Consider the following 114,785-nt stretch of genomic DNA (forward strand, 5'->3'; position numbering starts at 1 on the left):
GGGCGGCCCGAGCGTTGATCGGTCTCTCACAAGCGGAGCTTGCCCGTCGGGCTGGCGTCTCTATTCCGACAATAAAGCGCTGTGAGAGCGACAGTGAGCGCACTGCGGTCGTGGCTGCCGAGACCCATGATAAGATTCGGGCTGTCCTTGAGACAGAGGGCGTAGAATTCACTAATGGCAATCGCCCTGGAGTCAGATTGCTCCGCACCTAACCGGCTAATGATCCATGAACGCGGTGCGGCAAGCAGATCACCGCCCCGATCTCATGCTCCAAGGCCGGGTTGAGCCAGAAGCATTCGTTCCGGTTTGGATCGATGGAAGCAAAAGCCGTCATTGCGCTACTAGTCAAAGGCGGCACCGTCCTGAAGAGCGCGTATGGCAAGCCCTTTTCAGAAAAGAGCCTCACAGGCATGATGCAGCATTGGACCCGCCAGGCGGGAATTCCTGACGGCTACTCCCGCACCTCATGACCGTCGACTTGGCCGAAGAGCACGGTAGTAAGCCAGATCAAACGGCAAGCAGAGTAGCCAAGGCTGAAGGATCGGTCCTCTTTGATTTGATCGCGTACCTTGCAAAGCCTGATGCAAAACACTTAGAGCAGGAAGAACTCGACCCTATTATCCCACGCCTACACCAGAGCGAGTGGCGAGCCTCGTGATGCAAACCAATTTTTGTCCTCGCCCAGTTGATCGGCATAGCTGGCGAAGGCGCTCCGCTTTTAAAACTGATCATTGCGCGGGGCGTCCGAAGACCTGAAGGGGCAGGTGAACTGGCGGTGCTGGTTCGCTGGTGCCGTCGAGACATATCTACAAACTGTAAAGCGTTCGCTAGCGGGGATATCTGGTCGTAATTGAAGGCTGTACGAGACTTCGGATATATGCGTGACTGTTGACCGACAACCAACCCTTTGGGTGTCGCAAATGGTCAAACAGCAACAGTCTTCTGAGTTCGACAAACCGGAGGATACCACAAATCGCCAGCAGGGCCTGCTTCCGACTCTGCCCCACATTGCGGCGAGTAGGGTAATGCGAACCATACGCCGGCCGCAGCTGAGAGAGATCGTTCCGCTGTCCGACACGACAATCTATGAGATGGAGCAACGCGGCGAATTCCCGCGCCGCTTCAATCTCAGCCCCCGCTGTGTTGTCTGGGACTTGGAAGAAGTCGAAGCTTGGATCGAAGAGCGGCGGAATGCGTCAAATGCGGGAAAAAGCGAGAGCCGGCCAGCTCCCAACGTAAGACTACGAAAGACCCGACCGGTCAAATCGGATCGAGAGTAATTGCTGCTCCCGTAGGCGGCTGAAGTGCAGCCGTATGCTTCTTGCCTGCCGTCCACGAGTCGACCATATCAGCCCACTCCTGCAGCATATGACGACGCTGCAACTCATATTCAGCCCTATTGTAGACGCCGCGCGATGAGCGGCCGTCTTCGTGGGCAAGACATTTTTCAATCCAGTCGCGATTGAACCCGATTTCGTTCAAGAGTGTAGACCCGGTACGCCGGAGATCGTGCACCGTGAAGGGCGCAAGTGGAAGATCTTGCTTCCTTGCCCGCTCGACAATCGCTGCAGTCACGCGATTGAAGGTCGCGCGTGACATGGTTTCATCGGCATCGTAGCGAGACGGCAGCACATACCGCGAATTAGCCGCGCAAGTTTTAAGCGCTATCATGATGTCGAGCGATTGCCGTGATAGGTACACATTATGCGGCTTCTTCCGCTTCATGCGTTCTTTTGGGATATTCCAGACGGCGTTCTCGAAGTCGACCTCGTCCCACGTTGCGTCGAGCAGTTCACCCTTGCGGACCATCGTGAGCAAGATAAGCTTTAGGCCAAGCCGAATGGTCGGCAGCGTTGGCACATTCTCCAACTCTTTCAGCATGATCCGGATCTCTGCGGGCGACAGTGCCCTATCTTTCGCCTCGAAAGTGGCTATCGAGGCCGGCCCCACTTCGTCCGCAGGATTGCTAATCTTTTTGCCATGCAGAATGGCGTGACCATAGATCTGCTTAACGATATCCCGGATATGAATGGCTGTTGCAGGCGCGCCGCGCTCCTTCACTCTCACGCAGAGTGCCCGCAGGTCGTCAGCTGTGATCTCGGTTAGGAGCCTTTTCTGCCAAATCGGCAAAATGTCTCGATCGAAAATCGCTTTCCGCATCGAACGGGTGCTCTCCGCCATCTTTGCGTCCTTGAACCAGCGTCTACTTGCATCGCCAAACGTCGCCGTGGCTGACAGCCGATGCTTTTCGCGCTGCTTTTCCTGCGCGGGGGACTTTCCGGCCGCTACCATCTTCCGCGCTGCGAGGCAGCGGTCGCGCGCCTCCGCCAGCGTGATACCTCCCTCACCGTAGCGGCCCAGCGTCAGGGTCTCTCGCCGGCCATTCATCCGGTAGTCATACCGAAATGCAATCTGCCCCGTTGGAGAAACCGTCGCGTACATACCGTCACGATCGGAAACCTTGTATTTTTTCTCCTTTGGTTTCAGCTTCTTAAGTGCAATGTCGGTTAACATGGCTCCACAAAAAAATTGGGAAAAACAAATCGAGTTGACGTCAATTTTACCGTCAATGATTTTACCGTCAACCTTTGAGGATAATCCTTGTATTTCAGACGGTTGGTAGGAGAAATTAGAATGACCTAGAAATCGGCGCCATGACGGTATTGGGCGGCAAGAGAGAGGGCGGGAAAGAGCATACCGTCAGATTTACCGTCAGATGCTTCCGCTTAGGGGCGATAGTTGGCGATAGACCCTGAAAGGAAAAATTCATTTACTTCAGATGTTTACGCAACTTTCATAGATAGCCACCGAAAGTCAGAGAACGATGCAGCCTCATTCCCACTCGATTGTGCCGGGCGGCTTCGACGTCACGTCGTAGACCACGCGGTTGATGCCCTTGACCTCGTTGATGATGCGCGTGGCGGCTGCGCCGAGGAAGGCCATGTCGTAGTGGTAGAAATCGGCCGTCATGCCGTCGACGGACGTCACGGCGCGCAGCGCGCAGACGAATTCATAGGTGCGGCCGTCGCCCATGACGCCCACTGTCTGCACCGGCAAAAGCACCGCGAAGGCCTGCCAGATGGCGTCGTAGAGGCCGGCCTTGCGGATCTCGTCGAGATAGATGGCGTCGGCCTCGCGCAGGATCTCCAGCTTCTCGCGGGTGATGCCGCCCGGGCAGCGAATGGCAAGGCCGGGACCCGGGAAGGGATGGCGGCCGATGAAGCTCTCGGGCAGGCCGAGTTCCTTGCCCAGCGCCCTCACCTCGTCCTTGAACAATTCGCGCAGCGGCTCGACCAGCTTCATGTTCATGCGCTCGGGCAGGCCGCCGACATTGTGGTGCGACTTGATCGTCACCGACGGGCCGCCGGAGAAGGAGACGCTCTCGATCACGTCGGGATAGAGCGTGCCCTGGGCCAGGAAATCGGCGCCGCCGAGCTTCTTCGCCTCTTCCTCGAACACCTCGATGAACAGCCGGCCGATGGTCTTGCGCTTCTTTTCGGGATCGGCCTCGCCTTCCAGCGCCGAGATGAAGCGGTCGGAGGCGTCGACCAGGATCAGCGGCAGGTTGTAGTGCTGGCGGAACATCTCCACCACGCCTTGCGCCTCGTCCTTGCGCATCAGACCGTGGTCGACGAGGATGCAGGTCAACTGCTCACCGACCGCCTCGTGGATGAGGAGCGCCGCGACCGAGGAGTCGACGCCGCCCGAGAGCGCGCAGATGACCTTGCCCTTGCCGACCTGCTTGCGGATCGTCTCGACCGCGTGCTCGCGATAGGCGCGCATCGTCCAGTCGCCCTCGATACCGGCGATGTTGTGGACGAAGTTGCGGAGCAGCCTGGCGCCGTCCGGCGTGTGCACCACCTCGGGGTGGAACATGATGCCGTACATCTTGCGCTCGATATCGCCGAAGATGGCGAAGGGCGAGCTTTCCGACTTGCCGAGCACCTTGAAGCCCGGCGGCAGTTCGATGACACGATCGCCATGGCTCATCCATACCTGATGGCGCTGGCCGGGCGCCCAGAGGCCTTCGAACAGCGGACTGTCCTTCTCGATCTCGACGAAGGCGCGGCCGAACTCGCGATGGTTGGAGCTCTCGGCGATGCCGCCCATCTGCACGCAGAGTGCCATCTGGCCGTAGCAGATGCCGAGCACCGGCACGCCGGCGTCGAAGACGATCTGCGGCGCGCGCGGGCTGCCGATCTCGGTGGTCGAGGCCGGGCCGCCCGACAGGATCACCGCTTTCGGCTTGATGCGCTTGAAGGCCGCTTCGGCCGATTGGAACGGCACGATCTCGGAAAAGACGCCGGCCTCGCGGATGCGGCGGGCGATGAGCTGCGTGAACTGGCTGCCGAAATCGACAATCAGGACGGTGTCGGGATGATTGGCTGTCGTCGTCATGGCGAGCCTTTAGAGAAAGAAACGAGTCGGCGCAATGGGTCGCGAGGTCGCGCCACTCACTTCGATTCCGCAGTTTCGTCTCGGGAATGGGTGGCCTTTTCCGGCTCATCGCCCCGCCCTGCGTCGAGTGCGCGCAAAGCTTCCATAAGCGCCGCGAACCGCCGCTCACCGATACGGTCGATGTAACCGCGCTCGATCTCAAGCTTGATACGATCGCCGTCGCGCAAGGCATCCAGACCCTTTGACGTATAGCGCACGAGCTTGCCGCGCCCGTCTCGCGGGTCGGGAAGCCGTTCCAATACACCTTCCGCCTCGAGTCCGTCGAGCAATTGCTGAACCGCCTGTTTGGACGTGGCCGCGCGCTCGATCAATGCCGACTGGCGCGTGCCGTTGCGGGGGATATGGCCAAGCAACCCGGCGCGCGCTTCGCTGAACCAGGCGTGTCCGGCTGCACGCATGGCGGCGGCGAATTCCGTCTGCCAGGCGCGACTCGCCTGCCACAATCGCCAACCGACATGATCGGGCAGCGGTTCGGATTTTTCGTCAAGCTCCTTGACCATTTGACTCAAACTCCATATAGTCAAGATACTTGACGATATTCCTGCCGTCGAGGCATTTCGCAACGCGAACCCATGGATGGGAACAATGACGATACTGAACAGGGACGCGCTGGCCATTATCATGGCCGGCACCACGCATGTCATCGACATGGGGGGCAAGAACGCCTTCATTTATTATGAAACCGATGATCGGGCGCACATGCTCTTGCCGGACGGCACACGCTACCACGGTGTCTGGACACTGCTCGACGACGGCTACGAGGTTGAATGGACAGACGGTCCCACCGGTTCCTGGAAACTCGACCACACACCGGGGGCGATCGACTATGTGGATGCAACCGGCGCTGCTCGCGGACGCATTTCACGCATCGATTTCGGGGATCCGCAACGCCTTTCCGCTTGATCCGATCGGCGGTCAACCGCCAAGCAGGCCGCCGCCGATCGCCTGCTCCAGCAAGCCAACGGCCGCAGCGAGCTTCTCATCGATCACGTGCAGATATTCCGTCCAGTCGTTGACGTGCCTGAGATCGGCCGCGCCGTCGGAAATGCCGCGCAGCCCGATCAGCGGCACGCCGAAGAGCTGAGAGGCGCGCAGGCAGGCGAAGGTCTCCATGTCGACCATGTCGGCGTCGATCGCGTCATAGGCGGCGCCGGAAATGATCGCGCCGCCGGTCGAGAGCGAGGCGGTCCTGAGGCCCGGGATGACGAAAGGCAGCGGCACCGCCACCGGCAGGTCGAGGAAAGGGGTCGCCCCCTTCTCGAAGCCGAGCGGCGAAGCGTCCATGTCGCGATAGCTCACCGACACGGCCTGGTAGATTTCGGCCTGCTCCAGCTTGCGGCTGCCGGCCGAGCCCAACGAGACGATCAGGTCCGGCAGCGCCCCCTCGGCCTTCAATGCCGCGAGTTCGGCGCCCAGCCGCACACCTGCCTCGACCGGACCGACACCGGTCATCAGCGGCGTGAACAGGTTTTTGAGGTGCGGGCCGTATTCGGCCTCCACCGCCATGACGAAGAGAACGGATTTTCCCGACAGGCGCGACACTTCGACAGTCATGAAGCTTTATCCCTATTTGCTACGACGACAAGAAAGGGACAACGTGCCCTTGCCGCCTTCCGGCCCTTCGCCATGATTCCGGGCGTTCTTTGCTCGGGAAGCCCATCGGGGGCGTTTGCCCGCTGCGCGGACGGTTTCTTATCCTTCAATCCCGTCGCGGCCAACCACCGTCATCATGGTGCCGGTCATGGTGGCGATCAGCTTGGCCTCGCCGTCGGCGGCAAAGGCATAGGCCTGCCCGTCGGCGACGATGATGGTGCGGCCGGGTTTTGTCACCGAGCCGCGGAACAGGAAGCGCTCGCCCCTGCCCGGCGCGAGCAGGTTCACCTTGAACTCGATGGTCAGCACGCCCGAATTCTCCGGCATCAGCGAGAATGCGGCATAGCCGCAGGCGGAGTCCAGCGCCGTGGAGATGACGCCGGCATGCAGGAAACCGTGCTGCTGCGTGAGCGCGGCCGAGTAAGGCATCTCGATCTCGATGATACCCGGCGTCACCACCGTCAACTCGGCGCCGATCGTCGCCATCGCCTTCTGCCGGGCGAAGGAGGCCCTGACGCGTTCCTCGAAATCGGGAGCGGGCACGATCTTGGCTGCCATGGAGCTTCGCCTCCTATTTGCTGGCGAAGCTTATTGCAGAGGCAGACAGGACAGGCAATCTCTTATGTTGCAGCGCAGCAAAAGCCCCGCGTCCTCAATCAGCCCTGCGCAAGGCGTGAAAATAGAAGCCGTCCGTGCCGCTCAGCGCCGGCGACAGCGAGATGCCGCCGGTATCGGCGATGCGCGCCGCCCCTTCGTGGCCGGGGAAGCGGCTGTCCCAGAGCTGGCGGTGATCGACCGGCGCGAAGCCTTCGTGGCGTTCGCGGAACGCCGCGACCTGCTCGCCGTTCTCGGCATCGAACACCGAACAGGTGATGTAGACCAGCAGGCCGCCCGGCTTGACGAAGGCTTGCGCGGTGTCGAGGATTGCCTGCTGCTCTCCCTTTCGGGTGTCGAGCTGCCTTTCCGTCAATCGCCATTTGGCGTCAGGCCGCCGCCGCCAGGTGCCGCTGCCGGTGCAGGGAGCGTCGATCAGCACGAGGTCCATATGCCCGGTGAGCGGCGCAAGCTCCGCGGGCTTGCTGACGACCTGGACGTTGCGGTTGTGCGACCGGCGGATCCGCTCGAAAATGGGCGCCAGCCGCACCTTTTCCGCGTCATGGGCGAAGAGTTGGCCTCGATTGTCCATCTCGGCCGACAGTGCCAGCGTTTTGCCGCCGGCGCCGGCGCAATAGTCGAGCACCTGCATGCCGGGCGCGGCGCCGGCAAGCGCCGCGGCAAGCTGCGAGCCCTCGTCTTGCACTTCGAACCAGCCTTTCTGGAAGGCGGGCTCGGCCTGCACGTTCGGATGCCTGCCGTCGCCGTCGATCGGCGGGATGCGGATGCCGTTCGGTGCGATCGCCGCGGGCGCGGCACCCGTGCCCTGTAGCTCGGCCAGCACCTTGGCGCGATCGGCCTGGAGCGTGTTGACCCTGAGATCCAACGGCGGGCGCTGGGCAAGCGCAGCACCCTCCTCGACCCAGGCGTCGCCATAGGCTTGCTCGAGCAAAGGCGCGCACCAGTCCGGGATATCGGCGCGCACCGCATCGGGCGCGTCGCCAAGCCCGCGCTCGGCGGCCGCCTTCAACTCTGACGCGCTGAGCAGCGGCGGCGCGAATTTGTCGCCGTCCAGCGCATCGTTGAGCGACTGCGCCGTCTGCCCCCACTCCAACAGAAGCGCGCCGAAGCCGATGGCGCGCGGTGTCTCCTCGCCGAACAGCCAGCCGGCCGAGCGTCTGCGGCGCAGCGCGTCATAGACGATGTTGCCGATCGCCGCGCGATCGCCGCCGCCGGCGAAGCGATGCGACAGACCCCAATCGCGCAAGGCATCGGCCACCGGCCGGTGGCGCCGGCCGATGTCTTCCAGAACCTCTATGGCCGCCGCCAGCCTTCCGCCCAGTCGCATCCCGTTTTCCGTAGCTGTTACAAATCGGTTTCCAGCCCGCTCATAAAGCCTTTCAGGCCAGGATTGAAACAGTTCCGTTCGGTTTGCCGATGAAATGGCGTTTCAAGAGCGGGCGATTTGGCCGAACGATTTTTCCATGGTGGGAGCCCGAGCCAGGAAACAAGAACAATCGATCAGAACATGAAAGACTTCTAATGTTTTTGATTGACACCTGCAAGAAAGCCAACCGGCTTAACCTCACAGCTTTTCAAGTGTTTCCGGCAGGAATACTCTTCCGGAGGTGATTCGCGACGCGGGAAACGCGATTTCGACGGATCCTATGAGGAGAGGGCAATGAAGACTTATCTGGCAGAAGTTCTCGGCACGTTTTTGTTGGTGTTCATCGGCACGGCCTCCGTGGTCACGGGCGGTTTCGGCGGCGCGCTGCCGCTCGGACAGGAAGGCATCGGCCTGGCGTTCGGCATCGGCCTGATCGCCGCAGCCTACGCGATCGGCCCGATCTCGGGCGCGCATCTCAATCCGGCGGTGACGCTCGGCGTGTTCCTGGCGGGGCGGATGCCGGCCAAGGATGTCGTTCCTTACTGGATCGCGCAGATCATCGGCGCCATCATCGCTTCGCTGGCGCTGTGGATCATCGTTTCCGGCCAGGCCGGCGGCCACACCGGCGGCTTCGGCGCCAATGGCTGGGACGAAGCGAAATGGGGCATGAGCTCGGCCTTCCTGTGGGAGCTGATCGGCACCTTCACCTTCGTCACGGTAATCCTCGGCGTCACCAACGCCAAGCACACCACCGCCTTCGCCGGCCTGGTCATCGGCCTGACGCTGGCAGGCATCCACTTCGCCATGATCCCGGTGACCGGCACCTCGGTCAATCCGGCGCGCTCGATCGGCCCGGCGCTGTTTTCGGGCGGTGCTGCGCTCAGCCAGCTCTGGCTGTTCATCATCGCGCCGTTGATCGGCGGGGCGATTGCCGGTGTCGTCGCCAAGGCCGGCATCTTCGAAAAAGACTGACAGCTCCGTGGAAACGCAAAAAGGCGCGGGCATGACCCGCGCCTTTTTCTTGGGAGGTCCGACCTTACTTCGCGATGTCGAAGCGGTCGGCGTTCATCACCTTCGTCCAGGCCTTGACGAAGTCCTTGACGAATTTCGCCTTGGCGTCGCTTGAACCATAGACCTCGGACAGCGCGCGCAGCTGCGCGTGCGAGCCGAAGATCAGGTCGGCGCGGGTGCCGGTCCATTTCACCTGCTTCGTCTTGCGGTCGCGCGCTTCATAGACTTCATCGGAACCCGGCTCGGAGCCGGCCGCAGGCTCCCAGATGGTGGCCATCGAGAGCAGGTTGACGAAGAAGTCGTTGGTGAGCTGGCCCGGCCTGTCGGTGAAGACGCCGTGCTTCGAGCCGCCGACATTGGCGCCGAGCACGCGCAAGCCGCCGACAAGCACCGTCATCTCCGGCGCCGTCAGCGTCAGCAGCTGGGCGCGATCGACCAGCATCGCCTCGACCGACATCGGCAGCCTGCCGCGGGCATAGTTGCGGAAGCCGTCGACCTTCGGTTCCAGCGGCGCGAAGGAGGCAACATCCGTCTGCTCCTGCGAAGCATCCATGCGGCCCGGCGTGAAGGGCACCTTGACCTCATTGCCGCCATCCTTCGCCGCCTTCTCGACCGCGGCAACGCCGCCCAGCACGATGAGGTCGGCAAGCGAGACCTTCTTGTCGCCGGTCTGGGCCGCATTGAACTCCTTCTGGATGGCTTCCAGCTTGCCGAGCACCTTGGCGAGCTGAGCCGGCTCGTTGACCTCCCAGTCCTTCTGCGGCGCCAGGCGGATGCGGCCGCCATTGGCGCCGCCGCGCTTGTCCGAGCCGCGGAAGGTCGAGGCCGAAGCCCAGGCGGTCGAGACCAGCTCGGAAACCGAGAGGCCCGAAGCCAGGATCTTGGCCTTGAGCGAGGCGATGTCGGCCTCGCTCACCAGCTCATGGTCGATGGCCGGGATCGGATCCTGCCAGATCAGCTCTTCCTTCGGCACGAGCGGGCCGAGATAGCGCACGGCCGGACCCATGTCGCGGTGGGTGAGCTTGAACCAGGCCCGGGCGAAGGCGTCGGCGAACTGTTCCGGATGCTCATGGAAACGGCGCGAGATCTTCTCATAGGCCGGATCGAAGCGCAGCGCGAGGTCGGTGGTGAGCATGGCCGGCGCGTGGCGCTTGGACGGGTTGTGCGCGTCCGGCACGGTGCCTGCGCCGGCGCCGCCCTTCGGCGTCCACTGATGGGCGCCGGCTGGGCTCTTCGTCAGCTCCCATTCATAGTTGAAGAGGTTGTCGAAGAAGTTGTTGCTCCATTTGGTCGGCGTCGTCGTCCAGGTAACCTCGAGGCCCGAGGTGATGGCGTCGCCGGCAATGCCGGAGGCGTATTTGCTCGACCAGCCGAGGCCCTGCGCTTCGATGCCGGCACCTTCGGGCTCGGCGCCCACCAGCGAGGCGTCGCCCGCGCCATGCGTCTTGCCGAAGGTGTGGCCGCCGGCGATCAGCGCCACGGTCTCCTCATCGTTCATCGCCATGCGGCCGAAGGTTTCGCGGATGTCGCGCGCCGCCGCAACCGGATCCGGCTTGCCGTTCGGGCCTTCCGGGTTGACATAGATCAGGCCCATCTGCACGGCGCCGAGATGGCCGCGAAGCTCACGGTCGCCCGAATAGCGCTCGTCGCCGAGCCACTTGGTTTCGGAGCCCCAGTCCACGTCCTGCTCCGGCTCCCACACATCGGCGCGGCCGCCGGCGAAGCCGAAAGTCCTGAAGCCCATCGATTCCAGCGCGACGTTGCCGGTGAGGATCAAAAGGTCGGCCCAGGAGATCTTGCGGCCGTATTTCTGCTTGACCGGCCACAGCAGCCGGCGCGCCTTGTCGAGATTGGCGTTGTCCGGCCAGCTGTTCAGCGGCGCGAAGCGCTGCTGACCGGCGCCGGCGCCGCCGCGGCCGTCGCCGATGCGGTAGGTGCCGGCGCTGTGCCAGGCCATGCGGATGAAGAGCGGCCCGTAATGACCGAAGTCCGCCGGCCACCAGTCCTGCGAATCTGTCATGACCTTGTGCAGGTCCTTGATCACCGCATCGAGATCGAGGCTCGCGAACTCCTTAGCGTAGTCGAAGTCTTCATCCATCGGATCCGACAGGTTCGACTGCTGGTGGAGTACGGAAAGGTCGAGCTGGTTCGGCCACCAGTCCCGGTTGGTCCGTGCGGAGCCATGCGCCACCGGGCATTTGCCAGCGCTGTTGTCGTCGGTCTTCGCGTCCATCTTAGTCTCCCGATTCTGCCGAGGTTTTTGCCGAGGTTGATTTGCCGAAAATTTCCGGGGGCAGCCACTGGCCGCGCCAAACCCTGGAACGATTCCAGACTAGGCCGGCTTGCCGATAAAGACAAATTGCCTTTCCTGTTTCATTTGATAGGATTTTCTTATGATTGGCCTCACCGTCCGACAGATGCAATATTTCGACGCGCTGGCGCAGACGCTGCATTTCGGCCGCGCGGCAAAACTTGCCGGCGTCAGCCAGCCGGCCCTTTCCGCGCAGATCGCCGAGATGGAAGAGCGGCTGAACTGCCTGTTGTTCGAGCGCGGCGGCAAGACGGTGCGCATGACCGACGAGGCGCTTGCCCTGCAGCCGCGTATCGAGCGCATTCTGGCCGACATACGTGACGTCGAGACGACGGCCCGGCGCGGCCGCCCGAGCATGGAAGGGCGCTTCCGGCTTGGCATCATCCCGACCGTCGCGCCTTACCTCCTGCCGCATGTGCTGCCGGAGCTGAAGAAGCACTACCCTTCGCTCCAGCTCGAACTGCGCGAGGCGGTGACCGCATCGCTGGTCGAGGATGCGACGTCCGGCCGGCTCGACGCTTTCATCGCTGCCTTGCCGCTCGATCAGCCGGCGATCGTCACCGAAGGGCTTTTTCCCGACCGCTTCTTCCTAGCCGTTCCCGCCGGTGACCCGGCCTTCGCCTCGCCGCCGGTGCCGCCCGAGAGTCCCGCGCTCGAGCGGCTGATGCTCTTGGAGGAAGGCCACTGCCTGCGCGAGCAGGCTTTGGCCGTCTGCGGCAATGTGCGGCCTGTGGCGATGGCAAGCTATGGCGCGACCAGCCTCACCACGCTTTTGCAGATGGTGGCGCATGGGTTGGGGGTGACGCTGGTGCCGGAAATGGCGGCAAGTGCCGCCGGCGTCATGCCGGACCTGAGGATCGTGCCCTTCCAGGAGCCGATGCCGCAGCGCATGATCTGCATGGCCTGGCGGAAGAACAAGGTGCGCCAGGACGAGTGCGTGGAACTGGCGCGGATCATACGCGGGCTCGATCGGGCGGTGCTGGCGGCGTGAGGCGCCCTTCGAGGCTTCTCTGCGCCCAATGGCCGGCCTGCAACCATTCACGGCACGAAGATCAGAAATACATAGGTGAAAAACACCACGACATGGACCATGCCGGTCAGGAACGTCGTTCTTTCGGTGCTGAAGCTCACGCTGCATATGAAAAGCGCCAGCACCAGAAGCACGGCGTCCGAGGCCGGCAGCCCCAGGGTCAGTCCCCTGCCCGTCAGCAGGCTGGCGGCCGCGACCGCCGGTATCGTCAAACCGATGGTGGCGCAGGCCGAGCCCATCGCGACGTTCAGGCTGCGCTGCAGCTCATTCCTGAACGAGGCGCGGATCGCCGAGATGGACTCGGGCATCAAAACCAGTGCCGCGATCAATGCCCCCACAATGCTGTCGGCCTGGGTCACCTGGTAGGCGGCGAGCGCATCCTCCACACTCGCGGCGACCTGMTCGGCGAGCAGGACAATGCCGATGAGGCCGCTCAACAGCAGCAGGGCGCTGATGGAGATGCTGTCGCCGGAGACTGTTCGCATCGGAACGTCATGTGCCTGCCCCTGGACGAAATCCTCCCGGTGCCGGACGGTCTGGGCGAACACGAAGCTCGCATAGAGCAGCACCGAAAGGACGCTAACGAACCCAAGCTGAGCCGCCGAAAACGTGCCGGGATCCGTGGCCCGGGTGTAGGTCGGTAGAATAAGCGTCATCACGGTCAGCGCGATCAGAACCGACAGGTAGGCGCTGGTCCCTTGCCGGACGATCGCCTGCTTGCGATAGCGCCAGCCGCCAAGCGTGAGGCAGATGCCGACAACGCCGGTGGAAGTGATCATCACCGTCGAGAAGACGGACTCGCGCGCCAGGGTCGGGTTGTTCTCTCCATGCAGCATCATGGAGACGATGATCGACACTTCGATCGCCGTCACCGCAAAGGTCAGCACCAATGTTCCGTAGGGCTCGCCCACGCGCCGGGCCAGCGCCTCGGCATGGTCGAGCACCACGAAAATGGTGATGAACATGATGGCGCTCGACAGCGCCCCAACGATTATCCTGGCGTTCAGCGACCCTTCGTCGACCGAAATGCCGCTGGCCCTTACCGCGAGAGCCATCGCCAGCGCGGCCAACGGCATCGTGTAGGACGTCACCGACCGGGYATAACCAGTCATTCAAGCCCCCGAACGCCCATGCGTTCTCGTGAATTTAGCTGAAAAGCGCGTGGGGGACACCYCTCACGGGCATCTTAAAGCATTCAAAGTGTGATTGAGGATTGGCCACCATTTCTGGCGTCGAATGCCTCGATCGCCGCGCGAACCGCCCCGCAGAATCTTTCCAGAAGTTCCGGCTCGTTCCCCAGTCGGCGGCGCAACGAGAATGGCACTTCCAACTGTGCTCCCTTCCCCGTTAGTCCGCGGTTGACGATGTTCGAATCCTGGATGCCTGGAAAGGGATGGTTGTCCTTTTGCGTCTGAAAGCCGGCTTCCTGCAAGCGCCAGGCTATCTCCGAAATCAACGCGGCGTCCTTGCCGCCCAGGTAGACTGTCGAGGGATCGTCGCGATCCTGACGGCCGTGGATGGCGACGACGGTGGACTTGGTCCGCAACAGGTCCAGCGCGGTTGCCTCGTCGAAGTTCCTGGACGTGATGTGCAGCTCCCGGTTGCTTTCCGGCATAAGCCCTTCAAAGCAATACATATCGAGATCGTTCCCCGCTATCGTCTCGGTGATCAGCGAGGTGCGGGGCTCGATCTTGCCGCCGTGTGGGGCCATGACGATCGCACCGCCGGTTCGCGCGCCGCGCCGGATGACGATGCGATAATCTATGTTTTCGATTTTGGCGGCTTTCAGCGCCGCGAAATTTGGAAACTCGTTGTCCATAAATGCCGTTTTACGCCGTCTTCTGCGCCACCAGGCCCAATTCCTCCACCATCGCCGCGCGCATCAGGAATTTCTGCGGCTTGCCGGTCACCGTCATCGGCAGCTCCGTGCGGAAGCGGATGTAACGCGGCACCTTGTAGTGCGCGATCTGGCCGGCGCAGAAGGCCTTGATCTCCTGCTCCGTCGCTATCTGGCCGGGCTTGAGCACGACCCAGGCGCAGAGCTCCTCGCCGTATTTGGCGTCCGGAATGCCGAAGACCTGCACTTCCTTGATCTTGGGATGACGATAGAGGAATTCCTCGACCTCGCGCGGGTAGACGTTCTCGCCGCCGCGGATCACCATGTCCTTCACCCGGCCGACGATGTTGCAATAGCCCTCGGCGTCGATCGTCGCGAGATCGCCGGTGTGCATCCAGCCGTCGGCGTCGATCGCCTCGCGGGTCTTGTCGGCGTCGTCCCAATAGCCCTTCATCACCGAATAGCCGCGCGTGCAGAGCTCGCCCGGCTCGCCAACCGCCACCGTGGCGCCGTCGGCCGCGATCGCCTTGACCTCGACGTGCGGGTGGATGCGGCCGACGGTGGAGACGCGCTTTTCCAGCGGGTCGTCGACGCTGCTCTGGAAGGAGACGGGGCTGGTCTCGGTCATGCCATAGGCGATGGTCACCTGGCTCATGTTCATCAGCGATACCACCTTCTTCATCACCTCGATCGGGCACGGCGAGCCGGCCATGATGCCGGTGCGCAGGCTGGAGAGGTCAAAGCTGGAAAAATCGGCATGGTCGAGCATGGCGACGAACATGGTCGGCACGCCATAGAGGCCGGTGCAACCCTCCTGCGCGACCGCCTTCAGCGTCGCGCCGGCGTCAAAACCTTCGCCCGGGAAGACCATGGTCGCGCCCTTCGACACGCAGCCCATCGTGCCCATCGACATGCCGAAACAGTGATAGAGCGGCACGGGGATGCAGAGCCGGTCGTCGACGGTGAGTTTTATGGCCGAGGTGACGAAATTGCCATTGTTGACGATATTGGAATGCGTGAGCGTCGCGCCCTTTGGCGCTCCCGTGGTCCCGGACGTGAATTGGATGTTGATGGCGTCGCCGGGCTTCAGGCTCTCGGTGATGCGGTCGAGCTTGTCGTAGTCGTCGCGCGCGGCGGTGGCCAGCACGTCGCCGAAATTGAACATGCCGGGCGAATTGTCGTCGCCCATGCGGATGACGATCTTCAGCGCCGGCAGTTTCTTAGCCTTGAGCTTGCCGGGCTCCGCCTTGGCGATCTCCGGCGCCAGCGTTTCGATCATGCCGAGATAGTCGGACGTCTTGAATTGGGCGGCGGTCACGAGTGCCTTGCACCCGACCTTGTTGAGGGCAAATTCGAGCTCGGTCAGCCGGTAAGCCGGGTTGATGTTGACCAGGATCAGGCCGATGCGCGCGGTGGCGAACTGCGTCACCAGCCATTCCCAGCGGTTCGGCGACCAGATGCCGACGCGGTCGCCCTTTTCCAGGCCGAGCGCCAGGAAGCCGGCGGCCAGGGCGTCGACAGCATCCGACAGCTCGCTCCAGGTGAAACGCTTGTCCTGGCCGACGAAGACGGCGGCGTCGAGCGTCGAGTATCTGCTCACCGTTTCGGAGAACAATTCAGGGATGGTCTTGTCGAGCAGCGGCGCCGAGCGGTCGCCCGATACATGCGCCTTGCCGCCCAGCGGAGCGATGAAGGTGCCGCCGGCGCCGCGCCCGCGCAGATTGGTGGCGTTCATGAGCTCGTCGAGTTTGATCGCCATCGCCGTCTCCTCCCGGGATGATTGAGCCTATCAGCCTGCTGGGCTGGAGGAAATCCGCCAAAGGTCCCCCTCCTCCTTGAGGGAGGACAATCGCATAAGGCGCTCCCCCTCACCCAGCCTCCGCTTCGCTCGGCTGACCTCTCCCCGAGGGGAGAGGAAGCAGTCAGCGCCGGCGCCAACCTCTTCTCCCCTCGGGGAGAAGGTGGCCGCGAAGCGGCCGGATGAGGGGGCAGCGCCGACGCTATCCCGCTATTGCTGACATTTTCGCGGCAATGTCGCGCACCTGCGCCTCGTCGGCTGCATCTCGGGACTTCTTCGACGCCACCAGACAGGCCTGCGACTTCAGGATCGTGCCGTCGCCCAGCACCTTGAGGTGGTTGGCGCGCAGCGTCGAGCCGGTGGTGGTGATGTCGACGATGACGTCGGCAAGGCCGGCGGCCGGCGCGCCTTCGGTGGCGCCGAGGCTTTCGACGATGCGGTAGACCTGGATGCCGTGCTTGAGCGAAAAGAACTGCTGCGTCAGCCGCCAGTATTTGGTGGCGATCCTAAGCCGCCGACCATGGCGCTGGCGGAAATCGGCAGCGACGTCGTCGAGATCGGTCATGGTATCGACATCGAGCCAGATGTCGGGCACCGCCACCACGACATCGGCATGGCCGAAGCCGAGGCGCGCGACGATCTCGGCGCGCGCTTCCCAGTCGGCGAGGTTCTCGCGCAAGAGGTCCTCCCCGGTGATGCCGAGATCGACCGCGCCCTGGCCGATCTCGCCGGCGATCTCGGACGCGGACAGGAAGGCCACCTCGACATTGTCGAGGCCATCGATGCGGGCGCGGTATTTGCGGTCGTCCTCAGGCAAGGCGACAGCCAGGCCGGCTTTGGCCAGCACTTCCAGCGACTGCTCCTTGAGACGGCCTTTCGAGGGGATCGCCAGCGTGATCATTTCGCGCTCTCCCGCTGGGCTTCGATACGGTCGAGCCAGACCGAAAAGCCGACGCCCGGAATTGGCTTCTTGGCGCCGAGCAGCGTCAGCAGCCGGTCGTAGCGGCCGCCGCCGACCAGCGGGCGGTCGCCATCACCCGCGGCAATCTCAAAGACCAGGCCAGTGTAATAGTCGAGCGGGCGGCCGAAGGCGGCGTCGTAGCGGATTTGCGCCGCGGACAGGCCATGCGCCTCGATCGCCCTGGCGCGGGCGGCGAAATTCTCCAGCGCCGGTCCCAGCGACAGGCCGGCATCGGCGGCGAATTTTTCCAGCGCCGCGGTCGCGCCGTCGAGCGCGACGTCGATCCCGAGAAAACCCTTGAGCGCCGAGAAGGCGTCGTCGGACAGCCGCACGCTGCGCAGCTGCGCCTTCTCGATCAGCCGGCGCGCGATGTCGGCCGGGGCGCGGCCGGACGATGCCGACAACCCGGCTTCCTCCATGCCTTCGGCAATATGCGCGGCAAGGCCTTCCGCATCGCCGTCGAGCGCCAACAGGGCGACCGGACCGGAGAGCTGGCTGTTGCGCGGCGGGTTGGCGAGATCGGCAAGGGCCGCTTCCAGCATAGGCGCCGAGCCGAAGGCGCGCGCGAGCCGCATACGCCAGCCGCGCGGCAGGCCGAGCGCCGCCAGCACCGCCTCGAACAGGGTCTGATCGCCGAGCGTGATGGCGAGCTTCCGTCCGGGCAACACAAGCGAGAGCAACGCATGCGCGTCGGCCAGCGAGCGAGCGTCGGCGGCGGCCGTGTCGCGATCGCCGAGATCCTCGATGCCGGCCTGGAAGAACTCGTTGCCGCCGTCGCGGCGCTGACGGAACACTTCGCCGAGATAAGAGTAGCGGCGCGGCGTTCCGGCCTGGCTGGCGATGTGGTCGAGGCAGACGGGAATGGTGAATTCGGGCCGCAGGCACAGCGTCTTGCCGGTCTCGCTTTCGGTCAGGAAGATGCGGCGGCGCAGGTCCTCCCCCGCCATGTCGAGGAACGGATCGGCAGGTTGCAGCACAGCGACTTCGACGGCGTGCGTGTCGCGGGCGGCGAAGAGTTTCGTGATGTCGGTGGCGATGGCGGGACGGGAGGTCATAAAGCGCCACCTCCCCTTCTCCCCTTGTGGGAGAAGGTGGATCGGCGCGCAGCGCCGAGACGGATGAGGGGTGCTGGAAGGAATGAGACGCTGGCGTTCCCCGGAACACCCCTCATCCGACCGAGCTTCGCTCGGCCACCTTCTCCCACAAGGGGAGAAGGGGAGGTCGGCGCCCTATCGGCCACGTGCCCGCTCCTCGGCCTGCGCCGCGAGTATCTTCTTCACCTCGCCAACCAGCTCGCTCTCCGCCACTGTCACCTGCGCCGGGCGTGCCGCCCGCCACTCGGCATTGTCGGTGATCTCGGCCGACATGCGCGCGCCTTCGATCAGGTCCTTGATCTGCACCTCGCCCCTGGCGCGCTCGTCGCCGCCCTGGATGATGGCGACCGGGCTGCCGCGGCGGTCGGCATATTTCAGCTGCGCCTTCATGCCGGCGCCGCCGAGATACATTTCGGAGCGGATGCCGGCGGCACGCAGATCCGCGACCATCTTCTGGTAGCGGCCGAGGCTTTCGGTGTCCTTGTCCATGACCAGCACGACGACCGGGGCGATGACATCGGAGGTATCGAGCTTGCCGAGGTTCTTCAGCGCCGTCATCAGCCGCGAGACGCCGATCGAGAAACCGGTCGCCGGCACCGGCTCGCCGCGGAAGCGCGAGACCAGCCCGTCATAACGGCCGCCGCCGCCGACCGAGCCGAAGCGCACGATCTGGCCTTCATCGTTGGGGATTTCCGCCAGCAGCTCGGCCTCGAAGACCGGGCCGGTGTAGTATTCGAGGCCGCGCACGACGGAGGGGCTGATCCTGACCCGCTTCGTACCGTATCCGGATGCGGTCAACAACGCTGCGATGTCTCGGAGTTCCTGCAGCCCCTGCCTACCAATCTCCGTTTCCTCTAGAACGTCCTCCCATTCATCAATGGCTAACGCGTTGAGGACTTTGAAGCCCTCTCCCATGTTGGGCGAGGCGTCGTCATCATCTAGGACAACACCGTCGTACTGGGCCGCGTGAATGGAATGAATCCTTTCGGGCCCAAAGACATCAAGCAGCTTCGATATTTGCGCCTCATCGAGTCCGGCACCTTTTGTGAAGTCTCCGCTTTCATCCTTGCGACCCTCGCCCAAGAGAAGGCGAACTCCTTCCGCGCCGAGTTTATCCAGCTTGTCGATGGCGCGCAGTACCTGCAGCCTGCGCCCGGCATCCTCGTCACCTCCAAGACCAATTGCCTCCAGCACGCCGTCCAAAACCTTCCGGTTGTTGATGCGAATGACGTATTGGCCGCGCGGAATACCCAATGCCTCCATCACATCGGCCATCATCATCGCCATCTCGGCGTCGGCGGCGACGCCCGGCGTGCCGATCGTGTCGGCATCGAACTGCATGAACTGGCGGAAGCGGCCGGGGCCGGGCTTCTCGTTGCGGAACACCCAGCCGGAGCGATAACTGCGATAGGGTTTCGGCAGCTTGTCGAAGTTCTCAGCGACGAAACGGGCGGTCGGCGCGGTCAGGTCGTAGCGCAGCGACAGCCATTGGTCGTCGTCATCCTGGAAGGAAAAGACGCCCTCGTTCGGCCGGTCCTGGTCGGGCAGGAACTTGCCCAGCGCGTCGGTGTATTCGATCATCGGCTGGTCGACCGGCTCGAAGCCGTAGAGCTCATAGACCGAGCGGATGGTCGCCATCATCTTCTCGACGGCGCGGATGTCTTCGGCGCTGCGGTCGGCAAAACCGCGCGGCAGCCGCGCTTTCGTCTTTTCGGATTTGTCGGCCATGGGACTTCCAGTCAGTGGTGACTTACTTCGAGCGCGCGTTTCCTAAACGATGCCGCTTGGAGCGGCAAGGGTGGCGACCTCTCCTTCTCCCCTTGTGGGAGAAGGTGGATCGGCGCGATAGCGCCGAGACGGATGAGGGGTGTTCCAGCGGAGTGAGGCGCCGGCTTTCCCTGGAGCACCCCTCATCCGTCGCCTTCGGCGACACCTTCTCCCACAAGGGGAGAAGGAAAAACTGAAACAATTCCGCCACCGGCGCGGCATGCTGCCGACACAATCGGCGGCCATAAAGCGCGCCGAAACAAGGGGTTCGGGGCCATGATGACGGCTGACGACATCATCGAGAGCGGCAGATCGGCCGGGCTGCGGCCCGCCGGGGTGTCGACGCTGAAGCCGGCGCAGCAGCCGGCGGGACCGTTCGAAGTTCCGACGCAGACACGTAAGCCGACGGCGCGCGACGCGCTGGTGACCGGCCTGCTGGTGATCTACCCGGCCTTCGCGGCCGTGGCGGCCATCATTGCCGGGCTGTTCCTGACCGGGGCCGGCAGCCTCTGACTTCACTCAACGATCGGGGGATCATCATGCAGCTGCAATTTGCGTGCGCGCTTGCCGGCGCGCTGGTCATTGGCGCGACCGGCGCGGCCAACGCCTGCCAGCCGGGCGATGCCCGTCTTGCCGGCCACTACTATCTGAACGGCGTCATGGAGGTCGGTTCCGAACTGCTGTTGAAGAAAGACGGCAGCTTCGAATTCGCGCTCGCCTATGGCGCGAATGACCAGTACGGCAAGGGCTGTTGGGTGAGGAAGGGCCCGACGGTCGAGGTCATCCCGGCCGGCCGCAGCTCCGCCTCCACGCATCACACACCGGACGATCGCGGCTTCAGCGGGCTGGTGCTGACGGTGTCCGGCTCCAGCCTGATCTGGGACATCAACGGCAGCGGCCATAAGGGCCGGTTCGAGAAGTGAGAGCTTACCCTCCCCCTTGTGGGGAGGGTCGACGCGCAGCGTCGGGGTGGGGGTCAGGAAGACTCTTCTACCCCCACCCGCGCCTTCGGCGCGACCTCCCCACAAGGGGGAGGTAGGAGTGACGCTACCTCGGCCTTTTGAGTTTCTTGCGCTCCGTCTCCACCTCCGCCCTGCAGTAGCAGCCTTCGAGATGGTCGTTGACCAAGCCCATCGCCTGCATGAAGGCGTAAACCGTGGTGGGGCCGACAAAGCTCCAGCCACGCTTCTTCAGTTCCTTCGAAATCCTGACCGACACCGCCGTCGTCGGATTGGCGCGCAGATGCGCCAGGTCGACGATTTCGGGACGCTCCTGCGGACCCGGCTCGAACTTCCAGAACCAGGCCGCCAGCGAGCCGAACTCGTCCACCATCTCGCGGGCGCGCTTGGCGTTGTTGATGGTCGAGACGATCTTGCCGCGATGGCGGATGATGCCGGCATTGCCAAGCAGGCGCTCGACATCCGCGTCGGTGAACCCCGCCACCTTGTCGAAGTCGAAGCCAGCGAAGGCCTCGCGGAAATTCTCGCGCTTGCGCAGGATGGTCAGCCACGACAGGCCCGACTGGAAGCCTTCCAAGCAGATCTTCTCGAACAGCCGGCGATCGTCCGTTACCGGACGGCCCCATTCATGGTCGTGGTAATGGAGATAATCCGGCAGGTTGCCGTGCCAGAAGCAGCGCGCCTTGCCGTCGGGGCCATCGAGAATGCCGGCATTTTCAGTTGCCATCGTCAGCAAATCCATCCGTTAACGCGCTTCAGCGCAGCTTTTACCGTGGCTTTACCAGATTCCTGAACCGCCCGGTAACCACACCAAAAGGTTTACTGACAAGTGAGCATTTTACGCATTCCGATTCATGTTTTGCTTGCCGCTCCGCGCCAAGGATCGCGAAACCGAGGGCGCCCTCTTAGCCCCGGATGAGTTCGATCAAGGTGCGTTCCGATGAAGACAGCGTTTTGTTCCCTGCTCGGCGCGGCGGCCATTCTTGTCGCCGGCGCCACGACTTCGCTTGCCAATGACCGCTATGCCGACATGCCGCCGGTCATGGTGAGCCCCGACCTTTCGGCGCCCTGGGTGCTGCAGCTTGGTCACGCGCCGGGCATCGTGCGCCCGACCCGGCAGGCGACGCGGCAGCCGCTGCAGCGCCTGTTCCAGGCGCAGCCCGACCGGCAGAAGACGGCGGCCGTGCAGCAGCCGGCCAAGCGCATTGTGACGCGGCCGCAGATCAACCCGATCTACCTGCCGCAGGAAGTCGCCTATGACGGCCCGGCGAAGCCCGGAACCATCGTCATCGATACCCACCAGAACTTCCTCTACCTGGTCGAGAAGAACGGCAAGGCGCGGCGCTATGGCGTCGGCACCGGCAAGCCCGGTTTCGAATGGTCGGGCACGCACAAGATCACCGACAAGAAGGTGTGGCCGGACTGGCGGCCGCCGGCGGCGATGATCAAGCGCGAGGCCGCCAAGGGCCGCTATTTGCCGACCTATCTCGCCGGCGGCATCGAGAACCCGCTCGGCGCCCGCGCGCTCTATCTCGGCACCACCGAATACCGCATCCACGGCACCAACCAGCCCTGGACGATCGGCGGCGCGGTGTCTTCCGGCTGCATCCGCATGCGCAACGAGGATGTCGTCGACCTTTACGAGCGCGTGAATGTCGGAACCACGGTCGAGGTGATATAGTCGCAGCGAATCAGCCGGTTAGACGGCGCAGCACTTTTCTTCCGCTGCTGTTGCCGCCAAGTCATAGTGCGATCCTGCGGGATGTGCTTAAACCGGTGCCAGAGTTTACGGGGGACGGGCCGTGTGGGGATACGGCCGGTCGCAAAGGGCAGCGCGGGCAACCGCGCTGCCTTTTGGTTTTTGAGTTTTCCTTTGACGCATGGCGCGGCAAGTCGCCCCGAAAGCAGGCGGTTTCGCTTTCGGGGCTGATTTCCCGGCGCGCCTCTGCTATTGCAGCGCACAAATCCTGATCGTCACGCAATTCCGGACGCAACGCCGCTTACGCGCTTCGTTCTTAAATTGCTTCAGAAGGCAGAGGTGACGCCATGACCCGAACCGACGACAGCCGCTACCTGAAAGGCGGCCCGGTCGCCCAGCGCATCATCGCTTCGGTGCGCGAGGATGCGGCGATCGCCACGGCCGAAGGTTTCCCGCCGAAGCTGGTCTCGATCACCGTTGGCGACACCGACGCCGTCGACGTCTATGTGCGCAACCAGCGCGCCAAGGCAGCCCTTGCCGGCATCGGCTTCGAGGAGCGGCGCTTCGCCGCCGACATCACCGCCGGCGAGCTGGAGGCCGCCATCCACGGCCTCAACGCCGACCCGCGCGTCACAGGCATCATCATCCAGCGGCCGGTGCCTGCGCATATCCCGATCAAGACGTTGCAAGCGGCGGTGCATCCGCTGAAGGACGTCGAAGGCATGCACCCGGCCTCGATCGGCAACATCGTCTACAACCAGCTCGACCTGGCGCCCTGCACGGCGGCGGCCTCGGTCGAGCTGCTCAAGGAAACCGGCCTCGATCTCCAGGGACTCGAAGTGGTCGTCGTCGGCCATTCCGAGATCGTCGGTAAACCGATCGCCTTCCTGTTGATGAGCGAGGGCGCGACGGTGACGGTCTGCCACCACATGACGCGCTCGGTCGCGGCGCATGCGCGCCGTGCGGACGCGCTGTTCGTCGCGGTCGGCAAGCCCAGGCTGATCAAGGCCGACATGGTGAAGCCGGGCGCCGCCGTCATCGACATCGGCATCAACTCCGAGATCGGGCCCGACGGCGAAACCCGCATCGTCGGCGACGTCGACACCGACAGCGTCAAGGAAGTGGCCTCGTGGATCACGCCGGTGCCGGGCGGCGTTGGCCCGCTCACCGTTGCTATCCTGCTGCGCAACACCATGGTGGCGCTCAACCGCCAGCGCGCGCTTTACCGCGCGAGCTATGGCGTGCCGGATCAGATCGCGGCGGAGTAGTTATTCGGCAGCGATCAAACCGGTGTCGGAAACACCTTCCGGCTTCGGGCCGCCATAGGCCCAGTCCAGCAGCTTGATCGTGTGCACCACCGGCAGTTTGGCGGCGGACGCAATCTGGGTGATACAACCGATATTGCCGGTGGCGACAATTGAAGCGCCGGTCGCCTCGATGTTTTTCACCTTGCGGTCGCGCAGCTTGGCCGAGATCTCGGGCTGCAGGATGTTGTAGGTGCCGGCCGAGCCGCAGCACAGATGCCCCTCGCGCGGCTCGCGCACGACGAAGCCCGCCTTGGCGAGCAACTCCTTCGGCTGACGCGTTATCTTCTGTCCGTGCTGCATCGAGCAGGCCGAGTGATAGGCGACGACCGTGCCTGGCTTGCGCACCGGCTCGGGCAGGTCGAGCGAGGCCAGATATTCGGTGACGTCCTTGGCCAGCGCCGAGACCCGCACCGCCTTTTCGGCATAGGCCGGATCGAGACGCAGCATGAAGCCGTAATCCTTGATCGTGGTGCCGCAGCCGGACGCGGTGATGATGATGGCGTCGAGGCCGCCCTTCTCTATCGCGCGCGTCCAGGCGTCGACATTCTGTCTTGCTGAAGCGAGCGCCTGATCCTCGCGGCCCATGTGATGGACGAGCGCGCCGCAGCAGCCCTCGCCTGCGGGCACCACGACCTCGACGCCGAGCCGTGTCAGCAGCGAGATGGTGGTGTCGTTGATGGCCGGGTCGAGCACCGATTGCGCGCAGCCGGTGAGGATGGCGACGCGGCCGCGTTTCTTGGTCCCCTGCCCGGCATGCGTGCCAGGCGAAGCCAGCGGCGATGCCGGCGGGATCGACGCGGGTGCGAGCTTCAGCATGGCCGCAACTGGCTTCAGCGCCGGCAGTTTGTCGAACAGGCCGATGAACGGACGGCCGAGCCCAGCGAGCTTGAGCACGGCGCGGAAGCGGCTCGGGTAAGGCAGTACGGCAGCCAGCATGGCGCGGGTCAGCCGGTCGAGCAGCGGCCGCTTGTAGGTCTCCTGGATATGGGCGCGGGCATGGTCGACCAGATGCATGTAGTTCACGCCGGAGGGGCAGGTCGTCATGCAGGCGAGGCAGGACAGGCAGCGGTCGATATGGGTGACGATCTCCTTGTCCGCCGGCCGGCCGTTCTCCAGCATGTCCTTGATGAGATAGATGCGGCCGCGCGGCGAATCCAGCTCGTTGCCCAGCGTCACATAGGTCGGGCAGGTGGCGGTGCAGAAGCCGCAATGCACGCATTTGCGCAGGATCTTTTCCGATTCCGCGACATGCGGGTCGGCAAGCTGCGCGGCTGAGAAGTTGGTTTGCATCGCGTTTGCTCTAAGCCATGCGGCCGGGGTTGAGAATCTGCTTGGGATCGAACTCGGCCTTGAGTCGCGCCGACAGCGCGGCCAGATGCGGCGGCTGCGGTTCGAACACCGGTAGCGCCGCGCGATGCGGTGCGGACGCGCGCACCAGGGTCGCATGGCCGCCGCCATATTTGCGGATCAAGCCGCGCAGCAAATCAGCCTCGGGATCGTCCTCGCGCATCGACAGCCACACCAAGCCGCCCTGCCAGTCGTAGAAGGCGTCGACCGCCGCCTGCATGCGCAGCGCCATCACCATGTGATGCGCCTGTGACGGCGCCATCGACACGCGCCATACCGGCCGCGTGCCGCCATCGGCGAAAGGCCGGCAATCGCGGATGTCGCGCCAAATCGTCTTCGACGCCTCGCCGGCGATCTCTTCCAGCGGCCCGGCCTTGCCGAGCAATTTGCGCAACGCCTCGATGCGATAGACCACCGATGGGCCAAACCCCTCGACGCGCAGCAGCGTGGCGGCATCGCTGCCGTGCTTGCCGCCGGCGACCCGTGCGGCGATGCGCTCCGGCAGATGCGCGGCGCTCGACACTTCGGCGCTGGAGCCCAGCGCCAGCGCCATGGCGGCGACCGCGGCATCGTCGAGCAGGCCGCGAATGGCCAAGGTCACTTCGGTTTCCGCGGCTGGCAGCACCTTGAAGGTGACGTCGGTCAGCACCGCCAGCGTGCCCCAGCTGTTGGCCATCAGCTTGGAGAGGTCGTAGCCGGTGACGTTCTTGACGACGCGCCCGCCCGACTTGAACGCCTCGCCGCGGCCCGACACCGCCGATATGCCGAGGATATGGTCGCGTGCCGCACCCGCCTTGAGACGGCGCGGGCCGGAGAGGTTCGAGGCCAGCACGCCGCTAATCGTGCCCCTGCCTGGCGCGCCGCCGAGCAGCGGGCCGTAGTCCATCGGCTCGAAGGCGAATTGCTGGCCGTTTTCGGCAAGCAGTTGCTCGATTTCGGCGAGCGGCGTGCCGGCCTTGGCCGAGAGCACCAGCTCTGCCGGCTCATAGAGAGTGACGCCGGTGAGCTTCGAGAGGTCGAGCGTGTGTTCGGTCTGCAGCGGACGACCGATGCCCCGCTTTGAGCCGTGGCCGAGGGTTTCCAGCGGCGATTCCTCCGCTGCCGCCCATTGGATGGTGGAGAGGACCTCGGCCGATGTGGATGGGGTGAAGGTGGTCATGGGAATGACATGCGCTCGAATGCAGAAAGGCCGAGTTCCTTCACACCCCCCTCTGTCCTGCCGGACATCTCCCCCGCAAGGGGGAGATCAGATGTCGCCTGGGCTTTCGCCAATCGCCAACGTCGGCGGGAAGGCGGGGCGCCAAAGCTGCTAATCTCCCCCCTTGCGGGGGAGATGTCCGGCAGGACAGAGGGGGGTGTTCAAGCGCCAGCATAGCCACTCAAAACCTCGGAATATCCGGAAACGCCACCTGTCCCCGATGCACATGCATCCTTCCCAGCTCCGCGCAGCGGCGCAGTTGGGGAAAAACCTTGCCCGGGTTGAGCAGGTGGTTGGGGTCGAAGGCGCATTTGACGCGCATTTGCTGGTCGAGGTCGATCTGGTTGAACATTTCCGGCATCAGGTCGCGCTTCTCGACGCCGACGCCGTGCTCCCCGGTCAAGACGCCGCCAACCTCGACGCAAAGCCGCAATATGTCGGCGCCGAAGCTTTCGGCCTTGTCGAGCTCGCCCGGCACGTTGGCGTCGTAGAGGATCAGCGGATGCAGATTGCCGTCGCCGGCATGGAAGACATTGGCGACGCCGAGGCCGTATTTCTCGGAGAGATCGCGCATGCCGGCAAGCACCCGCGGCAGTTCCTTGCGCGGGATGGTGCCGTCCATGCAGTAATAGTCCGGCGAGATGCGCCCGACGGCCGGGAAAGCCGCCTTGCGGCCGGCCCAGAAGCTCAGCCGCTCCTGCTCGGATTGCGAGATGCGGCAGGTGGTCGAGCCGTTGCGGTAGGCGATCGCCTCGACGAGGCCGATCAGATGGTCGACCTCGACGCTCGGCCCGTCGAGCTCGACGATCAGCAGCGCCTCGACATCGAGCGGATAGCCGGCATGGACGAAATCCTCCGCCGCGTGGATCGCCGGGCGGTCCATCATCTCCATGCCGCCGGGGATGATGCCGGCTCCGATGATGTCGGCGACGCACTGGCCGCCCTCCTCGCTGGTCGGAAAGCCGATCAGGAGCGCGCGCGCCGTCTCCGGCTTCTTCAATATGCGCACCGTGACCTCGGTGACGACGCCGAGCAGGCCTTCGGAGCCGGTCATGACGCCGAGCAAATCGTAACCTTCCTGGTCGAGATGGCCGCCGCCGAGGCGCACCACCTCGCCATTCATCAGCACCATCTCGATGCCCAGCACATTGTTGGCGGTGAGCCCGTATTTCAGGCAGTGCACGCCGCCGGAATTCTCCGCGACGTTGCCGCCGATCGAGCAGGCGATCTGGGAGGATGGATCGGGGGCGTAGTAAAAGCCCTCCTGCTCGACGGCGGTGGTGATGCCAAGATTGGTGACGCCCGGCTGGGCGACGACGATGCGGTTCGGGTAATCGATCGCCAGGATGCGGTTGAAGCGGCTCATCACCAGCAGCACCGCGTCCTCGAGCGGCAGCGCGCCGCCCGACAGCGAGGTGCCGGAGCCGCGCGGCACGACGCGGATGTTGCGCTCGTTGCAGTATTTCAGGACGCGCGAGACCTGCGCCACCGTTTCCGGCAGCACCACGACCAGCGGCAGCTGCCGGTAGGCGGTCAGGCCGTCGCTTTCGAAGGCGCGCATTTCATGGGCCGCGTCGACGACCCCCTCGCCCGGCACGATGATGCGCATGTCGGCGACGATCTCGGCGCGCCGGCGCATCGTCTCGGCATCTGGCTTGGGCATGGCTAGGCCGGACATCGGTCATCTCGCTTGACTGGTCAAAATCTTTTACCAGCCTGACGGTTTTGTTGCAAACACTGCTTTGGTCGCATCGGGCGGCGAGCGTAACGCCAAGCTTCCGCAGCGGCAATCTGCCGCTACGCTCGGATCTCCCCCTTGAGGGGGAGATGGCCGCGAAGCGGTCAGAGGGGGTCGTCTAACGTAGATCGCCGACGTCTTCTGTCGTCAAGGAAGGCGCCGGCGCTCCACGCGCGGCGACCCCCTCTGTCGCCTTCGGCGACATCTCCCCCTCAAGGGGGGAGATTACTTACTCTTACTCGCCCGGATGCTTCGCCGGCTCGGAATGCGTTTTGCGCACCCGGCGCACGCCCCACCACACAAGCAGGATGGCGACCGGCACGGAGGCCGCGGTGACGACTTCGGGCGCGAAAGCGTGACCGAAGATCGAGGCGCCCTTGGCGACATAGCCGATGAGGCCGACGACATAATAGGACACGGCGGCCACCGACAGGCCTTCCACGGTCTGCTGCAGGCGCAGTTGCAGCCGGGCGCGGTTGTTCATCGAGGCGAGCAGGTCACGGTTCTGCTTCTCGACATCGACATCGACCCAGGTGCGCAGCAGAGTGGTGGCGCGGGTGAGTTTTCGCGACAGGTTGGCCTGGCGCTCCTCGACCGAGCGGCAGGTGCGCATGGCCGGCGCCATGCGGCGCTGCAGGAAACCAGCCCAGGTGTCATAGCCTTGCACCGGCTCCTCTTCCAGCGCCCCTAGCCGTTCGGTGACGATGCCGTCATAGGCGCGGCTGGCGCCGAAACGGTAGAGGCTCGACGCGGCGTCGGCCTCCAGCTCGGCGGCGAGCTCGGTGAGATCGGCGAGCAGCGTCTGGCTGTCGCGGGTCTCGACCGCCTTCATCTCCAACGTGGTCTGGGCCAGGCGGTCCTCGATGCGACGAGCGCGGCCGGACAGCGTCAACGCCATCGGCAGGCCAAGCATGGCGAGCGTCCGGTAGGTCTCGATGTCGATCAGCCGCTGCGACAAGGCGCCGGTGCTGGCCGGCGTCAGGCCGCGGTCGAGCACCAGCATGCGCGTCAGGCCGTCGCCGTCCTGGCGGAAGTCGGTGACGATGGCGGCGGCGCCCCGCTCGACCAGCGAATAGCACAGGCTGGTCGGATCGAAGCCGGCGATCAGCTTTTCGCTCGCCTGCGTCCATTTGCGGATTTCAAGGCGGATGCCGGAAATCACGGTGCCTGGGGGCGAGAAGCCGTTGCCGAAGGGTGAATCCTCCTGCCCCCGCCCATTCTCGGCCAGCGGCCCTTCCCAGAGATAGGTCGAGAATTCGGTATGCCGCTCCCAGCGCAGCGTGCCCTTGCCCCATTTCATGGCATGATGGCGCGCATTGCGCTCGGGCGCGGCGATGCCCAGCCGCCGCGATAGTTCCGAGAGCACCGCATGGTCGACCGCGGCGCCGCCTTCGGTCATGAAGGAAAGCTGGATCAGCACGCGCGGTTTTTCGATCAGCGGGTGCGGGCGGGCATGGACCTCGCCCAGCGCGCCAGGTCGCCCCTCATGCGCCGGGAAGCCCATCACGCTGCCTTGCGCGCGCGGCTGGAATTCAAGCTTGGACGTCTCGTCCGACACGGCTGGTCCCCCTGGTTTCGACCCATCGTGCAATCCGGTCGTCTTGCGGCAATAGGCGGGACGCGTAAACAGCAAATATTGGCATTCGGGGACGGTGACGCGCGGCAGGCGATGCAACCGGCGTGGGCGAATTGGATAAATAATTTGACCAGTTGGCGGCGGACGCTTTAATCTGCGCGACCTTCATCCCGTTCTCCAGGCGCCCCTTTGAGCGACATTTTCTCCAGGATCGAGCATTCGCGCACCGCCGACGAGGTGGTCCAGCAGATCGAGAGCCTGATCCTCGAAGGCGTGCTGCGCACCGGCGACCGGCTGCCGGGCGAGCGCGAGCTGGCGCGCCAGTTCGACGTGTCGCGGCCGATCCTGCGCGATGCGCTGAAGGCGCTGGAGGGGCGCGGTCTGCTCACGACCAAGGCCGGCGGCGGCACGTATGTCGCCGACGTCATCGGCCAGCTCTTCACAAAGCCGGTGACGGACCTGATCTCCACGCACCGCAAGGCGGTGACCGACTATCTGGAATACCGGCGCGAGATCGAGGCGGTGGCGGCCGAGTTTGCGGCGCGGCGGGCGACGCCCGAAGATCTGGCGCTGCTCGACCGCATCATGGCGCGCATGGACGAGGCGCACCGGACCGGCGATTTCGACGACGAGGCGGAAATCGACATCGAGTTCCATCACGCGGTGTGCGAATGCGCGCACAACATGATCCTGCTGCACACGCTGCGCTCCTGCTACCGGCTGCTGTCGGAGGGTGTGTTCCAGAACCGGCTTCTGGTGTTCAGCGTGCCCGGCGCGCGCGAGGCGCTGCTCGAGCAGCACCGGGCGATCCATGYCGCGATCAAGGCCGGCGATCCGACGGCGGCGCGCAAGGCGGCGATGGACCACATCACCTATGTCGAGCGCTCGATGGCGGAAGCCGAGCGCAGCGGAGACTGGCAGCGGGTGTCCAGGTTGCGCCTCAGGCAACGCTCGGAGGCCGGCGACATCGAACCCACACGAAAACGCTCCTAAGCAAATTTAGCAGGGACCACCATGAGCGAAATCCTCACCATCGCCGACCTTAAGGACCTGGCACGCCGCAGGGTGCCGAAGATGTTCTTCGACTATGCCGATTCCGGCGCCTGGACGGAGAGCACCTACCGGGCCAATGAAGAGGATTTCGGCAAGATAAAATTCCGCCAGCGCGTGCTGGTCGACATGAGCAACCGCTCGCTGGAATCGACCATGATCGGCGAGAAAGTGGCGATGCCGGTTGCGCTTGCCCCGACCGGGCTGACCGGCATGCAGCATGCCGATGGCGAGATGCTGGCGGCGCAGGCAGCGGAAGAATTCGGCGTGCCTTTCACGCTGTCCACCATGAGCATCTGCTCGATCGAGGATGTCGCCTCGGCGACCAAAAAACCGTTTTGGTTCCAGCTCTATGTGCTGCGCGACAAGGACTTCGTGCTCAACCTGATCGACAGAGCCAAGGCGGCGAAATGCTCGGCGCTTGTGCTGACGCTCGACCTGCAGATCCTGGGGCAGCGCCACAAGGACGTGCGCAACGGGCTCTCGGCGCCGCCCAAGATGACGCTTGCCAATATCCTCGACCTGGCGCTGAAGCCGCGCTGGTGCCTGGGGATCGCCGGCACGCCGCGCCGCACCTTCCGCAACATCGTCGGCCACGCCAAGGGTGTCGGAGACGTCTCCTCGCTGTCCTCCTGGACGACGGAGCAGTTCGATCCGCACCTGTCGTGGAAGGACGTAGCCTGGATCAAGGAGCGCTGGGGCGGCAAGCTGATCCTGAAGGGTATCCTTGACAAGGAGGACGCGCTGATGGCGGCCGAGACCGGAGCGGACGCGATCGTGGTCTCCAATCATGGCGGGCGCCAGCTCGACGGCGCTGCCTCCTCGATCTCGGTGCTGGAGGAAATCGCCGATGCGGTCGGCGACAGGATCGAAGTCCACATGGACGGCGGCATCCGCTCCGGCCAGGATGTGCTGAAGGCGCTCTGCCTCGGCGCCAAGGGCACCTATATCGGCCGGCCGTTCCTTTACGGCCTCGGCGCGATGGGCAAGGACGGCGTCACCAAGGCGCTCGAAATCATCCGCAAGGAGATGGACATCACGCTGGCGCTCTGCGGTAAGCGTCTGGTAACCGACATGGGCAAGGACCAGTTGCGGCGCTAGGCCTTATTCACCGATCCGCCCTAGTTTCCCGTGATCAACGAAACGGGAAGACGCTCGCCTTGACTGAGACCGGCATCCATTATCTCGACGCGCGCGGGCCGGACGGCATGCGGCTCTACGCCATCGGCGATGTGCATGGCCGGCACGACCTGCTCGCCGCCATGCACCGGCGCATCGAAAGCGAACTGGAATATGCGCCCGCCTCCGACTGGCGCATCATCCATCTTGGGGACTATGTCGATCGCGGACCGGATTCAAAGAGCGTCATCGACTTCCTGATCGAGGCGCAGAAACGCGATCCGCGCAACATCATGCTCGCCGGCAACCACGACATCGGCATGCTCGAATTCCTGGCCGATGGCGAGCCGGACGGCCTGTTCATGAACTACGGCGGCGTGCAGATGGCGCAGTCCTATGGCGTGGATCTTCTGCGCGACGCCCACTGGTACGGCAAGGCGGAGGCGATCGCGCGCGGACACGCCGCGCTGACGAAAGCGGTGCCGCGCAGCCATGTCGACTTCCTGCAATCGCTGACGTTTTCGGCGACCTTCGGCGACTTCTTCTTCTGCCATGCCGGGATAAGACCGGGCGTGCCGCTCGACCGCCAAGACCAGCAGGACCTGATCTGGATCCGCGACGCCTTCCACGACCACCCAGGGCTTTTTTCCAAGGTGATCGTGCATGGGCACACGCCCGTCCCGGAAGCCGAGGTGAAGGCCAACCGCGTCAATGTCGACACACTCGCCTGGAAATCGGGAACGCTGAGCGCGCTGGCCGTCAATGGCGGCGACAAACGCATCGTCACCGTCCAGGGAAAAGCGCTTTAAAGCATGTCTCCCGAAAGTGGGAACCGGTTTCCGGTAAAGACATGCGTAGAATCAAAAACCTAAAGCGCATGGAGCGAATCTGAAAGATCGCGACGCGCTTTAGGCGCGCTCCCGGCGCGGGCGAGCTTCCGATTTTTGATTGGGCTTAGTTCAGCGAGGCGGTGACGCCATAGCCGTCAACGGCCCGGTGATTGGTCGCTGCATCGGCGGCATAGATGCCCAGGCCGCAGAGCACGATGGCAGACAGCATGACAAAAGACAGGAGAGCTGCTTTCACGGACGTCATCTCTGGTTAAGCTTTCTGCATCTGGGCACGAGGCGGTTACCAATGCGTTGAAACGATAAAATGCGTCTCAATGTTTCGACGATTTCGCGCTTCTAAGCAGATTCTGTATCGCCGGTGTGTCGGCTGGATCACACAAAAGGTTCATGGCGGTTGCACCGACGATACAAAGCGCGCCCTCTTAGGCGAGCGGCCGGACACAAACCAAGAAAGAAGAATGTTGTCCCCAAGCGGAAACCCGCGGGCGTGCCAATTATGCCACGCTTCGCCGATCAGGGATTGGATGTTCAGATCGTGGCCACCCAAGCGCGGGCTATCGCCAATCCGGCGGCGTCGGCGTCGGCGCCATTGCGGGCCAGTTCGTCGTCGAAGCGTTCGTTCCAGTCGGGATGGCGCTCGGCAATCGTTGCCGCGAAGGACGTGCTCCAGTCGCGCACCATCGGCGTATCGGCCTCGAAGTGGAACTGGAAACCATAGACGGCGCGGCCGAGGCGGAAAGCCTGGTTTTCGGCGACCGCGCTGCCGGCGAGCCGCACGGCGTTTTCGGGCAGCGCGAAGGTGTCGTCATGCCATTCGAAGATCGGAAATTTTTCGGGCAGCGCCGCCAGCACCGGGTCCGACTTGGCGGCCGGTGTCAGCGAGACTTTGTGCCAGCCGAACTCGGTGGCGCCGCCGATGTGGTTGTCGCCGCCGAACGCACGGGCAAGAAGTTGGCTGCCGAGGCAGATGCCGAGCACCGAGCGGTCCTTATCGGCGAAATCGCGCGTCAGTTCGAGAAGCGCCGGGAAATAGGGATAGTCCTCGTCGGCCAGCGCATTCTGCCCGCCGCCCAGCAAAACCATCGCATCATGCCCGCTTGCATCCTGCGGCAACGGATCGCCCTGATAGGGACGCCGCAGGTCGAGATCGGCGCCCGCTTCGGCCAGAGCGGCGCCGACCTGACCAAGGCCGGTATTGTCGTAATTCTGGACCACCAGCACACGCATCGAGAATCCTGCTGACATGAAAACGCTGGGGCGAGCGATATCATGCGGCCCGTATTTCAGCCAAGATGCGGATCGAGAGAGAAAGCTATGCCACTGCAGAACCGGGTCGACCCCTTCGGCGCCATCCATGCCGTGCCGGAACGCGGCCTGTTCACCGGCAATCGCGGCATCATCCATGATCCGGAGACCCGGACGCTGCTGAAGAAGCGCTGGGCCTTGCCGGCCTGGATCATCTGCGTCTGCGCGTTCCGCAACGTGCGGCGTGAGCCGATGGGCCGCAACAGGCCGGGCGGCAAGGCCGGTTGGACGGAGCTGTTCTTCCTCGACGAGGTGACCGCCCTGGCCGCCGGCCATCGGCCCTGTTTCTTCTGCCGGCGCGAGCGGGCGACCGATTTCGTCGGCCGCTTCGGCGAGGCGTTCGGCATCGATGAGCCGCGCGCGCCGATGGTCGACAAGCGGCTGCACAAGGAACGGCTGGCTTCGGGTGGGCAGCCGCCTAGTGTGCTCGTGGAAGGCCTCAACAGCTTGCCTGACGGCTCGATGATTGCCAGTGGCGATACTGCCTATGCGATCCGCGCCGGCAAGGCACTCGAATGGTCGTTCGCGGGCTATGCCGCTCCCCTGCCCTTCGAGCGCCTGGCAGGACAGAAGCTGCGGATGCTGACACCGGCCACCAGTGTTTCCGTATTGAAGCATGGTTTCACGCCGGTCTGGCATCCCAGCGGCGATACTTGACGACAGTCAACGCCTCGCCCATTCCTCAACCATGCGCGCCAATTACAAAATGCAGCGGCTGTTCGTGCCGGACGACCTTGGGCCCGGCCTCGAATTCGATGCCGGACAGCAGCAGAGTCACTATCTCGCCCATGTGCTGCGGCTCGGCGAAGGCGCCGAGGTCCTGCTTTTCAACGGCCGCGACGGCGAATGGTCGGCTTCGATCGCCGCGAAGTCCAAGAAGGCGGTGCGGCTGAAGGTGCTTGCGCCGCAGCGGCCGCAACCGCCGCTGCCCGATCTCGTCTATTGCTTCGCGCCGCTCAAGCAGGGCCGGCTCGATTACCTGGTGCAGAAGGCCGTCGAGATGGGCGCAGGCTTGCTGCAGCCGGTGATCACCCAGCATACGCAGGTGGCGAAGCCCGGCATCGACCGGCTGCGCGCCAATGTGGTGGAAGCAGCCGAGCAATGCGGCATACTGGCGGTGCCGGACGTGCGCGAGGCGGAAAAGCTGGAACGGCTTCTCGTCAATTGGGACAAGGAACGGCGGCTGATCTTCTGCGACGAGGATGCCGCGACCAACAATCCGCTGCCGGCCTTGCAAGCGGTCAAAGAGAAGAAACTTGCCCTTCTGGTCGGGCCGGAAGGTGGATTTTCCGAGGAGGAGCGCAAGATGCTGAGGGCTTTGCCTTTCGTCACCGCCATTCCGCTCGGACCCCGCATCCTGCGCGCCGACACGGCGGCGGTGGCGGCATTGGCGGTGATGCAGGCGACGATCGGCGACTGGTGATCAAATCCTGTTGAGGCCTGGCTCAGGATTTTTTGCTTGATCGTCTGCTAACATTTCGTCCATCTAGCGCCGCGGCCGTCCGGCCACTGCAGCACCGCGCCTCCTTTTCGTGGAGCAAAGGCCGCTGTAACACTTAAAAGACTTGCGCAGGACGTCCAGCGGAAATCGGTGCCGGTTTTCGGGGATCATGCGCACGGAGGGGCGAGATGGCGCGCGACACAACCGATACCCAGCCCATCGAAGGCATCGACGAACTCGTCGGCTATCTGGCCGCCGGCAACAAGCCGCGCGAAAAATGGCGCATCGGCACCGAGCACGAGAAATTCCCCTTCTATGTCGACGGCAACGCGCCGGTGCCCTATGGCGGCGAGCGCGGCATCCGCGCCATCCTGGAAGGCATGCAGGAAAAGCTCGGCTGGGATCCGATCATGGATGCCGGCCGCATCATCGGCCTTGTCGAGCCGACCGGCCAGGGCGCGATCTCGCTGGAGCCCGGCGGCCAGTTCGAGCTTTCCGGGGCGCCGCTGGAGTCCATCCACCAGACCTGCCGCGAGGGCAACGCGCATCTGGCGCAGGTGCGCGAGATCGCCGAGCCGCTCGGCATCCGCTTCCTCGGCCTCGGCGGCAGCCCGAAATGGTCGCTGGCCGATACGCCGAAAATGCCGAAGTCGCGCTACGAGATCATGACGCGCTACATGCCCAAGGTCGGCACCAAGGGCCTCGACATGATGTACCGCACCTGCACGATCCAGGTGAATCTCGACTTCGAGAGCGAGACCGACATGCGCCGCAAGATGCAGGTGTCGCTGAAGCTGCAGCCGCTGTCGACGGCGCTGTTCGCCAACTCGCCCTTCACCGAGAGCCGGCCGAACGGCCTGCAGAGCTGGCGCGGCGACATCTGGCGCGATACCGACAACCAGCGCTCCGGCATGCTCGAATTCTGCTTCTCGCCCGATTTCGGCTTCGCTGACTATGTCGAATGGGCGCTCGACGTGCCGATGTATTTCGTGATCCGCGACGGCCACTATCACGACATGACGCGCTACACGTTCCGCCAGTTCATGGCGGGCGCCGCCCGCAACGAGGTCCCCGACGGCCTGCCGACCATGGGCGACTGGGCGAACCATCTCTCCACCTTGTTCCCCGACGTGCGGCTGAAGCGTTTCCTTGAGATGCGCGGCGCCGATGGCGGGCCATGGCGGCGGATCTGCGCCCTGCCCGCCTTCTGGGTCGGGCTGCTCTATGACGAGCAGGCGCTGGACGCCGCCGAGGCGCTGACCGCGAGTTGGACCTACGAGGAAGCGCTGGCGATGCGCAACGCCGTGCCGGAACTGGGCATTGCGGCGCCGTTCCGCAACGCCACCTTGCGCGACGTCGCCCGCGATGTGCTCGCCATCTCGCGCATGGGCCTGAAGAACCGGGCCAAGAAGAACCGCGACGGCTATGACGAGACGTCGTTCCTCAACACGCTCGACGAGGTCGTGGCGCGCGGCACCACCAGCGCCGAGGAGATGCTGTCGGCCTACCACACGCGTTGGGGCGGTTCGATCGAGCCGGTGTTCATGGAGTATGCCTATTAACCCTCCGCCATGCGCCGAGCGGTTGGGCAGCAAAAGCCGCTTCAATCGGTGATGGAAACGAACTAGGCTCTCCGATGAGGATATTCTCGGAGGAGAACCCAAATGGCTTCCCTGTTCGACATTTTCGCCCAGGCCCAGAACGGCGCCGGCATGCAGGCGCTGGCACAGCAATACGGGCTTTCGATGCAGCAGACGCAGGCCGCGGTGCAGGCGCTGCTGCCCGCGTTCTCGCAAGGATTGCAGCGCAACACCGCCGATCCTTACGGGATGGGCGCATTCATGACCGCGATGGCGAGCGGCCAGCATGCCAAATATTTCGAGGACGCCACGAGGGCTTTTTCGCCGCAGGGCATCAATGAGGGCAACGGCATTCTCGGCCATCTGTTCGGCTCGAAGGACCTGTCCCGCGCCGTGGCTAGCCAGGCCGCGCAGGCAACGGGATTGAGCCAGCAGGTGCTGCAACAGATGCTGCCGGCCCTGGCCTCGATGATGATGGGCGGCCTGTTCAAGCAGACCAACAATCAATTGAGTGGGGGGCAGATGCAAGCCGCCGGCGGTTTCGGCGGCGGCAACAATCCGCTCGGCGAGATCATCGAGGAGATGATGCGGCAAGGCGGCGTCGCGCCGGCGCCGCAGCAACGCCAGGCGCCGCAGCCGGCGCCCAATCCCTATGGCGAGAACCCGCTCGGCAAGGTGCTGCAGGACATGTTCGGTGGCGGCGCGTCCCAGTCCCAACCGCAGAGCCAGCCGCAGCAATCGCCCAATCCCTACGGCGAGAACCCGCTCGGCAAGGTGCTGCAGGATATGTTCGGCGGCGGCGCGGCGCAGCAGCCGCAAGGCCGGCCGCAGCAGACGCAGCCGCAACAGACGCAAAGCCCCTATGGCGACAACCCGCTCGGCAAGATTTTCGAAGAGATGCTGCGCCAGGGCGGCGGCGGTTTCGGCCTGCCCGGCGGACAGCCGGCGCCGCAGCCGCAACAACGCCAGCCGCAGCAGAGCGCGCCGCAACAGCCGCAGACCAACCCGAGCGGCAGGCCGCGAAACCCGTTCGACGACATCTTCGGCAAGATGTTCGAGACCGGCGCGCAGCAGCGCGACGAATATGAAAAGAACGTCGGGACGATCTTCGACCAGTTCAAGCGCGACATGGACCGGCGGTAGGTAGCGAACACTTCCAGAGCGCCTTCTGTGAGCAAGAAGCTTGAACAAATGCGCCGCAATCCCCGCGGCGACTGGTCGATGCGAGATGTTAAGGCGGTCTGTGACGAGGCCGGCATTCAATGTGTGCCGCCGAGATCCGGTGGATCGCACTACAAAATCTATCACTCAGCAATGGCCGACATTTTGACGGTGCCTTTCAAACGCCCGATCAAGCCCGTATATATTCGAAAACTCGTGGCATTTATCGACGAGGCAAAAAGGCATGACGGACAAGCTTGAATATCCTGTCGTCATCGCACCACTCTCGACTGAGGACGGTGGCGGGTTCTCCGCCTATGTCCCGGATCTTCCCGGTTGCATGAGCGACGGCGAAACTCCCGAGGAGGCGATCTCGAATGTTCAAGATGCTATCGCAGCTTGGATAGAAGCGGCGCACGAACTTGGCCGATCAGTGCCAAGGCCGTCGAGAAAATTGGCTTTCGCCTGATATCCCGAAGCAACATCCGACAAAGGCACATCAAAAAAAAAATGCCCGGTCCTGGAGGAGGAACCGGGCAGTGTGCAGGCTGGCCGGCGGGGAACCGGCAGGGAGTGTGGGAGCCTGCATGAAGCTTGGTCGCGCCGAGCCGTGAAAAGGTTCAACGCGACCGGAAATCCAGGCAACGCGGCCGTTCAGGCCACCTGACGAGCGAGGTCCTCGATCGTATCGGCGCGCTCGCTGGCGATGGCGCGCAGCTTCACCGTCGGATCGCGGCCGAAGGGCACCGCGACCGCGACATGGAGGTCGGCGCGGGTCAGGCCGATATCGGCAAGCTCGGCGTCCGACATCTCGCCCAGGCGATAGAAGGCGCGGCGGTTTTTCCAGGCGACATAGGCGTTGGCGAGAGCATTGAGCACGCGCGTCGCAACGGCCGGACGCGTGGTGATGCGCGGGGTCTCGGAAGCGAATTCAACCGTGGTCATGTCAGTCTCTCCTTCCAGGAGTCGAGCGGACGAAACCATGCAATCGGCGCCTGGGAGAAGCGCCGTTCCGGTCTCGATACACATGCTGTCATGTGGACATTCGCAATTTGCCATCGCGCGATTGATTAATCCAACGAATGTTTTTAATCTCTAGCATCAACATCAATGATAGGTTGGACCGATGAAAGCGCCGCTCGACCTCGATCAGTTGCAAACCTTCATCTCGATTGCCGACACAGGAAGCTTCACCCGCGCGGCCGAGGAAGTGCACCGGACGCAGTCGGCCGTGTCGATGCAGATGCGCCGGCTGGAGGAGCGGATCGGCAAGCCGCTGTTCGAAAAGGATGGCCGCACCAACAAGCTGACCGAGGAGGGCGACCGGCTGCTTTCCTATGCGCGGCGGCTGATCTACCTCAACCGCGAGACGCTTGCCGCCTTCGACGACCAGCGGCTCGAAGGCACGATCCGCATCGGCACGCCGGACGACTATGCCGACCGCTTCCTGCCCGAGATCATGGCGCGCTTCTCGCGCTCCAACCCACGCGTCGAGCTGACGGTCGTCTGCGAGCCGACGCCGGGGCTGGTCGAGCACATCAAGCGCGGCAATCTCGACCTGGCGCTGGTGACGCATAACGACACGCGCGGCCAGTCGGAAGTGGTGCGGCGCGAGCCGCTTTTGTGGGTGACCTCGGCCAATCACGCCACGCATGAGCAGGAAACCCTGCCGATGGCGTTCGGCCGGCCGAACTGCATCTGGCGACGCGCCGCGGTCGACGTGCTCGACCGGCAGAGCCGCGACTACCGTGTGCTGTTCTCCAGCTTCTCGGCCACCGTCATCACCGCGGCCGTGCTTTCGGGCCTGGCGGTCTCGGTGCTGCCGGAATGCGCGCTCAGGCCCGGCATGCGCGTGCTCGGCGAGGCCGACGGCTTCGGCCAGTTGCCGGATTGCCGCATCGGCATCATGCGAGGCCAGACCTCGCAGCCGGAGATCGTCGACGCCTTGGCCCGCCACATCGCCGAGAGCCTCGACAACATTTCCGTGCCGGTCAGCGAAGAGGCGGRAAGCTTCGACTTCGCCGCGCTCGCCTTCGCCAAGATGAAGCGTGTCAAGGCGAACCAGATCATGCCTGGATGGTAACGTCAGGCCCGAGCCACGGAACGCTCCCGGTCGGCTGACGAGACACCGGGCAGCGCAAGCAACTGGCCGGGCTCCAGCGGCGGCGACAGCAGATAGCCCTGCATCTGGCGACAACCCATGCCGACCAGCAAGGCCTTTTGCGCCTCGGTCTCGACGCCTTCGGCGGTCACCTCGACCTTGATCGCCAGCGCCAGCTCGATCAGCGTCTTGACGATTGCGCGGGCGCTTTCGTCCTCGTCGAGCAGACGCACGAAGGAGCGGTCGATCTTCAGCTTGTCGATCGCGTGGCGGCGCAGATAGCTCAACGAGGAATAGCCGGTGCCGAAATCGTCGAGCACGATGCGCACGCCGGACTGGCGCAGCGCGTCAATCACCGTGCCGATCGTGTCATTGTGCTCGAGCAGAACGCTTTCGGTGGTCTCGAGTTGCAGGCGTGAGGGGTCTAACCCGGTTTCGCTCAGGACCGCGGAGACCTGTTCGGCAAAGCCGATATCACGCAACTGCATCGGCGAGATGTTGACCGCGACCCAGGGCAGTTCGGTCCTGACGGCGAAGCGGCAAGCTTCGCTCAGGGCCCATTTGCCCAAATCGCCGATCAGGCCGCGCTCTTCGGCAATGGCGATGAATTGCGCCGCGGGCAAGGCGCCATGCACCTCATGCCCCCAGCGGATCAGCGCCTCGGCCCCGAGAATCCGGCAGCCGTCGGCCGCGAAAACCGGCTGATAGGCGAGCTTTATGCCGCCTTCGCCCTCCAGCGCCTTGCGGAGTTTCGATTCGACCTTGCGCTTGCGCAACAAAAGATCGTCCATGTCGCCGGCGAACACCTCGTAGCGGCCGCGACCGTTCTTCTTGGCCTCGTAAAGCGCGATGTCGGCCTTGCGCAGCAAGTCGTCCGCGTCCGCCTCCGATCCGGACGACAGCGCGATGCCGACGCTCGCGCTGACGAAGACCTGGTCGTCGATGAGCCGGAACGGCTGACGCAGCTTCGCCAGCAGCCTTTCGGCGATGTCCTTGGCGCTTCCGGCGTCGGGAACGTCGAGCAGGATGATGGCGAACTCGTCGCCGCCGAGCCGGGCGACGGTATCGACTTCGCGGATCGTGTGCCTGAGCCGCGCCGCCGTCTGGCGCACGAGCTCGTCACCGGCCGGATGGCCGAGCGTGTCGTTGATATGCTTGAAGCGATCGAGATCGAGGTAAAGCAGCGCCACGCGGGTTCCGTCCTGGCTGGCGAAGAGCAGCGTGCGCCGCAAGCGGTCCTCGAACAGCGCGCGATTGGGCAGGCCGGTGAGCGTGTCGTGGAAGGCGAGATATTGCGCCTGGTCCTGGCTTGTCTGCAACGCGGCCGAGGCGCGACGCAACCTGCGCAGCAGGAACACCAGCACGCCGCCCGCCAGGAGCAGCGCGATCGCCAAGGCAGGAGCGATCTTACGCACCAAAGCAAGGCCGGGCCGGAGTTGGTCCCAGCCGATATAGCCGAGGATCACGCCGCGCGCATCCACCAGCGGCACGGCAGCCGGGCCCACCGGCTCGGACAACGGCACCAGACGCGCGCCCTCGAGCAGATACTTTCCGGCGATCTTGCCGACGACCGCGTCGCTGATGAATTCGACCGAGATATGCAGATATTCGGTGCCGGGCGCCTGAGCGATCGTGTCCGAGCTCGGCACCAGCGGCGTGACGCTCAAGATCGCCGGCTTGCCGTCGAGCGACACCAGATCCTCGGCGACCGCCTTCGCGGACCGGCCGGACGTGTCGGCTTCGGGCGGTCGCGCGAGGATACCGCGCAGTTTTTCGATGGTGGGGAGAAGGACGGGCCGATCCTCGCCATAGGCGGATGTATCGACCACCTTGCCCTCGCGCATGGCGTGGATCGGACGGTTGGCGCCATCCAGAATGTAAATCCGGTCATGGCCGTAATAGGTGTACATCCAGACGCTGAGATTGTCGGCCATCCAGGCCTGGTTGCCGGCCTTTGCGTTGACGACGGAATCGTCCCAGACCGAAACGCTTTCCTGCTCCCGCTCGACGGCCGCGATCTGGTCCTGCAGGCCATCGGCGATGAACATCTTCTGCCGTTCGAGCGAGGCGTTATCGGCCTGGCCGGCGACGTAGAAGACGAAGCCGACGACGATGGCCAAGGCGAAAGCCGCGAGCGTCAGCACGGTCAGCGTGACCTGACGCGTCAACGGGCTGCTGTCGTGGCGTGCGCTCATCGCGTCCCTGGCCGGCTCTTGTGCCGCCAGTCAAAGCAAATCTGGCTTAAAATCGCGTTATAATATTAGCGAGGTTTCTCCGCGCTTGACGCGGGCCGATAAGCGCTCCCCAATCGCCAAATGAGTGAAACAGCAACCGAATCACGCAGCAACGCCACCGAATACACGGTGAGCGAGATTTCCGGCGCGCTGAAGCGCACTGTCGAGGACGCTTTTGGCAATGTGCGGGTGCGTGGCGAGATTTCCGGCTATCGCGGCCCGCATTCGTCCGGCCACGCTTACTTCGCGTTGAAGGACGACCGCGCGCGGATCGACGCCGTGGTCTGGAAAACCACCATGGCGCGGCTGAAATTCCGCCCCGAGGAAGGCATGGAGGTGATCGCCAGCGGCAGACTGACGACCTACCCCGGCAAATCCAACTACCAGATCGTCATCGACAATCTAGAGCCGGCGGGCGCCGGCGCGCTGATGGCGCTGCTCGAAGAACGCAAGCGCCGGCTGCAGGCCGAAGGCCTGTTCGACGCCGGCCGCAAGCGGCGGCTGCCGTTCATGCCAAAAGTCATCGGCGTCGTCACCTCGCCGACCGGCTCGGTGATCCGCGACATCATCCATCGCATCAAGGACCGGTTCCCGCTTCATGTGCTGGTCTGGCCGGTGCGGGTCCAGGGCGAGACGACCGCTAAAGAGGTGACTGCAGCCGTCAACGGTTTCAACGCGTTGACATGGGACGGACCCATTCGCCAGCCCGATCTTCTGATCGTGGCGCGCGGCGGCGGCAGCCTCGAAGACCTCTGGGGCTTCAACGACGAAGGGCTGGCACGCGCGGTTGCAGCCTCAGGCATCCCGGTGATCTCGGCCGTCGGGCACGAGACTGACACGACCCTGATCGACTTCGTCGCCGATATGCGCGCGCCGACGCCGACGGGCGCGGCCGAGATCGCCGTGCCGGTCAGGGCGGACCTGGAGGCAACCTTGGCCAGCCTCGGCGCGCGGCTCAACGCCTGCGCCTCGCGGCATCTGGAGCGCAAGCGCCAGGCGGTCCGGGCCGCGGCACGCGCGCTCCCCTCGCCCGACCAGTTGCTGGCGCTGCCGCGCCGCCGTTTCGACGATGCGACCAGCCGCCTCGGCCGCGGGCTGACGGTGAATATCGAGCGCAAGCGGGCCACGCTGGAGCGGCAAAGGCTGACACCGGCGACCCTGTCGCGGCGCCTGAACGAAGCGCGCACGCTGACCGGCCGCGACATCGCGCGTGCCCGCGCGGCGTTCTTCGCCATCGTGCGCGAGCGGCGCGCGCGTTTCAAACGCACCCAAGTCAGGCTATCGCCGGCGCCGATCGAGAGAAGGCAAAGGCAGCAGGCCGACGCCTTGGCCGGACTGACACGGCGTCAGGACCAGGCGGCGGCTCGGCAGTTGGACAGGCTGCGCGCTGCGCTGACCCAAGCCGACCGGCTGCTTTCCACGCTGTCGCACAAGGCCGTGCTGGCGCGCGGCTTCGCGCTGGTCAAGGATGCCGACGGCGCCGTCATCAAACGGGTCGCGGAACTGGCGCCGGGCGCGGCGCTGCAGCTGGAATTCGCGGACGGCACCGCCGAGGCCATCGCAACCTCCGGCGGCGCGCGGCCGAAGCTGGCCGCGAAGTCGCCCGCCAGGGCCAAGGAGCCGGGCAATCAGGGCTCGTTGTTCTGAGGGTTTCCATGAGCAGCCACGACCCGCATCTTCGCACCCCGTCGGGCAAGCCGCGCCTGCGCGCGTTCGGCATCGCGCTCGACGGGACGCCAGGCCGGTTCAACGCCATCACCGACGTACCGGGCGTGTCGGTGGGCTACACGACGTTGGTTTCCGGCGAGGGTTCCTTGCGCGTCGGGAACGGACCGGTGCGCACCGGCGTCACCGCAATCCTGCCAAGGCCGGTTCAAGAGCTCGCAACGCCGGTGTTCGCCGGCGTGTTCAGCCAGAACGGCAATGGCGAGCTGACCGGAACGCATATCATCGAGGAGACCGGCGCCTTCAACTTCCCCGTCACCATCACCAACACGCATTCCTGCGGCGTCACCCGCGACGCCACGCTGCGCTGGATGCACAAGGTGTTGCCGGTCGCGCTCGACACAGGCTGGGGCCTGCCGGTGGCGGCGGAGACCTATGACGGCTTCCTCAACGACATCAACGGCCATCATGTCGGCGCCGACCACGTGGCGGCGGCACTCGACAACGCCACCGGCGGCGCCATCGAAGAAGGCAGCGTCGGCGGCGGCACCGGCATGATCACCTTCGGCTTCAAGGCTGGGTCCGGCACCGCCTCGCGTGTCGTTGAGTGGCAGGACAGGCGTTATACGCTGGGTGTCTTCGTGCAGTCGAATTTCGGCCAACGGCGCAATTTCACCATTCGTGGCCGGCGCATCGGGTCGGAGCTTGTCGACCCGGCGATCCGCGAGGCGACGGCGCGCGCCGAAAAAGGCTCGATCATCGCCGTCGTCGCCACCGATGCGCCGTTCCTGCCGCATCAGATGAAGCGGCTCGCCCGGCGCGTGCCGCTCGGTATCGCCATGACCGGCGGCTATGGCTACCACAGCTCGGGCGATATCTTCCTGGCGTTTTCGACCGCCAATCCGGAGGCGGCGCTTGGCGCTTCGGGGCGCATCGGACGGGCGGAGTTCATTCCCGACGTCGACATCGACCCGTTCTTCGACGCGGTCGTGCAAGGCGTCGAGGAGGCGATCCTCAACGCGCTGGTCGCCAATGAGGATATGACGGGACGCGACGGCAATTTCGTGCCGGCGCTACCGAAGGAATGGCTGAAGGAAAAATTCGGATAGAGCGCCGCCAGCTCGTGCCAGGCCGGTCTTTATTCTGCTGGCTTGTCGGGACTCGTTTCGCCGGTGTCCTCTTCGGCGGCTTCCTCGAGGCGCGACGCGATCAGCTCCTGGATGTCGCCGACCTCTTCTTGGATGTCCTCGAGCAGAATGCCTGCCTCGGCGGCCTTGGCGCAGCATTCCTTGGCAAGGGTCTCGGCCTGCTCGATCTTGATCGGTGAATGCTGGCATTGGACTTTCTCGCCAATCCACCCACGCAGGAACTCGATCGCATGTTCACTCATATTGCTTCTTCCCTAGCGGCAAAGCCGGTTGGTAGCCATGAACGTCCGCACCCCCGCAAAGAATGCATGCCCCATTCGAGCCGAGTCGGCCTCGACCGGCAAGACATCTTGCCCGTGGGACGCGGAGCCGAAGGAATGGAGGGGGACGAGGTGCACGTTCAGATCATTGAGAATGATGGGATCGTTGGCCGGGATCGATAGAAGGCCGCTATTGTTGTTTTTGCTTGCTTTTTTCTAACTTTGACAGCGCATTTGTATCACAAGCCGTATCGCAGTTTCCCGGTCAATGCTGCCCCGGCCTCAGCCGGAGCAGGCGCTATATAGTGGCATCCTCATGCAATGTCGACTCGGACTCCGCCATCCGGGCGGCTACCTCCCCAGAAGATTGCGCTCGACCGTCCTCAGATGCGTCAGCATGGCAGCGCTGGCGCCTTCGGAGTCGCGCGCCAGCAACGCATCCAGGACGAGCTGGTGCTCGCTGCAATAGGTGGCGCGGCGTTCCTCCGAGAAGGAACGCTTCTTCATCTCGAACCACGGCCGCTGATTGCGCAGGATGCGCATGAGATTGTGGATCTCCTTGAGGAAGTCGTTGCGCGAGCATGCGAAGATGCGGTGGTGGAATTCCGCGTCCCAGTGCTCGAACGTCGGCATATCCTGGGACGCACAGGCGATCTTGTGCGCCTCGCGCACGGCGTTCAATTCGCCGGCACTGGCATTGGTCGCGGCAAAGGACGCCGCCGCCGGCTCCAGCAACTGCCTGATCTCCATCATGTCCGCAGGGCTGGTTCCTTCCATGCGCGCGACGGTCGCGGCCATGGAATCGGGGTTGCCCGCCGTCAAAAAGGTCCCGCGGCCCACATGCCGTACGACCGTGCCGTCATCCTCCAGCATGCCGACGGCGCGCCGCACCGTATTGCGCGCCACGCCGAACTCGCTGGCGAGGTCGCGCTCCGGCGGCATGCGGCCGTTCTCCAGCCACTCGCCCAGAGAAATGCGCTTCTTCAGGGCAATGGCGATATCGTTGGCAACCAGTTTGGGCATGTTTGGCAGCAGCTATCTGATCCAATAGTGAACCATTTATAGCAGCTTTTCTTGCGCCCGTCCATCGTCCAAGCCGAAAGCATCTCAGCGTTTGCGCGTCGCAGGCGTTGGATTATTTCATGAAACGAATCAGAATCCGGCTTGCGGCCTAAGCCAATTGACGTTAGCGTGTTTCAAAAGAGCGGAAAATTGGCTCAAAATTGGTTCACGGGAGGAACTTCATGCGGGTCGCGACTTTCTCGCTCGCCGACGAAAGGCGGGTCGGCCTGGTCGATCTTGCCGCCCAGACCGTCGCCCCCTTCGATCTTCCCGTCGAGCGCGCCCAGGCCGGGTTGCTCGCGCTGATCGAACGCAACGGAGCCGGGCTGCCGCGCACGCTCTCCCCGATCCCGCTGGCGGGGGTGGAGATCGAAGCCCCGATCCCACAGCCGCGCCGCAATATCTTCTGCGTCGGCAAGAATTACCACGAGCACGCGCACGAGTTCGCCCGCTCAGGCTTCGATTCCAGCGCCGGCGCCGGCGCGGTGCCGAAGCATCCGATCATCTTCTCAAAGGTGCCGGAATCGGTCGTCCCCAACCATGCCAGCGTGCTGATCGATTCCACTGTCTCGACGGCGATCGACTATGAGGCGGAACTTGCCGTCATCATCGGCAAGGGCGGGCGCGGCATCTCGAAGGAAGACGCCCTCGAACACGTCTGGGGCTATACGATCGTCAACGACGTCACGGCGCGCGACCTGCAAGGCAAATACAGCCAGTGGCTGATCGGCAAATCGCAGGACACGTTCTGTCCGATGGGGCCTTGGGCCGTCACCAGGGACGAGTTCGATCTCGCCAACGCCGGCATCCGCTGTTTCGTCAATGAGGACCTGCGCCAGGACTCCCGGATATCGCTGCTCATCTTCGATATCCCGACCATCATCGCCACGCTCTCGCAAGGCATCACGCTGAAGCCCGGCGACATCATCGCCACCGGCACGCCTGTCGGGGTCGGCATCGGTTTCGATCCGCCGAAATACCTCAAGCCTGGCGACGTCGTGCGCATCGAGATCGACGGCATCGGCACGTTGGAGAACCGTTTCGTGGAGAGGCCGCAATGACGACTGTGACTGTCGGCCAGGTCGTCGCGGAAGTGACCGGCGAAGGCGCGGCCGTGGTGATGATCCACGGCCTCGGCGGAACCTCGAACATGTTCCAGCCGCAGATGGGCGCGCTCTCCGGCTACCGCGTCATCCGGCTCGACCTGCCCGGTTCGGGCCGCTCGCCGCGCCCGATCGAGCCGCTCACCATCGAAGGAATGAGCGAAGCCGTGATCCGCGCCATGGCCGGCATGGGCGTTACGTCGGCGCATTTCGTCGGCCATTCGATGGGCACGATCATGTGCCAGCAGATCGCGGCGACGCAGCCTGCCCTGGTAACATCGCTGACGCTGTTCGGCGCCCTGGCCGAGCCGGGCGAGGCAACCCGGCAGGGGCTCGGCAACCGTGCGCGCCTGGCGCGCTCCGGCGGCATTGCCGACATCGCCGATCAGATCGTCGCCAACGCGATCTCGGCGCACACGAGGGAGACGTCGCCCGCGGCGGCGGCCTTCGTACGGGAATCGATCACCCGCCAGGACCCCGAATCCTATGCCCGCACCTGCGAGGCCCTGGCGAAGGCCACCGCGGTCGATGCGCGGCGGATTTCCGCACCGACGCTGCTCGTCACGGGCGATGCCGACACGGTCAATCCGCCGGGCGTCGCCCAGGCGCTTGCCGACAAGATCAAGGGAGCCGTATTCTCCTCGCTCGATCGGTGCGGACACTGGGCCACGGTGGAAAGTCCGCGCGAGAGCAGTTTGAGGCTCGCCGATTTTTTGAGACGGGTTGATAGGTGAGGATTTCGCATCGGGCGTAGACTTACGCGCTCGGCAAGTTGGGAGGCTTGTTATGGCAGACGAAAGCTGGGCCGGAAACGGGTCGGGAAGTACGCTCTTCACCAATGTGCGGGTGCTCGACGCGACTGGTGAATATCCCTACACCGGCGAGGTGCTGGTGCAGGGCAACCGCATCAAGCAGATCACCAAGGGTTCGTCCCGCTTCGGCGCCTCCTCGTCGTCTTCCTACAATGGCGGCGCTACCGTGATCGACGGCATGGGCGCGACGCTGATGCCCGGCATGATCGACGCGCATCTGCATCTGTCCTGGAACAACGCGCCCGGCATCGATCCCATCCAGATGATGGAGATCGAGGAGCACATGCTGGTCACCATGGAGATGGCCAAGCTGGTGCTCGATGCCGGCTTCACCGCCGGACGGGGCGCGGCCGCCGCCAAGCCGCGGCTCGACGTCGTCGCCAAGAAATTCATCAACCAAGGCCGATTTCCCGGCCCGCGTTACCTCGCGGCCGGGCCTGAGATCACTACGGTCGGCGGTCTCGGCGATTCGGCGCCCTCGCATATTCCGCATGAGGGCCTCAATCTCGGCATCGTCGTCTCGGGTCCGGAGGAAATCCGCCGCACGGTACGCCAGCTGATCAAATATGGCGTCGATTCCATCAAGCTCAACCTCTCCGGCGAGAGCATCACCGGCATGGGCGCGGAGGAAACCCCGATGTCCGAGGAAGAGGTCGCCATGGCTGCTTCCGAGGCGCGCTGCCGCAACAAGGTGCTGTCGGCGCATGCGCGCTCTTCCGGCTCGGTCAAGCAATGYGTCCGCCACGGCATCCAGAACATCTACCACGCTTCCTTCGCCGACGAGGAAGCGCTCGATATGCTCGRGGCGGTCAAGGACAAGCACTTCGTCGCGCCCGGCGTCGCCTGGCTGATCAACACCGCGCGCCATGCCGAGCAATGGGGCATCAAGCCCGGCTCGCCGCTGTCGCTCGAATATGAGCGCGAGCTCGAAATGTGCATCGAAACGATGAAGAAGATGCACCGGCGCGGCATCCGCGTGTGCATCGGCGGCGATTACGGCTTCGCCTGGACGCCGCAGGGCACCAACGCCAAGGACATCCAGACCTTCGTCGAGATGTTCGGCTTCTCGCCGATGGAGGCGATCCAGGCCGCGACCAAATATGGCGGCCAGATCATGGGCATGGGCGACGAGCTCGGCCTCATCAAGGAAGGCTATCTCGCCGACATGCTGCTGATCGACGGCGACCCGATCTCCGACGTGCGCATCCTGCAGGACAAGAACCGCATCCTCGCCATTATGAAGGACGGCAAGTTCCACAAGGCGCCGCGCATGAACGAGCAGCGCCGGCGGCTGACCGCATGAGCATACTCGACCAGCCATCGTCCTCGTCGCTGTCGGGCGGCGGCGTGACGCGCCGTCAGGCCTGGGGTCTCGTCGGCCTGTTGGCCGCGGCGATCGTCGCCTGGCTGGTCTTTGCCGTCTGGCCCCAATGGCTGAACGCGATCCTGATCTCCAAGAAGGCTTTCGTCAGCGCCATCCTCAACGGCCTGACGCTCGCCGGCCTCTATTTCCTGGTCGCTAGCGGATTTACCCTGATCTTCGGACTGATGCGCAACATCAACCTGGCGCACGGTTCGCTTTACCTGCTCGGCGCCTATATCGGCTACGAGGTCACCAGCCGCACCGGCTATTGGCTGCTCGGCGTCGCCGCCGGCTTCGCGGTGCTCGCCATCATCGGCGTCGTCATGCAGGTCTTCGTCTTCCGCCGCCTGGAGGGCGACGACCTCAGGCAGACCCTGGTGACCATAGGCATCTCGATCGTCGCCGCCGACCTGATGCTGGCGGTCTGGGCCGGCGGCACCTACCAGATCGCCACGCCGGAATGGCTCGACGGGGCCTTGACCTTGCCCATCATCACCGCTGTGCGCTCGAACGGCGCTTCGGTGTTCCTCACCTATCCGCTTTACCGCGTGGTCGTGCTGGCAGCGGCGATCGTCATCGGGGTCGGGCTCTGGCTGATGCTCAACAAGACGCGCGTCGGCATGATGATCCGCGCCGGCGTCGACGACCGCGCCATGCTGTCGGCATCCGGCGTCAACGTGCATGCGGTGTTCGCCATCGTCTTCGCGGTCGGCGCCGGACTGGCGGGTTTCGCCGGCGTCGTCGGCGGATCGGCGCTCTCGGTCGCGCCCGGCGAGGACGTGCGTTACCTGCTTGCCTCGCTGGTCGTGGTGATCGTCGGCGGCATGGGCTCCATTACCGGCGCGGCGATCGGGGCGCTGCTCATTGGGCTGGCCGAGCAGATCGGCCTCGTCTATTTCCCGACCTATGGCGTGGTGCTCACCTTCGTCATCATGGTGGTGACGCTGGCGGTTAGGCCGCAAGGCATCATGGGGAAGGCGCGATGAGCCTGGCCACAGCCGCCGACGGCGCGGCGCCGCAGCAGAACTGGCTGGACAAGATCGGCGCAGGTCACGTCATCCTCGGCACGGCGCTCCTGCTCTACCCGCTGGTGGCGTCGGATTTCTTCCTGACGCAGATCGCCGGCTATTCGATGATCTTCGGCGTGCTTTCGCTGTCGCTGATGCTGCTGGCCGGCTATGGCGGGATGCTCAGCCTGGCGCAGATCACGGTCGCTGGCATCGCCGCCTACGCCGTCGCCATCCTCGGCAGCAACAATTCCAGCGTGCTGGGCTTCGGCTGGCCCTGGTGGATCGTCGTTCCCTTCGCCGTTGCCGCGGCGGCGATGTCCTCGGCGCTGATCGGCTGGATCTCGGTGCGCACGGAAGGCATCTACACGCTGATGATCACCCTGGCGATCGCGACGGCGACCTTCTACTTCGCCCAACAGAACTACGCGATCTTCAACGGCCATTCCGGCTATGCCGGCATCCACGCGCCGGTCTTCTGGGGTATCAACTGGCGGGACCCGAAACCCTTCTACTACCTTTGTCTTGGCCTTGCGATGCTGTCCTACGCGGCGGTGCTCTATGGCTCCCGCTCCACCTTCGGCATGACCTTGCAGGCGATCCGCGACAACCCGCGCAGGATGCGGGCGCTGGGTTACCACGTCACCGCGCACAAGGTCTTCGCCTGGTTCCTGGCCGGCATCCTCGCGGGGCTGGCCGGCGTGCTTCTGGTCTGGTTCAACGGACGCGTTTCGCCCGGCACGATCGGCGTCGACGTGGCGATAGACATCCTGATCATCGCCGTCATCGGCGGCCTGCGCCATCCGATCGGTCCGTTCGTGGGCGCGATCGTCGTCATACTGATGCAGACCTTCGCCATCGACATCGTCGGCGCTGAGCGTTTCAACACGCTGATCGGCCTGGTGTTCCTGGTGATCGTCTTCGTCTCGCCGGATGGAATTCTTGGGTTGTGGGGGAGGATCAAGCCACATCTTGCCCAGGAGTCATTGCGCGCCGGCCCCTAGCGGCCGACGCGGATGAAGCACCGCAGATCAATGCAATTCAATGGGAGGAACTGAGGATGCATAGACGTACACTGCTGGCCCTGGCGCTGTTCACCGGGCTGACCGCGCCTTCGATGGCGCTCGCCGCCGACGACACGATCAAGATCGGCCTGCTCGCCACTTTCGAGGGGCCGTTCACGGTGCTCGGCGAGGACGGCGAACGCGGCGCCATGACGGCGGTCGCCGAGACCAACGGCACCGTCGCCGGCAAGAAGATCGAGATCGTCAAGGGCTCGTCCGACGCCTCGCCCGACAGCGCGGTGCGCGCGGCGCGCAAGCTGGTCGAGCAGGACGGCGTGAAGGTGCTGGTYGGTCCGCTTTCGGGCGATGAAGGCCTCGCCGTCAAGGACTACGCCAAGACCAAACCGGACGTGACGTTCATCAACGGCACCTCGGCCGCGCAGGACACGACGCWGCGCAATCCGGCCGAGAACTTCTTCCGCTTCTCCACCGACGGGGCGCAGTGGATGGCCGGCCTCGGCACCTATGCCTTCAACGACAAGGGCTACAAGAAGGTCGCGACGGTCGCGGAGGATTACTCCTTCCCCTACACGCAGGTCTTCGGCTTCATGGCCGAGTTCTGCAAGGCCGGCGGGCACGTGCCGTCGAAATCCTGGGTGCCGATCGGCAACAAGGATTTTTCTTCGGTCATCGCGGCGATCCCCGAGGATGTCGATGCCATCTATGTGGCGCTCGGCGGCGCCGACGCCGTCAACTTCCTGACCCAATACCAGCAGGCCGGGGGCACGGCTCCGCTGATCGGCGGCTCGATCACCGTCGACCAGACCGTGCTGACCTCGAAAGGCAAGCTGCGCGACGTGCTCAAGGGCACGCCCTCGGCCGGACCGACCGCCGACACCAATGACGCGCCGGCCTGGAAGTCGTTCGTCACGGCCTATGCCAAGCAGCCGGGCGCCTTCCCCTCGCCGTCGCTCTTTGCCCATGGTTATTACGTGAACATGAAGGCGACGCTTTTGGCGCTCGACCAGGTCGGCGGCGACGTCTCCGACGGCGGCAAGAAGCTGCGCGAGGCCTTGTCTAAGCTGTCCTTCGACACGCCGACCGGCAAGGTGTCGCTCGACAAGAACCGCAATGCCGTCGCCGACATCTTCCTGACCGAGGTCACCGAAGGGTCGGACGGCAATCTCCTGAACAAGCTGGTCAAGGTCGTGCCGCAGGTCAACCAGACGCTCGGCATTCCCGAGGACGAGTTCATGAAGCTCGGCGCGGTCAACCGCGACAATCCGAGCTGCCCGTAACGGTACCTGCGAGAGCATCGTCAGTGACCGAAAACCTGGCCGCGAACCGTCTGCAGAGCTCCGGTGCCTACGCGCTGGAGCTCGATGGCGTTGCGCGGCATTTCGGAGCGCTGGTGGCGCTTTCGGGCATCGACATGAGGATCGCGGCCGGCGAGCGGCGCGCGGTCCTCGGCTCCAACGGCGCCGGCAAGACCACGCTCTTCAACGCCGTGACCGGCGACTTCCTGCCGACCGCCGGACGCATCCGCTTCTTTGGCGAAGACATCACCGACCTGCCGCCGCATGAGCGCATCCGCCGCGGCCTGCGCCGCACCTATCAGATCTCGCAGCTGTTCAAGGGCTTGTCGGTCCTTGATTCCATCTTTCTCGCCTGCCGCGGTGTCTCGCGCCGGCGGTTCTCGCTGCTGAGGCCCGCCGCTGCCGACGTCAACATGGTGCAGGCGCGATCGATCCTCGAGGCTGTCCATCTCGAGGCCCATCGCGACGCCTTGGTGGCGACGCTGAGCCACGGCCAGCAGCGCCAACTGGAAATCGCGCTGGCGCTTGCCGGCGCGCCGCGCTTCATCCTGTTCGACGAACCGGCGGCGGGTCTTTCGCCGACCGAGCGGCGCGACCTCGTCGCCATCCTCAACGCACTGCCGAAGCACATCGGCTTCATCATCATCGAGCACGATCTCGACGTCGCGCTGCGCGTGGCGGACTACGTGTCGATGATGCACAATGGGCACCTGTTCAAGGAAGGCACGCCGCAGGAAATCGAGGCCGATCCGGAGGTCCAGCAGATCTATCTCGGAGGCAAGCATGGCTGAACGCTCCGCCGGCAAAGGCGCCAGGGCGGTGCTGAAGATAGAAGACCTGCAGGTCTTCTATGGCGAGAGCCATGCCCTGCAGGGGATTTCGCTGACGCTGGAAAGCGGCGTGCTTTCCGTCGTCGGCCGCAACGGCATGGGCAAGTCGACGCTGTGCAACACCATCGTCGGACTGAAGCGTGCGCGCTCCGGCTCGATCCGCTTCGACGGCCGCGAGATCACCGCGCTCGAGCCGCACGAGATCCATCGCCTCGGCGTCGGCTATGTCCCGCAAGGGCGTCGCGTCTGGCCGAGCCTGACGGTCGACGAACATCTGCGGCTTGCCGCCGGCAACCGGCGCGACGCCGCCTGGACGGTCGAGCGCGTCTACCAGACTTTTCCACGCCTGGCGGAGCGGCGGCACAATGGCGGATCGCAGCTCTCGGGGGGCGAGCAGCAGATGCTCGCCATCTCGCGCGCGCTGCTCAGCGACCCGAAACTGCTGGTGATGGATGAGCCGACCGAGGGCCTGGCGCCGATCATCGTCGACCAGGTCGAAAAGATGCTGGTCGAGCTGGCCGCGGAAGGTGAGATGGCGGTGCTCGTCATCGAGCAGAATATCGGCGTCGCGACCGCCGTCTCCAGCCAGGTCGCGATCATGGTCAACGGCCGCATCAATCGGCTGATGGAGGCGGCAGCACTGGCCGCCGACCGCGATTTGCAGCAGCGGCTGCTGGGCGTCGGACGCCATGCCGAGGAAGCGCCAGTCACGCCGGCGGAAGCGGCGCAGGCAAAGGAGCAATTAGCGGCGGTCTATCGCGTCGACCGCGCGGCGGTCGGATCGGCCGAGCCGGCGGTGCATGACGGCGTCTACCGCCCTGTCACCCAATTGCCCAACCGCTGGAACGTGCCGGTCACCGAACTGAGGCAGGCGGCTGTCGACAAGGCCGCGCCCCAGGACGACCCGAGGAAGGTCTTCGCCATCCCCTTTGCCGAGCGCATCGGCAAAACCGTGCTGGTCGTCGGCACCTTCGATACCAAGGGCAAGGAATTGCGCTTCGTCGCCGACCGGCTGAAGTCGCTCGGACTGCCCGTCCGCACCGTCGACCTGTCGACATCGGGAAAGCCGTCGAGCGCGGACGTGCCCGCCATGCAAGTGRCCGGCATGCATATCCACGGGTCCTCGGCGGTCTTCACCGACGATCGGGGCGGCTCGGTCAGCGCCATGGCGGAGGCCTTCGCCCGCTGGATCGAGCGGGAGCCGCGCATCGGCGGCGTCATTTCTGCCGGTGGCTCGGGCGGCACGACGCTGGCGACGGCTGGCATGCGGGTCCTGCCGGTCGGCATCCCCAAGCTGATGGTCTCGACGGTGGCTGCGGGCGATGTCGCCAAATATGTCGGCGGCGCCGACATCATGATGTTCCATTCGGTCGCCGACGTTCAGGGGCTGAACTCCATCACCGAGCAGGTGCTGTCCAACGCCGCGCATGCCATGGCCGGCATGATCGCGCAGTTGCCCAATGCGGAAGCGTGGGAAGCAAAGCGCAAGCTGGCGCGGCCGGCCGTCGGCATCACCATGTTCGGCGTCACCACGCCGGCCGTGCAAGCAGTGACCAGGCGCCTCGAAGCCGACTATGACTGCCTCGTCTTCCACGCCACCGGCATCGGCGGGCGCGCCATGGAGAATCTCGGCGACTCGCGCCTGCTGTCGGCTTTCCTCGATCTCACCACGACGGAAGTGGCCGACATGATCGTCGGCGGCGTGTTCCCCGCGACAGAGGATCGCTTTGGCGCCGCCATCCGCAGCGGACTGCCCTATGTCGGATCGACGGGAGCGCTGGACATGGTCAATTTCGGTCCGCGCGGCAGCGTGCCGGAGAAGTTCCGCGGCCGCAAATTCGTCATCCACAATCCCAATGTCACGCTGATGCGCACGACGCGCGACGAGAACCGCGCTTTCGGCGAATGGATCGGCGCGCGGCTCAACGCCATGAACGGCCCGGTGCGCTTCCTGCTGCCCGAAGGCGGCGTCTCGATGCTCGACGCGCCCGGCCAGCCCTTTCACGATCCGGAAGCCGACAACGCGCTGTTCGAGGCGATCGAAAAGACCGTTCGCCCGACGCCGTTGCGCCATGTCGAGCGGGTGCGCGCCAACATCAACGACACGCCTTTCGTCGATGCGGTGATCGGCGCGTTCAACGCGATCGGCCCAAGGCTGCAGAGGCGGGCATGACGAATTGGGCTTTACCTGACGGCGGACGGATCTTTGAATTGGCGCCTGGCGCCGACCGGATTGTGTAGGGGAGAATAAATCATGGACGCGCAGAGCTTTGGCGCTTTCCTGTTGTGGCTGATCGTCGCCGCGGTCGTCGTGGTGATCGCCGTCTACATCCTGCGGTGGCTCTATCGCCGCTCGACCAAGGAGACGGCATTCGTGCGCACCGGCTTCCTGGGCGAGAAGGTGGTGGTCAACGGCGGCGCCTTCGTCATCCCCGTGCTGCACGAGATCACCCCGGTCAACATGAACGTGCTGCGCATCGAGGTGCGCCGCGAGGACGCGCTGGCGCTGATCACCAGGAACCGCATGCGCGTCGACCTCATCGCCGAGTTCTTCGTCCGCGTCGGCGCGAGCCGCGAGTTCGTCGCCGCCGCGGCGCAGACGCTCGGCCGCCGCACGCTGCAGCCCGACAATCTGCGCGAATTGCTGGAGGGCAAGTTCGCCGGCGCCATGCGCACCATCGCCGCCCAGATGACGCTGGAAGAGATGCATGAGTTGCGCGGCGACTATGCCGAAAAGGTCCGGGCGCTCGCCTCGGATTCGCTGGCCGCCAACGGGCTCGAGCTGGAGAGCGTCGCCATCGTCGACCTCGACCAGACCAGCCTCGAATATTTCGACCCGTCCAACGCCTTCGATGCCGAAGGCCTGACGCAGCTGACGGAATCCATCGAGACCAGGCGCCGCATGCGCAACGAGATCGAGCAGCGCACTTTGGTCGACATTCGCAACCAGAACCTCGATACGCAGCGCAAGGTGCTGGAGATCGAGCGCGACACCGAATACGCCCGCCTCGAACAGGAGCGCGAAGTGGAAATACGGCGCGCGGCGCAGCGCTCCGAGCTCGCCAGGGAGCGCGCCGTGCGCGACCAGGAAGCCGAACAGGCGCAGCTTTCGGCGCGCGAGGCGGTGGAGAAATCGCGCCTCGCCCAGGAGCGCAGCATCACCGAGGAACGCATCCGCAGCGAGGAAGACACGCAGCGCCGCGAGATCGCGCGCCGCCGCGCGCTCGACGAGGCCGAGATGAAGATGCGCGAACTGACTGAGCGCGAGCAGATCGCCCTTGGACTGGCGCTGGAGAAGGCGCGCATCGAGCGTGAGGGCGCGCAGAGCGGGCTCGAGATCGAGCGCAAGAAGTCGCTGGAGATCGCCGAGCTCGAACGCCAGATCGCGCTGGCCGAAAAGGCGCTCGAAGTGACCAGGGCGGAAGCCGAGAAGCGCCGCGCCGAAATCGTCGAGAACCAGGCGACCGAGACGGCGCGCATCGAGCAGGAACGTGCCGTCGACGAGGTGCGGATCGACAGGGAGCGCCACCTCGAAGCGCTTCAGATCGCCAAGCGCCAGGCCTTCGAGGAAGCCGAGATCGCGGCGGCCGAGGAAGTGGAGCGGGCGCGCATCACCACCGAGCGCGGCATCGAGGAAGCCAAGCTCGTCAAGGAGCGCGAGCTGCGCCAGCTCGCCGTCGACCGCGACCAGAAGGTGGAGATCGCCGAAATCCAGAAGGCCATCGACATCGCCAAGAAGACGCAGGAACGCTCCTCGGCTATCGCCGCTTCGGAAGCCGTCCGCGCCAAGGCCGTCCAGGCCGAGGAACAGGCCCTGACCGCCCGCGAACGCGAGATCGCCGAGCGCCGCAAGCTGACCGACCTGATCGCCGCTCAACGCGAGGCGGAGCGCGAGGCGCTTCGCGTGACGGCCGCCGCCGAGGCCGAGATGAAGGCCGCCAAGAGCCTGGCGGAGGCGCAGAAGATCGCGGCCGTCGCCGCCGCGGAGGCGGAAAAGATCCACGCCCTTGCCGCCGCCCAGCGCTACGAAGTCGACGCGGCCGGCCATCGGCAGATCAACGAAGCGGAGAACCTTCTTTCCAGCGAAGCGCGCGCCGGACGCCTGCGCGGCAAACTGCTCGATCACATGGAAGGCATCATCCGCGAGAGCGTCAAGCCGATGGAAAAGATCGACGGCATCAAGATCCTGCACGTCGACGGCATCAATGGCGGGGCGGGCGGCAACCGCAACGTCACCGACGAGGTGATCGATTCGGCGCTGCGTTACCGCGTGCAGGCGCCGATGATCGACAATCTGATGAAGGAGATCGGCATCGAGGGCGGCTCGCTCGGACGGATGACCGATGTGCTGCGCGACGCCAAGGACATTTCCAACCTCGCCCGCGACAAGAAAGGCAAAGGCAAGACCGCCAAGGACGATGATGACGACCGCGACCATTGACCAGATGTCCGCAAGGTCGTTTCCCGAGGGCGGACGACTCCGTAGTTATCTCGGCGGTCGCCCGGCATGACCAAGGTCTATGTCTCTTCGGTCATCCCGGCTCCGGCCGCGGACGTCTGGAACGTCGTGCGCGACTTCAACGGCTTGCCGGGCTGGGCGCCTTTCGTGGCCGAGAGCCGCATCGAGCAGAACGCGCATGCCGACCGGATCGGCTGCATCCGCAATTTCACGCTCAAGGACGGCGGACGGATCCGCGAGAAACTGCTGGCGCTGTCGGACTACGACCTCTCCTGCAGCTATGCGATCCTGGAGAGCCCGATGCCGGTGGAGAACTATGTCGCCACCCTGTCGCTGACGCCGATAACCGACGGCAATATGACGCTGGCCGAATGGCAGGCGGAATTCGATTGCACGCCTGAGCGCGAGGCGGCGCTGACGCAGCAGATCGGCGGCGGCGTGTTCCAGGCCGCGTTCACCGCGTTGAAGCAGCGCTTCGGGCGCTGACCGCCGCGCATGGTCCAGGTCCGCCAGAGCACGATCATCGATGCCCCGATTGAGGAGGTCTGGGCGATCCTGCGCGATTTCAACGGCCACGACCGCTGGCACCCGGCCATCGCGGCGAGCGAGATCGACGGCGGCGAGCCGGCCGACGCGGTCGGCGCCGTGCGCCATTTCCGCCTGGCCGACGGCGGCGAACTGCGCGAACAGCTTCTGGCGCTGTCCGACAAGGACCGCCGGCTGAGCTACTGCCTGCTCGAAGCGCCGCTGCCGTTGATGGGCTATGTCGCATCGATACGGCTGAAGCCGGTAACCGACGGCAACGCCACCTTCTGGGAATGGCGCTCCGAATTCCACCCGCCGGCGCATCGCCGCGACGAACTGGTGAAGCTGGTCGCCGAAGACATCTATCGCGCCGGCTTTGCCGCGATCCGCAATCTGCTGGGGCGCCCGGACGCCGCCACGCCGGCCGAGGCGAGGCCTTCGCCGGCGATCATGCCGTCGAGGCCAACAGGCGTTGCGGCCCGCCCGGTCCCCTCACCGGCGATCCTCGCACCGTCCCGGAACACGGCAGAAACGACGCGCGCGATCCTCGTCGAGCGCTATGGCGGGCCGGACGTGCTGCAGCTGAAGGAGATCGCCTTGCCGCCGCCGGCGCCCGGCGAGGTGCGGATCCGCCACACGGCGATCGGCGTCAACTTCATCGACGTCTATTGCCGCACCGGCTTCTTCGACCTTATGCGGCTGCCCGGCGTGCCCGGCATGGAAGCGGCAGGTGTCATCGAGGCTGTCGGCGCGGCGATCTCCGGCCTGTCGGTCGGYGATCGGGTGACCTATGCCTGCCCGCCTGTCGGCGCCTATGCCGAACGCCGCAACATGACGGCCGACCTGTTGGTGCGCCTGTCGGACGACATACCGGACGAAGCCGCCGCCGCGAGCCTGCTCAAGGGCGTGTCGGCCAGCTTCCTGCTGCATGACGTCCATGCCGTTCGGCCGGACGAGGTCGTGCTCATCCACGCCGCCGCCGGCGGCATCGGCCAGTTGCTGGTGCAATGGGCGCGCCATCTCGGCGCCACCGTGATCGCAACCGTGTCGAGCGACGACAAGGCGCGCATCGTCGAGCGGCTCGGCGCGCACCATGTCATCGTCTACTCCCGGGAGGATTTCGCGGAAGCGGTCATGCGGCTGACCGCCGGCGCAGGCGCCAACGTCATCTACGACGCCGTCGGCGCCGACACATTCGCCGGTTCCCTCACTGCCCTTTCCGTGCGCGGTCATCTCGTCAGCTTCGGCCAGGCGTCGGGTCCGGTCGGCAGTTGGGACATCGACCGCCTGGCCTCGAAGTCGATCACCGTTTCGCGGCCCAATTATGCGCATTACACAGACACGCCCGAGAAGCTCGCGCCGCATGTCGACCGCTTCTTTACGGCCTTTCGCCAGCGCGCCGTCAGGGTCGGGCAGCCCGCGGCCTATGGTCTGGCCAATGCCGCGGACGCCCACCGGGACCTGGAAGCCCGCAGGACCAGCGGGGCGCTCGTTCTGGTGCCGTAGCCACGGATCGAGCCGGTCTAGTAAACGGCCTCATAGGCCTTGCATTGCTCGAGCACGCTGCGGTCGCCGAGGAATTTCAGTTCGCCGAGCTTGTGGTCACGGTAGACCTCGCAGAAGCCGGCGGGGAACCAGCCGCGCACCGTCTCGTTGGCCATCATCCGCTCGATCGCCTCACTGAGCGATTGCGGCAGCCGCGTGAAGCCGCGGGCGGCGAGCGCCGCGGGATCGAGCAGCGAGAGATCTTCCTGCGTCGCCCGCGGCGCCTCGAGCTTCTCCACGATGCCCTGCACGCCGGCATGAACGATCGCCGCGAGCGCCAGATGCGGCGACGCGGCGGCGTCGGCCGCGCGGAATTCGATGTTGTACTGCCTGGCCACGCCCTCCGGGTCACGTGCGGTGGTCGGGCATATCCGCACCGACGCTTCCCGATCGCGGACACCGAGATTGTTGAAGGCGGCACTCCAGCGATGCGGCGTCAGCCTGAGATAGGAAACCGACGACGGCGCCGTGAAGGCGACGATGCTGTCGAGATATTTCAGCACGCCCGCGACGAACGCTTGCGTGATCGCGGACATGCCGTGCGGACCATTCTCGTCATAGGTCGCGGGCCGGCCGCTGGAATCCTCGAAGCTGAGATGGATATGGACGCCATTGCCGACGCCGTCGGGGTGGCGGATCGGGGTGAAGCTCGCCTCGTCATCGAAGCGCCGCGCGGTGGCGCGGACCATCTCGCGCAGGACAAGGCCGGCATCGGCCACGCGCAAGCCGCGCTCCGGGCTGATCGTCACCTCGTATTGGCCGACGCCGTATTCCTTCATCACCGTGTCCGGCTTCAGGCCGGCCGTCTTGATCGCAGCCATCAGCGTCGCCGCGAATGCCGCCCGGTTGCGGTAGCCCTCCATGGAATAGGCGCCGCCGCCTTCGCCGGCCTTGAGGTGGAACTCGTGTTCGAAGGCGCCGACCAGCCGGACACCCGCGACATCCTCCAGCTTCTTCAGCGCCGATTTCAGGATGGAGCGCGTGCAGCACTCCCACGGAACGCCGTCGAGGGTCAGGATGTCGCCGAGCATGAAGTCCTCGGCAGGGCTGCCATCCTCGAAATCAACCGTCACGCGGCTGTCCCGGTCGGGCACCAGCAGGAGATCGCCGAGCGAACCATACGGGCTTTCGGCAATGGCATCGAAGCAGGTGATCTGCACGTTGGTGGGCGTCCAGCCCACGCCGCGCCCTGCCCGCCTCTCGATCAGATCGAGAGGAAATGCCTTGCCCCGAACGCGCCCCGAAACGTCGCATGTGGCGACGAAGAGCAGGGGTTCCCTTATCATTTTGTCGGCTTCCTTTCCTTGTCCAGCCGCAAGGCGTCCCAGGCGCGGATGCGGCTGCTTGTGGAATTCCAATCGCGTTCGGAAATGTGGGTGATCATGGCGTCCACCGTGACCATGGCGGCGATGTAGGTGTCCCATGCCGTTCCATTGTCGATCGCGAGCGCGATGACCTCGGTTGCCTCGCTGGAGACCGGCGACAACCATTTGTCGGTGAAGAGCAGCACTTCGATGCCGCTCGCCCRCTTGGCCGTGCGCACGAGCTGCTCGAGGCGCGGCTGGTAGCGGCGAAAATCGAACACAACGAAGACGTCGCGCGCCTTCATCCGCAAGATGTATTCGGGCCAGACTTCCGGATCGGGCGGGATATGAAAGACGTCGCGCCGGATCTGGCGCAGATGGCGCGAGAAATGCTGGGCCATGGGGTCGCTGATGCGGCCGCCGATCAGATAGATGGCCCGCCTTTCATCCGCCACCATGCCGCAGATGCGCTCGAACTGCACTTGCGTCAGCGTTGCGGGAAGCGCGCGCACAATCTGGCTCGCGCGTTCGACATAGGCCTCGAGGAAGTTCGCGCCGTGCGAGCTTTTGCTGTGCAGCTCGACCGGCGAGCGATGCCACTCCTTGAGCTCGCCGATCAGCTTGTGCTGGAAATCCTGGTAGCCCTGGCAGCCCAGCTTGGCAACGAAGCGCGTGATCGAGGGCGCCGACACGCCCGTCTTGTCGGCGAGCGTCTGGATCGTCTGCAGCCCGGCAAACGGATAGTCCGCCAACAGCGTCGAGGCCAGCTTGCGTTCAGCCGGCGTCAGCGCGCTCTCAAGCTCTTCGATCTGTGCCCTGAGTTCCATTCCCGCCTTCCTCCCACGCAGAAAAAATTTAGTCAATTATCATTTTGGATTTGACATTGATGAAAAACTTTCATCATCCTGACTCCAACAAAGAAGGCATCATGAATATTTCCAATCAACCACAACCGACCCTTCTCGGCGCATCCGATCCCGCGCCCGTGGAGATCGTCAATCCCGCCGGCAGCGGCGACGTGCTCCTCGTCTGCGAACATGCCGGCCGGGAGATCCCATCCTCCCTGGGAGACCTCGGCATCGCGGCGAGCGAGATGGACAGGCATATCGCCTACGACATCGGCGCGCGCGATCTTGCCTTGATGCTCTCCGAGCGCCTCGACGCGCCCCTCGTCGCGCAGCGATACAGCCGGCTGGTCATCGATTGCAACAGGCCGACGGAAGCCGACGACTCCATCCCGCCGGTCAGCGACGGGACCGAAATACCAGCCAACAGGAACCTGGATGCAAGGGAACGGGCGCAGCGGGCGACGGAGATTTTCGAGCCGTTCGACCGCGCGCTGGCGGGAGCGATCCGGGATCGCAGGCCGAAGGCCATTTTCGCGATCCACAGCTTCAATCCGGTGCTGCGGGGCGTGTCGAGGCCGTGGGATATCGGCTTCCTCTACAGGAAGGACGGGCGGACGTCCCCGGCGCTCCAACGATATCTGCTCGCGGCCGCGCCGGACCTTTCGATCGGCATGCAGGAGCCTTACGCGATCAGCGATCAATCCGATTGGTTCGTACCGGTGCATGGCGAGCGCAACGGCATCGCCCACAGCCTGATCGAGGTACGCAACGACCACATTTCGCACCCTGAAGGCGTGGCGCGTTTCGCCGGCCTTCTCGCGGGCGCGATCGGCGATTTCATGAAGAAGGGCGACTAAGGAATGGAACTGACACGCAACGTTCCGCTGGTGCCGGAACAATCCTGCATCCTGTTCATCGATGTGCAGAATTTCTCGGCGCATCGCGACGGCGGCGAGTTCAAGGACCTCGGCAAGGCCGAGTTCGAGGAAAAGTACGGCTGGTTCTTCAAGCGCATCCAGAGCGAGACCATCCCGAACATGAAGCGTCTGCTGGATGCCTTCCGCGCCGGCGGGATCGAGGTGATGCACACGACGATCGAAAGCCTGACCAAGGACGGCCGCGACCGCAGCCTAGATTACAAGATCACCGGCTTCCATGTGCCGAAGGGATCCTGGGACGGCAAGGTCATCGACGAACTGGCGCCCGCGGACGACGAGATCTGCCTTCCCAAAACCTCGTCCTCGGTCTTCGTCTCCACGCATATCGACTACATCCTGCGCAATCTCGGCGTGCGCCAGCTCGTGATATCCGGRCTCCTGACCGACCAGTGCGTGGAAAGCGCGGTCCGCGACGCCTGCGACCTTGGATATCTCGTCACCCAGGTGACCGACGCCTGCGCGACCTATTCGCAGGAGCGCCACGACAATTCGCTGCGCACCATCAAGGGCTATTGCCGCCAGGTGACCACCGATCAGCTTCTCGATGAATTGAAGGGGCTCGCGAAATGAGCGACACGATTTCCGCCGTCTGGAAGGCCGTCGAAGAGGACCGTGACTATGTCGTCGGGCTGACCCGGGACATCGTGCGGATACCATCCGTCAATCCGAAGTTTCAGGCCGATCCCGCCATCAACCGCGAGGCCGACGTACAGACCCGTCTCGCCGGCGAACTGGAAGCGCTCGGCTTCGGCGTCGATCGTTGGGACGTGTTTCCGGACCGGCCGAACCTGACCGGCGAGTGGGCGGGCAGCGACGAGAAGAGCCTTATCCTCTGTGGCCATGTCGACGTCGTGCCGGTGGGCGATCAGTCGAAATGGAACTGCGATCCGTTCGGCGGCGACATCAAGGACGGCCGCATCTGGGGCCGCGGCGCGATCGACATGAAGGCAGGCGTCGCCGCCTGCGTGGCGGCGGCGCGCGCGGTCCGCAACGCAGGCATCAAGCTCGATGGCCGGCTCGCCATCCACACCGTGGTCGACGAGGAGGCCGGCGGCTTCGGGGCGATGGACCTCGTCAAGCGCTCGCGCCTGGCGAAGAGCGCTATCATCGCCGAGCCGACCTGGGGCAACATCGTGCCGGCCGAAGGCGGACTGACCTGGGTGCGCGTGACGATTTTCGGCAAGCAGGCGCATGCCGGCTGGCGCTTCAACTCGATCTGGCCGCAGCCGCATGTCGAGGGCCGTCTCACGCCCGGCGTCAATGCGATCGAGCTCGCCACGCGCTTCCTGATGGCGCTGCGCGACTTCGAAACCTCGCGCTGCCGGGACAACTGGCATCCGCTGGTGCCTGCAGGCCTTGCCACGATCAATCCAGGCGTCATTCGCGGTGGCGCGGGCATGGGCCCCGACGGCACGCCGGCGATCATGACCAACGCGGCCATCATCCCCGACATCGTCACCATCGATCTCGACTACAAATTCATGCCGCAGGAGAAATTCGAGGACGTGAAGGCGGAGTTCGAAAACTTCGTCCACCACTTCGCCGCCTCCGACGCCTGGATGCGGGATCATCCGCCAGCGATCGAGTGGGATCTCTTCGACCTCAACTTTCCGCCGATGAACACGCCGGTCGACGCACCGATCGTGCAATCGCTCAACAGGCGCGCCACGCAGGCGCAGGCCAAGGCGCCCGTGATCAAGGGGTTCGAAGCTGTCACCGACGCCGCGCATTACGCCGGCGCCGGCGTGGTGCCGGTTATCTACGGACCGGCCGGCGACGGCTTTCACGGCGACAATGAATGCGTGGAGATCGAAAGTCTGATCGAGACCACGAAGGTCATCGCCGCGGCCATCATCGACACGTGCGGCACCGCCTGAACGAACCGGCCAACAAACCAACAAAGCAAGAATATCAAGGGGTAACGAAATGATCACCAGACGCGTTCTTATGGGAGCAGTATCGGCCGCGGCGCTCTTTTCCACGTCCGCATTCGCCTATGCCGACACCGTCAAGCTCGGCGTGCTCGCGCCGCTCACCGGCCCGGCCGCGRCCGACGGGCAGGAAATCGTCAACGGCGCCAAGCTTGCCGTCGACGAGCTGAATGCCGCCGGCGGTATAGCCGGCCACACCTTCGAAGTGGTCGTGGCCGATGTCGGCGACGGCAATCCCGACAAGGTCGCGACGGCGGTCGAGCGGCTGCTCGGCGATCACGATATGGGCGGCGTGTTCACCAATTATGCCTCGAGCACCAATTTCGAGATCGAGATGATGGCCGAGCAGGACATGGTCTACATGATCGCCGCCAACTCGCAGCAGACCCACGACATCATCGCGCCGAACCCCGAGAACTTCCCCACCGTATGGTCGCTGACCCCGTCCTATGACGGCTACAACACCGAGATCGTCCCGGTGATCAAGGAGCTGTCGGAGACGGGCAAGATCAAGCTGCCCAACAAGAAGGTCGCGATCATCTCGTCCGACAACCCTTATTCCAAGGGCATCGCGGAAGGCATGGCCAAGGCCTTCGGCGCCGACGGCTGGGAGATCACGCAGAACGATCTCGTGCCGTTCGGCGAAGTCAGCGACTGGCGCGCCTTCCTGGGCAAGGTGCGCAAGGACCCGCCGGCGCTGCTGATCAACACCGACTATCTGTCGGCCAATGCCGCGACCTTCATGACCCAGTTCATGGAGAATCCGACCGACAGCCTCGTGTTCATCCAGTACGCGCCGTCGGTTCCCGAATTCCTGAAGCTGACCAAGGAGAAGTCGTCCGGCGTGGTCTACAACATGCTGGGCGGCCTGCTTTTGTCGCCGAAAAATCCGCGCGCGCAGGAAGTGCTCGACAAGTACAAGGCGAAGTACAACATCGAATCCGGCGGCGCGGGCGCGCTGACCTACGAAGAGGTCATGATCTACGCCGACGCGCTGGCCAAGGTCGGCGACCCGACCAAGCGCAAGGAAGTCGGCGAACAGATCGGCAAGACCGACAAGCAGACCTCGATCGGGCGCATCACCTTCGACCCGGCGACGCATCTGTCGGTGCAGAACACCGACGGCGTTCCGCTGCAGTTCTACCAGATCCAGGACGGCAAGCGCGTCCTCTTCTATCCAGGCAAATATGCGACCGGCGACTTCGTCCAGCCGGCCTGGATGAAGTGACACGGTCCGATGAACGACACGATCCTTGAGGTCGTCGACGCCAGCAAGCACTTCGCCGGGTTGAAGGCCGTCAACGGCGTGAGCTTCGGCGTAACGCGCGGCGAGATCCTGGGCATTGCCGGCCCGAACGGCTCGGGCAAGAGCACGCTCTTCAATCTCATCACCGGCGTGCCCTTCGGCCCGACCTCCGGCGAGATACGCTTCCAGGGCCAGCGGATAGACCGCTGGCCCGCCCACCGCATCGCCCGCGCCGGGCTTGCCCGAACGTTCCAGAAGGATGCGGAATTTCCGGACCTGACGGCCGACGAGACATTGCTGGTCTGCGGCACCTATAACGGCCAGCTCGGCCGCGTCGCGGCGCGGACGCGTTCCGACGAGGTGCTCGGTCTCGTGGGGTTTGCCGACACGCGGCGCGGCATCCCCTCACGCAACCTGTCGGTCTATGAAAAGAAGCAGCTGATGATCGCCTCGGGGCTGATGTCGCGCCCGGCCGTGCTGATGCTCGACGAGCCGGCGTCCGGCCTCACCAAGCCCGAGATCGAGAGCCTGGACAGGCTGCTCGTCGCGGTCAACGCCTCCGGCGTGACCGTGCTCTTGATCGAACATGTTCTCAGCCTGCTGCTTTCGATCTCCCAGCGGCTCATCGTCCTCAACCAGGGTTCGGTCCTGGCCGAAGGCAACCCGGCCGAGGTCGTCCGCAACGAGGCGGTGATCACCGCCTATCTCGGAGGGCGCAAGCAATGATGCCCCTCCTCGACGTCAAGGACGTGCAGGCCGGTTATGGCGACATGCGCGTGCTGCACGGTCTTTCGCTGCACATCGGACCGCAGGAATCGATCGGGCTCTTCGGCCCCAACGGCCATGGCAAGACGACCTTGCTCAAGACCATCTCCAGCCTTGTGCGGCCCACGGCAGGCTCGATCACCTTCGACGGCACCGACATCACCGGCCGCAAGCCGCCGGCCATCGTCGAGGCCGGCCTGATCCATGCGCCGCAGGGCAACACGCTGTTCGRCAACATGCGCATCGCCGAGACGCTCGAACTGGCCGCCTTCAGCAAGCGGGCAAGCACCGGCGCCCAGAGGCGGCTCGATGACGTCTACGCCCTCTTCCCGCGCCTGGCCGAGCGCAAGACGCAGCTCGCCAAGACCTTGTCGGGCGGCGAGCGGCAGATGCTGTCGATCGGCTGCGCGCTGATGTGCGCGCCGCGCCTTCTGATGCTGGACGAGCCGACGCTCGGCCTCTCTCCCCGCCTCAAGGAGGAGCTCGGCGCGGCAATCGGCGAGATTTCCAAAAGCGGCGTGCCGCTGATCGTGGTCGAGCAGGACATCGAGTTCCTCCTCTCCCTCACCGACCGGCTCTACCTGGTGGAGCACGGCGTCGTCGTGCGCGAGATCGACCGAGCGAGCGCGCCCGATCATGAAGAGGTCATGCGGCTCTATTTCGGCGAAGGAGGCACGCATTGATGGATACGCTCCTCGCCACGCTGGTCTCCGGCCTGGTGCTCGGCTCGCTCTATGCCCTGATGGCGAGCGGACTCAGCCTGGTCTGGACGACGCTCGGCGTCTTCAACTTCGCGCATGGGGCGCTGATGATGGTCGGCGCTTTCATCGCCTGGACGGTCAGCGAAGCGGTCGGCGCCGGCCCTGTTGCAGGCGTCGTCGCAGGCACGCTCGGCGCCGGCCTGATCGGCATCGTCATCGAGCGGCTCGTCATCCGGCCGTTCTATGCCAGCCGCAACATGCTGCTCGTCACGGCCATGACGACGCTCGCCGTCACCATCATCCTCGAACGCGGCGCGCAGATGATCTGGGGACCGCGCCTGAAGCAGCTTCCGCCGCTCGTCGACGGCGAGATCAGGCTGTTCGGCAACGCGATCTCCGCGCATGAAGCCTTGCTGCTGGTGGCGGCGCCCGTCATCCTCATCGCGCTGTGGCGCTTCACGGTCTCGAGCAAGATCGGACGCAGCCTGCGCGCCGTCGGCCAGAACCAGGATTCGGCGGCGCTGATCGGCGTCGACGTGCCGACCGCCTTCGCGCTCGCCTTCGCGATCTCGGCAGCACTCGCGGGCCTCACCGGCGCGCTTCTCGGCTCGATCCGCTTCATCACGCCCGCCATGGGCAGCGAGCCGCTGACCAAGGCGATGATCGTCGTCATCTTCGGCGGTCTCGGCAGCCTCGGCTCGACGGCAGGCGCCGCCTATCTGATCGGCTTCATCGAGGCCTTCCTGGTGCTCTGGGTCGGCCTCTACTGGACGCCCTTCGCGCTCTTCCTGCTGATGATCCTCGTCCTCCTGCTCAGGCCGAACGGAATATTCGGAAAGAGATGATGACCAGAAACAACCTCCTGCTGCTTGCGCTCTTCGTGGTCCTGGCTTTCGTGCCGCAGGTCTTCACCGACGGCTATGTCAGGCACCTCTTCATCATCGCCTTCATCTACGCGATCATCGCGTCGAACTGGAACCTCAGCCTCGGTCATTGCGGCATCTTCAATTTCGGCCACATGACCTTCTTCGGCATCGGCGTCTACACGGCGGCGATCCTGACCAAGACCGCCGGCGTCAATCCCTGGCTCGCAATTCCCGCCTGCGCGGTCACGGCGGCGATCTCGGCCGTGATCATGGCGGCGCCGGTCGCCCGGCTCAAAGGCATCTATGTCGTGCTCGTCACCTTCGCGGTCAATCAGCTGATGGTGCAGCTGGTGCTCAGCCAGGCCGACCTGACGGGCGGCGCAAAGGGCCTGGTGCGCCTGCCGTTCCTCACCATCGGCGACTACAGCTTCATCCGCGACTACAAGCTCGGCTATTACTACCTGGCGCTGATCCTGCTCGGCCTGTCCACGGCTTTCCTGATCCTTGTCGCCGGTTCGCCCTTCGGCAAATCGCTCAAGGCAGTGCGCGACGCCGAGGACTATGCGACCGCGCGCGGCATCTCGGTGGCGCGCACGCGAATTTCAGTGCTGGTGCTGAGCGCCATCTTCACCGGCATCGCCGGCGGCTTCTACACCGTCTATCTGCGCGTCGCCTCGCCCGAGGTCTTCGGCTTCGGGACGATGTCGCTGGTGCTCTCGATGGTGCTGATCGGCGGCATCAACAGCGTTCTCGGCCCGGTGATCGCGGCGCTGGCGCTCACTTTCGCCAGCGAAGCCATGGCGGGGATTGGCGGCTTCGAGGACGCGCGCTACATCGTCATCGCGGTCGCCATGATCCTGGTGCTGAGGCTTGCGCCGGGCGGCCTGATCCAGATCCTCGAAAGGCTGGCGCCGACGGGGCAAAAGCAGGCGACGCCGACGAGGAGCCCAGCCTGATCCGGGAGCATCGATAATCATGAGCCAAGAGGAATTCGCCGTCGAAGGCCTGAGCTCGACGGCCAGCATCGTCGTCGACCGCTGGGGCATCGCCCATGTCCGAGCCGAAAGTTTCCTCGATATGTTCTTCGTCCAGGGCTTCAACGCGGCGCGCGACCGGCTCTGGCAGATCGATCTGTGGCGCAAGCGGGGCCTTGGCGTGCTGGCGGCGGATTTCGGCCCGGGTTACCTCGAGCAGGACCGCGCCGCCCGGCTTTTCCTCTATCGCGGCGACATGCGGGCGGAATGGGACGCCTATGCCCCCGACGCCGAGTCGATCTGCCGCCATTTCGTCGCCGGCATCAATGCCTATGTCGAGCTCTGCGAACACCAGCCGCACAGGCTGCCGCCGGAATTCGCCGCCCTTGGCACCCGCCCAGCCACATGGCAGCCGGAAGACGTCGTGCGCATCCGCAGCCATTCGCTGATGCGCAACGCCGTCTCGGAGGTGATCCGCTCCAACATCCTTGCGGAGCTCGACGCCGAACTCGACGCGCTCCGGCAGAAGCTGGAACCGCCGCATGACCCGCTTGCCGGCCGCGACCGCCCTGCCCCGCTGCCGCTCGACTGCCTCGACACGTTCAAGCTCGCCATCGCCCCCGTCACCTTCGGCAGAGAAAGGCTGACGGCCTGCATCGGCGATGCCCGCGCCTGGCGCAAGATGACGCCGCTCGGCGACGTCGTGCGCGACACCAGCCTGCAGGGCTCCAACAACTGGGTGGTGTCGGGCGCCAGGACCGCCAGYGGCCGGCCCATCCTGGCCAACGACCCGCACCGCACCCATGCGGTGCCGTCGCTGCGCTACATCGTCCACATCGCCTCGCCCGAATTCAACGGCATCGGGGCCGGCGAGCCGGCGCTGCCGGGCATCTCGATCGGCCACAACGGCCATTCGGCCTTTGGCCTCACGCTCTTCCTCGGCCATGACCAGGAAGATGTCTATGTCTACGAGACGCATCCGGAGGACCCCGGCCTCTACCGTTACGGAGACGGCTGGGAGGCTTTTCGCGACATCGGCGAGACCGCCTCGGTCAAGGGTTGCGGAGAGGCCGCGCTCGCCCTGCGTTTCACCCGCCACGGGCCGGTGATCGCCGAATATCCGGACCGGCATCTGGCGGTGGCGATCCGCACTGTCTGGACCGATCCCGGCACGGCCCCCTACTTCAAGAGCATCGCCGCCATGCGGGCGACCAGCTTCGAGGCGTTCCGCGACCATATGGGCGGCTGGGGCGTGCCGGCGGTCAACCAGGTCTATGCCGACGCCAAGGGCGATATCGGCTGGGCCGTCGGCGGGTTCTCTCCCATACGCCCCAACTGGGACGGGCTTCTGCCGGTGCCCGGCGACGGGCAGCATGAATGGCAGGGCTTCCTGCCGGGTCATGCGCTGCCCTTCAGCCGCAATCCGGCGAAGGGCTATTTCGCCACCGCCAACGAGTTCAACCTGCCGGCCGATTGGCCGATGGACCAGCCGATCGGCTATGAATGGCTGGAGCCCTCGCGCGCCCAGCGCATCGACGGCGTGCTGGCCGCCGACCAGCGCCATACCGTTGACGCGTCCCGCCGTCTTCAGACCGATGTGTTCTGCGTGCCGGCGAAGCGGGTCGTCGGCTTGCTGTCGACGCTGTCCGGACGCAACGAAGCGGAGACGGCGGCCCTGGAGTTACTCGCCAGCTGGGATTTCCGGCTGGCGGCCGACAGCCCCGGCGCCGCGCTCTACGAAGTCTGGTGGGCGAACCACTTGCACGTGGCCATCATTGCCGATGCCGTCGGCAAGCCGGAGTTGAGGCCATTGTTCGCGCCCGGCGACACCGCCGGCATCCTCGATCGGCTTGAAGCCATCGCGGCCGGGACCCCGGTGGCGTTTGCCGCGCTGGCGCTGGGCAGCCTGGCGAAAGCCTACGACGCATGCCGGCAGGCGCTCGGCCCCGACACCGATGAATGGGCATGGGGCCGCCTGCACGAGGCGCTTTTCGAGCACCCGGCAGGAGCGGTCGCCAATGCCGGGGGCCGATGGAATGTCGGCCCCTTCCCCTTCGGCGGCAGCGGCAGCACGCCGATGAACGGCTCGTACCGCCCCACCGACTTCCGGCTCACCATCGGCGCCTCCTTCCGGATTGTCGTCGATGTCGGCGGTTGGGACAACAGTGTCTGCATCAACACGCCGGGCCAATCCGGCGATCCGCGGTCGGACCATTACGGCGACATGGCGCCGCTCTGGGCCGCGGGCGACTACGTGCCGCTGCTCTACACCGACAAGGCCGTCGACGCCGCGGCGGTGCTGACCTTGAAGCTCACGCCGAAGCGAGCCGCATAGGCTGGACCATGGCGCGCTTCGGCACGCCGGATGCCCTGCCGAACTCATGCAGCGACGCCGCACCGCAGCCGCTCCTACGAACCGCCCAGACGCGCTTCGAACGCCCACGGGACATCGTTTCCGGAGCGGTGTGGAGAATAGTCGTCAGGACGTCCATGTTAGCCTTGTAGGCGTCGCTGACGCTGACTACAGTCACGGATATGAAATTAAATTCCATGTACTAGGTACGAATGCGTCCCGCGAGCGATCAGTCTCTTGTTGTGGTGGAGAGCCGCCCGTTCGACAATGTGGGGTTGGTCGAGATCAACCGCCCCGAAGTCCGCAACGCAATCAATCTCGAAGTGCGGGAGAAGCTGGCTGCTGCGGTGGCAAGCTTCTCAGACGACGCGGAGATCCGTTCCATCGTCATTGCCGGGCGCGGCGCCAACTTTGCCGCCGGCGCCGACGTCAGAGCGTTTGAAAAGCTCGGCTCCGCCGACCTGCTTCTTCAACGCACCCATCGCTACTGGGATGTGATCGCGAAATGTCCGAAACCGGTTATTGCCGCGGTCGAGGGCTTTGCGCTGGGCGGTGGCTGCGAGCTTGCAATGCATGCCGACATCATCGTGGCGGCGCGCACAGCCACTTTCGGGCAGCCAGAGGTCAAACTCGGCCTCATGCCGGGCGCCGGCGGCACCCAGAGGCTGCTGAGAGCAATCGGCAAGTACAAGACGCTGATGCTCGTCCTGACCGGCGATATGTTCCCGGCGGAAGACGCCGAGCGCGCCGGCCTCGTCAGCATGCTCACGGATGAGGGCGATGCCCTGCGGCAGGCGCTGCAGATCGCCCAGAAGATCAGCCGTCTCCCGCCGTTGGCCGTCGAGCAGATCAAGGAAGCCGTCGTCAATGGCGAGGACGCTCCCCTGGAAACGGCGTTGCGCCTCGAGCGCAAGGCATTTCAACTGCTTTTCGATACGGCCGACAAACGGGAAGGCATCGCCGCCTTCCTGGAAAAGCGCAAAGCGTCATTTACGGGGCGCTGACTTGGCGGACGCGGGAGGGGTGTCGAGAAGTCGGGTCGAAAAAGCCGGTGTCGTGGGCGCCGGGGTGATGGGCTCCGGCATAGCGGAGGTTCTGGCGGCGGCGGGCGTCGACGTGATGATCGTCGACGAAGCGCCGGGAAAAGCCGCAGCCGCCCTCGAGCAGATCGCGTCGCGTCAACGCGCCAGGGCCGCCGCGGGCAAGGTCAGCGCGGAAACGGTCGAAAAACTGCTTGCCCGTATCGAACCCGTCGAGACGCTGGGCCGCCTGGCCGGCGCCGACCTGGTCGTGGAAGCCATCGTCGAACGTCTCGAGCCCAAGCGTCAGCTCATCGAGACGCTGGAAAAGATCGTCGGGCCGGACGCAATCATAGCGACCAACACATCGTCCCTGTCGGTGACGGCGATCGCCTCCGCGGCCAGCCGCCCGCAGCGGATCGCAGGCTATCATTTCTTCAACCCCGTCCCGGTGATGAAGCTGGTGGAGGTCATCTCCGGCGCCCATACGGCGCCTGAGGTCGAGCGCGCGCTGGTCGCGCTCGCGGCCCGCTTTGGCCATCGCCCCGTCATCGCCGCCGACACGCCCGGCTTCATCGTCAATCACGCTGGCCGCGCCTTCGGCACGGAAGCCCTGGCGATGCTGCGCGAAGGCGTCGCGCCGGTCGACGACATCGATGCGATCCTGCGGGACGCCGCCGGATTCAGGATGGGTCCGTTCGAGCTGATGGACCTGACCGGGCTCGATGTCTCGCATCCGGTCATGGAAAGCATCTACAACCAATTCTACCAGGATCCGCGCTATCGCCCGTCGGTCCTCGCCGCCCGGCGCGTGGAGGCCGGTCTTCTCGGCCGCAAGACCAAACGCGGGTTCTACGACCATGGCGATGGCCGACCGATCCCTCCCGCGGGACCGGTGGAAGCGGTCGGCGCCGAAGGGGCTTTGCCGGGTCGTGTCACCGTGATCGCCGACAACGAGGCCTCGGGCATGCAGGAACTCGTCGACTCGTGCGCCACCGACCGGACAATCGACGGCGACCACCTCATTCTCATCGGCCTGGAGGGCGAGGACGTGGCCGGCGCCGCGGTGCGGCTCGGTCTGCCGGCTTCGCTTTGCGTCGGCTTCGATCCGTTTTTCGGCATCGACCGCCACGTGACGCTCGTGGCCTCCGCCGCAACGTCCGACCGGACCAGGGAAGCGGCCTTGAGCCTGGTCCGCCGCGCCGGCCGCAAGGCGACCATGGTGGAGGATAGCTGCGGGGCCGTCTGCCAGCGCATCATCGCCATGATCGTCAATATCGGCAGCGAAATCGTCGAGCAGAAAATCGCTTCGGCACCCGATCTCGACGCGGCGGTCAGGCTTGGCCTGGGCTACCCGCTGGGGCCGCTGGAATGGGGCGACAAGATCGGCCCCAAACGCGTTCTGCGCATCCTGGACACGATTTATGACCGCACCCGCGACCCTCGCTACAGGGCAAGCCTATGGCTGCGGCGACGCGCGGAGCTAGGCCTTTCTTTGCAATAGGCCGAGCGGGAGGAGACGAGTTGGCCCAAAAGCATGAACTGAAACCATCGGCACCCTGGTACCGGATCGAGGCGGACGAATCCGACTGGAGCGCCCTTCCCGCTCGGGAGTTGGTTCGCCTTTATGCTCAAATGAAGCTGATCAGGCGCTTCGAGGAGAAAATTCTCGATCTGGAGAAAGCCGGCCTGATCCATGGTCCAGCGCATTCCAGCATAGGTCAGGAGGCGGCGGCTGTCGGCGCGGTGTCGATGCTGCGCGCCAACGACCAGATCAATGGCACGCATCGCGCGCACCATTACGATCCGTCGGTGTTTCCGGACCCGGAACGCTTCGATATCAACCGGATCCACGCCGGACTGACCACCTTCGGCAAGGGCATCCACATTTGCCCGGGAAGGCATCTGGGAGTGATGTTGATACGGGTTCTTCTGGATGTCTTTCTTGAAAAAGATATCGAGGTTGAACTTTCCGGTGATCGCGTCACCTGGATTCCTCGCCATATGGTCAATCAGCTCAGTGCCATGCCCGCGATCGTGAAGAGACGCACGGGGTGATCAACACCACGACACTATGGTGCATCGGCCTACTTGCGATCGCATGCCCGGCAAACCATTGCGGCGCCAAGGATTGGCTGGGCCGTCAAGTTGCTGAAAGCAAGTCGCTGATCGGCCTTCGCGTCGTTCCGGGATAGCAAGATGGTTGGTGGCCAACACTCAAGCCCACTAAAGCATGTCTCCCGAAAGTGGGAACCGGTTTCGGGATGAGGACATGCGTGAAATCGAAAACCTAAAGCGCATGGAGCGGACCTGAAAGATCGCGACGCGCTTCAGATCACTGCTTCCTCCAGGAACGGCTCGTTGCGCGGGATCCTTTCATAGCGGAAGGGCGACAGGTCGAGCGTCTGGAAGGCGCCATGGACGATCAGCTCCGACACCGCACGGCCGACCGCCGGCGACTGCTGCAGGCCGTGGCCTGAGAAGCCGTTGGCGAACATGAAATTCTTGATCTCCGGGTGGAAGCCGACGATGCCGTTGTGGTCGAGCATGTTGTATTCGTAATGGCCGGTCCAACTCGTCTGCACCTTCAGCGCGTCGAAGGCCGGGATGCGGTGCCAGAGAGCCGGCCAGATATAGTCGTCAAATTCCTCGAAATGCATCTCGAAGTCGTCATAGTCTGCCGGCCCGTCGCCCTGCGGCGTGTTGCCGGTGAGGAAGAGCTCGCCTTCCGGGCGCACGAATGTGCCGGAGAGATCGATGACATTGGGCATCCGGCCCGGAATCGGATTGGCGCTGGCAAAAACGAAGCTGTAGCGCTTGTAAGGCGCGACGGGGATGGAAAGGCCGGCCATGGCGGCGACCTGCTGTGCGCGCGGACCCGCCGCGTTGACGAGCGTTCCGCAAGCAACCGTCTCGCCGGTCGCAAGGCGAACGGAGACGACCCGCCCATCGGCGAGGTCCAATCCCGTCACGGCATTGTCGACATATTCGACGCCGCTGCCGCGCGCGGCGCGACGGAAGCCGTTCAGCAGGCCCATGGAATCGAACCAGCCCTCTTCGCGGGAACCCCAGGAGCCGCCGCCGAGATCCTCGACATTGAGCCACGGAAAACGTTCCTTCAACGCGCCTGGTTCGAGGAAGACGGTATGGGCGCCGAGGCTGCGCTGCAGCTCGACCCGTTCGCGCGCCGCTTCCACCCCCTCGGGCGAGCAGCAATAGAGATATCCGTGCTCCTTGAAGCCGAGATCGGGCGCCGGCTCATTCGGGTAGAAAGGCGCCATCCGCTCGGCAAAACCACGGATGATCTCGATGCCGAACTGGCTGATCTTCACATTGATCGGATTGGAATATTGCTGGCGGATGGCGCTGGTTGAGAGCGCGGTGGAGGAAAAGGTGTAGCTCGAGTCGCGCTCGACCACGAGGATCGAGGCGCCGCTGCCCAGCGCCTGGCTCAGCCAGTAGGCCGTCGAGGAACCGACGACCGCGCCGCCGACGATGACGATGTCATAGGCGTTGCGCGCCGGGGCCTTGTAAGGGGGGATCGCCACTTCTGTACTCCGCTCTACTGGTTGAACGATGCGATCAAGGCGTCCGAGCCCCGCGCCAGCAGGCCGAGGTCGGAGCCGACAGCCACCATCGTGAAGCCGTCGGCGAGATAACGGTCGGCGTCGGCCTTCACGGGAGCCAGGATGCCGCTGGCCTTGCCTGCCGAGGCGGCGGCCCTGCGCACCGACGATATCGCTTCCTGCACATGGTCGGCGCCTGGATTGCCCATCGAACCCATATTGGTGGAGAGGTCGCCGGGTCCGACGAAGAGAACGTCGACACCGTCCACCGCGGCGATTTCGGCGGCATTGGCCACACCGGTTTCGTCCTCGATCTGCACCGCCAGCAACTGCTGCTCGCGCGCCTTGGCGTGATAGCCGGCGATGCGGCCGAAAGCGTTGGCGCGGTGGCCGACCGAGAAGCCGCGGAAGCCGCCCGGCGCATAGGTCATCGCGGCGACGATGGCGCGCGCCTGCTCGGCGGTGCGCACGTTCGGTATCATCAGGCTGCGGGCGCCGACATCCAGCGCCTGTTTCATCAGATTGGGATCGTCGGATGGCAAGCGCACGACCGCCTCGCAGGGAAACGCCGCCGCGACCTGCAGCTGCGCCATGATGCTGCGCAGGTCGTTCGGGCTGTGCTCGCCGTCGATCAGCAGCCAGCCCGCCCCGGAGCCCGCGACGATCTCGGTGGTGAGCGCCGAGGCCAGCGAGCACCAGATGCCGATATGAGCCCGGCCGGCCTGAACGGCCGCCTTCAGCGAATTGACGCGCTCCTGCATTTTGCGATCGGTCTCCAGCCGTGAAGAGATGGATTGAAATTTGTATGATGTCCTATATCATATGCCTTCGACGAGCTGCAAGATGGTCTGACGAAGTACGGGAGGTTGCGTATGAAAATCGGCTTCATCGGACTTGGCGTCATGGGCGCTCCGATGGCGCGGCATCTCGCCGATGCCGGACATGAGATCGTCACGGTCCTCAATCGCTCCCCACTTCCAAACGACCTGAAAGCAACGGTCACCGCCTCTCCCGCCGAGGTGGCGCGGGCGTGCGAGATCGTCATCACCATGCTGCCCGACACGCCCGACGTCGAGCGCGTGYTGTTCGGGCAGAACGGCGTGCTGGAGGGAATTTCAGCCGGCAAGCTGGTCATCGACATGAGCTCGATCAGCCCGATCGCCACGGCCGAGTTCGCGGCAAGGATCAGGGGAGCAGGCGCCGGCTATCTCGATGCGCCGRTCTCCGGCGGCGAGGTCGGCGCCAAGGCGGCCAGCCTCACCATCATGGTCGGCGGGCCGGCCGCCGAGTTCGAGCGCGCACGGCCGATCTTCGAGAGGCTCGGCAAGAACATCACATTGATCGGCGAAAACAACGGCGCCGGCCAGACCTGCAAGATCGCCAACCAGATCATCGTCGCGCTCAACATCGAGGCCGTCGCCGAAGCGCTGGTCTTCGCCAGCAAGGCCGGCTGCGATCCCGCCAAGGTGCGCAGCGCGCTGATGGGCGGCTTCGCCTCCTCGCGCGTGCTCGACGTGCATGGCGAGCGGATGATCGCACGGACCTTCGCGCCGGGCTTCCGCGTCCGGCTGCACCAGAAGGATCTCAACCTTGCGCTGGAAAGCGCGCGAGCGCTGGGCGTCGCCCTGCCGGGCACGGCAACAACGCAGCAGTTGATGAATGCCTGTTCGGCCCGAGCCGGCGGCGCGGAGGCGGATCACTCGTCGCTCGTGCGGGCCCTCGAAATCCTGGGCGATCACGAACTCTCAAATGGAAAGGAATAACCGATGCGTGGAACCGGCAAGGCCGATGTCTTCGTCATGCTGGCCCATCCCGTGGGCCATGCGAAGAGCCCTGGGATCTTCAACGAGATCTTCGAGCAAAAGGGGCTCGACAGCCTGATGGTGCCGTTGAGCTGCCGTCCGGAGGATTTCGACACTTTCTGGGCCGGCATCACCGCGGCGGAAAACATCCGCGGCGTGATCATTTCGGTGCCCTACAAGGTTCTGGTCTACCACAAATGCGCGGCGGCTCATGACCGCGCTTCGCGTGTGCAAAGCGCCAACTCCGTGCGCCGGCAGGCGGACGGCAGCTGGTATGCCGACAATTTCGACGGCGTCGGCTTCATCGAGGGGCTGAAGGCGGGCGGGCACCAGATCGCCGGCAGGCGCATCCTCCAGGTCGGCGCCGGCGGCGCGGGCGCATCGCTGACTTACTGCCTTGCCGAAGAAGGCGCGGCGGAAATCCGTTTGACCGATATCGACAAGGAACGCGCGCAAAAGCTCGCTTCGCTGGTCAACAAGACTTTTCCCAACTGCCGCATCGAGGTCGGCCAGCCCGATCCGTCCGGGATGGACATGGCGATCAACGCCACGCCGTCAGGGCTGAAGGCCGGCGATCCGCTGCCGATGGACGTGAGCAAGCTGACGCCGAACATGACCGTGGTCGACATCATCATGGAGCCGGCCGAGACGCCGCTGCTCAAGGCGGCGAAGGAGATCGGCTGCCGCATCCAGCCGGGACGCCCGATGATGGATTTCCAGGTCGAGGCCATGGCCGAATTCTTCGACATCGAGCGGAAGGATCGCCGCAATGGCTGACGTATCGACCGCCGTTGTCATCGGTGGCACGTCCGGCATCGGCCGCGCGATGGCCGAGCGCTTCGCCGAGGATGGCTATCAGGTGGTCGTCGCCGGCCGCGATGCTGCCCGGGGCAAGGAAGCCGCCGATGCCTGCGAGCGCGGCGGCGCGCCGCGCGCCCTCTTCGTCCAGACCGACGTCGCCGATCCCGTCTCGGTCGAGGCCCTGGCGGCGGGCGTCGTGAACACGTTCGGCACGCCACATGTCGTCGTCAACTGCGCCGGTATCCTGCAAAGCGGCAAGCATGTGCTCGACCAGGATCTCGACGAAGACGAAAAGATGTGGCGCATCAACTATCGCGGCACGCTGCTTGGCTGCCAGGTGTTCGGGCGGCTGCTGTCGGCCGCCGGGCGCGGCGCGATCCTCAATGTCGGCTCGCTCGCCTCCTTCGCGCCGCTGTCGTTGCCGGCCTACACGCCCGGAAAGCATGCGGTGCTGGCGCTCACCCAGATGCTGGCCGCCGAGCTCGGCCCGCACGGGGTTCGCGTCAATGCGGTCGCGCCCGGCTACACGCTGTCGGACGGACTGAAGGCGAAGATCGCCAAGGGCGAACGCAAGCCCGAAGCGATCCAGGCCACGACCGCGCTGCGCCGCTTCGTCGAGCCGCGCGATGTCGCCGAGGCAGCCTTGTTCCTCTGCTCGGACCGCGCCGCCTCGATCACCGGCGTCACGCTTCCGGTCGATGCCGGCTGGCTCGTCCAGGCGCCCTACGCGCAGTACCTGCAGGGCAACCCCATCCGGCAGACGCCGGCAATCTGAGAGGCATACCGTGAGCGATATCCAGCGCTTCGACTTCGACACCCGAATCCATCACGGCGTCATCCACAACGGCACGCTCTACCTCACCGGCCAGGTGGCGAGGCCGGGCCAGCCCGCGGCCGACCAGATGCGCGAGGTTCTCGCCAAGATCGACGCGCTGCTCGCCAAGGCTGGCACCGACAAGACCCGCATCCTGCATGTCCAGATGTGGCTGGACGACGTGCGCGATTTCGACGAGGTCAACACGGTTTGGGACGCCTGGATGCCGAAGGAGCATGCGCCGGCGCGTTCCTCCGGCGAAGGCCGGATGGCGAAGCCCGGCATGCTGGTCGAACTCATCGTCACAGCGGCGGTTTGAATGGTCCTGCCGGTTCGGGCATCATCCCGAATCTGAACTTGAACGGAAGAACCTGAATGACGAAGCGCAAGCCGCTTTCCACCGTCGTGGCGGAAAGCCTGGCCGAAAAAATCCGCTCCGGTGAGTTGCAACCTGGCGCGCAACTGCCGACCGAGGCGGAGCTTTGCGCCGAATATGATGTCAGCCGCACCGTGGTGCGCGAGGCGGTCGCGCGGCTGCGCTCGGAGGGTATGGTGGTGCCGCAGCAGGGACGCGGCATGTTCGTCAGCGAAACACCCGCTCCACGCAACTTCTCGATCCCGGACGAGGCGCTGCGGACCTTGCCGGAAACCATCGCCTTGCTCGAATTGCGGCTGAGCGTCGAAGTGGAGTCCGCCGGGCTCTGCGCGGAACGGCGGACCGAAAAGGAAGCCCGCGATATCCGCGTCATGATGGATGACATCGACGCCCGGCACGCCGACCCCGCCGCCGTCCAGATCCACTACGACTATGACTTCCACCTCGCGATCGCCAAGGCGGCGCGCAACGAATTCATCCACGGCTTTCTCGCCTATCTCGGGCCGATGATCGTGCCGCGTTTCCAGCTCGGCTATGTGGTCGAGCCGGCGCTCAAGGACAGCTACTACGCGCGCATCCACAGCGAGCATAAAGCCATCGTCGACGCCATCGAAAGGCAGGACGGCGGCAAGGCCCGGCAAGCCATGCGCAAGCATCTGCAAAACAGCCTGGGTCGTGTGCGCGCGCTGGCGAAGGCGTCGGGGATCGAGGCGACGGATGCCGAGCAAAAGGCCGCCGCGGCTTCGCTCTTCACGAGGATGAAAAGACCGCTGCCAACAGGGGCATAGGCCTCGAGCCTGAACACGCAAACCGTCACGCGGTTGCGAAAGCCATGTTTTGCTTCGGCTGGCGGCCGGATCCCGTTCTCTCGCCGTTGAAGGCGTTGTTTTTCTTTGGTTTGCGGCCTCGCCGATCACGCGTGCAGCGCGGAACGTTTCGAGCGCCGAAACCATTTTCGAAAGTTTATCTTTCCTTTTTGCTGCTTTTCTTGGTTTCGCGACATCGGCCCAAGCCGCAAACTGAGCATCAAGCAACCGGGGAAGCCCTACGTGACGACAGCCTTCATCACAGGTGCGACGAGCGGCATAGGGCGCGCCATGGCGGTCGCCTTGAGCGATGCCGGCTACGAGGTCTATGCGGTCGGGCGCAGCAAGGCGGCGCTTAAGGAACTGCAGGCCGAACGCCCAGGCATCGTGCCGATCGCCGTCGACGTCACCGATCGCGAAGCGCTGGAATCGGTGCTGGCCGATCTCACCATCGACGTCTTGATCAACAATGCCGGCATCATGCCGCCGCTCGGCAATTTCGCCGAGATGAAGATCGCCGACATCGACACCACCCTCGAAGTGAACCTCAGCGCGGCGATCCTGCTCACCCGGCTCGTCGTGCCGCAGATGCGCGAGCGGCAGTCGGGCCACATTTTGTTCACTGGCTCCGTCGCCGGCCACGCGGCATTCTCCAACATCGCCGTCTATGCGGCCACCAAGGCCGCCATCTCCGGTTTTGCCGGCGCGCTGCGCGCCGACCTCTCTCCATCCGGTATCCGCGTCACCGAGATCGTCGCCGGTCGCGTCGAGACGCAACTCTACAACGACATCCTCGACGCCAAGGCGCGCGAAGCCATGTACGCCAGCAAAGTGGTGCAGCCGGACGACGTGGCCAGGATGGTCGTCGGCGTGCTCGCGCTGCCGGCGTGGGCCGACGTCACCCGTTTCGACATCATGCCGACCTGGCCGACTTCGCCGAGCGGCACCAAGTAAGGAAAACAGGATGAAAGACCTATCCGTTCTGATCGTTGGCGGCGGCGCCGGTCTCGGCGCCCTTCTGGCCAAGATGGCTGTCGACGCCGGCGCGGCGAAGATCGGCATCATCGACATCAACAAGGAAGCCGCCGAGGGCGCGCTCGAACCGGCGAAAGCCAAGGGCCTGCCGACGGCAGCGGCGACCTGCGACATCCAGGTCGGCCCGCAGTGCCACGCCGCCTTCGACGCCATCGTCGCGAAGCTTGGGCGCGTCGACACGCTGATCAACTGCGCCGCGATCTATCCGCGTCGGCCGCTGCTCGAAATCACCGACGCCGAGTGGGACGCCTCCAACGGCATCAACATCAAAGGCACCTACCACATGATGGTGGCGGCCGTTCGCCATATGCAACGCCAAGAGCCGAAAGCCCAGGTGCGCGGCCGCATCGTCAACCTGACATCCGTCGACGCCTTCAAGGCGCATCCGCAGAACGCGCACTACGCGGCCACCAAGGCCGCCGTCGTCAGCCTGACGCGCTCCTTCGCCCATCACGTCGCCAAGGACGGGATCCTGGTGAATTCCGTCGCGCCGGCCGGCATGGCCACCGAGAAGGCCAAAGCTCTCGGCTTCCTCGAGGAACTGGCCAAGGCGAGCCCGCTCGGCCGCGGCGCCGAGCCGACCGAAATCGCCGAATGGGTGCTCATGACCGGTGGGCCCAAGAACACCTACATGACCGGCGAAAATGTCATCGTTTCAGGCGGTTACATCTACGCCTGACAAACGTCGCCAGCCGGGCGCGGCTGACATCCGGCAGTGCCTGACCGACGGAGTCTCGAACGAAAGGAGGCGGAATTCACCATGACCGGCAAGCTTCGCCTCCCTTCGCTCAACGCGCTGCGCGTCTTCCACGCGGTCGTGCAGCACAAGAGCWTCCGCCAGGCCGCCGACGAGTTGCTGGTGACGCCGCAGGCGGTCGGGCAGCAGATCAAGCTCCTGGAAGACACGCTTCAGGTGACGCTGTTCGAACGCAAGGGCCGATCGATCGAACTGACCGAGTCGGCGATCCTGCTCTCGCACTACGTCAAGGCAGGCTTCGACGAATTCTCCGAAGGCGTGCGCCGCGTCACCAAGTCGAACTACCGCGACCGCATCAACCTCAATGCCAGTCCCTACTTCGCCACGCATTATCTGCTGCCCCGACTCTCGCTCTTCCGCGAGATGCTGCCGGGCGCCGACCTGCGCCTGACCACAATGGTCGACCTGCCCGACTTCGGCCGCGACGATATCGATATGACTGTGCAGTGKGGCTACGGCAACTGGCCCGACTACGAAGTCACGCTGCTGGTGCCGGATCCGAAGATCATCTGCTGCACGCCGGCGATCGGCGAGAAGATCAGCTCGGCGCGAGACCTGACGAAATTCACGCTGCTCGACACGGTCAAGTCGAAGCGCCTGTGGCCGGATATTTTGCGGCACCTCGGCGTCGAGCTGTCGGACGGCAACCGCAGCATCAGCTTCGACGACGCTGCGACGATGCGCCGGGCGACTCTGCAAGGCATCGGTGTCGGCCTGGTTTCCGTCATCGACGCCGAGGAGGACTTCCGCTCCGGCGCCCTGGTCGCACCGATCGGCCGCGACGCCATTGCCGACATGAAGCCGGAGGAAGTCCCCGGCTTCTATCTCGTCGTCCCGCGCGGGCATCTGCGCGTGAAGGCGGTGGCCGCGCTGCATCGATGGCTCGCCCAGGAGGACTGGCGCAGCGACCTCAAGCTCTCCTTGCCGAAACCGACACCGCTTTCCGACTGAGAAGCGGCTTCGAGACCGAGTTCCGTAAGACGTCTTGCGGGGCTCCAACAACAAGAAACGGAACAACCTCAACAGTGGAGACTATCAAACATGAAAATGATCAAATGGGGGGCCGCCGCCATGGCCCTGGGCCTTATTCATCTGGCAGCACCGGCCGAAGCCGCCGGCGGCAAGACGCTCGAAACCGTCAAGGCGCGCGGCGTGCTCAACTGCACCGGCCATGACGGCTCCTATCTCGGCTTTGCCGAGGTGGACGACAAGGGCAACTGGAAAGGCATGGACATCGACCTCTGCAAGGCGGTGGCCACCGCCGTGTTCGGCGATCCGGCGAAGCTGAAGATCGTTCCGATCAGCTGGGCGCAGCGCTGGCCGTCGCTCCAGTCGGGCGACGTCGACATCATCATCAAGGCCTCGGGCGGCACGCTCAGCCGCGACACCGAGCTCGGCCTGCAATTCTCCAATTCCTATTATCTCGGCACGACCAAGGTGATGGCGCATAAGGAGCTCAACCTGAAATCGCTCAAGGATGCCGATGGCGGCACGATCTGCATTCCCGCCGGCACCTCGCAGGAGCAGCAGGTCGCCGCCTACGCCCAGAAGCTCGGCATCAAGCTCGAGCCGGTGCTGATCGAGAAGACCGAGGAGCTCGAGCAGGCCTATTTCTCCGGTCGCTGCGATCTCTATGCGCAATGGGGCCCGACGCTCGCCATCGCCCGCATCGCCAAGAGCAAGGTCGAGGACCACGTGATCCTGCCCGACGTGCTCGCGGTCGAGCCTGAAGTGATGATCATGCGCCAGGGCGACGACAACTGGGTCGACATCGCCAACTGGACGCTGAGCACCCTGATCTTCGCCGAGCAGGAAKGCATCACCTCCAAGAATGTCGACGAGATCAAGGCCAAGCCGACCTCGCCGCAGGTGGCGAAATTCCTCGGCGTCACCCCCGGCATGGGCAAGGGCCTCGGGCTTTCCGACGACTGGGCCTACAACGTGATCAAGAAGGTCGGCAATTACTCAGAGATCTTCGAGCGCGATCTCGGCAAGGACTCGCCCTACAAGATGGATCGCGAGCTCACCAATCTGTGGAACAATGGCGGCGTCCTGTTCCCGCTGGTGATCGACTGATCCCCTTGGTGATCGATTGATCCATTCCTAACGCATCCGCTTTGAGCTCCGCCCGGCTGCCTGCCCGGCGGAGCCGGCGCCAATTCGGGAAGATCCTGATGGTCAGCCTGCTGAGAAATCAGAAGGTCCGCAACGCGCTGTTGCAGGCCCTTTACGTCGGCTCACTCGCCGCGATGGTCCTTGCCTGCGTGATGATCGCCCGGCGCAACCTTGCCGAGCAAGGCATCACCTCCGGCTTCGACTTCCTGTTCAAGTCGACCGGCTGGGACGTGAATTTCTCGCTGCTGCCGGCCACCGCCAACGATCCCTACTGGTGGTTCTTCCTGATCGGCATCGTCAACACGCTGTTCCTCGGAACCACCGGCCTTATCCTGGCGACGATCGTCGGCACGATCGTCGGTCTGGCGCGCACGTCATCGAACGAGTTGGCACGGCTGCTCGGCCGCACCTATGTCGACATCTTCCGCAACATCCCACTGATCCTGCAGGTCTTCTTCTGGTACGCTTTGATCACGCATCTGCCGACACCGCGCGCCGCGCATGAGGCATTCGGCATGCTGCTGACCAGCCGTGGTCTCTATGTGCCTATTCCCAATGTCGGCGGAACGGCGCTGGCGCTGGCCGTTTTGGCCGTGATCGCTGCGATCGCGCTGCCGGTCTGGCTCGGCCGCACATCGCAGATCAGCCAACCGGTCGGCGAACGTTCTGCCGTCCAGTTCGCCGGTGCGGCAGTGGCGCTCGCCTGCGCGGTTGTCATCCTGATGATCGGTCGCCTGCCGGATGCACCACTGCTCGACTTTCCTGCCCTACAAGGCCTCAACCTGAAGGGTGGATTGCGCATCCCGCCTGAATTTTCCGCTTTGGCCGTGGCCATCGCCATCTATGGCGGCTCCTACATCGCCGAGATCGTGCGCGGCGGCTTCAAGGCCGTCAGCAAGGGCCAGATGGAGGCGGCGCTCTCGTTGGGCTTGAGCCCCTGGCGTGTCTTCACGCTGGTCAGGCTGCCGCTGGCGCTGCGCGCAATGCTGCCGATCCTCGCCAACCAGTATGTCTGGCTGATGAAGGCAACCACGATGGGCATTGCGGTGGGCTTCACCGACTTCTTCATGATCGTGGCGCTGACGATCAACCACTCCGGCCAGACGCTCGAGGTGATCGGCATTCTGATGGCCGGCTTCCTCGCCATCAATCTCAGCCTTGCCGCGGTATTCAACCGCATCAACAAGGCCATYGCCCTCAAGGGCAATCAGCTGAGGGGATGACAGAAATGGAGATGGTCGTTGTCGCTCCCCCTGCCCCGGGCAGGCTCGAAGACCTGAAGCGCCGCTTCTTCGCAACGCCGCTTCAGGCGCTGCTGTCGCTGATATCCCTGACGATCATGGCTTTCATCGTCTGGAAGCTGCTCGACTGGGCCGTCTTCTCGGCCGTGTTCACCACGACCGGCGGGCCTGAGGCCTGCCAGGCGGCGGCCGGCGCCTGCTGGTCGGTCATCGCCGCCCGGTGGCGCATCATCCTGTTCGGTCTCTATCCCTTCGAGGAGCAATGGCGCTCCGCGCTCGCCTGCGTCAGCGTGGTGGTCATGACGGTGCTGAGCTGCATCCCGGCCTTCTGGACCGGCCGCCGCATCGCTCTCATCTGGGGCACAGGAACAGGCCTCTACTACGTGCTGATGAAGGGCGGCGTGCCCGGCCTGCCCTATGTCGGCGAGGAGGCCTGGGGCGGGCTGGCGCTTACCCTCTTCATCTTCGTCACCACCTGCCTGATCGGCTTCCCGCTGGCGATCTGCCTGGCGCTGCTGCGCCGCTCGGACCTGCCCTGGATATCGCGCACCACCGGCCTGATCATCGATGGCGTCCGCTCGCTGCCGCTGATCTCGATCCTCTTCACATTTGCCGTCGTTCTGCCTTTCGCCCTGCCGCAATGGCTGCAGGGCGACAAGCTCTACCGGGTGATCCTGGGTTCCGCCCTGTTCTTCTCCGCCTATCAGGCCGAGATCGTGCGCGGCGGCATGCAGGGCGTTCCGGCGGGACAGGAAGAAGCCGCCATGGCGCTCGGCATGAGCTACTGGCAGCGCATCGGCCGCATCGTGCTGCCACAGGCGATGCGCAACGCATTGCCGGCGACGATCAACCAGTTCGTCATCTCGTTCAAGGAAACCTCGCTGGTGGTCATTGTCGGCTTCTTCGAGATCCTGGCCTCCGGCAACGCCGCCTACGGCACCGGCGAATGGCGCTTCGCCTATGTCGAGGTCTATGCCTTCATCGCCTTCATCTATTTTGTCTTCGTCTTCAGCCTGTCCCGCTACGGCGCTTACCTCGAGCGGCGCATGGCGGTCGGCGAACGCTAGGGAGGCGCACTTGGATTCGACGCTCCCATCCGGCCCGGCCGTCCGTATCGAAGGCCTCGACAAGCATTACGGGTCGTTCCATGCGCTGCGGAAGGTGAACCTCTCCGTCGAGCGCGGAGAAAGGATCGTCATCTGCGGTCCGTCAGGCTCCGGCAAATCCACGCTGATCCGCTGCATCAACCGGCTCGAAGAGCACGAAGGCGGCCGCATCACCGTGCTCGGCACCGAGCTCAACGACGATATCGGCAACATCGACGGGATCAGGCGCGAGGTCGGCATGGTGTTCCAGCACTTCAACCTGTTCCCGCACATGACCGTGCTTGAAAACTGCATGATCGCGCCGATGATCGTGCGCAAGCGGCCGCGCGCGGAGGCCGAGAGGACGGCCAGGCGCTTTCTGGAGAAGGTCCGCATCCCCGAGCAGGCGATGAAGTTTCCCGGCCAGCTCTCCGGCGGCCAGCAGCAACGCGTGGCGATCGCGCGGGCGCTTTGCATGCAGCCGCAGATCATGCTGTTCGACGAGCCGACCTCGGCGCTCGACCCGGAGATGATCGCCGAGGTGCTGGACGTCATGGTGACGCTCGCCGCCGAGGGCATGACCATGATCTGCGTGACCCATGAAATGGGCTTCGCCCGCCGCGTCGCCGACCGGGTGATCTTCATGGACGGCGGCGAGATCGTCGAGGAAGCGCCGCCGGAGGAATTCTTCACGTCCTCCCGAAACGAGCGCACCCGTCAGTTTTTGTCGCAGGTGCTGGGTCATTGAACGGCATGCCGAGAGATGCGACGTTCCGCGCGCAGCACATCAGCAGGAATTTCAATGACCGATCCTACAATCGCCTTGCGCGAGATACTCGGACCGAAAGGCTGGCTTTCGGGCGATGATGCCCAACCCTACCAGCGCGATTGGCTCAACCGTTATGGCATCCGGCCCCTGGGCGTCGCCCGCCCCGCGAATACCGCGGAGGTGGCCGCGGTGGTCAAGGCTTGCAGGCAGGCCCAATTGGCAGTCGTGCCACAAGGCGGCAACACCGGCCTGTGCGGCGGCGCCGTCGCCGATCAGGCCAACGCGGTGATCGTMTCGCTGTCGCGCATGACGGCAATCGGCGAACCGGACCTGGAGAGCGGGTCTATCCTGGTCGATGCGGGCGTGGTTCTCGCCGGRCTGCATGAGGCGCTGGAACCGCATGGGCTGATGTTCCCGATGCATCTCGGCGCCGAAGGCAGCGCCAGGATCGGTGGCCTGATCGGCACCAATGCCGGCGGCAGTCACGCGTTCCGGTTCGGCATGATGCAGGATCTTGTCCTTGGCCTCGAAGTCGTGATGCCGGACGGCACGGTGTGGGACGGTCTTCGCGCGGTGCAGAAGGACAATGCCGGCTATCAGCTGCGCAAGCTGTTCTGCGGGTCGGAAGGCACGCTCGGCATCGTGACGCGCGCGGTGCTCAGGCTCTATCCCACGCCAAAGCAGCAGGCGAGCGCGCTCCTGGTGATGTCCGACTTCGCGGCGGCCGTTTCGTTCGGCGCCTTCCTGCGCGGCGAGGCCGGCGAATTCCTCGCCGGCCTCGAATTCTTTTCGGATGTCGGCCTGACGCTGGCGCTCAAGCATCTGCCTGACCTTGCCTATCAGCTGGAGACAAGGGGCGACGTCTATCTGCTCGTCGAGATGGCGTCGGGCTCGACACGCGTTCCCCTCGACGAGATCCTGTCCTCGGCGCTGGAATGGGGCATGGAGCAAGGGCTGGTCGTCGATGGCGCGCTGGCCAATTCGGGCGCGCAGCGGGCGCAGTTCTGGCGGTTGCGCGAGGAACAGCCGGAGGGCCAGCGGCTGGAAGGCGAGCAGCTCAAGCACGACATCTCCGTGCCGCCGGGCGCGATCGCGCGCTTCATCGAAGCGGGCGCGAAACGATGCCACGACATTCTTCCGGGCGTGCGGATCAACCCGTTCGGCCATCTCGGCGACGGCAACATCCACTACAATCTGTCGCCGCCGGAAGGCCGCGCCGATTTCGACGGCAAGGCCGCAGCGTTCGCCGAGGCGCTGGCCGCTTTAGCCACCGACATGGGCGGCAGCTTTGCCGCCGAGCATGGGCTCGGCCGCGCCAAGATCGCCATGGCTGACCGGAACAGAAGTCCGGTGGAGCGGGAGCTCATGGCACGGCTGAAGGATGCGTTCGATCCGTCGGGCACGATGAACCCCGGTGTTTTGGTGCGGATTTCATAGCAAAGAAAAACTTTCGTATCGATCGCATTTCTTGATTTCGCGCCGGCCGGCCGCAGTGCAGGTATAAATCCGAAAGGCAGGCTCGGTCCGCTTGCCGCCGGATTAAGAGGATGTCGAAGCATGGTCCGCAATGGCGGTCGCCTTCTTGTCGAGTGCCTGACCGCCTTGGGCGCGACAAAGAGCTTCGGCGTTCCCGGCGAAAGCTATCTCGCCGTTCTCGACGCGCTGCACGATACCAAGGGCAAACTGGATTATGTGCTTTGCCGCAACGAAGGCGGCGCGGCCTTCATGGCTTCCGCCTATGGCAAGCTGACTGGATCGCCGGGCATCTGCTTCGTGACCCGAGGCCCGGGTGTGACCAATGCCAGCATCGGCGTCCACACCGCCATGCAGGACTCCTCGCCGATGATCCTGTTCGTCGGCCAGGTCGGCACCGACATGAAGGGCCGCGAAGCCTTCCAGGAGATCGACTACCGGGCGGTCTACGGGACCGTCGCAAAATGGGTGGTCGAAATCGACGACGTCGAACGACTTCCCGAGATCGTGGCGCGGGCCTGGACTACGGCCCTGACCGGAAGGCCCGGCCCCGTCGTGGTCGCACTGCCGGAAGACATGCTGACCACCGCGACCGAAGCCGCGCCGCTCAACGGCCCTGCTTCGATCTTCGAAGCCGCTCCCTCACAGGATGCCATCACGGCGGCGCTCGAGATGCTGGCTGCAGCCGAGAGGCCGGTGCTGCTCATGGGCGGCGCCAACTGGAAAGCGGATGGACGCGCCGCGCTCCAGGCCTTTGCCGAGGCTTCCGACATCCCCGTCATCGCCGCTTTCCGCTACCAGGATCAGTTCGACAACCATTCCCCGGTCTTCGTCGGCGAGGCCGGCGTCGGCATGGTGGCGCATGTCAAGACATTGATCCGCGATGCGGATGTGATCCTGGCCGTCAATGTCCGCTTCGGCGAGATGACGACGGACGGCTACACGCTGCTCGACGTTCCGGTGCCGCGCCAGAAGCTGATCCATGCGCACGGCTCCGACCGGGAGATCGGCAAGATCTATGTGCCGGCCATCGGCATCCATGCCGGCCCGAATGCTTTCGCCAAGGCGCTGATGCCGGTGAAGGGTGGCTGGGCCGGGTGGCGCGCTGCGGCGCGCAAGGCCTATGAGGGCACGTTCGCCGCGCCGGTGCAGCCCGGCCCGGTCGACATGGTCGCGGTCAGCGCCTGGCTGCGCGAGACCTTGCCGGCCGACGTCATCCTCACCAACGGCGCCGGCAATTTCACGGTATGGCCGAACAAGTTCTTCAAGTTCGGACCTAAGGCGCGGCTGCTCGCGCCGCAATCCGGCGCCATGGGCTACGGCCTGCCGGCGGCAATTGCCGCGAAGGTCGCGTATCCGCAGCGCACGGTGGTCTGCTTCGCCGGCGACGGCGATTTCCAGATGAACTGCCAGGAGCTCGGCACCGCCATGCAGGYCGGCGCGCAGCCCATCGTGCTCATCATCAACAACGGCATCTACGGCACGATCCGCGCGCATCAGGAGCGCAACTATCCGGCCCGCGTTTCCGGCACCTCGCTCGAGAACCCCGACTTCGTGGCGCTTGCGAAGGCCTACGGCTTTCACGCCGAGCGCGTCGAGGCAACACAGGATTTCGCGGCGGCATTCGAGCGGGCGCTCAACTCCGTGACCGGCGCGGTCCTCGACATCGCCATCTCGCCCGAAGCGCTCACGCCCCGGCAAACCCTTTCCCAGATGCGCGACGCCGCGCTCGCTTCGCAGAAGGCCAAGGCATGACCTCCAGATCAGACGACATCCGTCTCGGCGCGGACATCGGCGGCACCTTCACCGACATCGCGCTCGATGTCAGGGGAACGATGTTCTCGACCAAGGTGCTGACCAATTATGCGGCGCCCGAGCAGGCGATCCTCGACGGCATCGACGTGGTCATCCGCGATGCCGGAATTTCGGCAGCCGAGATCGGCATCATCATCCACGGCACGACGCTCGCCACCAATGCGCTGATCGAACGGCGCGGCGCCAGGACCGCGCTCATCACGACCGAAGGGTTCCGCGACGTGATCGAGATGCGGACGGAAAACCGCTTCGAGCAATATGACCTCAACCTGCAGCTGCCGACGCCGCTGATCCCGCGCGAGGACCGCTTCACGGTCAAGGGCCGCATCGGCGCCGAGGGCCAGGAATTGCAGCCGCTCGACGAAGCCGCGCTCGAGGAGATAGCCGATCGGATCGCCGCCGGCAATTTCGGCTCGGTGGCGATCGGCTTCATCCACGCTTACGCCAACCCCAGCCACGAGCGCCGGGCGCGCGACATCCTCGCCCGCAAGCTCAGCATCCCGATTTCGATCAGCGCCGAAGTCTCGCCGCAGATGCGCGAGTTCGAGCGCTTCAACACCGTCTGCGCCAACGCCTATGTGCGGCCGCAGATGGCCGACTACCTCGCCCGCCTGCAGACGCGCCTGAAGGACATGGGCGCCGACTGCCCGGTTTTCATGATCCATTCCGGCGGCGGCCTGATCTCGGTGGAAACCGCTTCGGAATTCCCGGTCCGGCTGGTCGAATCCGGCCCGGCCGGAGGCGCCATCTTCGCCGCCGACATCGCCCGTCGCTTCGGGCTCGAAAAGGTCGTCTCCTATGACATGGGCGGCACCACCGCCAAGATCTGCCTGATCGAGGACTATGCGCCGCGCACAGCACGAACCTTCGAAGTGGCACGCACCTACCGCTTCTCAAAGGGCTCGGGCATGCCGATCTCCATTCCGGTGATCGAGATGATCGAGATCGGCGCCGGCGGCGGCTCGATCGCCTGGGTCGACGCCATGGGTCGCATCCAGACCGGACCGGAAAGCGCCGGCTCGGAACCCGGCCCGGCCTGCTACGGCCGCGGCGGCAAGCGTCCGGCGATCACCGACGCCGACCTGGTGCTCGGCAAGCTCGATCCCGACAATTTCGCCGGCGGCGCGATCAGGCTCGACACCGCCGCCTCCGAGCAGGCGATCCTGCGCGATGTCGGCGAGCGCCTGTCGCTGAATGCCATGGCGACCGCCTTCGGCATCTGCGAGGTGGTGGACGAGAACATGGCCAACGCCGCGCGCGTCCACGCCGTCGAGAACGGCAAGAACATTTCCGACAATCTGATGATCGCTTTTGGCGGCGCCGCGCCGCTGCATGCGGCAAGGCTGTGCGAAAAGCTCGGCATCGACCAGTGCATCGTGCCGCGCGGCGCCGGCGTCGGGTCGGCGATCGGCTTCCTCAAGGCGCCCTTCGGCTACGAAGCTTTGGCGTCGAAGCTGACGCGCCTGTCCCGCTTCAAGGCGGCCGAGGTGAACGCGCTCCTCGCCGACCTCAAAGCCTCCGCCGAAGGGTTTGTGCGCAGCGGTGCCAGCGGAAAAATCGTCTGCGAGATCACCGCCTTCATGCGCTATGCAGGCCAGGGTTGGGAAATCCCCGTGCCGCTGGCGGACGAGCCGTTCGGCGACGACGCGGTGGTGAAGCTCAAGGACCTGTTCGAGGAGAACTACCAGCGCTTCTTCGGCCGCGCCATCGAAGGGCTCGACGGGCTGGAGATCGAGATCGTCACCTGGTCGGTGAAGGCGACGGATGTTCGGCCMGCGGTTGCGCGGCATGAGCTCACCATGGGCGAGAAGACCGGTAAACCGRCAACGACGCGCGAGGTGTTCGACCCGGTCAGTGGCCGGCCGCGCAGCTATGGCATCGTCGAGCGCGACACGCTCTGCGCCGGCGATCRCATTGCGGGACCTGCCGTCATCGTCGAGCGCGAGACATCCACCGTCGTCACCACCAGCTTCGACGCCGTCATCCAGAGCGACGGCGCGATCCTCCTGATCCGCAAAGGCAGCCGCGCATGAGCGATATTGGCGAAATCCGCATGCAGGTCATGTGGAACCGGTTGATCTCGGTGGTCGAGGAGCAGGCGCTGACTTTGCTGYGCACCGCCTTCTCGACCTCGGTGCGCGAATCCGGCGACCTGTCGGCCGGCGTGTTCGATCCGCGCGGCCAGATGCTGGCGCAGGCGGTGACCGGCACGCCGGGCCACGTCAACACCATGGCCGAGGCCGTGCTGCATTTCATGAACGCGATCCCGCGCGAGGAGATGTTCGAAGGCGACACCTATGTCACCAACGACCCCTGGCTCGGCACAGGCCACCTGCACGACATCACCATGGTGTCGCCGTCCTTCCTCAACGGCGAGCTCGTCGCCTTCTTCGCCTGCACGGCGCATGTCGTCGATGTCGGCGGCCGCGGCTTCGGCGCCGACGGCAAGTCGGTCTATGAGGAAGGCATCCAGATCCCGATCATGAAGTTCGCGGAGAAGGGCAAGGTCAATCTCGACCTCGTCCGCATCCTGCGCGCCAATGTCCGCGAGCCGAACCAGGTCGTCGGCGATTTCTATTCGCTTGCCGCTTGCAACGAGGTCGGTCACCGTCGCCTCGTCGACATGATGAAGGAGATCGGGCTGACCTCGCTGGACGGGCTCGGCGACTTCATCTTCTCGCGTACCCGCGACGCCATGCTCGAGCGCATCGAGGCGCTGCCCAAGGGAAGCTGGTCGAACGAGCTGGTGACCGACGGCTATGACGAGCCGGTGAAGCTCGCAGCCACCGTCTCGGTCCGCGACGACCATGTCGAGGTCGACTTCACCGGCACCGACCCGATGAGCCGCTGGGGCATCAACTGCCCGATCATCTACAGCAAGGCCTATGCCTGCTATGCGCTGAAATGCATGGTGGCTCCCGACATCCCCAACAATGCCGCCTCGCTCGCCTTCTTCACCGTTTCGTCGCCGGTCAATATCCTGAACGCCGTGCGGCCGGCGCCGGTGGCGCTCAGGCACATCTTCGGCCACATGGTTCCCGATCTGGTGCTGGGCGCCTTCGCCAAGGCGCTGCCCGGCAAGATCCTCGCCGAGGGCGCCGGCGCCTTGTGGAACATCCACATCTCGGCACGCCCGGCCGCCGGCGCATCCGGCCGCCGCGCCGAGGTGCTGATGTTCAATTCCGGCGGCATGGGCGCCCGCCCCGGGCTCGACGGCCTGTCGGCGACGGCTTTCCCTTCGGGCGTGCACACAATGCCGATCGAAGCCACGGAGCATACCGGCCCGATCGTCATCTGGCGCAAGGAGCTGCGGCCCAATTCCGGCGGCGATGGTGAATTCCGCGGCGGGCTCGGACAGGTCATCGAGATCGCCGCGACCGACGGCCACGAGTTCGACTTTTCCGCCATGTTCGACCGCGTCAATCATCCGGCCCGTGGGCGCAATGGCGGCAAGTCAGGCGTCGCCGGCGTGGTCAAGCTCGACGACGGCACCAAGATGCGCCCCAAGGGCTGGCAGCATGTGCCGGCGGGACGCCGGCTGATCCTCGAACTGCCGGGCGGCGGCGGCTATGGCGATCCGGCCAAACGCGAGGCGGCCGCGCGGGCCAACGACCGATCCAAGGGTTACATCACGGAGAACGACTGATGAGCTATGTTGCCTCCCGCCTCTCGGTGGTGAAGCCCTCCGCATCGATGGCCGCCTCGCAGGCCGCCAAGGCGTTGCGCGCCAAGGGCGTCGACGTGATTGATCTCGGCCTGGGCGAGCCCGATTTCCCAACGCCGCTGCACATCATCGATGGCGCCCATTTCGCGGCGAAGGCCGGGCAAACGCTCTACACCGCTGCCGCCGGTACAGCCGAAGTGCGTGAGGCCATCGCGGGAAAATTCCGGCGCGAGAACGGGCTGGACTACACGGCCGACGATATCGTGGTGGCGAACGGCGCCAAGCAGATCATCTTCAACGCGCTTATGGCGACGTTGGAAACAGGCGACGAGGCGATCCTGCCGGCGCCCTACTTCGTCTCCTATCCCGAAATGGTGAAGCTGCTCGGCGGCACGCCGGTCGTCGTCGAATGCCCTGAGACCACCGGCTTCCGGCTGACGCCGGCGCTCTTGGAAAAGGCAATCACGCCGCGGACGAAGTGGCTCTTCCTCAACATGCCGGGCAACCCCTCCGGCGCGGTCTATTCCGGGTCCGATCTCCAAGCGCTGGGCGCGGTGCTGGCAAAACATCCGCAGGTGCTTGTCCTCTCCGACGAGATCTACGAGCACATCCTGTTCGACGGGCGCGAGTTCGTCTCCTTCGGCAAGGCGTGCCCGGAGCTCAGGGACCGCACGCTGATCGTCAACGGCGTCTCTAAATCCTATGCGATGACCGGCTGGCGCGTCGGCTATGCGGCCGGGCCGGCGCCGCTTCTCAAGGCGATGTCGACGATCCAGAGCCAGTCCTGCACATCGGTGTGCTCGATCGCGCAGGCCGCCACCGTCGCCGCGCTCAACGGCCCGCAGGACGAGGTCGCGCGTTTCCGCAAGGCCTTCGAGCGGCGTCGCGACCTGGTCGTCGACGGAATCAGGAAGATCAACGGGCTGACGCTGTCGCCGCCGGAGGGCGCCTTCTACGCCTATATCGGCTGCGCCAGCCTGATCGGCCGCAAGACGCCCAAGGGCGTCGTGCTGGAGGACGATACGGCCGTAGCCAACTATCTTCTGAACGAAGGCCGGGTAGCGTCGGTGCCCGGCGTCGCCTATGGACTGTCACCCTATTTCCGCATCTCGACCGCGACCAGCGAAGAGGTGCTGACCGAAGCGATCGCGCGCATCAACGCCGCCGTCGCGCAAGTGGAGTAAATGATGCCGCATTACGAACGTATCCTGATCACGGGCGCCGCCGGCCGGCTCGGCTCGCAGCTGCGCAAAGGACTGGTGCCGCTGGCCAAGACGATCCGCCTCGCGGGCCGCGAACCCTTCGGCGATCTCGCGCCGCACGAGGAGGAAGCCGTCTTCGATCTCGCCGACATGGAGGCGACGATCGCCGCGACCAAGGACTGCGACGCGATCGTGCATTTCGGCGGCGCGCCGCTCGAATGCGAGTGGCAGACCATCCTCGATTCCAGCATCCGCGGCTCCTACCACATCTACGAAGGCGCCCGGAAACATGGGGTGAAGCGCGTCATCTACGCCTCCTCGGTGCATGCCATCGGCTATCACGAGATCGAGGCGCATATCGGCGTCGACGCGCCGGTGCGTCCCGACAGCCTCTATGGGGTGTCGAAGAATTTCGTCGAGAGCCTCAGCCGGCTCTATTGGGACAAGTTCGGCATCGAGACGGTGTGCCTGCGCATCTTCTCGTCCTTCCCCGAACCCGCCGACCGCCGCATGCTGTGGTCCTATCTCTCCTTCGCCGACTGTGTGCGCCTGGTCGAGGCCTCGCTCACCGCGCCGCGCGTCGGCCACACGATCTCCTTCGGCATTTCCGACAACAAGCTGAAGATGGTCGACAACAGCGGCGCGAACCACCTGGGGTTCATCCCGCAGGACAGTGCCGAACCGTTCCGCGCCGCCGTCGAGGCAAAGACGCCGGTACCCGACCCGAACAAGCCGTCGGTGAAATATCTCGGCGGCTGGTTCTGCGAGCTTGGGCATCCTGACGACAAGCCGGCATGATGAGCCGCCCGTGGCTTCACGATCATAGCCTCGGCGTCATGATCTGGATGCCTATTTTCGGGTGGATGCCGTGTTTGCCTGAATGGCCGTATGGGGCGCGAAGCAGCCGCAGGCGCCGCGCGGTGCACCGGCTATCACAGCATGCCATTCCTTGCGCGCGACGAGCTTGGCACCGATACGGCGATCTCGGCGGCTGCGCTCGTGGCTCGGCCGAAGGGAAGCGCGGATTGTCAAGGCTTGCCCCTCACGGTCACGCCCGTGAGGGGTCATGGTTCTGCTGTGCCCTTTTGCCGAGATAGAGTTCCTGCATGACCGGCGACTGCTTCAACTGCGGCGAGCGCCGGCTTGAGATCGTCGGGCGAGAACACCCGGCGGATGGCGGCGTAATCCTCCGTCATCCAGCCGCCGGATCCGTCCGCCGGGTCCCAGAAATGCTGATGCCCGTCGATAACAAGTTGCTTACCAGCAACAAGTTGCTCACCAGCAACAAGTTGCTTACCAGCAACAAGTTGTTCACCAGCAACCAGAGGCCTGTCGCTGCCCATGGCGCTCACCAGCGCTGGTGCACGGCGGGCTTGATGCGCCGCTCATAGATGTCGGCGATGCGCTCCATCAGTTGCGGCGACAGCGCCGGCAGGTCGGACGCGGCGGCGTTCTCCTGCGCCTGCCGGACGGACTTGGCGCCCGGAATGGTCACCGTCACCGCCGGGTTCATCAGGATCCAGCGCAGCGCCCATTGCGCCATGGTGGCGCCTGGCGGCAGCAACGGCCGCAATTCCTCGACCGCCTGCAATCCTTCCTCATAATTGACGCCGGAGAATGTCTCGCCGACGTCGAAGGCCTCGCCTTGCCGGTTGTAGTTGCGGTGGTCCTTGGCGCTGAAATTGGAATCGCTGCGGAACTTGCCGGACAAGAGGCCGCTGGCCAGCGGCACCCTGACGATGATGGCGACGTCCTTCTGGAGCGCCATGTCGAAGAACAGCTCCGCCGGACGCTGCCGGAACATGTTGTAGATGATCTGGACGCTGGCGACGCCGGGATATTGCAGCGCCTTGATGCCTTCCTCGACCTTTTCGACGCTGACGCCGTAGTGGCGGATCTTGCCTTCCTCGACCAGCCTCTCCAGCGCCTCGAATGTCTCGGGCTGGTAGAAGACTTCCGTCATCGGACAGTGGAGCTGCACCAGATCGAGGACGTCGACCTCGAGATAGCGCAGGCTGCGCTCGACGAAGCTGGTCAGGTTCTTGCGGTTGTAGCCGGAGGCGACATGCGGGTTCAGCCGCTTGCCGGCCTTGGTGGCGACGATCGGTCTTGCGCCGCCCCGTCCCTTGAGCGTCTTGGCGATCAGCTTCTCCGCCCGGCCGTCCCCATAGACATCGGCGGTGTCGATCATGCTCACGCCTGAATCGAGCGCGGCATTCAGCGCCGCAATGGCGTCCTTCTCCTCGACGTCGCCCCAGTCGGCGCCGATCGCCCAACTGCCGAAGCCGATTTCCGACACTTGCCAGCCGGTGCGGCCAAATCGCCTTTGATGCATGGAAACTCACTCCTCAAAGCCCGCGTCGTCTTGACGGGTCGTGCCGGCAGGAATATCAGATCGGATAGTTGTATGACAACCCTGTAAGCATGCAAAAGATGACTACAGATAGCGCCGGGTTTGGATCTATCGGAAGGCTGGAGGACGACGGGATGCTCCTGGCATTCGCGCAAGATGCCGATCGAGGCCGGGCGGACTTAGAACGTCGGGCCGCAGCCGCCTCCTGTCGCGGCAGGCCAGGCTCCGCTCGGGCGCCCTCGCCTGATCTATTTCAGATGTCCGGCGCCGTCGCGGAGCTGCTCGAAGCGCTTGTAGGAACGGGTCAGGTGCAGCCGCATCGCGCGCTGCGCCGCCTTGGCGTCGCGCGCCTCGATGGCGTCGTGGATCGCCCGGTGCTCGCGCCGTGTCCGCTCGAAATGCCGTTCGCGTTCGGCGGGCTCCAGGCGATCGAATTGCGTCCATTGCCGCGGGATCATGGCGGTGCCGAACGTGTCGAAGAGCCGGCTGAAATAGGCGTTGTGCGAGGCGAGCGAAATCGCCCGATGGAAAGCCGCATCCTCGGTCGCGGCAAGACCCGTCTCGGCAATCGCCCGGTCGATGGCATCGAGCTGCCTGGCCATGAGGGCGAGGTCCCTCGCGGTCCGGCGCGTAGCCGCCAGCGCCGCCGCTTCCGCCTCGACGCCCATGCGCAGCTCGAGCACGGCCAGGATATCGTCGATCGATGCGACATCCGTCGGCACGATCGAGAAGGTCTTGGGCGGCGGCTCCTGCGCCACGAAAGCGCCGAGGCCCTGGCGCGTCGTGATCAGCCCTCGCGCGCGCAGCGACGCCAGCGCCTCGCGCACCACGGTCCGGCTGACGCCGGTCGCGTTGACGATCTCCTGCTCGGTGGGCAGCCGCTGGCCAGGCGCGAGATCGCCGGCTTCGATCTGCGCGGCAAACTTGTCCACCAGTTCGCCCCTGAGATTGGGGGACTGGCGGATGGCACCGAACATTGCTCCCTCGCGATCCGCCATCGGAAAGCCGGCCCCTTAAATCGATTCTTACGCCAAGGATCGCACTGGTTGGTTGCAACGGCAATCATTCGTTTCTTTGGGCCCGACGCATACCGCCCCAGACCGATGCAGCGGTTCCAGGACAACGACATCCATCAAGACAGCGACTTAAACAGCACTGGAAGACCAACATGAAGCAGCAAATCGGCTTTGTCGGCCTGGGCGCCATGGGCTCGGGCATGGCAGCAAACATCGTGGCCAAGGGCTGGCCGCTGACGGTCTGGGCGCACCGCAACCAGGAGGCGGCGCTGAAGCTGGTCAGCGCCGGCGCCCGCCAGGCGGCGACGCCGCGCGCGCTCGCGGAAGGCTGCGACATCGTTCTCCTTTGCGTCACCGGCTCGCCGCAGGTGGAGGCGGTCGTGAAAGGACCGCAAGGGCTTGCAGCCTCCGGTAAGCCGCTGCTGATCGTCGACTGCTCGACCTCGAACCCCTCCTCGACGATCGCGCTTGCCGCCGAGCTCGCCGCCAAGGGCGTGACGCTGATCGACGCGCCGCTGGCGCGCACGCCGAAGGAGGCCGCCGAAGGCAAGCTCGACGTCATGGTCGGCGGCGCGGCGGAAGCGGTCGCCCGCGCGCGGCCGGTGCTCGAAGCCTTCGCCGCACGAATCGTCCACACCGGCCCGACCGGCAGCGGCCACACCATGAAGCTGCTCAACAATTTCATCTCGATGGGTTATTCCGCGATCTATTCGGAGGCGCTGACGCTGGGCGCCAAGGCCGGACTGACGCCGCAGGTGTTCAACAGCGTGATTTCCGGCAGCCGCATGGATTGCGGCTTCTACCAGGCCTTCTTCGACTTCGTGCTCAACCGCAACGAGAACGCCCAGCGCTTCGCCATCGCCAATGCGCTGAAGGACATGACCTACCTCGCCTCCTTCGCCCAGGCCGCCGGCATCGCCAACCCGGTCGGCGCCGTCGTGCGCAACGGTTTTGCGACGGCGGTGGCTACGGGACACGGCGAGAGGTTCGTGCCGGCGCTGTCGGATATTGTTGCCGGGCTCAACGGCGTTTCATTGAATGAGGTCGCAGCCGAGTGAGGAGGCGGATGGCGCGAACTCTATCCCGCAGCCCGCCCGCGCATAGCCTTCCGCAGCCTCGAATGCCGTGCCGGCGACGCGGCCTCGGCCTCACCTCCCGGGAGTCCCACGCGCGAGGCCGCGCCGGCAAGGTGCCGCGTCATCGCCGCGCTCGCGCCCTTCGCGTCGCCGGCCTTGATCGCCGCCAAGATGCGCTCGTGCTCGCCCAGTGTCGTGCGCGCCATGTCGTCGGACTTCTGCTGGTTGCCGGCGGCCAGGATGCTTTCGCGCACCCGCTCCGAGACGAAGATGAGAAACTGGCCCATATAGGGGTTCCGGGTCGCTTCGGCGACGGCGCGGTGGAAGCCGAGGTCGTTCTTCAGCCAGGCAACGCTGCCATAGGGGGCCGTGCGCATCCCATCGAGCGCCCGCTCCATCGCCTCGATATCGGCATCGGAACGGCGGGTCGCGGCCAGCGCTGCGATCTGCACCTCCAGCATGCCGCGCAGCTCGAACAGGTTGCGGAAGGAATCCGCCCGCTGCAAGGTCTCATAGTCGATCGTCAGCACCGTGGCATTGGTTGCGTCGGCGACGAAAGCGCCCCTGCCCTGCTGCGACCAGATGCGGCCTTCGGAGCGCAGCCTGGCGATCGCTTCGCGCACCACGTTGCGGCTGACCCCGAACGTGGTCGCCAGCGCCTGTTCGGTCGGCAGTTGATCGCCGGGTTTCAGACGCCCTTGCGCGATCTCGCGCGAGATCGAACTCGCCACCAGGGTGGAGAGGTGCGGACCGCGATTGACCTTGTCGAGCTTCAGCGTCATCGCTCACCTATAGTCGAGCGCGGATGCGGACGCCAGAATGCGGCCGTTGCTCAATATGTGGCGCGGATCGAAGGCGTCCTTGATGCCTGYCGCGAGATCGAGCGTCACCGGATCGATGCGCTCGAGGAAGGCCCGCTGCTTGACCCGGCCGATGCCGTGCTCGGCGCTGATCGAGCCGCCATAGCGGTCGACGACGGCGAAGATCTCGGCTTCCGCCTGCTCGAACAGATGCTCGATCGCCTCGGCGCCCATGCCTTCCGGCGGTACGACGTTCAGATGGATGTTGCCGTCCCCGACATGGCCATAGGTGACGGGCAGCGCGTCGGGTCTCGCCCGTCCCAGTTCGAAGAGCGCGTCGGTGACGAAATCGGCAAGCTTCGAAATCGGCACCGAAACATCGGTGCGCAGATAGCGCCCGCCGCGGCCCTGCCGCTCGACCATGATCTCGCGGTAGAGCCACAGGCGCTCGGCCTGCGCCCGCGTCGATGCCACGATGCCGTCCTGGACGAGATCCTCGGCGCAGGCGAGAAAACTCAAAAGCATATCCTTGAGATTGATCAGCCCGCCGCCGGAAACCTCGATCAACACATAGGCTGGATAGGCTTCGGCAAGCGGATCGGGAAAGTCCTTCCCCTCGCGCATGGTGATCTCGATGCCGCCGCGCAGGATCAGCTCGAAAGCGGTGAGCAGATCGCTGCAGCCGCGCCGCGCCCGCGCATAGAGGGCCATGGCATCCTCGACCGAACGCAGGCCGACGAGGGCCGTTTCGATCTGCGTCGGCCCGGGAAAGAGTTTCAGCGCCGCTGCGGTGACGATGCCGAGCGTGCCTTCCGAGCCGATGAAGACCTGCTTCAGATCATAGCCGCGATTGTCCTTGCGCAGCACCTTCAGCCCGTTCCAGACGCGGCCGTCGGCCAGCACCACTTCGAGGCCGAGCACCAGGTCGCGCGTCATGCCGTAGCGCAGCACGTTGAAGCCGCCGGCATTGGTGGCCACATTGCCGCCGATGCGGCAGCTGCCTTGCGCGCCGAAGGTGATCGGCAGGATGCAGTCGTTCGCCTCGGCGGCGCGCTTGGCGTCCTCGAGGATGCAGCCGGCCTCGACCACCATGGCGAAGTCGATCGGGCTGATCGAACGGATCTTGTTCATGCGCTCCAGCGAGACGACGACCTCGTTGCCGTCGGCCGCCACCGCCGCGCCGACAAGGCCGGTCAGCCCGCCTTGCGGCACCACAGGGACGCGCTCGGCATGGCAGTGCCGCATCAGCGCCGACATCTCTTCGACCGAAGCCGGCCGCGCCACCGCCAGTGGCCGGCCGAAATGGTCGCCCGACCAGTCGCGGCTGTAGCGGACCAGGTCCTCCGCCTCGGTCAGCAGCCCGCCGTCGGACAGCATGCCCGCCAGCGCGGCGATCAGCGATGCGGAATTGGGCGGCACGGCATTCATGAACTGGACCTGGATCCTTCCGGAAAACGACTGGACAACCACCAATCTTGTCGTGTTATCATACAACCCTGATTGAGAACATCAAGCGGCGTCATCGTACCCGCCAACCGTTTGATGTGGATGGTCAGAACGGCAAATCACTGAATTCGGAGGACTTTCCCAATGAGCGACGCTCCAGGCTTTCGCTATATGCACACCATGATCAGGGTTCTCGACCTCGACAAGTCGATCGCCTTCTACACCGAAGTGCTCGGCATGACCTTGCTGCGCCGCGACGATTACCCCGGCGGCAAGTTCACCAACGCCTTTGTCGGCTACGGACCGGAGGACAAAGAAGCGGTCGTCGAGCTGACGCTGAATTGGGGCCGCGAGGAGCCCTATGAGATCGGCACCGGCTTCGGCCATCTGGCGCTCGGCGTCAACGACATTCACGCCGTCTGCGCCGAGCTCGAGAAGCGCGGTGCCAAGATCCCGCGCAAGCCGGGGCCGATGCAGCACGGCACCACCCACATCGCCTTCGTCGAAGACCCGGACGGCTACAAGATCGAGCTGATCGGCCTCGACACGATGCAATGACTGCAGCCTGGACCGCACCGGCTCCCCGCCGATGCGGTCCCTCTGCGTCCGCGCTTGCTTGGGAGGCGGTGCGGATAGGTTCCTCACTTGATGACCGCGATCTTGCTGCGGTCGATGGTGATGGCTACGGCGGCGATCAGCACCGCGCCGAACACCATGTTTTCCAGGAAGATGTTGACGCCGACGAAGGTCATGCCGATGCGCACGATCGAGATGATCAGCGCGCCGACCGCTGTGCGCGCGACGCCGCCCAGCCCACCGGTGATGGCCGTGCCGCCGACGATGACGGCGGCGATGGCGGGCAAAAGCAGTTGGTTGGCAAGCACCGGCGAGCCGCTCGACAACCTGGCCGCCAGCACCACGCCGGCAATGGCCGCCAGCATGCCCGACGCGGCGAAGGCGATGATCTTGGTGCGATCGACATTGATGCCTGCAGCCCATGCCGCCGGTTCGCCGGCGCCGACCGCGATCGCCTGGCGGCCGAAGCGGGTGTAACGCAGCGCGAGGAAACTGACGACGCCGATCAGGGCCGAGATCAGCACTACCACCGGCAGGCCGGAAATCGTGGCGTTGATCCATGCGGTCTTTTCGCGTCCGGCTTCCTCGATGGTGATGGCGCGGCCGTTGGAGACCCAGAGCGCCAGGCCGGTAACCACGCCGCCGGTGGCCAAGGTCGCCACGAAGGACGGCACGCGCAGCTTGACATGCACGATGCCGCTCAGCAGCCCGAAGGCGAGGCCGGACAGGATCGCCACCGGAAAGGCGGCGAAGCCAAGCGAAGGCAGCAATTGCGCCAGCATCACGCTCGCCAGCGAGGCGACCGCCTGGATCGACAGGTCGATGCCGCCGAGCAGGATCGCGAAGGTGACGCCGGTGGCGAGGATAAACAGCACAGCGGTGTTGGCGAAGAGCAGCGACAGCGTCTCGCCGGTCAGGAAACCTGGCGCGGCGATCTCGATGATCAGCAACAAGGCGACGAGCAGGACCAGCGGGATGGCGCCTTGTGTCCACTTGCCCTCGAACACCCGCTTTATGGAGAACGTCTCTTTCATCGGCCTATACCATCGCTCGCAGCAGATCGACCTGCTTCGGCTTGTTGCCAGGGCTCGCATCGAAGCGCGCGGTGATCTCACCGTCGCGCATCACCAGCACCTGATGCGACAGGCCGATCGTCTCTTCCAGCGTGTCGGAGATCAGAAGGATGGCCACGCCTTGCTCGGAGAGATCGCGCACCAGCTCGTAGACCTCTTCCTTGGCGCCGACATCGAGGCCGCGCGTCGGGTGGTCGAGCACCAGGATGCGCGAGCCCGCCGTCATCCAGCGCGCCAGCACCACCTTCTGCTGGTTGCCGCCGCTGAGCTTGCGGCAGGCAGCGTCCGGCCCGGGCGCCTTGATGCTGAGCCGCTTGATCCAGTCGGCGGCAAGCCGCCGCTCCTTGGCGTAGTCGATGGCGCCGTTGCGCATGACGCTCGAGAGGTCCGCCAGCGAAATGTTCTCGGCGATCGACAGGAACATCACCAGGCCCTCGAGCCTGCGTTCACGCGGCACATAGCCGATGCCCTTGCGCACTGCCGGTTCCGGCGACCCGAAGCGCACCGTCTCGCCGGCGATCTTCATCTCGCCGGCATCGTGCGGCAGGAAGCCGCCGACGGTGCGCGTGACCTCCTCGCGGCCGGAGCCGACGACGCCGGCGATGCCGACGATCTCGCCAGCCCGGATCGAAAGATCGACGCCGTGATAAAAGCCGTTCGCGCCAAGTCCCTTCGCCTCGACCATGACCTTTTCGCCCGGCGGCTGCTGGCGGACCTCGCGGTAATATTCGGCCTGCAGCCCGCGCCCGACCATGATCTCGTGCAGCTCCGGCGCGGTGACTTCAGCGGCACGGTGCTCGGCCACGACCGCGCCGTCCTTCATCGTGTAGACGCGGTCGGATATCGCCAGCACCTCGTCGAGGCGATGCGAAACGAAGACGAAGCTGGCGCGGGATTTGAGCGAGCGCACGCGCGCGAACAGCACGTCGATATCGGCGGCGTTGAGCACCGAGGTCGGTTCGTCGAGCAGGATGAGCAATGGGCGCTCGACCATCTCCTCCAGCGTCAGCGCCTTGGCGAGCTCGACCATCTGGCGCGCGGCGAAGGTCAGCTCGGAGGTGCGCGCGGTGACGTCGATGTCGACGCCGATCTTGGCGAGCTGCCGCCGCGCCGCCGCGTTCATGGCGCGCCAGTTGACGAGGCCGAAGCGGGTGAAGCGGTCTTCCTCGCCGAGATAGATGTTTTCGGCGACCGTGAGGTTCAGCACCAGCGACTGCTCCTGGAACACCATGCCGATGCCATGCCTGGCGGCGTCGCGGGCGTTGCGCAGCTTGAGCTGCTCGCCGTCCAGCGTGAGGCTGCCGCCATCCAGCCGGTAGCCGCCGGCCAGCACCCGCATCAGCGTCGACTTGCCGGCGCCGTTCTCGCCGATCAGCCCGACCACCTCGTTCGGCCGCACCTCTATGGACACCTCACGCAAGGCCTGGACGCCGGGGAAATTCTTGACGATGCCGTTTGCCTGCAGCATGGCGGTCACTTCACTATCTTGAGGCGGGCGCGGTCGAGCGACAGCGCCACCGCTGCGATGATCATCAGGCCCTGCACCGTCTGCTGGATATAGGGCGAGATGCCGAGCAGGATCATGCCGTTGGCCAAAACGGTGACGATCAGCACGCCTACAGCCGTGTTGACCACACCGCCTTCGCCGCCGGTCAGCGCCGTGCCGCCGACGACCACCGCGGTGACAGCGGCAAACAGCCTGCCGTCGCCGATGACGGCGTGCGACTGGCCGAGCTGGGCCGCTGCAAGCACGCCGGCAATGCCGAAGAAGAAGCCGGCCAGCGCGAATGCCGCGACGCGCACGCGCGTGACATTGACGCCGGAGAGCTTGGTCACATCCTCGTCGCCGCCGATCGCCAGTATGTGGCGGCCGAGCCGGGTGTGATACTGGATGACGGCGGCAAGCACGAAGGCGCCGATCGCGACCCAGACCGCCAGCGGCAGCCCGAGGAAGCGCTGCAGCGCCAGGTCGCGGATCGACGCGTCGTTGAGGCGGATGGCCGAGCCGCCGAGCATGTAGACCGACAGGCCAAGCCCGATGAACCACATGCCGAGCGTCGCCATGAAGGATGGGATGCGCAGCATCGTCTGGACGAGACCGCTGGCGAGCCCCATGATCGTGCCCGAGGCGACCGCCGCCAGCACGGCCCACCAGCCATAGTCGTTGCCGTTGCTGTCATTGGCGGCGAGAAGCACCACCACCATCGCCGCCACCGACAACGTGCCTTCGACCGAGAGATCGATACTGCCCATCAGGATGATGAAGGTCAGCCCCATCGCCAGCGTCAGCGGCACGGCGGCGGAGTTGGCGAGCCGCACCAGATTGCGCAGCTCGATGAAATTGGGATTGGCAATGGTGATGAGAACGCACAGAACGACCAGCACCGCCAGCGGCGCCAGGCTGCGCCAGCGCCTGCCGCCGAGCATGCCGGCGATGCGGCCGGGGAGGAATGTCATAAGCGTCGTCCGCTCGATGTCCGAAACGGACTTCAGGGGTTCTGTATCGATTGTCAATGAACCGCTTCCCGTCTGCTGGTGACGGCCGCCGCACCATCAAGGCGGCGGCTGCAAGAGGAGGCGGGCCGCCAGGGAGCAGCAGCCCGCCTGGCGGTCAGGCGCGGATCGCTCCGGTCACCCGGCCCCAGAGATCGTTCCAGTCCATCTCGGGCTTCGACTCGACATTGGTCTTGTAATATTCCTCGACATTGTCATGCGAGATCAGCACCGCCTTGCCGTAGAATTCGCGGTGCTCCGGCGGCTCCTTGGCCGGGTCGAACTTGCCGATCTTGGCGTTGTAGCCGATGGCAAGCCCCATGCCGCCCTGCCAGAACGGATCCGAGGTGACGGTGCAGGCGAACTCGCCGGTGCGCACAGCGTCGACCGCCGTCTTGATGCCGTCGACGCCGACGATCGGCACCTTGCCGGCGAGGTTCTCGGCGCGCAGCGCCTCGAGCGCGCCGGAGCCCATGTCGTCATTGGCGGCCCAGATGCCCTTGATGTCGTCGCCGAAGCGGGTCAGCAGATTGCCCATCAGGTCGAAGGCCTCGGTCGATTTCCAATTGGCGACCTGGAAGTCGAGCAGCTTGATGTCGGGATTGGCGGCAAGGGCCGCATCGAGGCCCTTCTTGCGTTCGATCGCGGCCGTGGTCGAGATCAGGCCGCCAAGCGCGACGATGCCGCCCTTGCCGCCGATGGCCTTGAACAGGATCTCGGCGATGGTCTTGCCGCTGGCGATGCCGTCGAACTCGATATGCGAGACATAGTTCGGGTTGAAATCCTTCGGGTGCAGGTCGGCCGGCTTGTTCCACTGCGTCACCACATAGGCGCCGGCCTTGGCGCAGGCTTCGACGATCGGGCGCGCATCTGGCGTGTCGTTGGGATCGGAATTGAGCACCATGTTGCCGCCGGTCTTGGCCAGCATTGCCTTGATGTCGGCAATGCCCTTCTCCGAGTTGCCTTCCGAGACCAGCGTGACGTGCTCCAGCCCGGCCCATTTGGCATAGGCCTCGGCGCCGGTCTTCCACACCGCGTGGTAGGGATTGGACAGCGAGCGGATCGACGTCACCAGCGTCGGCTTGTCAGCCGCACGCAACACTTTCGGCATCGCCAGCGTCGCCGCGCCGGCGGCAGCGCCCATCATCAGCGTCCGACGGCTGAGCGAGCCGGAAAACGTAAGAGCTTTTCCATCCTTCATTTTTTGAACCTCCCGATTGAAACTGTTCCCGCCCGGCGCTTGCGCAGGGAGCGCGGCCGGGGCCTCCAATTGACGGCTCGTCAAGTTCCTCCACTTGTACGATAACCCTTCAACACGGCAACCATACCCTTTCTCTTGACGTGGCACAAGCGACTTGAGATCGTCGCGCGTAAGGAGCGAAGTCGGATCTCGCCTCGGCAAGGAGCAGGAATGGCTGATTATATCATTGTTGGCGGCGGCTCGGCGGGCTGCGTTCTTGCTGCGAGGCTCAGCGAGGATCCCGATCTATCGGTGGTCCTGCTCGAGGCTGGCCCGCCCGACACCGACCGCTACATCCACATGCCGGTCGGCTTCTTCAAGATGACGTCGGGACCGCTGATCTGGGGTTATGACGCGGCGCCCGGCAAGGAGATCGACGGCCGCGTCATGGTCTATCCGCAGGCGCGCGTGCTCGGCGGCGGCTCCTCGATCAACGCCCAGGTGTTCACGCGTGGCTGCCCGCAGGACTATGACGACTGGGCGGCCGCGTTCGGCTGCGCCGGATGGAGCTACACCGATGTGCTGCCCTATTTCACCCGGTCCGAGGGCAACGACACTTTTGCCGGGTCCCGGCACGGCATCGACGGTCCGCTCGGCGTTTCCAGCGGCGCGCCGCATCCTTTGACCAGGATCTTCGTCAAGGCGGCGCAGCAGGCCGGCCTGCCCTTCCGCGCCGACTTCAACGCCGGCGAGCAGGAAGGCGCCGGCTTCTACCAGACGACGACACGCAACGGGAAGCGCTCGAGCACGGCGGTCGCCTATCTGAAGCCGGCGCTCGGCCGCAACAACCTGACGCTGCGCACCGACGCCACGGTCAGCCGCGTCGTCGTCGAGAACGGCCGCGCCGTCGGCGTCGAGATCATTGTCAACGGCCGCGCCGAGCTCATGCGCGCCGAACGCGAGGTGATCGTCACGTCCGGCGCCATAGGTTCCCCGAAACTCCTGATGCTGTCCGGCATCGGCCCGGCCGCGCAGCTAGGGCAGCACGGCATCAAAATTGTGCACGATCTGAAAAATGTCGGCCAGAACCTGCATGACCACATGGATGTCGACGTCGTCGCCGAGCTTAACGGGCCGCACGGCATCGACCGCTACAAGAAGAAGCGCTGGCAGGCCGTCGCCGGCCTCGAATACGCGCTCTTCGGCAAGGGACCGGTTGCCTCCAACATCGTCGAAGCAGGCGGTTTCTGGTGGGGCGATCGCGCGGAGAAGACGCCCGACATCCAGTTCCATTTCCTGCCCGGCGCCGGCGTCGAGGAGGGTATAGGCTCGGTCCCCGGCGGCAACGGCTGCACGCTGAATTCCTACCATGTGCGGCCGCGTTCGCGCGGCAGCGTCACTCTGCGCTCGGCGGACCCGCGCGACGCGCCGGTCATCGACCCCAATCCCTTCGCCGAACGCTACGACCTCGAACGCGCCATCGACGGCATCGAGATGAGCCGGGAGATCCTGTCACAGCCGGCCTTCGCCAAATACATCAGCCGCGAGCATCTGCCGGGCGCGGCAACGAAGGGCCGTGCGGCGCTCGAAGCCTTCGCCCGCGAGCATGGCCGCAGCGCCTATCATCCGGTCGGCACCTGCCGCATGGGCGGCGATGCCGACAGCGTCGTCGATCCCGAGTTGCGCCTGCGCGGCCTGCATGGCCTACGCGTCTGCGACAGCTCGGTCATGCCGCGCATCGTGTCGTCAAATACCAACGCAGCGGTGATCATGATCGCCGAAAAGGCAGCGGATCTCATCACTGGCAGGACGCCGCCGGCATAGCACACTCGAACCGGGACAGCCCGGAGAGGACAGGCTTAGTCTATCCTCCTGCAGCTCTGCGCGTCGAACAGATGCACCTTATGCATCATGATCTCCAGATTCACCTCCTGATCCGGCTTGAAGGGTGGCCGGTCCCGAATCTCCGCCATCAGGTCGACGCCATCGGCGGTTAAGGTGATTTCCTGCGCTTCACCAGTCGGCTCGACCACCTGGACTCTCGCCCTTGCGTGGCTTCCACCGACAGCGATGTGCTGGGGCCGAATCCCGTAAACCACACCTTGCCTATCCCCTGTCTCGTGCGGCAAGGGCAGGCGCAGGCCCTGCTCCGCGATGAATGCGCCACCCTGGATGCGACCGTTGATGAGATTCATTTCCGGTGAGCCGATAAAGCCTGCGACAAACAGATTGGCCGGATTCTCGTAGAGTTCGGAGGGGGTGCCGATCTGTTCGATGCGGCCTTTGTTGAGCACCACGATGCGGTCGGCGAGCGTCATCGCCTCGGTCTGGTCATGCGTGACGTAGATGCTGGTTCGTCCCAGCCGTTRGTGCAGCTTCTTGATCTCGGCACGCATCTTCACACGCAGCTTGGCATCGAGATTGCTGAGCGGCTCGTCGAACAGGAAGGCCGAGGGGGCTCGGACGATGGCGCGGCCCATGGCGACACGCTGGCGCTGGCCACCGGACAGTTGACGCGGCATGCGGCCGAGCAGGTCCTGCAGACCGAGGATTTCGGCCGCCATCTTCACCCTGGAGACGATCTCTTCCCGGGGAACCTTGGCCAGCCGAAGCGCGAAGCTCATATTGTCGGCCACGCTCATATGCGGATAGAGGGCATAGCTTTGGAACACCATGGCTATGTCGCGCGACTTGGCCGGCATCTCGTCGACGACGCGCCCGCCGATGCGGATTTCGCCAGTCGTATGCTCTTCGAGCCCCGCGATTATGCGCAGCAGCGTTGACTTGCCGCAGCCTGACGGACCAACCAGGACCACGAACTCGCCGCTGGCGATCTCGATGTTGACGTCGCGCAGAACTTCCACCGCGCCGAAGCTCTTGCCGAGCTGTTCTATCTCGATTGCTGACACCTATTCTTCTCCCGTACCGGCACGGCTCATTTTCGTTGAGCCTGCCGCCATGCGTGGTATTCAGCCTCGCCCTCGGGACTCAGCGGGTAGTATTTCCGCAGGTCTCCTCCTTGCGCGAGCCGCAAGCGCGAAAACTCTTCCCACTCGATATGCTCGCCCGCGAGCTCGACCAGCCTGGCAGCAAGGCCAACCGGCACGACGACCACGCCATCGTCGTCGGCGACGATGATGTCGCCGGGGATGACCAGCACGTTCGAGCAGGCGATCGGAACGTTGACGGCAAAGGGGACGATGTTGGTCTGGGCGTGGAAATTCGGCGTGACGCCCCTCACCCAGATGCCGATGTCGAGCGCCGCCGCCTGAGCGGAATCGCGAATGCAGCCGTCGACGACAACGCCGGCGCCGCCACGCCCGGCGAAATAGGTCAGCATCATCTCGCCGAAGATGCCGCTGCCCAGATCGCCGCGGGCGTCGACCACCACCATGTCCCCAGGCTGGGTGGGATAAAGCACGTGTCGGTGCAGTTGCCGCTCCGGCTCCTCATACTCCGTCTCGTTGTACAGATCCTCGCGCTTCGGCATGCACTGGAGCGTAAGGGCGGGGCCTGCCGCCGTGCTGCCAGAACGCAATGGACGCGGGCCGCGGATCTGCGGATCGCGAATGCCCATCTTGTGGTAGAGTTCGCTGGCCAGCGTCGCCGAACCGATCGCCGCCAGCGCGTCGACCAGCTCTCGCGGCGGCCGGGAAATGTCCTGTATCGCAGGTATCTGGTCAGCTTCCATTCCGTTTCCTCCAATGTGCGGTGAGGCGCCAACCTCATCGATCGTCACTCAGTCGCCCTCGGCGAAGCCGTCGAGCGCCCTGTGGTCTATGTCCGCTACTCAGCCGCGAACCGCGCCGGTGGTCAGGCCTTTGACCAGCAGCCCCTGGGCAAACCAGACGAACACCAAGGTCGGGATGACCATGAGCACGCCGGCGGCCGACATGGCGCCCCAGTCGATGCCGAACTGCGAGACGAAATTGGTGAGCCCGACCGGCAGCGTCTGCGCGGCCTTGCTCGAGGTCAGCGTTAGCGCGAGCAAGAGGTCGTTCCAGGTGAAGAGGAAGGTGATGACGGCGCTGGCGCCGATGCCGGGCGCAATCAGCGGCGCCACGATCTGGACCAGCGTGCGCACGGTGCCGGCGCCGTCCGACTGGGCGGCCTCTTCGATCTCTTTCGGCACGTCCTGAATGAAGCCCAGAAGCAGCCAGATGGCGACGGGCAGTTTGGCCGCCGTATGGCTGAGAATCAGCGCCCAGACCGTGTCGAGCAGACCCATGGCGGCAAACACGGCAAAGAGCGGGATGGCAAGCGCGATGACCGGGATCATGCGCATGATCAAAAGCAAGCCGAAGATCAGCATGGCGCCCGGCATCCTGAAGCGCGACAGCGCATAGGCGCAGGGAATGGCCAGCAGATGGACGAGGACGACCGTCGCGACCGAGACGATGACGGTGTTCCAGACATAGCCCATCGTGTCGTACTGGGCGAAAACGGAGACATACTGCGTCAGCGTCGCGGTCTCGGGAATGATGTGCACCGGAACCGAGAATATGTCGGCCGAGCTGCGGATCGAGGTCAGGAACAGCCACACCAACGGAAAGACGGTGAGGGCGACGGTCAGGACCAGCGCCAAATACTGACCGGCGATCCCCGCCGTGAACCGGCGGCGCCGCCGCTTTGGCTTGGCACGCGCGCCGACGATAACGGCTTCGGTCATATCGCCCTCCGTTTCGCAATAAGCCACGGCACTCCGTAGAGCAGGGCGAGCACGAACAGCGACATGCCCAGCGCGATGTAGGAGACTGCGGCCGCGTGTCCGAAATCCACCGCCTGAAACGCCAGCAGATAGGAATAGACCGTGAGCAGGTTGGTGGCGCCGCCCGGTCCGCCCTGGGTCATCAGCCAGACAACATCGAARGTGCGGAACGTGTCGATGATGCGCAGCATCAGCGCGATCATGATGACCGGACGCATCAGCGGCAGCACGATGTGCCAGAAGCGCTGCCATGGCGTGGCGCCGTCCACGGTGGCCGCCTCGAGCGGCTCCTGCGGCAGGGATTGCAGGCCGGCAAGGAACAAAAGCACCATCAGCGGCGTGTTCTGCCAGACATCGGCGACGATCACCGAGACGAGTGCCCAGGCCGGATGGTTGAGCCACGGGATGTCGGGCAGGTTGAACATGCGCAGCAACGCGTCGACCAAGCCGTATTGGGTGTTGAACAGCCAGCGGAAGTTCAGGCCGACGACGGCGGGCGCGATCATCGGCGGGACCAAAAGCAACGTGCGCGCAAGGCGCATGCCGCGCAATTTGCCGTTGACGAGCACGGCGATCGCCATGCCGGCCACCACTTCGATCGTGATGGAAACGACGCTGAAAATGGTCTGGTTTCGCAGCGCCTGGTTGAACTGTCGGCCGAAAAGCTCGTCGGTGTAGTTTCCGGTCCCGATGAATGGCGCCGAGCCGCTCAAATCCCAGCGGAAGAAGCTCATGATGAAGGAGTATCCGAGCGGATAGATGAGGATGGCCAGCATGACGAGGAGCGCCGGGCTGGCCAGTAGGTAGCCTCTCTGCCAGGTGTAGGGCAGCGGCGAACGTCGCCGGCGCCCTGGCGCCTGGTGCTGTGCGACGGCCGACATTCTCAGTCGTAAGCTCCGGCCCGGCGCATGATCTCTTCCGCTTCCGTCGCCGCCTGATTGAGCGAGTCGGCGGGCGAAACCTGATCGGACAGCGCCTGCTCGATGGCCGAGAACATCAAGGTGCAGACCTTTGAGAACCCGGCAAGCTTGGGCCATTCCTTGCCGTTCGCGATCGTCGTCTCGAGCTGCTGCAGCCATGTGGCCTGCGGGCCTTTCGCCGCGGCGATCACCTCCTTGGCAATCGCCTGGCTGCTCGGGAAGTTGGTAAACTGTTCGAACTGCAGCCGCTGGGCATCCGCACCGACCGTGTA

General features: G+C 64.8%; 108 protein-coding genes and 1 pseudogene (2 of these 109 only partly in view). 66 read left to right on the plus strand and 43 right to left on the minus strand.

Annotated features, from left to right (window positions below):
• The 3 genes and pseudogenes from LCM4577_RS06730 to LCM4577_RS06740 all read left to right on the plus strand — a co-directional run.
• Window positions 1-212: the 3' portion of a helix-turn-helix transcriptional regulator gene (locus LCM4577_RS06730; protein WP_244508247.1), read on the plus strand. The gene continues 4 nt to the left of window position 1, outside the view; the window shows 212 of its 216 coding nt (coding positions 5-216); its start codon lies beyond the left edge, outside the window; the stop codon is at window positions 210-212.
• Window positions 213-350: 138 nt separating this feature from the next.
• A pseudogene (locus tag LCM4577_RS06735) lies at window positions 351-458 on the plus strand (integrase); the annotation flags it as partial.
• A 567-nt stretch (window positions 459-1,025) separates the two neighbouring features.
• On the plus strand, window positions 1,026-1,280 hold the full coding sequence (locus LCM4577_RS06740; protein WP_083354661.1) for an AlpA family transcriptional regulator: 255 nt from the start codon (window positions 1,026-1,028) through the stop codon (window positions 1,278-1,280).
• Here LCM4577_RS06740 and LCM4577_RS06745 read toward each other — a convergent pair.
• The 3 genes from LCM4577_RS06745 to LCM4577_RS06755 form a co-directional block, all read right to left on the minus strand.
• Window positions 1,261-2,514: a site-specific integrase gene (locus LCM4577_RS06745; RefSeq protein ID WP_071070354.1), complete on the minus strand. Its 1,254-nt coding sequence runs from the start codon at window positions 2,512-2,514 to the stop codon at window positions 1,261-1,263. The genes LCM4577_RS06740 and LCM4577_RS06745 overlap by 20 nt on opposite strands.
• A gap of 318 nt (window positions 2,515-2,832) precedes the next feature.
• Window positions 2,833-4,398 (minus strand): glutamine-hydrolyzing GMP synthase, encoded by a 1,566-nt coding sequence (gene guaA / locus LCM4577_RS06750; protein WP_071070356.1) that lies wholly within the window; start codon window positions 4,396-4,398, stop codon window positions 2,833-2,835.
• Window positions 4,399-4,454: 56 nt separating this feature from the next.
• A complete protein-coding gene (locus LCM4577_RS06755) occupies window positions 4,455-4,958 on the minus strand; it encodes a MarR family winged helix-turn-helix transcriptional regulator (RefSeq protein WP_052458287.1) in 504 nt (167 codons plus the stop codon).
• An 85-nt stretch (window positions 4,959-5,043) separates the two neighbouring features.
• On the opposite strand from LCM4577_RS06755, the gene LCM4577_RS06760 reads away from it, so the two are divergent.
• Complete coding sequence (locus LCM4577_RS06760; protein WP_040990711.1) at window positions 5,044-5,361, plus strand: hypothetical protein; 318 nt, start codon at window positions 5,044-5,046, stop codon at window positions 5,359-5,361.
• 12 nt (window positions 5,362-5,373) lie between these two features.
• On the opposite strand, the gene LCM4577_RS06765 is transcribed toward LCM4577_RS06760, so the two are convergent.
• The 3 genes from LCM4577_RS06765 to LCM4577_RS06775 all read right to left on the minus strand — a co-directional run bounded on the left by LCM4577_RS06765 (window position 5,374) and on the right by LCM4577_RS06775 (window position 7,993).
• Window positions 5,374-6,012, minus strand: a complete 639-nt coding sequence (locus LCM4577_RS06765) for a 5'-methylthioadenosine/S-adenosylhomocysteine nucleosidase (RefSeq protein ID WP_071032661.1) — start codon at window positions 6,010-6,012, stop codon at window positions 5,374-5,376.
• A 138-nt stretch (window positions 6,013-6,150) separates the two neighbouring features.
• Window positions 6,151-6,609, minus strand: a complete 459-nt coding sequence (locus LCM4577_RS06770; protein WP_040990706.1) for a PaaI family thioesterase — start codon at window positions 6,607-6,609, stop codon at window positions 6,151-6,153.
• A 94-nt stretch (window positions 6,610-6,703) separates the two neighbouring features.
• On the minus strand, window positions 6,704-7,993 hold the full coding sequence (locus LCM4577_RS06775; protein ID WP_041008925.1) for an RsmB/NOP family class I SAM-dependent RNA methyltransferase: 1,290 nt from the start codon (window positions 7,991-7,993) through the stop codon (window positions 6,704-6,706).
• 333 nt (window positions 7,994-8,326) lie between these two features.
• On the opposite strand from LCM4577_RS06775, the gene LCM4577_RS06780 reads away from it, so the two are divergent.
• Window positions 8,327-9,004, plus strand: coding sequence for an MIP family channel protein (locus tag LCM4577_RS06780; RefSeq protein ID WP_041008923.1), 678 nt, complete (start codon window positions 8,327-8,329; stop codon window positions 9,002-9,004).
• Window positions 9,005-9,068: 64 nt separating this feature from the next.
• Here the strand turns inward: LCM4577_RS06780 and katG are convergent, their stop codons facing one another.
• Window positions 9,069-11,276 carry a catalase/peroxidase HPI gene (katG, locus tag LCM4577_RS06785; RefSeq protein WP_071070357.1) on the minus strand — a complete coding sequence of 736 codons (2,208 nt, stop codon included), beginning with the start codon at window positions 11,274-11,276 and terminating at the stop codon, window positions 9,069-9,071.
• 160 nt (window positions 11,277-11,436) lie between these two features.
• Here katG and LCM4577_RS06790 point away from each other — a divergent pair, with 160 nt between their 5' ends.
• A complete protein-coding gene (locus tag LCM4577_RS06790; RefSeq protein ID WP_071070360.1) occupies window positions 11,437-12,345 on the plus strand; it encodes a hydrogen peroxide-inducible genes activator in 909 nt (302 codons plus the stop codon).
• A 47-nt stretch (window positions 12,346-12,392) separates the two neighbouring features.
• On the opposite strand, the gene LCM4577_RS06795 is transcribed toward LCM4577_RS06790, so the two are convergent.
• The 6 genes from LCM4577_RS06795 to hisS form a co-directional block, all read right to left on the minus strand.
• A complete protein-coding gene (locus LCM4577_RS06795) occupies window positions 12,393-13,496 on the minus strand; it encodes a calcium:proton antiporter (RefSeq protein ID WP_071070362.1) in 1,104 nt (367 codons plus the stop codon).
• 83 nt (window positions 13,497-13,579) lie between these two features.
• The gene (locus LCM4577_RS06800) at window positions 13,580-14,203 is read right to left on the minus strand and encodes a poly-gamma-glutamate hydrolase family protein (RefSeq protein WP_071032655.1); all 624 of its coding nucleotides are present in this window, start codon (window positions 14,201-14,203) and stop codon (window positions 13,580-13,582) included.
• 10 nt (window positions 14,204-14,213) lie between these two features.
• A complete protein-coding gene (locus LCM4577_RS06805) occupies window positions 14,214-15,980 on the minus strand; it encodes an AMP-binding protein (protein WP_071070364.1) in 1,767 nt (588 codons plus the stop codon).
• Between the two features lie 241 nt (window positions 15,981-16,221).
• Complete coding sequence (gene hisG / locus LCM4577_RS06810) at window positions 16,222-16,920, minus strand: ATP phosphoribosyltransferase (protein WP_071032653.1); 699 nt, start codon at window positions 16,918-16,920, stop codon at window positions 16,222-16,224.
• On the minus strand, window positions 16,917-18,035 hold the full coding sequence (locus LCM4577_RS06815) for an ATP phosphoribosyltransferase regulatory subunit (RefSeq protein WP_040990688.1): 1,119 nt from the start codon (window positions 18,033-18,035) through the stop codon (window positions 16,917-16,919). The genes hisG and LCM4577_RS06815 overlap by 4 nt, the downstream gene beginning before the upstream one ends.
• 174 nt (window positions 18,036-18,209) lie before the next feature.
• Entirely contained in the window at window positions 18,210-19,802 is a 1,593-nt protein-coding gene (gene hisS / locus LCM4577_RS06820) for a histidine--tRNA ligase (RefSeq protein WP_071070366.1), read from the minus strand.
• Between the two features lie 315 nt (window positions 19,803-20,117).
• Between hisS and LCM4577_RS06825 the strand changes: the two genes are divergently transcribed.
• Both LCM4577_RS06825 and LCM4577_RS06830 read left to right on the plus strand, forming a co-directional pair.
• Window positions 20,118-20,354, plus strand: a complete 237-nt coding sequence (locus LCM4577_RS06825; protein ID WP_244508236.1) for a hypothetical protein — start codon at window positions 20,118-20,120, stop codon at window positions 20,352-20,354.
• Between the two features lie 26 nt (window positions 20,355-20,380).
• On the plus strand, window positions 20,381-20,764 hold the full coding sequence (locus tag LCM4577_RS06830) for a hypothetical protein (protein WP_041008916.1): 384 nt from the start codon (window positions 20,381-20,383) through the stop codon (window positions 20,762-20,764).
• Between the two features lie 124 nt (window positions 20,765-20,888).
• Here the strand turns inward: LCM4577_RS06830 and LCM4577_RS06835 are convergent, their stop codons facing one another.
• Window positions 20,889-21,527, minus strand: coding sequence for a DNA-3-methyladenine glycosylase I (locus LCM4577_RS06835; RefSeq protein ID WP_071033141.1), 639 nt, complete (start codon window positions 21,525-21,527; stop codon window positions 20,889-20,891).
• Window positions 21,528-21,740: 213 nt separating this feature from the next.
• Between LCM4577_RS06835 and LCM4577_RS06840 the strand changes: the two genes are divergently transcribed.
• A complete protein-coding gene (locus LCM4577_RS06840) occupies window positions 21,741-22,481 on the plus strand; it encodes a L,D-transpeptidase (RefSeq protein ID WP_071070368.1) in 741 nt (246 codons plus the stop codon).
• 365 nt (window positions 22,482-22,846) lie between these two features.
• A complete protein-coding gene (locus tag LCM4577_RS06845) occupies window positions 22,847-23,767 on the plus strand; it encodes a bifunctional 5,10-methylenetetrahydrofolate dehydrogenase/5,10-methenyltetrahydrofolate cyclohydrolase (RefSeq protein ID WP_071070370.1) in 921 nt (306 codons plus the stop codon).
• On the opposite strand, the gene glcF is transcribed toward LCM4577_RS06845, so the two are convergent.
• The 4 genes from glcF to LCM4577_RS06865 form a co-directional block, all read right to left on the minus strand.
• Window positions 23,768-25,096, minus strand: a complete 1,329-nt coding sequence (glcF, locus tag LCM4577_RS06850; protein WP_041009985.1) for a glycolate oxidase subunit GlcF — start codon at window positions 25,094-25,096, stop codon at window positions 23,768-23,770.
• A 10-nt stretch (window positions 25,097-25,106) separates the two neighbouring features.
• A complete protein-coding gene (locus LCM4577_RS06855; RefSeq protein WP_071070372.1) occupies window positions 25,107-26,312 on the minus strand; it encodes an FAD-binding protein in 1,206 nt (401 codons plus the stop codon).
• A gap of 220 nt (window positions 26,313-26,532) precedes the next feature.
• Window positions 26,533-28,029 (minus strand): FAD-linked oxidase C-terminal domain-containing protein, encoded by a 1,497-nt coding sequence (locus LCM4577_RS06860; RefSeq protein ID WP_041004369.1) that lies wholly within the window; start codon window positions 28,027-28,029, stop codon window positions 26,533-26,535.
• Between the two features lie 295 nt (window positions 28,030-28,324).
• On the minus strand, window positions 28,325-29,647 hold the full coding sequence (locus LCM4577_RS06865) for a DUF3422 family protein (RefSeq protein WP_071070374.1): 1,323 nt from the start codon (window positions 29,645-29,647) through the stop codon (window positions 28,325-28,327).
• 207 nt (window positions 29,648-29,854) lie between these two features.
• Here LCM4577_RS06865 and LCM4577_RS06870 point away from each other — a divergent pair, with 207 nt between their 5' ends.
• From LCM4577_RS06870 to LCM4577_RS06880, 3 genes are read left to right on the plus strand one after another with little or no spacing between them, the layout of a single operon-like run.
• Window positions 29,855-30,658, plus strand: a complete 804-nt coding sequence (locus LCM4577_RS06870; RefSeq protein ID WP_071070375.1) for a FadR/GntR family transcriptional regulator — start codon at window positions 29,855-29,857, stop codon at window positions 30,656-30,658.
• Window positions 30,659-30,679: 21 nt separating this feature from the next.
• Window positions 30,680-31,816 carry an alpha-hydroxy acid oxidase gene (locus tag LCM4577_RS06875; RefSeq protein ID WP_071070377.1) on the plus strand — a complete coding sequence of 379 codons (1,137 nt, stop codon included), beginning with the start codon at window positions 30,680-30,682 and terminating at the stop codon, window positions 31,814-31,816.
• A gap of 59 nt (window positions 31,817-31,875) precedes the next feature.
• On the plus strand, window positions 31,876-32,643 hold the full coding sequence (locus LCM4577_RS06880) for a metallophosphoesterase (RefSeq protein ID WP_071070379.1): 768 nt from the start codon (window positions 31,876-31,878) through the stop codon (window positions 32,641-32,643).
• 145 nt (window positions 32,644-32,788) lie between these two features.
• Here the strand turns inward: LCM4577_RS06880 and LCM4577_RS06885 are convergent, their stop codons facing one another.
• Window positions 32,789-32,920: a hypothetical protein gene (locus tag LCM4577_RS06885; RefSeq protein ID WP_263481599.1), complete on the minus strand. Its 132-nt coding sequence runs from the start codon at window positions 32,918-32,920 to the stop codon at window positions 32,789-32,791.
• Between the two features lie 293 nt (window positions 32,921-33,213).
• Window positions 33,214-33,912: a type 1 glutamine amidotransferase gene (locus LCM4577_RS06890; protein ID WP_071070381.1), complete on the minus strand. Its 699-nt coding sequence runs from the start codon at window positions 33,910-33,912 to the stop codon at window positions 33,214-33,216.
• 87 nt (window positions 33,913-33,999) lie between these two features.
• On the opposite strand from LCM4577_RS06890, the gene LCM4577_RS06895 reads away from it, so the two are divergent.
• From LCM4577_RS06895 to LCM4577_RS06920, 6 genes are all read left to right on the plus strand, one after another.
• Window positions 34,000-34,647 (plus strand): hypothetical protein, encoded by a 648-nt coding sequence (locus LCM4577_RS06895; RefSeq protein ID WP_071070383.1) that lies wholly within the window; start codon window positions 34,000-34,002, stop codon window positions 34,645-34,647.
• Between the two features lie 31 nt (window positions 34,648-34,678).
• Window positions 34,679-35,413: a 16S rRNA (uracil(1498)-N(3))-methyltransferase gene (locus tag LCM4577_RS06900; RefSeq protein ID WP_071032640.1), complete on the plus strand. Its 735-nt coding sequence runs from the start codon at window positions 34,679-34,681 to the stop codon at window positions 35,411-35,413.
• A 206-nt stretch (window positions 35,414-35,619) separates the two neighbouring features.
• Window positions 35,620-36,993, plus strand: coding sequence for a glutamate--cysteine ligase (locus tag LCM4577_RS06905; protein ID WP_071070385.1), 1,374 nt, complete (start codon window positions 35,620-35,622; stop codon window positions 36,991-36,993).
• Window positions 36,994-37,095: 102 nt separating this feature from the next.
• Window positions 37,096-38,154: a DUF937 domain-containing protein gene (locus tag LCM4577_RS06910; RefSeq protein WP_071070388.1), complete on the plus strand. Its 1,059-nt coding sequence runs from the start codon at window positions 37,096-37,098 to the stop codon at window positions 38,152-38,154.
• Between the two features lie 27 nt (window positions 38,155-38,181).
• Window positions 38,182-38,433 (plus strand): hypothetical protein, encoded by a 252-nt coding sequence (locus LCM4577_RS06915; protein ID WP_082048759.1) that lies wholly within the window; start codon window positions 38,182-38,184, stop codon window positions 38,431-38,433.
• Window positions 38,417-38,641, plus strand: coding sequence for a type II toxin-antitoxin system HicB family antitoxin (locus tag LCM4577_RS06920; RefSeq protein ID WP_041004348.1), 225 nt, complete (start codon window positions 38,417-38,419; stop codon window positions 38,639-38,641). The genes LCM4577_RS06915 and LCM4577_RS06920 overlap by 17 nt, the downstream gene beginning before the upstream one ends.
• A gap of 185 nt (window positions 38,642-38,826) precedes the next feature.
• On the opposite strand, the gene LCM4577_RS06925 is transcribed toward LCM4577_RS06920, so the two are convergent.
• Window positions 38,827-39,117, minus strand: coding sequence for a DUF1127 domain-containing protein (locus LCM4577_RS06925; protein ID WP_040990656.1), 291 nt, complete (start codon window positions 39,115-39,117; stop codon window positions 38,827-38,829).
• A 181-nt stretch (window positions 39,118-39,298) separates the two neighbouring features.
• Between LCM4577_RS06925 and LCM4577_RS06930 the strand changes: the two genes are divergently transcribed.
• The gene (locus LCM4577_RS06930) at window positions 39,299-40,255 is read left to right on the plus strand and encodes a LysR substrate-binding domain-containing protein (RefSeq protein ID WP_071070389.1); all 957 of its coding nucleotides are present in this window, start codon (window positions 39,299-39,301) and stop codon (window positions 40,253-40,255) included.
• Window positions 40,256-40,257: 2 nt separating this feature from the next.
• Here the strand turns inward: LCM4577_RS06930 and LCM4577_RS06935 are convergent, their stop codons facing one another.
• Complete coding sequence (locus LCM4577_RS06935; RefSeq protein ID WP_071070391.1) at window positions 40,258-42,468, minus strand: bifunctional diguanylate cyclase/phosphodiesterase; 2,211 nt, start codon at window positions 42,466-42,468, stop codon at window positions 40,258-40,260.
• Window positions 42,469-42,588: 120 nt separating this feature from the next.
• Here LCM4577_RS06935 and xseA point away from each other — a divergent pair, with 120 nt between their 5' ends.
• Complete coding sequence (xseA, locus tag LCM4577_RS06940; RefSeq protein WP_071070393.1) at window positions 42,589-44,154, plus strand: exodeoxyribonuclease VII large subunit; 1,566 nt, start codon at window positions 42,589-42,591, stop codon at window positions 44,152-44,154.
• An 8-nt stretch (window positions 44,155-44,162) separates the two neighbouring features.
• Window positions 44,163-45,281 carry a P1 family peptidase gene (locus LCM4577_RS06945; RefSeq protein ID WP_071070395.1) on the plus strand — a complete coding sequence of 373 codons (1,119 nt, stop codon included), beginning with the start codon at window positions 44,163-44,165 and terminating at the stop codon, window positions 45,279-45,281.
• A gap of 29 nt (window positions 45,282-45,310) precedes the next feature.
• Here LCM4577_RS06945 and LCM4577_RS06950 read toward each other — a convergent pair whose 3' ends face one another.
• Window positions 45,311-45,562, minus strand: a complete 252-nt coding sequence (locus LCM4577_RS06950; RefSeq protein ID WP_040990651.1) for a DUF768 domain-containing protein — start codon at window positions 45,560-45,562, stop codon at window positions 45,311-45,313.
• A 369-nt stretch (window positions 45,563-45,931) separates the two neighbouring features.
• Window positions 45,932-46,603: a FadR/GntR family transcriptional regulator gene (locus LCM4577_RS06955; RefSeq protein ID WP_040990650.1), complete on the minus strand. Its 672-nt coding sequence runs from the start codon at window positions 46,601-46,603 to the stop codon at window positions 45,932-45,934.
• Window positions 46,604-46,824: 221 nt separating this feature from the next.
• On the opposite strand from LCM4577_RS06955, the gene LCM4577_RS06960 reads away from it, so the two are divergent.
• The 11 genes from LCM4577_RS06960 to LCM4577_RS07010 all read left to right on the plus strand — a co-directional run bounded on the left by LCM4577_RS06960 (window position 46,825) and on the right by LCM4577_RS07010 (window position 60,567).
• Window positions 46,825-47,703 carry a fumarylacetoacetate hydrolase family protein gene (locus LCM4577_RS06960; protein ID WP_071070397.1) on the plus strand — a complete coding sequence of 293 codons (879 nt, stop codon included), beginning with the start codon at window positions 46,825-46,827 and terminating at the stop codon, window positions 47,701-47,703.
• Complete coding sequence (locus LCM4577_RS06965) at window positions 47,700-48,479, plus strand: alpha/beta fold hydrolase (protein ID WP_071070399.1); 780 nt, start codon at window positions 47,700-47,702, stop codon at window positions 48,477-48,479. Before LCM4577_RS06960 ends, LCM4577_RS06965 begins: the two co-directional genes overlap by 4 nt.
• 52 nt (window positions 48,480-48,531) lie before the next feature.
• Complete coding sequence (locus tag LCM4577_RS06970; RefSeq protein WP_071070401.1) at window positions 48,532-49,860, plus strand: amidohydrolase family protein; 1,329 nt, start codon at window positions 48,532-48,534, stop codon at window positions 49,858-49,860.
• Window positions 49,857-50,906, plus strand: coding sequence for a branched-chain amino acid ABC transporter permease (locus LCM4577_RS06975; RefSeq protein ID WP_116389988.1), 1,050 nt, complete (start codon window positions 49,857-49,859; stop codon window positions 50,904-50,906). The genes LCM4577_RS06970 and LCM4577_RS06975 overlap by 4 nt, the downstream gene beginning before the upstream one ends.
• Window positions 50,903-51,931 (plus strand): branched-chain amino acid ABC transporter permease, encoded by a 1,029-nt coding sequence (locus tag LCM4577_RS06980; protein ID WP_071070402.1) that lies wholly within the window; start codon window positions 50,903-50,905, stop codon window positions 51,929-51,931. The genes LCM4577_RS06975 and LCM4577_RS06980 overlap by 4 nt, the downstream gene beginning before the upstream one ends.
• Window positions 51,932-51,987: 56 nt before the next feature.
• Entirely contained in the window at window positions 51,988-53,229 is a 1,242-nt protein-coding gene (locus LCM4577_RS06985) for an ABC transporter substrate-binding protein (RefSeq protein WP_071070404.1), read from the plus strand.
• 23 nt (window positions 53,230-53,252) lie between these two features.
• Entirely contained in the window at window positions 53,253-54,038 is a 786-nt protein-coding gene (locus tag LCM4577_RS06990; RefSeq protein ID WP_116389989.1) for an ABC transporter ATP-binding protein, read from the plus strand.
• Window positions 54,031-56,250, plus strand: coding sequence for an ABC transporter permease (locus LCM4577_RS06995; protein WP_071070406.1), 2,220 nt, complete (start codon window positions 54,031-54,033; stop codon window positions 56,248-56,250). Before LCM4577_RS06990 ends, LCM4577_RS06995 begins: the two co-directional genes overlap by 8 nt.
• Before the next feature lie 81 nt (window positions 56,251-56,331).
• Window positions 56,332-58,518 (plus strand): flotillin family protein, encoded by a 2,187-nt coding sequence (locus LCM4577_RS07000; protein WP_071070408.1) that lies wholly within the window; start codon window positions 56,332-56,334, stop codon window positions 58,516-58,518.
• A gap of 66 nt (window positions 58,519-58,584) precedes the next feature.
• Complete coding sequence (locus LCM4577_RS07005; protein WP_071070410.1) at window positions 58,585-59,022, plus strand: SRPBCC family protein; 438 nt, start codon at window positions 58,585-58,587, stop codon at window positions 59,020-59,022.
• Between the two features lie 9 nt (window positions 59,023-59,031).
• Window positions 59,032-60,567 carry an SRPBCC family protein gene (locus LCM4577_RS07010; protein ID WP_083354647.1) on the plus strand — a complete coding sequence of 512 codons (1,536 nt, stop codon included), beginning with the start codon at window positions 59,032-59,034 and terminating at the stop codon, window positions 60,565-60,567.
• A 17-nt stretch (window positions 60,568-60,584) separates the two neighbouring features.
• On the opposite strand, the gene LCM4577_RS07015 is transcribed toward LCM4577_RS07010, so the two are convergent.
• Both LCM4577_RS07015 and LCM4577_RS07020 read right to left on the minus strand, forming a co-directional pair.
• Window positions 60,585-61,892 (minus strand): glutamine synthetase family protein, encoded by a 1,308-nt coding sequence (locus LCM4577_RS07015; RefSeq protein WP_071070411.1) that lies wholly within the window; start codon window positions 61,890-61,892, stop codon window positions 60,585-60,587.
• The gene (locus LCM4577_RS07020; protein WP_071070413.1) at window positions 61,889-62,737 is read right to left on the minus strand and encodes a MurR/RpiR family transcriptional regulator; all 849 of its coding nucleotides are present in this window, start codon (window positions 62,735-62,737) and stop codon (window positions 61,889-61,891) included. Before LCM4577_RS07020 ends, LCM4577_RS07015 begins: the two co-directional genes overlap by 4 nt.
• Window positions 62,738-62,838: 101 nt before the next feature.
• Between LCM4577_RS07020 and LCM4577_RS07025 the strand changes: the two genes are divergently transcribed.
• From LCM4577_RS07025 to LCM4577_RS07065, 9 genes are read left to right on the plus strand one after another with little or no spacing between them, the layout of a single operon-like run.
• Complete coding sequence (locus tag LCM4577_RS07025) at window positions 62,839-63,615, plus strand: N-formylglutamate amidohydrolase (protein ID WP_071070626.1); 777 nt, start codon at window positions 62,839-62,841, stop codon at window positions 63,613-63,615.
• Window positions 63,616-63,618: 3 nt separating this feature from the next.
• Window positions 63,619-64,266 carry an isochorismatase family cysteine hydrolase gene (locus LCM4577_RS07030; protein ID WP_040990630.1) on the plus strand — a complete coding sequence of 216 codons (648 nt, stop codon included), beginning with the start codon at window positions 63,619-63,621 and terminating at the stop codon, window positions 64,264-64,266.
• A complete protein-coding gene (locus LCM4577_RS07035) occupies window positions 64,263-65,573 on the plus strand; it encodes a M20 family metallopeptidase (protein WP_071032621.1) in 1,311 nt (436 codons plus the stop codon). Before LCM4577_RS07030 ends, LCM4577_RS07035 begins: the two co-directional genes overlap by 4 nt.
• A gap of 49 nt (window positions 65,574-65,622) precedes the next feature.
• A complete protein-coding gene (locus LCM4577_RS07040) occupies window positions 65,623-66,855 on the plus strand; it encodes an ABC transporter substrate-binding protein (RefSeq protein WP_071070415.1) in 1,233 nt (410 codons plus the stop codon).
• 9 nt (window positions 66,856-66,864) lie between these two features.
• Complete coding sequence (locus tag LCM4577_RS07045) at window positions 66,865-67,599, plus strand: ABC transporter ATP-binding protein (protein WP_071070417.1); 735 nt, start codon at window positions 66,865-66,867, stop codon at window positions 67,597-67,599.
• Window positions 67,596-68,321 (plus strand): ABC transporter ATP-binding protein, encoded by a 726-nt coding sequence (locus tag LCM4577_RS07050; protein WP_071070419.1) that lies wholly within the window; start codon window positions 67,596-67,598, stop codon window positions 68,319-68,321. Before LCM4577_RS07045 ends, LCM4577_RS07050 begins: the two co-directional genes overlap by 4 nt.
• On the plus strand, window positions 68,321-69,184 hold the full coding sequence (locus LCM4577_RS07055) for a branched-chain amino acid ABC transporter permease (protein WP_041010051.1): 864 nt from the start codon (window positions 68,321-68,323) through the stop codon (window positions 69,182-69,184). The genes LCM4577_RS07050 and LCM4577_RS07055 overlap by 1 nt, the downstream gene beginning before the upstream one ends.
• Window positions 69,184-70,161: a branched-chain amino acid ABC transporter permease gene (locus LCM4577_RS07060; RefSeq protein ID WP_071070421.1), complete on the plus strand. Its 978-nt coding sequence runs from the start codon at window positions 69,184-69,186 to the stop codon at window positions 70,159-70,161. The genes LCM4577_RS07055 and LCM4577_RS07060 overlap by 1 nt, the downstream gene beginning before the upstream one ends.
• A 19-nt stretch (window positions 70,162-70,180) precedes the next feature.
• Entirely contained in the window at window positions 70,181-72,514 is a 2,334-nt protein-coding gene (locus LCM4577_RS07065; RefSeq protein WP_071070423.1) for a penicillin acylase family protein, read from the plus strand.
• Here the strand turns inward: LCM4577_RS07065 and LCM4577_RS07070 are convergent.
• A complete protein-coding gene (locus LCM4577_RS07070) occupies window positions 72,492-72,710 on the minus strand; it encodes a hypothetical protein (protein WP_131803428.1) in 219 nt (72 codons plus the stop codon). The two genes, LCM4577_RS07065 and LCM4577_RS07070, sit on opposite strands and share 23 nt — an antisense overlap.
• 34 nt (window positions 72,711-72,744) lie before the next feature.
• On the opposite strand from LCM4577_RS07070, the gene LCM4577_RS07075 reads away from it, so the two are divergent.
• From LCM4577_RS07075 to LCM4577_RS07085, 3 genes are read left to right on the plus strand one after another with little or no spacing between them, the layout of a single operon-like run.
• A complete protein-coding gene (locus LCM4577_RS07075) occupies window positions 72,745-73,536 on the plus strand; it encodes an enoyl-CoA hydratase-related protein (protein ID WP_040990613.1) in 792 nt (263 codons plus the stop codon).
• A 19-nt stretch (window positions 73,537-73,555) separates the two neighbouring features.
• Window positions 73,556-75,055, plus strand: a complete 1,500-nt coding sequence (locus tag LCM4577_RS07080; protein ID WP_071070628.1) for a 3-hydroxyacyl-CoA dehydrogenase — start codon at window positions 73,556-73,558, stop codon at window positions 75,053-75,055.
• 20 nt (window positions 75,056-75,075) lie between these two features.
• Window positions 75,076-75,609, plus strand: a complete 534-nt coding sequence (locus LCM4577_RS07085; RefSeq protein ID WP_198541022.1) for a cytochrome P450 — start codon at window positions 75,076-75,078, stop codon at window positions 75,607-75,609.
• A gap of 272 nt (window positions 75,610-75,881) precedes the next feature.
• On the opposite strand, the gene LCM4577_RS07090 is transcribed toward LCM4577_RS07085, so the two are convergent.
• Window positions 75,882-77,099 carry an FAD-binding oxidoreductase gene (locus LCM4577_RS07090; RefSeq protein ID WP_071032609.1) on the minus strand — a complete coding sequence of 406 codons (1,218 nt, stop codon included), beginning with the start codon at window positions 77,097-77,099 and terminating at the stop codon, window positions 75,882-75,884.
• Between the two features lie 14 nt (window positions 77,100-77,113).
• On the minus strand, window positions 77,114-77,878 hold the full coding sequence (locus tag LCM4577_RS07095; protein WP_071032608.1) for an HpcH/HpaI aldolase/citrate lyase family protein: 765 nt from the start codon (window positions 77,876-77,878) through the stop codon (window positions 77,114-77,116).
• Window positions 77,879-77,989: 111 nt separating this feature from the next.
• Here LCM4577_RS07095 and LCM4577_RS07100 point away from each other — a divergent pair, with 111 nt between their 5' ends.
• The 18 genes from LCM4577_RS07100 to LCM4577_RS07185 all read left to right on the plus strand — a co-directional run bounded on the left by LCM4577_RS07100 (window position 77,990) and on the right by LCM4577_RS07185 (window position 97,670).
• Window positions 77,990-78,880 carry a 2-hydroxy-3-oxopropionate reductase gene (locus tag LCM4577_RS07100; RefSeq protein WP_071070427.1) on the plus strand — a complete coding sequence of 297 codons (891 nt, stop codon included), beginning with the start codon at window positions 77,990-77,992 and terminating at the stop codon, window positions 78,878-78,880.
• 3 nt (window positions 78,881-78,883) lie between these two features.
• Window positions 78,884-79,696, plus strand: coding sequence for a shikimate dehydrogenase (locus tag LCM4577_RS07105; RefSeq protein ID WP_071070429.1), 813 nt, complete (start codon window positions 78,884-78,886; stop codon window positions 79,694-79,696).
• Window positions 79,689-80,495: an SDR family NAD(P)-dependent oxidoreductase gene (locus LCM4577_RS07110; RefSeq protein WP_071070431.1), complete on the plus strand. Its 807-nt coding sequence runs from the start codon at window positions 79,689-79,691 to the stop codon at window positions 80,493-80,495. Before LCM4577_RS07105 ends, LCM4577_RS07110 begins: the two co-directional genes overlap by 8 nt.
• 10 nt (window positions 80,496-80,505) lie before the next feature.
• Complete coding sequence (locus tag LCM4577_RS07115; protein ID WP_071032604.1) at window positions 80,506-80,853, plus strand: RidA family protein; 348 nt, start codon at window positions 80,506-80,508, stop codon at window positions 80,851-80,853.
• A 56-nt stretch (window positions 80,854-80,909) separates the two neighbouring features.
• Window positions 80,910-81,698, plus strand: coding sequence for a FadR/GntR family transcriptional regulator (locus LCM4577_RS07120; protein WP_040990558.1), 789 nt, complete (start codon window positions 80,910-80,912; stop codon window positions 81,696-81,698).
• A gap of 261 nt (window positions 81,699-81,959) precedes the next feature.
• Window positions 81,960-82,670 (plus strand): SDR family oxidoreductase, encoded by a 711-nt coding sequence (locus LCM4577_RS07125; RefSeq protein WP_041004257.1) that lies wholly within the window; start codon window positions 81,960-81,962, stop codon window positions 82,668-82,670.
• Between the two features lie 10 nt (window positions 82,671-82,680).
• A complete protein-coding gene (locus LCM4577_RS07130; protein ID WP_071032602.1) occupies window positions 82,681-83,430 on the plus strand; it encodes an SDR family NAD(P)-dependent oxidoreductase in 750 nt (249 codons plus the stop codon).
• Between the two features lie 81 nt (window positions 83,431-83,511).
• Window positions 83,512-84,459 (plus strand): LysR substrate-binding domain-containing protein, encoded by a 948-nt coding sequence (locus LCM4577_RS07135; protein WP_071070434.1) that lies wholly within the window; start codon window positions 83,512-83,514, stop codon window positions 84,457-84,459.
• Between the two features lie 90 nt (window positions 84,460-84,549).
• Window positions 84,550-85,584 carry an amino acid ABC transporter substrate-binding protein gene (locus LCM4577_RS07140; RefSeq protein ID WP_071070435.1) on the plus strand — a complete coding sequence of 345 codons (1,035 nt, stop codon included), beginning with the start codon at window positions 84,550-84,552 and terminating at the stop codon, window positions 85,582-85,584.
• Between the two features lie 98 nt (window positions 85,585-85,682).
• A complete protein-coding gene (locus LCM4577_RS07145; protein WP_083354648.1) occupies window positions 85,683-86,846 on the plus strand; it encodes an ABC transporter permease subunit in 1,164 nt (387 codons plus the stop codon).
• 5 nt (window positions 86,847-86,851) lie between these two features.
• A complete protein-coding gene (locus tag LCM4577_RS07150; protein ID WP_071070437.1) occupies window positions 86,852-87,931 on the plus strand; it encodes an amino acid ABC transporter permease in 1,080 nt (359 codons plus the stop codon).
• Window positions 87,932-87,941: 10 nt separating this feature from the next.
• Window positions 87,942-88,697, plus strand: coding sequence for an amino acid ABC transporter ATP-binding protein (locus LCM4577_RS07155; protein WP_071070439.1), 756 nt, complete (start codon window positions 87,942-87,944; stop codon window positions 88,695-88,697).
• A 54-nt stretch (window positions 88,698-88,751) separates the two neighbouring features.
• Window positions 88,752-90,155, plus strand: a complete 1,404-nt coding sequence (locus LCM4577_RS07160; RefSeq protein ID WP_071070441.1) for an FAD-binding oxidoreductase — start codon at window positions 88,752-88,754, stop codon at window positions 90,153-90,155.
• A gap of 120 nt (window positions 90,156-90,275) precedes the next feature.
• Complete coding sequence (locus LCM4577_RS07165; RefSeq protein WP_071070443.1) at window positions 90,276-91,946, plus strand: thiamine pyrophosphate-binding protein; 1,671 nt, start codon at window positions 90,276-90,278, stop codon at window positions 91,944-91,946.
• On the plus strand, window positions 91,943-94,039 hold the full coding sequence (locus LCM4577_RS07170; protein ID WP_071070445.1) for a hydantoinase/oxoprolinase family protein: 2,097 nt from the start codon (window positions 91,943-91,945) through the stop codon (window positions 94,037-94,039). The genes LCM4577_RS07165 and LCM4577_RS07170 overlap by 4 nt, the downstream gene beginning before the upstream one ends.
• Window positions 94,036-95,652: a hydantoinase B/oxoprolinase family protein gene (locus LCM4577_RS07175; RefSeq protein WP_071070447.1), complete on the plus strand. Its 1,617-nt coding sequence runs from the start codon at window positions 94,036-94,038 to the stop codon at window positions 95,650-95,652. The genes LCM4577_RS07170 and LCM4577_RS07175 overlap by 4 nt, the downstream gene beginning before the upstream one ends.
• On the plus strand, window positions 95,652-96,854 hold the full coding sequence (locus LCM4577_RS07180) for a pyridoxal phosphate-dependent aminotransferase (protein ID WP_071070449.1): 1,203 nt from the start codon (window positions 95,652-95,654) through the stop codon (window positions 96,852-96,854). The genes LCM4577_RS07175 and LCM4577_RS07180 overlap by 1 nt, the downstream gene beginning before the upstream one ends.
• Window positions 96,855-96,857: 3 nt before the next feature.
• Window positions 96,858-97,670: an NAD(P)-dependent oxidoreductase gene (locus LCM4577_RS07185; protein WP_040990789.1), complete on the plus strand. Its 813-nt coding sequence runs from the start codon at window positions 96,858-96,860 to the stop codon at window positions 97,668-97,670.
• Between the two features lie 266 nt (window positions 97,671-97,936).
• Here the strand turns inward: LCM4577_RS07185 and LCM4577_RS07190 are convergent, their stop codons facing one another.
• The 3 genes from LCM4577_RS07190 to LCM4577_RS07200 form a co-directional block, all read right to left on the minus strand.
• Window positions 97,937-98,215: a hypothetical protein gene (locus tag LCM4577_RS07190; protein ID WP_071032592.1), complete on the minus strand. Its 279-nt coding sequence runs from the start codon at window positions 98,213-98,215 to the stop codon at window positions 97,937-97,939.
• A gap of 5 nt (window positions 98,216-98,220) precedes the next feature.
• On the minus strand, window positions 98,221-99,207 hold the full coding sequence (locus LCM4577_RS07195; RefSeq protein ID WP_071070454.1) for an aldo/keto reductase: 987 nt from the start codon (window positions 99,205-99,207) through the stop codon (window positions 98,221-98,223).
• A 266-nt stretch (window positions 99,208-99,473) separates the two neighbouring features.
• Window positions 99,474-100,223, minus strand: a complete 750-nt coding sequence (locus LCM4577_RS07200; protein WP_041004228.1) for a FadR/GntR family transcriptional regulator — start codon at window positions 100,221-100,223, stop codon at window positions 99,474-99,476.
• Between LCM4577_RS07200 and LCM4577_RS07205 the strand changes: the two genes are divergently transcribed.
• Window positions 100,202-101,299, plus strand: coding sequence for an NAD(P)-dependent oxidoreductase (locus LCM4577_RS07205; RefSeq protein WP_338012027.1), 1,098 nt, complete (start codon window positions 100,202-100,204; stop codon window positions 101,297-101,299). The genes LCM4577_RS07200 and LCM4577_RS07205 overlap by 22 nt on opposite strands.
• A gap of 20 nt (window positions 101,300-101,319) precedes the next feature.
• Here LCM4577_RS07205 and LCM4577_RS07210 read toward each other — a convergent pair whose 3' ends face one another.
• Complete coding sequence (locus LCM4577_RS07210) at window positions 101,320-102,099, minus strand: FadR/GntR family transcriptional regulator (protein ID WP_071070456.1); 780 nt, start codon at window positions 102,097-102,099, stop codon at window positions 101,320-101,322.
• Window positions 102,100-102,102: 3 nt separating this feature from the next.
• On the minus strand, window positions 102,103-103,545 hold the full coding sequence (locus tag LCM4577_RS07215) for an FAD-binding oxidoreductase (RefSeq protein ID WP_071070630.1): 1,443 nt from the start codon (window positions 103,543-103,545) through the stop codon (window positions 102,103-102,105).
• Window positions 103,546-103,707: 162 nt separating this feature from the next.
• On the opposite strand from LCM4577_RS07215, the gene gloA reads away from it, so the two are divergent.
• Window positions 103,708-104,121, plus strand: coding sequence for a lactoylglutathione lyase (gene gloA / locus LCM4577_RS07220; protein WP_040990523.1), 414 nt, complete (start codon window positions 103,708-103,710; stop codon window positions 104,119-104,121).
• Window positions 104,122-104,204: 83 nt separating this feature from the next.
• On the opposite strand, the gene LCM4577_RS07225 is transcribed toward gloA, so the two are convergent.
• The 4 genes from LCM4577_RS07225 to LCM4577_RS07240 all read right to left on the minus strand — a co-directional run bounded on the left by LCM4577_RS07225 (window position 104,205) and on the right by LCM4577_RS07240 (window position 108,906).
• Window positions 104,205-105,173 (minus strand): ABC transporter permease, encoded by a 969-nt coding sequence (locus tag LCM4577_RS07225; RefSeq protein WP_041004218.1) that lies wholly within the window; start codon window positions 105,171-105,173, stop codon window positions 104,205-104,207.
• A gap of 4 nt (window positions 105,174-105,177) precedes the next feature.
• Window positions 105,178-106,680, minus strand: a complete 1,503-nt coding sequence (locus tag LCM4577_RS07230; protein WP_041004403.1) for a sugar ABC transporter ATP-binding protein — start codon at window positions 106,678-106,680, stop codon at window positions 105,178-105,180.
• A 5-nt stretch (window positions 106,681-106,685) separates the two neighbouring features.
• Window positions 106,686-107,669 (minus strand): ABC transporter permease, encoded by a 984-nt coding sequence (locus LCM4577_RS07235; RefSeq protein WP_041010133.1) that lies wholly within the window; start codon window positions 107,667-107,669, stop codon window positions 106,686-106,688.
• Between the two features lie 154 nt (window positions 107,670-107,823).
• Entirely contained in the window at window positions 107,824-108,906 is a 1,083-nt protein-coding gene (locus LCM4577_RS07240; RefSeq protein WP_041010136.1) for a sugar ABC transporter substrate-binding protein, read from the minus strand.
• Window positions 108,907-109,116: 210 nt separating this feature from the next.
• Between LCM4577_RS07240 and LCM4577_RS07245 the strand changes: the two genes are divergently transcribed.
• A complete protein-coding gene (locus LCM4577_RS07245; RefSeq protein ID WP_041010138.1) occupies window positions 109,117-110,709 on the plus strand; it encodes a GMC family oxidoreductase in 1,593 nt (530 codons plus the stop codon).
• Window positions 110,710-110,744: 35 nt separating this feature from the next.
• Here the strand turns inward: LCM4577_RS07245 and LCM4577_RS07250 are convergent, their stop codons facing one another.
• The 5 genes from LCM4577_RS07250 to LCM4577_RS07270 all read right to left on the minus strand — a co-directional run.
• Window positions 110,745-111,794: an ABC transporter ATP-binding protein gene (locus tag LCM4577_RS07250; protein ID WP_071070458.1), complete on the minus strand. Its 1,050-nt coding sequence runs from the start codon at window positions 111,792-111,794 to the stop codon at window positions 110,745-110,747.
• A gap of 26 nt (window positions 111,795-111,820) precedes the next feature.
• The gene (locus tag LCM4577_RS07255) at window positions 111,821-112,576 is read right to left on the minus strand and encodes a dimethylmenaquinone methyltransferase (RefSeq protein ID WP_041010140.1); all 756 of its coding nucleotides are present in this window, start codon (window positions 112,574-112,576) and stop codon (window positions 111,821-111,823) included.
• 99 nt (window positions 112,577-112,675) lie between these two features.
• Window positions 112,676-113,554 carry a carbohydrate ABC transporter permease gene (locus LCM4577_RS07260; RefSeq protein ID WP_052458270.1) on the minus strand — a complete coding sequence of 293 codons (879 nt, stop codon included), beginning with the start codon at window positions 113,552-113,554 and terminating at the stop codon, window positions 112,676-112,678.
• Window positions 113,551-114,474, minus strand: a complete 924-nt coding sequence (locus LCM4577_RS07265; protein WP_052467952.1) for a carbohydrate ABC transporter permease — start codon at window positions 114,472-114,474, stop codon at window positions 113,551-113,553. The genes LCM4577_RS07260 and LCM4577_RS07265 overlap by 4 nt, the downstream gene beginning before the upstream one ends.
• Window positions 114,475-114,476: 2 nt before the next feature.
• A protein-coding gene (locus LCM4577_RS07270) for an ABC transporter substrate-binding protein (RefSeq protein WP_071070461.1) crosses the window boundary here: on the minus strand, window positions 114,477-114,785 show its 3' portion. Its footprint extends 972 nt past the window's final position; 309 of the gene's 1,281 nt are visible here — the last part of the coding sequence; its start codon lies beyond the right edge, outside the window; its stop codon occupies window positions 114,477-114,479.

Origin of the sequence: Mesorhizobium sp. LCM 4577 (genome assembly GCF_001854795.2) — a bacterium.
Taxonomy (GTDB): Bacteria; Pseudomonadota; Alphaproteobacteria; order Rhizobiales; family Rhizobiaceae; genus Mesorhizobium; species Mesorhizobium plurifarium.

Excerpts from the sequence above, each read along its gene's own strand:
- LCM4577_RS06740 (WP_083354661.1), top strand. The coding sequence starts at position 1,026 with ATGCGAACCATACGCCGGCCGCAGCTGAGAGAGATCGTTCCGCTGTCC.
- LCM4577_RS06745 (WP_071070354.1), bottom strand. The coding sequence starts at position 2,514 with ATGTTAACCGACATTGCACTTAAGAAGCTGAAACCAAAGGAGAAAAAA.
- guaA (WP_071070356.1), bottom strand. The coding sequence starts at position 4,398 with ATGACGACGACAGCCAATCATCCCGACACCGTCCTGATTGTCGATTTC.
- LCM4577_RS06755 (WP_052458287.1), bottom strand. The coding sequence starts at position 4,958 with ATGGTCAAGGAGCTTGACGAAAAATCCGAACCGCTGCCCGATCATGTC.
- LCM4577_RS06760 (WP_040990711.1), top strand. The coding sequence starts at position 5,044 with ATGACGATACTGAACAGGGACGCGCTGGCCATTATCATGGCCGGCACC.
- LCM4577_RS06765 (WP_071032661.1), bottom strand. The coding sequence starts at position 6,012 with ATGACTGTCGAAGTGTCGCGCCTGTCGGGAAAATCCGTTCTCTTCGTC.
- LCM4577_RS06770 (WP_040990706.1), bottom strand. The coding sequence starts at position 6,609 with ATGGCAGCCAAGATCGTGCCCGCTCCCGATTTCGAGGAACGCGTCAGG.
- LCM4577_RS06775 (WP_041008925.1), bottom strand. The coding sequence starts at position 7,993 with ATGCGACTGGGCGGAAGGCTGGCGGCGGCCATAGAGGTTCTGGAAGAC.
- LCM4577_RS06780 (WP_041008923.1), top strand. The coding sequence starts at position 8,327 with ATGAAGACTTATCTGGCAGAAGTTCTCGGCACGTTTTTGTTGGTGTTC.
- katG (WP_071070357.1), bottom strand. The coding sequence starts at position 11,276 with ATGGACGCGAAGACCGACGACAACAGCGCTGGCAAATGCCCGGTGGCG.
- LCM4577_RS06790 (WP_071070360.1), top strand. The coding sequence starts at position 11,437 with ATGATTGGCCTCACCGTCCGACAGATGCAATATTTCGACGCGCTGGCG.
- LCM4577_RS06800 (WP_071032655.1), bottom strand. The coding sequence starts at position 14,203 with ATGGACAACGAGTTTCCAAATTTCGCGGCGCTGAAAGCCGCCAAAATC.
- LCM4577_RS06805 (WP_071070364.1), bottom strand. The coding sequence starts at position 15,980 with ATGGCGATCAAACTCGACGAGCTCATGAACGCCACCAATCTGCGCGGG.
- hisG (WP_071032653.1), bottom strand. The coding sequence starts at position 16,920 with ATGATCACGCTGGCGATCCCCTCGAAAGGCCGTCTCAAGGAGCAGTCG.
- LCM4577_RS06815 (WP_040990688.1), bottom strand. The coding sequence starts at position 18,035 with ATGACCTCCCGTCCCGCCATCGCCACCGACATCACGAAACTCTTCGCC.
- hisS (WP_071070366.1), bottom strand. The coding sequence starts at position 19,802 with ATGGCCGACAAATCCGAAAAGACGAAAGCGCGGCTGCCGCGCGGTTTT.
- LCM4577_RS06825 (WP_244508236.1), top strand. The coding sequence starts at position 20,118 with ATGATGACGGCTGACGACATCATCGAGAGCGGCAGATCGGCCGGGCTG.
- LCM4577_RS06830 (WP_041008916.1), top strand. The coding sequence starts at position 20,381 with ATGCAGCTGCAATTTGCGTGCGCGCTTGCCGGCGCGCTGGTCATTGGC.
- LCM4577_RS06835 (WP_071033141.1), bottom strand. The coding sequence starts at position 21,527 with ATGGCAACTGAAAATGCCGGCATTCTCGATGGCCCCGACGGCAAGGCG.
- LCM4577_RS06840 (WP_071070368.1), top strand. The coding sequence starts at position 21,741 with ATGAAGACAGCGTTTTGTTCCCTGCTCGGCGCGGCGGCCATTCTTGTC.
- LCM4577_RS06845 (WP_071070370.1), top strand. The coding sequence starts at position 22,847 with ATGACCCGAACCGACGACAGCCGCTACCTGAAAGGCGGCCCGGTCGCC.
- glcF (WP_041009985.1), bottom strand. The coding sequence starts at position 25,096 with ATGCAAACCAACTTCTCAGCCGCGCAGCTTGCCGACCCGCATGTCGCG.
- LCM4577_RS06855 (WP_071070372.1), bottom strand. The coding sequence starts at position 26,312 with ATGACCACCTTCACCCCATCCACATCGGCCGAGGTCCTCTCCACCATC.
- LCM4577_RS06860 (WP_041004369.1), bottom strand. The coding sequence starts at position 28,029 with ATGTCCGGCCTAGCCATGCCCAAGCCAGATGCCGAGACGATGCGCCGG.
- LCM4577_RS06875 (WP_071070377.1), top strand. The coding sequence starts at position 30,680 with ATGAGCGAAATCCTCACCATCGCCGACCTTAAGGACCTGGCACGCCGC.
- LCM4577_RS06890 (WP_071070381.1), bottom strand. The coding sequence starts at position 33,912 with ATGCGTGTGCTGGTGGTCCAGAATTACGACAATACCGGCCTTGGTCAG.
- LCM4577_RS06895 (WP_071070383.1), top strand. The coding sequence starts at position 34,000 with ATGCCACTGCAGAACCGGGTCGACCCCTTCGGCGCCATCCATGCCGTG.
- LCM4577_RS06900 (WP_071032640.1), top strand. The coding sequence starts at position 34,679 with ATGCGCGCCAATTACAAAATGCAGCGGCTGTTCGTGCCGGACGACCTT.
- LCM4577_RS06905 (WP_071070385.1), top strand. The coding sequence starts at position 35,620 with ATGGCGCGCGACACAACCGATACCCAGCCCATCGAAGGCATCGACGAA.
- LCM4577_RS06910 (WP_071070388.1), top strand. The coding sequence starts at position 37,096 with ATGGCTTCCCTGTTCGACATTTTCGCCCAGGCCCAGAACGGCGCCGGC.
- LCM4577_RS06920 (WP_041004348.1), top strand. The coding sequence starts at position 38,417 with ATGACGGACAAGCTTGAATATCCTGTCGTCATCGCACCACTCTCGACT.
- LCM4577_RS06925 (WP_040990656.1), bottom strand. The coding sequence starts at position 39,117 with ATGACCACGGTTGAATTCGCTTCCGAGACCCCGCGCATCACCACGCGT.
- LCM4577_RS06935 (WP_071070391.1), bottom strand. The coding sequence starts at position 42,468 with ATGAGCGCACGCCACGACAGCAGCCCGTTGACGCGTCAGGTCACGCTG.
- xseA (WP_071070393.1), top strand. The coding sequence starts at position 42,589 with ATGAGTGAAACAGCAACCGAATCACGCAGCAACGCCACCGAATACACG.
- LCM4577_RS06945 (WP_071070395.1), top strand. The coding sequence starts at position 44,163 with ATGAGCAGCCACGACCCGCATCTTCGCACCCCGTCGGGCAAGCCGCGC.
- LCM4577_RS06950 (WP_040990651.1), bottom strand. The coding sequence starts at position 45,562 with ATGAGTGAACATGCGATCGAGTTCCTGCGTGGGTGGATTGGCGAGAAA.
- LCM4577_RS06955 (WP_040990650.1), bottom strand. The coding sequence starts at position 46,603 with ATGCCCAAACTGGTTGCCAACGATATCGCCATTGCCCTGAAGAAGCGC.
- LCM4577_RS06960 (WP_071070397.1), top strand. The coding sequence starts at position 46,825 with ATGCGGGTCGCGACTTTCTCGCTCGCCGACGAAAGGCGGGTCGGCCTG.
- LCM4577_RS06965 (WP_071070399.1), top strand. The coding sequence starts at position 47,700 with ATGACGACTGTGACTGTCGGCCAGGTCGTCGCGGAAGTGACCGGCGAA.
- LCM4577_RS06975 (WP_116389988.1), top strand. The coding sequence starts at position 49,857 with ATGAGCATACTCGACCAGCCATCGTCCTCGTCGCTGTCGGGCGGCGGC.
- LCM4577_RS06980 (WP_071070402.1), top strand. The coding sequence starts at position 50,903 with ATGAGCCTGGCCACAGCCGCCGACGGCGCGGCGCCGCAGCAGAACTGG.
- LCM4577_RS07000 (WP_071070408.1), top strand. The coding sequence starts at position 56,332 with ATGGACGCGCAGAGCTTTGGCGCTTTCCTGTTGTGGCTGATCGTCGCC.
- LCM4577_RS07005 (WP_071070410.1), top strand. The coding sequence starts at position 58,585 with ATGACCAAGGTCTATGTCTCTTCGGTCATCCCGGCTCCGGCCGCGGAC.
- LCM4577_RS07015 (WP_071070411.1), bottom strand. The coding sequence starts at position 61,892 with ATGATAAGGGAACCCCTGCTCTTCGTCGCCACATGCGACGTTTCGGGG.
- LCM4577_RS07025 (WP_071070626.1), top strand. The coding sequence starts at position 62,839 with ATGAATATTTCCAATCAACCACAACCGACCCTTCTCGGCGCATCCGAT.
- LCM4577_RS07035 (WP_071032621.1), top strand. The coding sequence starts at position 64,263 with ATGAGCGACACGATTTCCGCCGTCTGGAAGGCCGTCGAAGAGGACCGT.
- LCM4577_RS07045 (WP_071070417.1), top strand. The coding sequence starts at position 66,865 with ATGAACGACACGATCCTTGAGGTCGTCGACGCCAGCAAGCACTTCGCC.
- LCM4577_RS07055 (WP_041010051.1), top strand. The coding sequence starts at position 68,321 with ATGGATACGCTCCTCGCCACGCTGGTCTCCGGCCTGGTGCTCGGCTCG.
- LCM4577_RS07060 (WP_071070421.1), top strand. The coding sequence starts at position 69,184 with ATGACCAGAAACAACCTCCTGCTGCTTGCGCTCTTCGTGGTCCTGGCT.
- LCM4577_RS07075 (WP_040990613.1), top strand. The coding sequence starts at position 72,745 with ATGCGTCCCGCGAGCGATCAGTCTCTTGTTGTGGTGGAGAGCCGCCCG.
- LCM4577_RS07095 (WP_071032608.1), bottom strand. The coding sequence starts at position 77,878 with ATGCAGGAGCGCGTCAATTCGCTGAAGGCGGCCGTTCAGGCCGGCCGG.
- LCM4577_RS07105 (WP_071070429.1), top strand. The coding sequence starts at position 78,884 with ATGCGTGGAACCGGCAAGGCCGATGTCTTCGTCATGCTGGCCCATCCC.
- LCM4577_RS07110 (WP_071070431.1), top strand. The coding sequence starts at position 79,689 with ATGGCTGACGTATCGACCGCCGTTGTCATCGGTGGCACGTCCGGCATC.
- LCM4577_RS07120 (WP_040990558.1), top strand. The coding sequence starts at position 80,910 with ATGACGAAGCGCAAGCCGCTTTCCACCGTCGTGGCGGAAAGCCTGGCC.
- LCM4577_RS07130 (WP_071032602.1), top strand. The coding sequence starts at position 82,681 with ATGAAAGACCTATCCGTTCTGATCGTTGGCGGCGGCGCCGGTCTCGGC.
- LCM4577_RS07150 (WP_071070437.1), top strand. The coding sequence starts at position 86,852 with ATGGAGATGGTCGTTGTCGCTCCCCCTGCCCCGGGCAGGCTCGAAGAC.
- LCM4577_RS07180 (WP_071070449.1), top strand. The coding sequence starts at position 95,652 with ATGAGCTATGTTGCCTCCCGCCTCTCGGTGGTGAAGCCCTCCGCATCG.
- LCM4577_RS07185 (WP_040990789.1), top strand. The coding sequence starts at position 96,858 with ATGCCGCATTACGAACGTATCCTGATCACGGGCGCCGCCGGCCGGCTC.
- LCM4577_RS07190 (WP_071032592.1), bottom strand. The coding sequence starts at position 98,215 with ATGGGCAGCGACAGGCCTCTGGTTGCTGGTGAACAACTTGTTGCTGGT.
- LCM4577_RS07195 (WP_071070454.1), bottom strand. The coding sequence starts at position 99,207 with ATGCATCAAAGGCGATTTGGCCGCACCGGCTGGCAAGTGTCGGAAATC.
- LCM4577_RS07200 (WP_041004228.1), bottom strand. The coding sequence starts at position 100,223 with ATGGCGGATCGCGAGGGAGCAATGTTCGGTGCCATCCGCCAGTCCCCC.
- LCM4577_RS07210 (WP_071070456.1), bottom strand. The coding sequence starts at position 102,099 with ATGACGCTGAAGCTCGACAAGGTCAATCGCGGTCCGCACCTCTCCACC.
- gloA (WP_040990523.1), top strand. The coding sequence starts at position 103,708 with ATGAGCGACGCTCCAGGCTTTCGCTATATGCACACCATGATCAGGGTT.
- LCM4577_RS07225 (WP_041004218.1), bottom strand. The coding sequence starts at position 105,173 with ATGAAAGAGACGTTCTCCATAAAGCGGGTGTTCGAGGGCAAGTGGACA.
- LCM4577_RS07230 (WP_041004403.1), bottom strand. The coding sequence starts at position 106,680 with ATGCTGCAGGCAAACGGCATCGTCAAGAATTTCCCCGGCGTCCAGGCC.
- LCM4577_RS07235 (WP_041010133.1), bottom strand. The coding sequence starts at position 107,669 with ATGACATTCCTCCCCGGCCGCATCGCCGGCATGCTCGGCGGCAGGCGC.
- LCM4577_RS07240 (WP_041010136.1), bottom strand. The coding sequence starts at position 108,906 with ATGAAGGATGGAAAAGCTCTTACGTTTTCCGGCTCGCTCAGCCGTCGG.
- LCM4577_RS07245 (WP_041010138.1), top strand. The coding sequence starts at position 109,117 with ATGGCTGATTATATCATTGTTGGCGGCGGCTCGGCGGGCTGCGTTCTT.
- LCM4577_RS07255 (WP_041010140.1), bottom strand. The coding sequence starts at position 112,576 with ATGGAAGCTGACCAGATACCTGCGATACAGGACATTTCCCGGCCGCCG.
- LCM4577_RS07260 (WP_052458270.1), bottom strand. The coding sequence starts at position 113,554 with ATGACCGAAGCCGTTATCGTCGGCGCGCGTGCCAAGCCAAAGCGGCGG.